Genomic DNA, 84538 nt, shown 5'->3' with positions numbered 1-84538 from the left:
GCCGCGTCCCGGGGCTTCGTCCCCGGGGGCGGGGGCGTACGGCCGGCTCCGCCGAGGGTCGCCGCGGGCCGTACGCTCCCGGTCCCGAAGCGGGCCCTGGCCCGGTCGACGGCGGCCTCGATGCGGTGTGCCCTGTCGTCTGCCGGGTCGAAGGTCAGCTGGCGGGCGGCGAGTTCGGCGCGGCACAGGTCCTCCGCGCGCAGCGCCACCGACCGCACCCGCGCCCGCTGCAGTCCGAGCGCGGCGTGCAGGGCGTATGCCGCCTCGGTCAGGGCGGGCCCGTGCGCGGTCGGCCCGTCCAGCCGCCGGGTGCGGGTGGTGGTGGAGCGGTCGGCGTAGCGGACGGTGAGGGTGAGCGCACGGGCCACCTGCCCGCTCGCCCGCATCCGGGCCCCGAGGCCGTCGGCGAGCGAAAGCAGCGCCCGGCGGCGGCGGTCCGGGTCCAGCTCGTCGTGGACGAAGCGGTGTTCCGCCGCCATCGAGCGGGCCGCGGCGTTGGGGGTCACCGGCGTCGGGTCGATCCCGCGGGCCCGTTCGTACACCACACGGCCGGTCTTCGCACCGAGGATCCGCTGCAGGGTCGCGGGCGGTGCGGCGGCGATCCGGCCGACGCTGTCGAGCCCGTACGCACACAGGGCGCGCGCGGTCGCCGGGCCGACGCCGTACAGCGCCGAGGCCGGCCGGCGGTCGAGGAACGCGGCGACGGCGTCGGCGTCATCGGGGACGACCCTGATCTCTCCCGGAGCCGCCCCTTGGGCCGCCATCCGGGCGAGCAGCGGGTTGGCGGCGATCCCGATCGTGCACCGTACGCCGTGCCAGGCCAGCGCGCGCAGCCGCACCAGTTCGGCGATGCCCGCCGCGTCCCGGTCGAAGTAGCGCAGCGCACCGCGGACGTCCGCCAGCGCGGCATCCGGCGGCAGCGCCTCGATCACCGGGGTGAACTGTGCGAGCAGCCGCAGCAGTTGCTCGAAGCACCCGGCGCTCGGCGGGGTGCCGTCGGCGGCGCGGAAGCGGATGTGGAGCATGCCCGGCTGCCGCGGGACGCCGGGAGGTTCCGGCGCCGCGGCGGGCGGCCTCGGGGCCGGAGTCATCCCGCGCTCCCGGGGCTGGAGTGCCACAACTTGCGTCCGGTGGCGGCGCGTTCACCCGGGGGCTGGAGGTCGGCCCACGGGTGCAGTTCGTAGCCGGTCTCCAGGCGGATGGTGCGGTCCGGGGCGCCGGCCGGCTCGGGCTCCTCGCCGGGTCCGGGCTCCTCGCCGGGCTCCCGGTCCGCCCCGGCCGCCCCGGTGTCCGGCGCGGCACCTCCCCCGTCCGGCCCGGTCGCGAGCCGGGCGGTGACCGCCTCCAGCCCGCCCTCGCGGCGCAGTTCGGCCAGCTCGGCGAGGTTCCAGGCGGCGGCCCCGACCACGCTGAGGCTGCGCGGACCGCGCCGCTGGACCGTACCGCGCACCAGCAGCAGCCAGGAGTGGAAGATCGTGTGCGCACAGGCCTCGTGGCTGTCGTCGAAGAAGGCGCAGTCGACCAGGCCCGTGCTGTCGTCGAGGGTGGTGAAGATGACCCGCCGGCCGGAACGGATCGGTGGCGTCTGGGTGGCCGCCTTGGCGCCGGCGACGAGTACCGTCTCGCCGTGCCGGGCCTCGCGCAGCAGCCGGGCCGGCAGCGCCCCCAGCTCCGCGAGGAACTCCTGGTGGTCGGCCATGAGGTGGCGGGAGGCGTCCATGCCGAGGACGCCCAGCTCGGCGCTGAGCCGTTCGACCTCGCTGAGGTCGGGCAGTCCCGCCGGCTCGACCGCGTCGGCCGCCGCCTCCGGCTCCGCGCCGTCGACGGCCCGGCCCGGCAGCGTCAGCTGGCCGCCGGACGCCTGCCGCCCGCGGTGGTGCAGCTCGGCGATGTACAGCAGCAGGTCCCGCCGGTTCGCGCCGAAGGCGTCCAACGCGCCCACCTGGGCGAGGCGTTCGGCCACCGGGCGGCCCGGCCTGGCCCGCTGCCACAGGTCCTGGAGCGAGTGGTAGGGCTGCCCCGCTTCGATCCGCCGTGCCTCGGCCTCGCTCATGCCGTGCACATCGCAGAGCGCGAGCCGCAGCCCCCAGACCGCACCGGAGCGGCCCCCGGAACCGTCGGGACGAGACCCCTCACCAGACACCAGTTCGATTCGGTGGGTGAGACCCGAGCGGTTCACATCCAGCGGCAGCACCGGCACCCCGCGCCGCCGTGCGTCCGCGAGCAGCAGCCGCTTCGGGTACATCCCGGGGTCATGGGTGAGCAGCCCGGCGTAGAAGGCCGCGGGGTGGTGCGCCTTGAGCCAGGCCGACTGGTAGGTGGGCACCGCGAAGGCCACCGCATGCGCCTTGCAGAAGCCGTACGAGCCGAAGGCCTCGACGATCTCCCAGGTGCGCGCGATCACGTCGGGCTGGTAGCCGCGCCGCTCGGCGGACTGCGCGAACCAGGCGCGGACCCTGCCCTGCAGTTCGGGGTGCGACAGCGCCCGCCGCTTCTCGTCCGCCTCGTCCCGGAGGCAGCCCGTCATGATCCGCAGCAGCTCGATGATCTGCTCGTGGAACACCACGACCCCATAGGTCTCGCGCAGCGGTTCCGCCAGGTCCGGGTGCGGATAGCGGACCGCCTTGCGGCCGTGCCGGGCCTCGATGAAGGGCCGCACCATGTCGGCGGCGACCGGCCCCGGCCGGAAGAGGGAGATGTCGACGACCAGATCGTGGAAGGTGGCGGGCTGCAGCCTGCCGACCAGATCGCGCTGGCCCGGCGACTCGATCTGGAAGCAGCCGAGCGTCTCGGTCGAGCGGATCAGCTCGTAGGTCGCCTCGTCGCCGGGCGGCACCTGCGCGGGGTCGTCGAGGTCGATCCGGCGCCCGGTGGCCCGGCCGATCTCGGCGACCGCATGGGCCATCGCGGACTGCATCCGCACACCCAGCACATCGAGCTTGAGCAGCCCCATCTCCTCCACGTCGTCCTTGTCGAACTGGGACATCGCGAAGCCTTCGCCGCTGGTGGGCACGACGGGCGTACGGTCCAGCAGCGTGGCGTCGGACAGCAGCACCCCGCACGGGTGCATGGCGATCCCGCGCGGCAGCGCGTCCAGCGCCTCGACCAGCTGCCACAGCCGCTCGTCGCCGGCCTCCCGCACCCCGCGCAGCTCCGGCAGCTCGGCCAGCGCCGCCCGCGCGTCCCGGGCGCGGATGTGCGGGAAGGCCTTGGCCAGCCGGTCCACCTGCGCCGGATCCATGCCCAGCGCCGCGCCCACGTCGCGTACGGCGTGCCGCACGCGGTAGGTCTCCGGCATCGAGACCGTGGCGACCCGCTCCGCGCCGAAGCGGTCGAAGATCGCGCGGTAGACCTCCAGCCGGCGGGCGGACTCCACGTCGATGTCGATGTCCGGCAGCGCCGCCCGCCGTTCGGACAGGAAGCGCTCCATCAGCAGCCCGTGGGCGACCGGGTCGGCGTGTGCGATGCCCAGGAGGTGGTTGACCAGGGACCCGGCTCCGGACCCCCGCGCCGCGACCCGGATGCCCATCTCCCTTACGTCGTCCACGACTTGAGCGACCGTCAGGAAGTACGAGGGATAGCCAAGACGCTCGATCGTGCGCAGTTCGTCCTGCAGCCGCGTCCAGCGCACCCGGTCGCGGTCGTAGCCGCGCAGCACCATGCCGGCGGCGCAGCGCGAGCGCAGCACCCGGGCGGCGGTGCGGTGTTCCGCGCCGACCAGCCGCGGCTCGGGGAAGTGGATCCGGCCGAGCCCGATGTCGTCCTGCGGGTCGACCAGGCACTCGCCGGCGGCCTCCTCGGTCATGGCGAGCAGCCGGTGGGCGAGGTCGCGCCGGAAGCCGGCCGCCTCGGCGATCCGCCCGGCGGTGTGCCGCATCGCGGCGGCGTCCTTGAGCCAGCGCTCACCGCCGTCCCAGGTCTCGGGCCGGTGCCGGTCCACCGGCACCAGGCGGCGGGCGGAGTCCAGGACGTCGGCGACCGGGCCCTGGCCGGGGTCGGCATAGCGCACCGCGTTGGTCAGGACGGCGCGGATGCCCTGGTCGACGGCGAAGCCGAGGGTGCGGGCGGCCAGCCGCGCCGAGCCGGGTCCGCTGCCGGGCCGCCCGTGGTCGACGACCTCCAGGCGCAGCCCCTCGCCGTACAGCTCCCGCCAGGGGGCGACGAGCCGGGCGGCGCGGTCCGGGCGGCCGGCGGCCAGCGCCCGGCCGACCTCGGAGTCCGGTCCGAGGAGCACGGTCAGTCCGTCCGCGGCGGATGCCAGGGCACTCCACGGGAGGACGGGCTGTTCGGCCCCGCCCGCATGGGCGGCCGAGACCAGCCGGCACAGGGCGGCCCAGCCGGCCGCTCCGTCGCGGGCCAGGAAGACGGCGCGGGCGGCGGACTCGTCGAGGAAGGCGCCGCCGCGCACCGGGGTGCGCCGCCGCACGGTGGCGCTGCCGGCCGCGGGTCCCGGCGCCTGTTCCGCCACGGCGAGTTCACTGCCGAACAGCGGACGGATGCCCGCCTCGGCGGCGGCCTTGGCGAACCGTACGGCCCCGGAGAGCCCGTCCCGGTCGGTCAGTGCGAGGGCGTCCATCCCGCGCTCGGCGGCGCGCTCGGCGAGACGCTCCGGATGGGAGGCGCCGTAGCGCAGGGAGAACCCCGAAGCGGTGTGCAGATGCGTGAACCCTGGCATCCGCACCTCCTGCACCTCATCCACCCCGACCGACCCTGTGACCCCCGCTCCTCTCCTCCACCATACCCGTCCATCGAACATTCGTACGAAGAGAAGCCGAAGATCACCTCCCCGCCTCCGCCGATCGGCCCCACCTGCTCTGCACGGCCCCGCCGCCGACCGGAAGATGAGGGAACAAAGGCCCCGGACCGCCCGCCGCACCGCGGCAGGGAGCGCCCCGGGGCCACGACGGACGACGGCACCCGCACGAAGGGCGTGATCCCCTCATGACCATCTCCGCCGGCCGGCTGTCCCACCCCGCGGTCCGTGCCCTGGTCACGGCCCTCAACAGCAATGACGAGCAGGCGTTCTTCGACGCGCTGACCACCGGCGCCACCATGTCCGACGACGGCCTCGACCGGGATCTGCGGGAGTGGTGCGACCGGGAGATCTTTGCCACGCGAGGGCACCTGGACGTGCAGTCCGAATCGGACCACGGGCTGTCCCTCGTCGCGAACTACCGCAACGACACCTGGGGCGAGATGCGGACCCGCTGGCGGTTCACGGTGGAGGACGGCAAGGTGAGCCGCTTCGAGACCGGGCAGGCGTGAGGCTGTTCGCCTCAGCGTCCGCCCGCCGCCGGCTCACGTATCGGCTCGCCCACCGGCTCACATATGCGTGCCGCCGTCGATCCGGATCTCCGTGCCGGTGATGAACGCGCCGTCCTGCGAGGCGAGCATCGCGATCACGCCCGCGACCGTCTCCGGGGCCGCGAAGCCCTCGCCGAGCGCCGGGGTGAGCTTGGCGAACAGGGTCATATCGGCGTCCTCGGGCAGCCCCGGTACGCGCCCGCGGGTCATCCCGCTGGCGATGGACCCCGGCGCCACGCACACCGCCCGCAGCCCCTGCTTGCTGTACTCGCTCGCGATGGCGTGCGTCATGGCCTGGATGCCGCCCTTGCTCGCCGCGTAGGCCGCCATGTACGGGTGCGCGAACGCCGCGGACGTGGAGCTGAAGTTGACCACGACCGGCGAGCGGCCCTCCAGGAGAGCGGGGAGCGCCTCACGGGTCACCAGGAACGTACCGGTCAGATTGATCGAGATGATCTTGTTGAAGAGATCCAGGCCGGTCTCGTGGGTGTGCGCGGAGCGCAGGATGCCGGCCGCGTTGACCAGGACGTCCAGACCGCCGAGGCCGGCCACCGCGGCGGCGACGCCGGAGCGGACCGCCGCCTCATCGGCGATGTCCAGCACCCTCGTCTCCAGCCGCCCGGCCGTCCCGTCCTCGGCGGCGCGGTCGGCGGTGCTCCGCAGGCCGTCCGCATCGATGTCCGCCGCGACCACCCGGGCCCCCTCGGCGAGGAACCGGTGGACGGTGGCCTGTCCGATGCCCGAGCCGGCGCCGGTGATCAGGGCGCGGTGTCCGTCAAAGCGATGCATGGTCCAGCTCCGTTCTCAAGGCGTTCCCGCACGCTAACTCCGAAGTGACACATCGTGCCAAACTCGCATGCTGTGCAAATACGGCATGCCACGTAGGCTGACGCCCATGCCCTCCGAGCCCGCCCCGCTCCCCCGCCCCTCGCTCACCGAGCGACGCAAGGCCGCGACCCAGCTGGAGATCGCGCGGACCGCGGCCGCGCTCTTCGCGGAGCGCGGCGCCGCCGTCACCGCCGAGGAGATCGCGCGGACCTCGGGCGTCGCGTTGCGCACCTTCTACCGCTACTTCCGCACCAAGGAGGACGCGGTGGTACCGCTGCTCGCCACCGGGGTGCGGCAGTGGGTCGACGATCTGGCGGCGTCACCGGCCGGCCCGGACGCACCGTCCGTGCGCGAGGCGCTGGAGCGGGCGGCCCGCCGGGCGCTGACCCCCGCGGACGCGCCGGCCGCCGAGTCCCTGCGCCGGACCCGCGGGCTACTGCGGGCGATGCCGGGCGACCCGGCGCTGCGCGCGGTCTGGCACCGGGTTCACCACGACGCCGAGGAGGCGCTGATGCCGGTCCTGGAACGGCTGACCGGCGCCGGCCCGCTGGAGGTACGGCTGGCCGCGGCGGCCGCGAACACCGCGATGCGGGTCGCGGTCGAGCAGTGGGCGGCGGGCGACGCGGCACCGGACGGGCCGCAGGGGCCGGCGGAGCTGGTGGCGCGGAGCATGCGGGCGCTGACGGCGGGGCTGCCGGAGCTGACCGGGAAGCCCGGACAGGCGGGGGCGCGGAAGCCTGCCGCGCGGACGCGGAAGCCGGGCCGCACGGCGGAAGGGCGGCGCGGCGACGGGCCGGCGGGCACGGAACGGCCGGGCCGGTAGGGCCCCGGGAGGCCCCAGGAGAGTACGGCGACGGGCCGTCGGCAGGCCGGTAAGGCGACCGGCGGCGGGCCGGCTCTTACCTCGGCGGGCGACCGGCGCCGCACGGAGGGACCCTCCGGCCCCCCTCTTCAGCCAATCGCCGGAGATCGAAACCTTCCCGAACGGCCGGTCGGTGGCCGGATCCGGGTATTCCGGAGGTAGGCACCCTTTGCCAGGGGCATGACGAACGGGGCAACCCCACTGGCCGGGCGGCACTTTCGCCCGGCCGCCGCGCACCCCCTCCGGCTCGTTCGCGCCATTACCCTGAGCTTTCGAGTAACGACTCAAAGTGAACGCTTCATGCGCACTCAAGATGCTTTCGGGATGCGGTTGGGCCAGACTCCCGTCCGGTATCTGCACCTTCGAGCAAGGGAGTGTTCGTCATGCGGTACATCACTGGGGCGGTCGCGCTCGGCGCGGCGCTGGTTCTCGGCGGCCTGGCCACCAGCGCACAGGCCGTCGCCGCCCCGGCGCAGTCCGGGCGGTCCAGCGGCTTGTACGCCCCGTCGGAACTGGTGCTGACGGTGGGCCAGGGCGCAAGCCGTGCGACCGCCACCGTGCAGCGTGCGGTGTCACTCAGCTGCATGCCGAAGGCCGGCGGCAGCCACCCCAACCCGATAGCCGCCTGTGACCAACTGCGCACAGTGGCGGGCGACTTCAACGCGGTGACCGCCGCACCGTCGCAGCGCCTGTGTACCAAGGAGTGGGCTCCCATCGTGGTCACCGCGGACGGCGTGTGGCAGGGCAAGCGGGTGTCGTACAGCTACACCTTCGCCAACCCCTGCGCGATGACCGACGGCCGCGGCTCGGTCTTCGACTTCTGACCGGACCGTTCGCGATCCCCGGGCACCGGACGGCGGTGCCCGGGGATCGCTCTGTCCGGCAGCTCAGGGCCTGCCGGGCGCGGGCCGGCTCAGCCGATCTCCGCGCCGTAGGCCTTCAGCGCCTCCGGGACGGGCTGGAAGAAGGTCTCGCCCCCCTTGGTGCAGTCGCCGCTGCCGCCGGAGGTGAGGCCGATCGCCGCGTCACCGTCGAAGAGCGCGCCGCCGCTGTCGCCGGGCTCGGCACAGACATCGGTCTGGATCAGACCGTCGACCGTGCCCTCCTGGTAGTTGACGCTGGCGTTCAGCGCCTTGACGGTGCCGTCGTGCACCTGGGTGGTGCTGCCGCTGCGCTGCACCTTCTCGCCGACGGTGGCCTCCGCGGCCTTGGTGATCTTCTGCGTGCTGCCGTTGTAGAGGTCGACCTCGCTCGGGTGCGCGGTGTCGCCGGTGTACTTGGCGAGGGAGAAGTCGTCGCCCGGGAACTTGGAGTCCTCGGTCGTGGCGATCGCCGAGCCGCCCTGCTGGTCCGACCAGCTCTTGATCTCGTTGCCGCAGTGGCCGGCCGTCAGGAAGTACGGCTTGCCGTCCTTGACCACGTTGAAGCCGAGCGAGCAGCGGGCACCGCTCCCCCAGATCGCGTCGCCGCCGCCGATGAAGGGTTTGAACTCACCCTTGCTGTGGCGCACCTCGACCTTGTCACCGAGGCCCTGGGCGACCTTGGTCAGCCGGTCCAGCTTGGCGCCCTTGACCGTGCGGTCGGCGGTCACGACGACCTTGTTGCTCTGCGGGTCGATCCCCCAGGACGTCCCGGGGATGGTCGCCTTCGACTTCAGCGTCTGCCGGGCAGAGTCGAGCTGGGCGAAGGTGTGCTTGACGAATCTGGCTTCCGCCCCCTTCGCCCGCGCGGCCCTGGCCTGCGCCTGGTTCACGACGTTGACCACCAGCTTCTTGGCCTTGGCGTCGTAGAACGCGCCCGCGGTGTCCGTCTTGAGGTGGGACGCGAGCGCGGTCGCCGCGGCGGAGGTCAGCTTGGCGAGGGCAGGGGTGGGAGTCGGCGCCGGGGACGCGTTGGCGTTGGCGAGGACCACCGTGGCGGAAGCGGCGAGCGCGAGCGCTCCCGCACCTGCGATCACGGCGCGTCGGTTGGGTATGCGTCGGTGCTTCAACTCAGAGCCTCCCGTGGGGGGAAGAGCCCGGAAACCGTGGGGAGTTGTCCGAGCCCGGAGAGCGGGGAATCGGAACACGGACGGTCCCCCGGGAAGCCGCACCCCTCGGAAGTCGCGTCCATGCCAACGTGTGCGCGGCCGAGTATCCCCATCCGCCTCACTCGTGCACAAGACCGAGTACCGGTCTCACATACGGGAGTTCACCATTTCGCCACACGGCGGTCACACCTGTGTCCGCGCCCCCAGACATCGAGTGCGGACTTCAGCGGGCATCCGGAAGCGCGACGGCCTCGCCACGTGTGAGGACTATAGCTGGCCGGAAAACGGCGTCCGGGAGCCGCCCCCGGGCAGCGGAAAGCGCCGCACACACCCGCCTCAACGGGTACATACGACGCTCAACAGGACATCAGACAGGCGGAAGCGCTCCGCCTTACGGCAGGCCCTCTGCCTACGGCAAGTCCTCTGCTCCCTACGGCAAGTCCTCCGCCTCCGGGAGCTCCTCCAGCTTCGGCGGCAGCTCGCCCTCCGTCTCGCGCTCCACGGCCGCGGGCGCGGCGTCGGACACCTCAGGAGCGGCCGGCGGCCGTGCGCGCCCCCGCGCGGCTTCGGCCGCCGCGGTCTCCGCTTGGGCCTGCAGCCCGGAGCGCTCCAGGAACCGCAGCAGTTCGACCGGGAAAGGCAGGACAAGGGTGGAATTCTTCTCGGCGGCGACCGCCACTACGGTCTGCAGCAGCCGCAGTTGCAGGGCCGCGGGCTGGCCGGACATCGCCTCGGCCGCCTCCGCCAGCTTCTTCGAGGCCTGCAGCTCGGCATCGGCGTTGATCACCCGGGCGCGCCGGTCCCGGGTCGCCTCCGCCTGGCGGGCCATCGAGCGCTTCATCGTCTCCGGCAGGGAGACGTCCTTGATCTCCACCCGGTCGACGGTCACTCCCCAGCCGATGGCCGGGCTGTCCATCATCAGCTCCAGGCCCTGGTTGAGTTTCTCGCGGTTCGACAGCAGATCGTCCAGCTCGCTCTTGCCGATGATCGACCGCAGCGAGGTCTGCGCCATCTGTGAGACCGCGAAACGGTAGTCCTCGACCCGGATGACCGCGTCGGCAGCGTCCACGACCTTGAAATAGACGACCGCGTCGACCCGCACGGTGACGTTGTCCCGGGTGATGCCCTCCTGGGCGGGCACCGGCATCGTGACGATCTGCATGTTGACCTTGCGCATCCGGTCGATGAACGGAACGATCATGGTGAATCCCGGCTCGCGCACCTCGGAGGCCAGCCGCCCCAGCCGGAGCACCACACCGCGCTCGTACTGCTTGACCACCCGCGCCGCCGCGACGAGATAGACCGCTCCCACAGAGGCCAGCGCCACCGCGCTCGTCACCAGTTCTTCGACCATCACGGCTCCCTGAACGTGTGCCGTACGCCATCCGAATCGCGTTGTTTACCATGGTATGCCCGGCTCGGAGGGCGGTCGAGGCTCGCGGTGGCGCGGCCGGGCTCCCGTCCGCCGGCGGACGGGAGCCCTAGGGTCCCCTAGGACCGCCGGAGCCGGCTCCGGCGGTCCACCGGGCCGTCGGTCCCTGCGCACCGCGGCCCGCAGGGACGTCAGCCGGCCGGCGTCAGTAGACGCTGACGCCGTAGGCGCTCAGTGCTTCGGTGACGGGCTGGAAGAACGTGGTCCCGCCGGACGTGCAGTCGCCGCTGCCGCCGGAGGTCAGGCCGAGGGCCTTGGTCCCGGAGTAGAGGGGTCCGCCGCTGTCGCCGGGCTCGGCACAGACGGTGGTCTGGATGAGTCCGGAGACGATGTCGCCGCTGCCGTAGTTGACGGTGGCGTTCAGCGCGGTGACCTTGCCGCTGTGGATGCCGGTGGTCGAGCCGCGGCGGGTGACCGACTGGCCGACGCTCGGGGTGCCGGCGCTGGTGATGTCCTGGCTGCCGACCATCCCGGGGTGCGACAGGGAGGTGTTGGTGTACTTCACGATGCCGTAGTCGTTGCCCGGGAAACTGGAGCCGGTGGTCGGGCCGATGCTCGTGGCGTGCGAGGAGCTGGTGTACCAGGGCGGCTTTCCTTCGGTGCAGTGACCGGCCGTCAGGAAGTAATAGGTGCTGCCGCTACGGACGTTGAAGCCCAGCGAGCAGCGCCAGCTGGGGGCGTAGATGGCGTCGCCGCCGGAGATGAACTTGCGGAAGGTGCCCGGGACGCGGTCGATGCGGACCGCGTCGGCGTTGCTGCCGGCGGCCCGCTCGATCCTGGCGATCCCGGCCGGGGAGACCGTGCGGTCGGCGGTGACGACCAGGGTGTGGGTGGCACTGTCGACCCGCCAGGCGGTGCCGGCGACATCCGCGGCACGGACCGCGTTTCCGGCGGCGCTGAGCTGGGCGGCGCTGAACGTCTTTGCGGGTGCGGGGTTCTGGGCGCTGGCGGTCGGGATGGCGATGGCTCCGATGGCCACCAGTCCGGACGCCACGGCGATCAGCCGCGTACGTCTCGCCACGCCGCTGTGGGGGTTGGTGCGCGCGTTCCTCACTGATTCCTCCGAGGGGGATCGGGGGGCCGCCGGTGGGCAGCCCGTGAGGCGCAGCCGAGGGGCAGACCGGAATCCGCACGTTCCTTTTCGGCGTGCCCCTGACAAGCGCTGAGCGGAGTGTCGGGCGCACCGCCCCCACTGCGCAAGAGGCATTCACCAATGTCTTGTGCCCGGAACGTCTTGTGCCCGGACGTCTTGTGTCCGGCTCCCGGCCGCCCTCCCGCCGGCCCCCGCAATACCGCGCCCCCACAACACTGCGCCCCGGCAGCCTCGTTGGCGGCTGCCGGGGCGGTGCTCGGGCGGGACGTGGGGGCGGGCGGCCCCGCAACGGCGTGTGGCGAGCGGCCCGGCCCCCGCCCCTACCCTCAGCGGGCGAGCGCGCCCGCCCGCGCCGGGCCGCCGGCCGTGTGCCGCCGTACGACCTCGTCCATCAGCGCGGCCAGCACCTCGCGTACGGACGGGCGCCCGCGTGCGTCACAGGCCAGCACCGGGACCCCGCCGTCGATGCCCAGCGCCTCACGGACCTCCTCCAGCGCGAAGTGCCGGGCGCCGTCGAAGCGGTTGACCGCCAGCACGAACGGGGTGCCGCGCTCCTCGAAGTAGTCCAGCGCCGGGAACGAGTCCTCGATCCGCCGGGTGTCGACCAGCACGATCGAGCCCAGCGCGCCCTCGGCCAGGTCGTCCCAGAGGAAGGAGAAGCGGTCCTGGCCCGGGGTGCCGAAGAGGTACAGCACGATCGTGGGGTCGAGGGTGATCCGGCCGAAGTCCAGCGCGACCGTCGTGGTGGTCTTGTTCTCCACGCCGGCCAGCGAGTCCACGCCGACCGAGACCTGGGTGATGGCGGCCTCGGTGTCCAGCGGCTCGATCTCGGAGATCGCACCGATGAACGTCGTCTTGCCGACGCCGAGACCGCCGCTGACCACGATCTTCACGGCGAGCGGTGCGGCGTTGTCAGAGCGCCCTGACATGATCCCTGATCCTCTCCAGGACATGGAGCGGCAGCTCCTTGGGTTGTTGACAGACCAGCAGTCCGGCGACGACCAGATCGGCGATGAGCACCTTGGCCACGCCCAGCGGCACCCCGGTCTTCTGCGCCACCTCGGCCACCATCGTCGGCCGGGCACACAGCGCCACGATCCGGCGGCGCTCGAACTCCAGGCCCGCGAGCGACGCCTCGGGCCCGGCGACCACCAGCGTCTCCAGGCGCAGCCCGTCGTGCATCGGCTCGGCCCGGCCGCCGGTCATGATGAACGGCCGGACGAACAGCTCCGCCGCATCGGCTTCCTCGCTCATCGCGGCAGGACCTGCCGCAGATCCGCGATCAGCGCCGGGGTGAGCAGATCCCCGGCCCGCTCGGCCAGCACCGCCATCTCGTAGCCGACCAGGCCGAGTTCGCCGGTGCTGTCGGCGAGCACACCTAAGCAGCTGCCGTCCCGGACCGCCGAGACCAGCAGGTAGCCGCGGCCCATCTCGATCATGATGAGCTTGACGCCGTCGAACTCATAGCGGCGCGAGGCGCTGCGCGCCAGGCTCGACAGGCCCGAGACCACCGCCGCCAGATGATCGGCGTCGGTCCGGCCCAGGCCGTCGGAGACCGCGATCAGCAGGCCGTCCGAGGAGACCGCCACCGCGTCGCGCACCCCGTCCGTCTTGCGGACGAAGCTGGCCAGCAGCCAGTTGAAGGTCTGGGAATCACTGTGGAGATCGACGCTCACTTCTCGTCACCCTTCTTCGCCGTCCGGGCCGTCTCCGGCCGGGTGTCCTGCCCGCTGCCCTGCCCGGACTCCGCCGCCCCCGCCGCCTGTTCCTGTTCCTTTTCCTGTTCTCGTTCCTGTTCCTTCTCCCGCTCCTTCTCCCGCTCCTTCTCCACGCTGATCCCGCCGCGCATATGGGCGCTGCGGAGCGTGGCGAGCATGCCGGACACCTCGTCGGGGGTCCGGTCGGGCGTCGGGGCGGCCGTCTGCTGCCAGCGCGGCGCGGCCGCCTCGTTCACCGCCGACTGGATGGCGCTCCGCCGGGCGCGCTTGACCAGCCCGTTACGGGTGCGGGACGCGGCCGAACCGCGGGCCTCCGCCGGGGCCTTCACCGGGGTCTCCGCCGCGGACTCCCGTGCGGCGCGGGGGTGCGGCAGCGCCTCGGCGGCCCGGTCGTCCGCGGCGGGCCCGGCCGCGGGCCGCGGCTCGGCGGGTGGGCCGGCCGTATCGTGCCGCTCGGCTCCGTCGTCCGCGCGGGGCCCGGCCGCCGGCCGGTTCCGCTCCGGCTTCGTGGCCCGCCGCTCCGGACGGGTGCCGGGGACGTCCGTGGCGGCCGCCGTCGCGGACGGCTCCGTGAGGAGGCTGCCCGGGATGAGCACCCGGGCGACGGTGCCGGCGGCCGGCGCCTCGCCGAGCCGGACCTCGACACCGCACCTGCGGGCCAGCGCGCCGACCACGAAGTGACCCAGGAAGCGGGTCGGTTCGGCCATGAAGCCGGCCATGCCGGAGAGCCGGACATTGGCCTCGGCCATCGCCGGGGCGGTCATGCCGGTGCCGTGGTCGACGATCGCGACGAGATAGCCGGCGCTGGTGCGGCGGCCCTCGACCTCCACCTCGGTCTCCGGGGGCGAGAAGTTCAGCGCGTTCTCGACGAGTTCGGCCAGCAGATGGGCGATCTCGGAGACGACCGCACCGCTGAGGAAACCGGCGTCGACCCGGCGCAGCGTGACCCGGCGGTACTCCTCCACCTCGGAGAGCGCCGCCCGGATGACATCGGTGACCGACAGCGGGGTGGCCGAAGTCCGCGGGCTGGCCTCACCGGCGAGCACCAGCAGGCTCTCGGCGTTACGGCGCATCCGGGTGGCGAGGTGGTCCAGCTCGAAGAGGTTGGCCAGCGTCTCCGGGTCGGCGTCCTCGTGCTCCAGCCGATTGATGAAGCTGATCTGACGCCGCACCAGATTCTGGTTCCGGCGGCCGAGGCTGACCAGCGACTCGGTGGCGTTGCGGCGCAGTACGGCCTGCTCGGTGGCCAGGTCGTAGGCCACCTTCTGCATCTGGTCGAAGGCGTCGGCCAGCTGCTGGACCTCGGTGCCCGCACCCTGTGGGACGGTCAGCGGGCCGAGCGGCGCGGGCGTGCCGGCCCCGGACTGCACCTGTGCGACGGCGTCGGGCAGCCGGCCGCCGGCGACCTCACGGGCCTGGCGGGTCAGGGAGCCGAGCGGCCCGGAGACCGACCGGGCGGCGCCGACGGCCAGCGCGCCGAGGGCCAGCACCGAGCCGAGGGCCAGCAGCCCGAAGAGCACCAGCGTCCGGGTGGCCTCGCCCTGCAGGGCCGAGGCGCGGTCCTTGATGTCCTCGCCCAGGGCGATCTGGACGGTGCGCAGCCCGTTGATGGTGCCGGTCGCCGCGTCGTACCAGGCGGTCGGCGGCACCGCCGCGGGGGCCGGCAGCGCGCCACGCCCGTCGACGATCTCCTTCTCGTAGCCGAAGAGCCGCCGGGCGACCGGCGTCGCCAGCGCCTCCGCCACCTCCCGCCGCTGCTTCGCGGAGGCCCACGCGGGATAGGAGTCCAGGGCCGCCAGCCGCCCGGAGCGAGCGGTCATGAAGCGGGTGTAGTCCTCGCCGTGGAACCGCCGGGAGTGCAGCGAGCCGAGCACGACGGCCCGCTCCTGACCGAGGAACTCCTTTGCCGTGCCCAGGACTTGCAGCGCCTGGTAGTCGGCGCGCAGCTCGCCGTCGCGGACCTCGACGAGACCGGCACCGAGCCCGTTCAGGGCGACATTGGCGTCGGTGAAGTAGGAGTAGGTGCGCTCGACCCGGCCGGAGCCGCGGTCGGCGGCGGCGCGGATGTCCCGCAGGGCGTTGACGCGGACCAGGGCGGCGCGTACGGCGCCGGCGGCGCTGTCGTGCCGGCCGGCCAGCTCGCGGTCCACCGCGCCGCGCGCGGCGTCGGTGCGCGTGCGCTGGGCGAGCATCCGGTCGTGGAACTCCCGGACACCACCGACATAGCCGGTGGTCAGACCGCGCTCCTTCTGGTGCTCGTGGATGAAGCCCTGGAGGGCGTCGAAGAGCCGGGCGTCGGCCGCGGTGGTTCCGGCGTTCTCGTAGTCGCCCACCTGTCGCGCCGCGGAGAGGCCGAGCAGGGCGAGGAGTATCGCGAGGGAGACGGCCAGGATGCGGACGAGCTTGGCACGGATGGTGCGTGGCGCCACGACCGTGGCAGTCACCATGTGCCGGAGGCGCCGGTACCCGGCGCGTGTGGTCTGAGTTTCCACGTACAGAACTTTCGAGGGAAGTTGATGCGGTGGGCAGATCGCGATCTGCTGCCGTGTCAACGACCCTCGGATGGGCCAGTCACCCGATCATCGTCCTATTTCCCGGTGGTGCGCCGGCGCCTTTGGCATTTGCCCTGGTCCCGTGCACGAACCTACCCAGGGGTTCGCTCCGCCTTTCACCGGCCACTTTTCGGTATCGACCCGGTAAAATACCGACCGTCACGTTCTTCGTACTGTCAGTTTCCTTATGGGGCGCGAATGCTGATGACGCGCCACCCTCTTTGCACCAGATGTGTCACGAACCCCCCGTGCGGCGGCTATCCACTTGGCACACCCTCCGCCTCATGGACGACGATAGGGGCGGACACGCAGAGACCGCGGGTGAGAGGAGGCGTCAATGGGATCGGTGCGCAAGGCGAGTGCCTGGCTTGGCCTCGTCGACGACAGTGATGACGAGCGCTACTACGACGACGACTACGCCGAGGGACCCGATGCCGGTAACTCGGGTGACAACCCGTGGGTCACCGACCCCCGGGTCCGGGTGGCCGATGAGGCCGCCCAGGACCAGGGCACCCGCATCGCCACGGTCTCCCCGGAGAGCTTCCGGGACGCCCGCGGTATCGGCGAGCTGTTCCGGGACGGCGTCCCGGTGATCGTCAATCTGACGTCCATGGAGCCCGCCGACGCCAAGCGGGTGGTGGACTTCGCGGCCGGGCTGACCTTCGGTCTGCGCGGTTCGATCGAGCGGGTCGCGACCCGGGTGTTCCTGCTGACCCCCGCCGATTACATGGTGGTCAGCGGCGAGGCCCGCGGGCACCGCAACGGCGGTTTCTTCAACCAGAGTTGAGCGGCTCCGGGCCTGCGGCGCAGGCCCGGGGAACCGCGGCGGCCGCCGCCGGCGTGTCCCGGCCCCCTTGGGCCGGGCGGCGGCCGCCCGCCTCACCGCACGGAGCCGCTCACCGGAAGGCGTCCAGGCCGGTGAGTGCCTTGCCCAGCACCAGCTGGTGCATTTCGACGGTGCCCTCGTAGGTGAGCACCGATTCGAGGTTGGTGGCGTGGCGCATGACCGGGTACTCCAGCGAGATCCCGTTGGCGCCGAGGATCGTCCGCGACGTACGGCAGATCTCGATCGCCTCCCGTACGTTGTTCAGCTTGCCGAAGCTGACCTGCTCGGGGCGCAGCCGCCCGGCATCCATCCGCAGCCCCAGGTGATGGGCGAGCAGGATCCCCTTGTGCAGTTCGACGGCCATGTCGGCGAGCTTGGCCTGGGTGAGCTGGAAGCCGCCGATGGGCCTGCCGAACTGCTCGCGCGTCTTCGCGTAGTCCAGCGCCGCCTCGAAGCAGGCGCGGGCGGCGCCCATCGAGCCCCAGACGATGCCGTAGCGGGCATGGCTGAGACAGCCGAGCGGGCCGCGCAGTCCGGTGGCCCCGGGGAGCACGGCATCGGCCGGCAGCCGCACCTCGTCCATGACCAGTTCGCTGGTCACCGAGGCGCGCAGGGACCACTTGTGCTTGATCTCGGGGGCCGAGAACCCGGGGGCGTCGGTGGGGACCACGAAGCCCCGGATGCCGTCGTCGGTGCGGGCCCAGACCACCGCGACACCGGCCACCGAGCCATTGGTGATCCACATCTTGCGGCCGCTGAGCACCCAGTCCGTCCCGTCGCGCTTGGCGTGGGTGCGCATCGCGCCGGGGTCGGAGCCGATGTCGGGTTCGGTCAGGCCGAAGCAGCCGAGGATCTCGCCGGCCGCCATCCGCGGCAGCCACTGCTGCTTCTGCTCCTCGGAGCCGAAGCGCCAGATCGCGTACATGGCCAGCGAGCCCTGGACGGAGACCAGCGAGCGGATACCGGAGTCGGCGGCCTCCAGTTCCAGACAGGCCAGGCCGTACTGGACCGCGGAGGCGCCGGCGCAGCCGTAGCCGGTCAGGGACATCCCGAGCGCGCCGATCGAGCCCAGCTCACGGGCGAGTTCGCGGATGCCGGGGAGTTCGCCGCGCTCGTACCAGTCGGCGATCGAGGGCAGGATCCGCTCGGCGGTCCACCGGCGGACGGTGTCACGGACGGCACGGTCCTCGTCGGTCAGCAGATCGTCGATGCCCAGCGGGTCGCCGGCGTCGAACGGCGGAACCGTCGAGGACGCTGAGGGCTCTGCGGACGGCGTTGCGGACATGGCGGGGCCTCCGGCGGATGCGCGAAAAACTAGCAGTGGTAGTTATTTCACCCCGACGGTACGGCCCGCCGTGCCGCCCGGCAAGGGGCACCGCCGTGCGCCACGCAGACACCCGGCAGCAGACACCCGGCAGCAGAGAGCCGCGGTTCAGCGACCGGAGCGCGCCGGGGCGGGCTCACCGCTGCCGCAGCCGGCACCGGCCGGCCGCTCGCCCGGGGCCGCCTCGCCCTCGGCCTCCGCCCGCTCCGTGGACTCCGCCGCCCGGCGCGGCAGCCGCAGCGCGATCCCCGCGCCGATCAGCAGCAGCACGGCACTGGCCACGAGGGTGATGTGCAGGCCGCGGACGAAGGAGTCCCGGGCGGCCTCGCGCAGCGCGGCCCGGGCCGTGCCGCCCAGACCCGCGGCGACCTTGTAGGCCTCGCCGAGGGAGTGCGCGGCCGAGGCGGAGGCGCGCTCGGGAACGCCGTCGACCCGGGCCAGACCGGGGGCGTACGCGGCGTTCATCACGCTGCCGAGCAGGGCGACACCGATGCCGGCACCGAGCTGGTAGGAGGTCTCACCGAGCGCGGCGGCACCGCCCGACTGCTCGGCGGGCGCCTCGTTGAGCATCGACTCGTACGCCCCGAACAGCGTGGACTGGAAGCCGAAGCCGAGCAGCACGAAGCCCAGGGACAGCAGCCAGGGGCGATCCTGGCTGCTCATCGCCGTCAGACAGAGCACCGCGACGGCGGTCAGCACGAAGCCGAGGGACACCATGGCGCGCGGACCGAGGAGTTGCAGCATCTTCGAGCCGGTCAGGCCGGCCGCCATCGCGGCGAAGACCAGCGGCAGCATCCGCAACCCGGTCTCCAGCGGGCTCAGTCCGAGGACGAGCTGGAGGTACTGCACGGCGATCAGCTGCAGGCCCACCAGCGCGAGCATGGCCAGCACGATGCAGCCGACGGAGGTGCCGAACGCAGGCCGGGCGAACAGCCGCATGTCGATCAGCGGGTGGGTGCGCCGGTGCTGCCGGCGGACGAAGAGGATCAGCAGCGCCACCCCGAGGACGATGGGCAGCAGGGTGGTCCAGCCCAGCAGCGGAGCACCGCTGCCGATCCGCTTCACGCCGAGGACCACACCCAGCACACCGAGCGCGGCGACGATCGCGCCGATCACGTCCCAGGGGCCGTTGCGCTCACCGCGCGACTCCGGGAGCAGCCACCGGCCGATCAGCAGCATCACCGCCATCATCGGGATGTTGATGAGGAAGACCGAGCCCCACCAGAAGTTCTCGACGAGGAAGCCGCCGAGGACCGGACCGACCGCGGCGCCGACCGCGGCCACCGCGCTCCACACCCCGATGGCGACCGCGCGCTCGCGCCGGTCGGGGAAGACCTGCCGCAGGATCGACAGCGTGGCCGGCATGATCATGGCGCCGCCGATGCCGAGCAGCGCGCGGGCCACCATCAGGATCTGTGGATTGGGGGCGAGCGCGGCGGCGGCCGAGGCCAGCCCGAAGAGGCCGTAGCCGAGCAGGAGGACGCGGCGGCGTCCGACGCGGTCGCCGAGGGTACCGAAGAGGATCAGCAGCGAGGCCGCGATCAGCGGATAGACGTCCACGATCCACAGCAGCTCCACGGGTCCCGGCCGCAGGTCCTCGGTGACCGAGGGCACGGCGACGTACAGGATCGTGGTGTCCAGCGCGACGAAGAGCAGACTGACGCAGAGCACGATCAGCACGGTCCAGCGGTTCACACCGCCAGCTGAAAGCCGGGGAACACCAGCCGTCCGTCCACTGCCGGACGCGGTCGACCCGGACATGCAGCACCTCCAGTCATGCTCTCGCGGCCACGGATCAGGGCGCGAAAGCGCCCCGGGGGAACCGGTGGCACGGGCGAGTAGAGACGTCAGACTACGCGAGTCCGCAGGTACCCTGCGTGGCTCACCTCACGATGAGACGCGCATCGCAGCGCCCCGCGTTCCCCCACCCACCGTCGACCGGCGTTCTTCGGCCACGGGATAATCGACGGGATGAACGATCTTGCGACCGCCGGCGTTCCCGGCCCGACCCGGTGTGCCGGCTCCGCCGCGGCGACCGCGCTGCGCCGGGCCGCGCCCGCGCTGGCGGCGTACGCGACGATCCGGCTGCTGGGCCTGCTCGTGCTCGCGGTCTGGTCGGCGGCCGACGGCAAGGACTGGCACACCCTGCTGACCGCCCGCTGGGACTCGCTCTGGTACACCCGGGTCGCCGAGCAGGGCTACGGCTACGAGGTGCCGATGCCCAACGGCGACATCCACTCCAACCTGGCGTTCTTCCCGCTGCTGCCGTGGCTGGAGCGCGGACTGTCGGCGCTGTTGCCGCTCTCGCCCGCCGACGCCGGGATGGCGGTGGCCTGGCTGGCGTCGGCGGGCGCGGCCTGGGCGCTGTACGCGACCGGTGAGCGGCTGTACGGGCCGCGGGCCGGGATCGCGCTGGCCGGGCTGTGGGCCGCGCTGCCGGTCGGGATCGTGCAGTCGATGGCGTACTCGGAGTCGCTGTTCACCGCGCTCGCGGCCTGGGGCGTCTACGCCGTGCTGACCGAACGCTGGGTGGCGGCAGGGGTCTTGGCGTCGCTGGCCGGGCTGACCCGCCCGGTGGGTGCGGCGGTGGTCACGGCGGTGCTGCTCACCGCGGCGGTGACGCTGTGGCGGGAGCGGAGCGGCGGCGTCCGGCTGCGCGCGGCGCTCCGTGCGCACCCGGGAATGCTGCCCGGTGTGCTGCTGGCACCGCTCGGCTGGTGCGGCTACTACCTGTGGGTGGGCGCGCGGCAGGGCTCGTTCACCGGGTATCTGGACGTCCAGGGAGGCTGGGGGAACGGCTTCGACGGGGGCCTCGCGTTCGGCCGGTTCATCTGGCAGCAGCTGTCGGGGCCCACCGTCGCGGCCGGGCTCGGGCTGCTCCTCGGAGTCGGGCTGCTGATCTGGCTGTATGTGCACGGTGTACGGCAGGGCCAGCCGCTGCCGCTGGCGGTCTACTGCGGGACGGTGCTGCTGCTCGCCCTGACCGCCAAGGGCTACTTCGGGTCCAAGCCGCGGCTGATGATGCCCGCCTATCCGCTGCTGCTGCCGCCGGCCATGGCGCTCGCCCGTCGGCGGCCGGTGTGGTCGTGGCTGGCCATCGGGGTGCTGGCGGCGGGCTCCGCGGTCTACGGGGCGCTCTGGCTGAACGGTTCGGGCCCGCCGTGAGCGGATGGTTCCGCTCCGTGAGCACCCCGCGGGGAAACGTTACGCGGCCTGGCGGCAAAGGCCGGATAAACTCCGTCCAGAGAAAAGCAGATAAGGCGCTCGGGGCGCCGACACGCGGATGACGGGAAGCGATGGAAAATCGCCAGGAATTCCCTTGCAAATCCCTTCGTCGAAGCCCGGTTTGAGACTCATTCCACATCACATCGTCATTACAAAGCGCACAGTTTGACCAAGCACCTACATCACACGCGGTAACGTCGATTGAGTGCGTACCGATGACAAGCTCGACCAGATGGAGGAGCGCCCGACCGATCGCGCCCAACCACCGCGCATGACCCGGACCCGCCTGTGGCTGTTCTGGGGCACGCTGGCGGTGTATCTCGCGATCGTGGTCGGTGTGCTGGCCACTTCATGGCTGGTCACGTTCGACTGGCAAGTCATGTTCTTCAGGCCGTACAAGCAGTGGCCTGAGATCCATGCCTTCCTCGACTACTTCGTTGTGCTGGGGCAGCGCGGGCCGACCGCGGTGGCGGTGGCGGCCTGGCTGGGCTGGCGCTGCTGGCAGCAGCGCAACCTCCACCCGCTGCTGGTGCTCGGCGCCTCACTGCTGCTGCTGAACATCACCGTGGGCGCCGCCAAGCTCGGCATGGGCCGGCTCGGCCCGCACTACGCGACCGTGGTCGGCGCCAACGAGATGTCGCTGGGCGGCGACATATTCCCCTCGGGTCACACCGCGAACGCCGTGGTCACCTGGGGCGTACTGGCCTACCTCGCCACCACCTCGCTGCGTCGCCGCACGCTGTCGGTGATCGCCGCGCTCGGCGCGCTGGGCGTCGGGATGACCACCGTCTACCTCGGCACGCACTGGGTCAGCGATGTCCTGCTCGGCTGGGCCGCGGGGCTGCTGGTGCTGCTGGCGATGCCCTGGCTGGAGCCCGGCGTCACCTGGTTCGAGGACCGCCTCATGGGCATCCTGCTGCGGCTGTGGCTGCGGCTGCGCCCCGATTCGCTGCGCGGCCCGCTGCCGGTCGGCTCGCTGGCTCCCGGGGTGTCCCGGCAGCGCATCGCGCCCGACGGCGAGGTGCTCGTACGCGAGACGGTCCCCGCCGGCACGGGCGGCCGCTCCACCGGCCACTCTCCGGACGGCTGGCCGCACCACCCGGCGCGGCCGTACACCATCCGCTCGGAGCGCTCTCCGGTCACCCCGGCGGGCAGCCGGCGCCCGCCGCACGCGGACCGGATGCCCCGCACCACGCCGCTGAGCCCGACCTCCGGGCGCGGCCGCAACGGGAGCGGCTGACCGCCCACGGACCGCGGGGCCGGTACGCACACCCGCCACCCCGCGACGAAGGCCCCGGCCGCTCCCGAGGAAGCGGCCGGGGCCTTCGTCGTCCGTGCGGCGCTCAGCCCTGCCAGCAGCGGTGCACCGTGCCGTCCTTGACCTCGAAGTTGAGGCGGCCGGAGAGGTACTCCATGGTGATGATCGCGCCCGGGGGCAGCGAGCGGACGGTGGTCCAGCCACGCGCTCTGGCCTGCTCCTCGGCGCTCTCCCGCGCGAGGCCGACGTACGCCTCGACGTCGTCCTGAGGGTTGTCCGGCAGGTTCGGTAGATCAGCCATGACGCCACCGTATGCGCCCGCGGCGGCCCGTGGAAGTCCGGCCTGCCACACACCGATGACCGTCCGGTCCGTCCTTCGTCACACTTGTGTCACAGCATGCGTTGCTGCGTTCGCCGGACTCCGTCACCCGTACGCGCCGCGTGACCGCGCAACCGGGTGGAATTTTTTGGCGGCCGAAATTCCACCTTGATCGAATACAAAAGGGGCACAACGGCTCGGGACCGCGCGGCGCGCTGCCCGAAAACATTCCCCCGGCAGTGCCGGATTTCCATTACTCGGCACCGTTTATCGGCCGTCCGGAAATTGACCAACGAGACACACTCCACACACATTTCCCGCACATCGCCCCGATTGCCGGGCCCGCGCACTTCCCGGCCCCGCCCCGTCCGCCCGGCCGACGGGCCACCGGGCGCGCCGGCCCCCGCCGGACCGGGTCCGCCGGATCCCACCGGAACGGCCCGGAGCGCCCTCTCGCACTGCGCCGCGGCCGCGGGGATCATGTCCCGGGCCCCAGTACACCTTCGACGAACGAGGTGCAGCGGATGGTTACGGACACCGGCCGGGCGGACCTCCGGCCTCCTGGGGCGCGGTCGCGCGGGGCGGTGCTGGTCGACTGGCTGACGACCACCGACCACAAGAAGATCGGGCACCTCTACCTGATCACGTCGTTCGGGTTCTTCCTGGTGGGCGGGGTGCTGGCGCTGGTGATGCGGGCCGAACTGGCGCGGCCCGGGCTGCAGATCATCGGCCCCGAGCAGTTCAACCAGGCGGTGACCATGCACGGCACGATCATGCTGCTGCTGTTCGCCACCCCCGCCTTCGCCGGCTTCGCCAACGAGATCATGCCGCTGCAGATCGGCTCCCCGGATGTGGCCTTCCCCCGGCTGAACATGCTCTCGTACTGGTTCTTCCTCTTCGGCGGCCTGATCGTGCTGGGCAGCTTCCTCACCCCGGACGGCGGCCCGAGCTTCGGCTGGACCGCCTACGCGCCGCTGAACTCGCTGACCCGCTCCCCCGGCGCCGGCCCCGACATGTGGATCATGGGGCTGGCGCTGGCCGGCTTCGGCACCATCCTCGGCGCGGTCAACTTCATCACCACGGTGATCACGCTGCGGGCGCCCGGCATGACGATGTTCCGGATGCCGGTGTTCACCTGGAACATCCTCTTCACCTCGATCCTGGTGCTGATGGCGTTCCCGGTGCTGGCGGCCGCGCTGCTGGTGCTGGAGGCGGACCGGCAGTTCGGCTCGGTGGTGTTCGAGGCGCAGTGGGGCGGCGCGTTGCTGTGGCAGCACCTGTTCTGGTTCTTCGGCCATCCCGAGGTCTACATCATCGCGCTGCCGTTCTTCGGCATCATCACGGAGATCATCCCGGTCTTCTCCCGCAAGCCGATCTTCGGGTACGTCATGCTGATCGGCGCGACGATGGCCATCACGGCCCTGTCGGTGATGGTCTGGGCGCACCACATGTTCGTGACCGGCGCGGTGCTGCTGCCGTTCTTCTCCCTCATGTCGTTCCTGATCGCGGCGCCGACCGGGGTGAAGTTCTTCAACTGGATCGGCACCATGTGGCACGGCTCGGTGTCCTTCGAGACGCCGATGCTGTGGTCGATCGGGTTCCTGGTGAGCTTTCTGTTCGGCGGGCTGACCGGCGTCATCCTCGCCGCGCCGCCGCTGGACTTCCACGTCACCGACTCGTACTTCGTCGTCGGCCACTTCCACTACGTCGTCTTCGGGACGGTGGTCTTCGCGACGTACGCGGGCTTCTACTTCTGGTGGCCGAAATTCACCGGCAAAATGCTCGACGAACGCCTCGGGAAGATCCACTTCTGGACGCTGTTCGTCGGCTTCCACACCACCTTCCTCGTCCAGCACTGGCTGGGGGTGGAGGGCATGCCGCGGCGCTACGCCGACTATCTGGCCGCCGACGGCTTCACGGCCCTCAACACCCTCTCCACCATCGGCTCCTTCCTGCTCGGGCTGTCCACCCTGCCCTTCCTCTACAACGTCTGGAAGACCACGCGCTACGGCGCCAAGGTCACGGTGGACGACCCCTGGGGCTTCGGCCGCTCCCTGGAGTGGGCGACCTCCTCGCCGCCGCCGCGGCACAACTTCACGACGCTCCCGAGGATCCGCTCCGAGTCCCCCGCGTTCGATCTGCACCACCCGGAGGTGGGGCAGCAGCCGGTGGCACTGCCAGTGCCCGGGACAGCCGGTCCCTGATCTCCCGTATGCGGTCGAGCAGTTCCGGCGGCTCACGGACCTCGAAGTCGAAGCCGGTCATCACGAGGTGCACCACCAGCACGTCGAGGCTGTGCGCCCCGGTGTGCAGCAGGCAGCGCTGGGCGTCGACGGCTTCGAGCGTCCCGGCGGCCGGGCCGATGCGTTCCGCGGCCTGCTCCCGCGAGGCGTGCACCAGCACGGTGGCCTGCTGCGCGTAGGCACGGGTGGAGATGCCGTGGGAGACGTACGCGGCGAGGTCCTCGGCCGGCGGGGTGCGGGGCGTGAAGCGGGGCCCGTGCGGCGGGGTGGGGGTGATGCGGTCGGCGCGGTAGGTGCGCCAGTCCGCGCGGTCCACGTCCCAGGCGACGAGGTACCAGCGGCGCTGGGCGCAGACCAGGCGGTGCGGTTCCACGGTGCGGCGGGAGAGCGTGCCGTCATGGGTGGTGTAGTCGAAGCGCAGCCGGTGGCAGTCGCGGCAGGCGTGCGCGAGCTCGGTGAGGGTGTTCGGGTCCACCCGGGGGCCGCCCGCGCCGAGCATCGGCACGGTGAAGGCGTTCAGCGCACCGACCCGGCGTTGCAGCCGGTGCGGCAGCACCTGCTCCAGCTTCGCCAGCGCCCGTACGGAGGTCTCCTCGATGCCCTCGACCCCGCCGGCCGCGGCGGTGCGCAGCCCGACCGCGACGGCCACCGCCTCGTCGTCGTCCAGCAGCAGCGGCGGGAGTTCGGCGCCGGCGCCGAGGCGGTAGCCGCCGGCCGTCCCGGGGGCGGAGTGGACCGGGTAGCCGAGCTCGCGCAGCCGGTCGATGTCCCGGCGCACCGTGCGCGCGGTGACATCGAGCCGGCCGGCGAGCTCCGCGCCGGTCCACTCCCGGTGGGACTGCAGCAGGGAGAGCAGGCGGAGCAGACGTGCCGAGGTCTCCAACATGGCCCGAGTCTCGCAGCCTTTGCGGACAGCTGCGGTCCGCGGTGCGCCCCGGACCGCGCGGCCCGCTCCCCGTCAGCTCCCGGCCGGTCCCGCGACCCGTAGGGCCAGATCGTTGTCGAGCGTGTAATACGGGCCGACCCTGAGGTGCCCCGCGGCCGTCCGCACCGGCATCACGGGGTAGGTGAAGACCTGCTTCTTGTCGGCGACGTCGTCCAGGAGGCGGGCGATCCGCACCGGCCGGGCGCCCTCCGTCAGCCGCAGCCACAGGTCCCACGGCTCGCTGCCGTCCTCCCAGTGCCCGGCCGGCTCCGCGTAGGGCAGCGTGAAGCTGAACTCCGCTCCCTCGACGGTCAGCGGGACGGTGACCGTCACCGCGGGGGCCTCCGCGGACGCGGCGGTGCGGCGCAGCCAGGCCTCCGCGCGGGCGCCGGCCGCCGGCGCGGCGCCGTAGAGCCGCCCGGAGACCGTCATGCCGTCGGGCGTGACAAGGATGTCGCCGGCCTCGGCGTGCGGGCCGCGCAGCCAGCTGCGCAGCGCGAGATTGCCGAACTTGGTCGCGTACGGGATGCGCACCCCGAGCCGGCCGATGCCCGCCAGCGGCCGGCGGTCCACCAGCGACCGCAGATCGTTGATGCCCGGCAGCAGGCGCCGGGGGTCCTCGCCGTCGCCGAGGTCGGCGTAGGCGTTCCAGCGGCCCTCGGCGAGCGCGACGGTGCTGGGCAGCACGGCGCGCAGCCGGCCGGCGCCGTTCGGCCCGAGCGGCAGCCGTACCTCGTCGTCCGCGCCGTCGCCGCCGCGCAGCCGCAGCACCAGCGCCGCGCTCCAGGTGACGTGGGTGTCCTGAGGGACGTTCAGATCGAAGGTGAGACCGCCTGCGGAGTCCGCGATGCAGTCGGCCCGCAGCTCCGCCGGCGCCGTGGTGGCGCCCCGCTCCCGCAGCGGTTCGGTGCCGTCGGGCCCCGGTCTGGCCGGCACCTCAGGTTCCTGATCGATGGCGGAGGACTCCTTCGTGTTCGGTCCGGTCGCGGTCAGCTGGCTCGACGCGGTCATACCGTCCGCACCCCTCTCAGCGCGGCGCGGGCCGCATCCTTGGTGGCGTATGCGCCGCCGAGCAGGGCTCCCCGGGCGCGATGCAGACCGCAGTGCAGCCGGCTTCCCCGGCGGCGGGCGAGCAGCTCCCCGAAGAGTGCCTCGTAGCGCCCGGCGACCATGGCGGGGTCGAAGCGGGCGGACGAGGCCAGCGCGGCGCCGCCCATCCGGATGCGGGCGTCGTCGTCGTTGATGAGCGTGAGCAGTGAGCCGGCCAGCGCCTGCGGATTGCCGACCGGCACCAGCTTGCCGTCCACCCCGTCGGCGATGATCTCGCCGGGGCCGTGCGGGCAGTTCGTGGCGACGACCGGGAGCCCGCAGCGCATCGCCTCGACGATCGTCATCCCGAAGGACTCCAGGCTGGAGGACACGGCCGCGATCGAGCCCTTGGCCCACTCGGACTCCAGGGGGTTGGCCGGGCCCATCAGGAAGACGTGGTTGTACAGGCCGAGTTCGTCGATCAGCGCGCGCAGCGCGGCCTTCTCCGTGCCGCCGCCGTATATCCGCAGCCGCCAGTCGGGACGCGCGGCGACGACCTGGGCGAAGGCGCGGATGAGGACGTCATAGCGCTTGACGCGGGTGAGCCGGCCGGCCGCGACGACCCACTTGCCGCTGCCGTCGGCGGCCGCAACGGCGGGCGCCGGCACGCTGTTGGGCACCGCCTCGATGCGCACACCGGGCAGCCGCAGCGTCCGGCGGTAGGAACGGGCGTCGGCCTCGGTGACGGTGGTGACCGCGTCGAGGCGCGGATAGGCGCTGCGCAGTGCCAGCTTGAGCGCCGGCTGATGGGTGTCGAGGGTGAGGTGCTCCTGGCCCATGCGGACCGGGCCGCGGCGCGCCTGCTTGGCGATGTGCACATTGAGTCCGGGCCGGGTGCCGACCAGGACATCGGCCTCGGTGCGGCGCAGATGCTGGGCGATCCGGCGGTCGGTGAGCTCGCTGTACTGGCGGTAGCGGACCTCGGCGGCGGGGAAGACCCTGGCCGGGCGGGCGTGCGCGGGATCCGCGCCCTCGTAGTGGGGGCCGTTCTCCCTGATGTCCACGAGATGCCGCAGCGCGACACGGGGGCCGAGGTCGAAGACCGGCGCGTCGCGGTGGCGCAGGACGGACACGATCTCGACGTCGTGCTGCTCGGCGAGCGTGCGGGCCAAGTTGAACGTCGTGCGGATCGTCCCCCCTATCCCGTACGCATTGTGAATCAGGAATGAAATGTGCATCCGTCCCCGTGTCCCCTGGTCTTCCGGTCCTAGCTGGTCTCCCCGTGGGTCACGTCGCACTCCCCTCCTGATGGCGCGACGTATCCCCCTGCTGAACGGAAGGACGATGAAAGGAGGTTCCGGGTTGGGCGGACACGCCAAGTTGTTCCGAAAGAGTTAGGACATCGGTAACGGCTTCATGGAACCCCGTGCCTCTGAATGCGCTCCGCCCCCTAGGGGAGACACCCCCGCTGCCCGGCGGTCCCCGACGGGTCCCCGACGGGTCCCTAGGGAAGCCGCAGCCTGGTGCCGACCGTCAGCCGGTTCGGGTTGTCCCCCAGGACCGTCCGGTTGGCCTCGTGGAGCGCCTGCCAGCCGCCCTTCACCCGGTACTTGCGGGCGATCTTGCCGAGTGTCTCCCCGGGACGTACGACATGGGTCCGACTGCCCTCCTCGATCAGCCCGTAGCGTCGGGCGCACTCCGGCCAGGCCCCCCAGCCCTGCGCGGCCTGCACCCTCTTGGCGATCTCGATCTGCTCGTCACGGGTGGCGAGATCCGCCCGCGGGGCGAACTCCAGGCCGCCGAACGCCTCCCAGGTGGGCTGCCAGAACTGCAGTCCTCCGTAGAAGGTGTTGCCCGTGTTGATGTGCCAGTCGCCGCTGCTCTCGCACTCCGCGAGGCAGCCCCACGGCCACTGGTCCTCGGCGCAGGCGTACGCGCCCTTGCCGCCGCTGCCGCCCGTGCCGTTGCCGTCCGGCCCGTCGGCGGCGGCACCACCGGGCAGACACAGGACCAGGGCGGCGGCCGCCGAGGTGAGCAGTCCGACGGATCCCGCGAAGCGCCGTGGCGACGAAGAGTTGTCCGACATAGCCGGTGACGGTAAGCAGCCGTCCGCCGTTGGCCAGCGCGGCACGCCCTCACCGGCCCGTTCCCACCCGGTCCGGTGTACGCGACGCCGCCGACTGCGCCAGGTTCTGCGCAAGAGCTGGCGCTATGTGACCGCTTGCGGGGCGGCTTTCCGTTGAATCCCCCTGTGCGGCGATTGGTTCGATTCTGTTCCCGCCCTCGCGTGACCCCTGCCGCAGGTCACCCGTTGTCCTTGTACGAGCCGGGAGACCACCCGGCAGACGCACAGAGATCGAGGAGCCACCCGTGCCGCGCATGCTCGACGTCAGTGACGACGTTCGCGCCGAGATCGGCGACGAAGAAGCCGACCGCCTGCTGGCCGGTGGCGACGCCCCCGGCAGCTATGACTGCACCTCCTGCCGGACCCCCGGAGACAGCGACCAGGAGCGCACCAGCACCGTCCTGTTCGTGGGCGAGGAGACCGCGGTACTCGCGTTCGCCCATGCCACGTGCATCCCCTCCCAGGTCGTCCCGGTGTCGGAGGAGCAGCTCCAGGGAGCCGTGCGCTCCATCACCGGAGAGGACGCCGCCGCCCGTACGCCCGGATCGGGGCCCGCGCCGGCCGCCCCGGTCCCCACCACCCCGCGCCAGGCCACCCTCGGGATCACCTGCGGCCTGGTGCTGATCGAGGACGATCTGCGCCCGGCCCTGGTGGTCGAGCCGGACGGCCCGATCGCCCGTCCCGGCTCGACCGGCCCGGACGACGACTTCCTCCCGCTGCTCCTGGAGCAGGGCTTCCACCCGGTGACGGACGTGAACCAGCTCCCCGGCCCGAACCCGGGCTGGTCCGCACTGCTGGCCATGGGCAAGCTGCACGCCGTCCTCCAGCCGGGCAGCGCCGGCAACCAGGCCGCCTGGTGGCAGGCCCACCAGCCGCTGGCCGTCTCCGACGGCTGGCGCGCCGCGGCCAACAAGGCGCAGTCGGTGGTGATGTACGCCGCACCGTCCGGCACCATCGGCCACCAGCCGCGCGAGGACCTCATGCGGCAGGCGCTGGAGAACGCCGCGTCGAAGGGCGCCCTGGTCGCCGCGGAGATGCCGCTGGCCGGCACCTGACCGTCCCTGGGGCGTGTCCGCAACGTCCCGCCTGGCTCTACGGGCGGACGACGGGACTTTGCGGACACGCCCTGGACACCCGATCGCGGGGGCAGGACCGCCATTCCGGACGGTCTTGCCCTCGCGATCAGCCATTTCCGCGCGAAAGCCGCATCCCGCGGCCATCAGGGTCGTTGGCACATACGTGCACGCATACGACCCCTCCTCCCACGCCTACACCCACCCGATCCCCGGCATGCGCCCGTCGTACGAACACGGGACGACGCACACCGCGGAGCACGGCTCGGCCACCCCGATCTATGACGCGCTGTACGCCGAGTACCGCCGCTCCTTCCGGGCGCTGCCCGGGGACCGTACGGACGAGCCGGAGACCCCGGAGGTGCTGCGCGGCGCCGGGGACTGGAGCCGTACGGCGCCCACGGGCCACTGGGAGGTCGTGAGCCGGCCGCCGTACCACCCGCGGGGCCATGCCCCGGCGCTGCCGCCGGCGCGGCGGGACCACCGGCCGCACGGACACTGATCCGCCCGCGCGGCCCGGAGGGGACCGCCGCTACTTCTTCTTGCCGCGCTTCTCGCGCACCCGCACGGAGATGTGGACCGGCGTCCCGTCGAAGCCGAACTCCTCGCGCAGCCGGCGCTCGATGAAGCGGCGGTAGCCGGCCTCCAGGAAGCCGGAGGCGAAGAGGACGAAGCGCGGCGGCTTGGTGCCCGCCTGGGTGCCGAAGAGGATGCGCGGCTGCTTGCCGCCGCGAATCGGGTGCGGGTGCGAGGCGACGATCTCACCGAGGAAGGCGTTCAGCCGCCCGGTGGGGATCCGGGTCTCCCAGCCGGCCAGCGCGGTCTCGATCGCCGGGACCAGCTTCTCCATGTGGCGGCCGGTGCGCGCGGAGACGTTCACCCGCATCGCCCACGGGATCTGCACCAGGTCCCGCTCGATCTCCCGCTCCAGGTAGAAGCGGCGCTCCTCGTCGAGGGTGTCCCACTTGTTGTAGGCGATGACCAGGGCGCGGCCGGCCTCGACGGCCATCGTGATGATGCGCTGGTCCTGGACGCTGATGGATTCGGACGCGTCGATCAGGACGACGGCGACCTCGGCCTTCTCGACGGCCGCAGCGGTGCGCAGCGAGGCGTAGTAGTCGGCGCCTTCCTGGAGGTGCACCCGGCGGCGGATACCGGCGGTGTCCACGAACTTCCAGGTCTTGCCGCCGAGTTCGATCATCTCGTCGACCGGGTCACGGGTGGTGCCGGCCAGCTCGTTGACGACCACCCGCTCCTCGCCGGCGACCTTGTTCAGCAGCGACGACTTGCCGACGTTCGGCCGGCCGATCAGCGCGATCCGGCGGGGGCCGCCGAGGGCGGTGCCGAAGGTCTGCGCGGGCGCCTCGGGCAGGGCGTCCAGAGCGGCGTCGAGCATGTCGCCGGTGCCCCGGCCGTGGAGGGCGGAGACCGGGTGCGGCTCGCCGAGGCCGAGCGACCACAGCATGGCGGCGTCGGCTTCGCCCGACGGGCCGTCAACCTTGTTGGCGACCAGGACCACGGGCTTGCCGGCCCGGCGCAGCAGCTTGACGACGGCCTCGTCGGTGTCGGTCGCGCCGACCTTGGCGTCGACGACGAAGACCACCGCGTCCGCGGCCTCGATGGCGAACTCGGCCTGCATCGCCACGGAGGCGTCGATGCCGAGGACGTCCTGCTCCCAGCCGCCGGTGTCGACGACCTTGAACCGGCGGCCGTTCCAGTCGGCCTCGTAGGTGACGCGGTCGCGGGTGACGCCCGGCTTGTCCTCGACGACCGCCTCACGGCGGCCGATGATGCGGTTCACCAGCGTCGACTTGCCGACGTTGGGGCGGCCGATGACGGCGAGGACGGGCAGCGGACCGTGGCCGGCCGCGGCGATGTCGCCCTCGACCTCCTCCAGGTCGAAGCCCTCCTCCGCGGCGAGCTCCATGAACTCCGCGTACTCGGCGTCGCCAAGCGCACCGTGCTCGTCGCCGGTAGGGATCTGGTCGTTCATGAAGTCCGTTCCTCGTTCATCATCGTGGTCGGTGGGCCGCTCGTGCGCGGCCCACTACTCAAGTGTGGTTCAGCGCCCGGTCAGGCGCCGGGCCCGGTCCAGGTGGGCGGTCAGCCGCTCCTGGATCCGTACGGTCGCCTCGTCGAGCGCCTTGCGGGTGCGGCGGCCGCTCCCGTCGCCCGCCTCGAAGGCGTCGCCGAAGACGACGTCGACGCGGGCGCGCAGCGGCGGGACGGCGGAGGTCAGCCGGCTGTGCCGGTCCGTGCTGCCGAGCACCGCCACCGGCACGACCGGGGCGCCGGAGCGCACCGCGAAGTACGCCAGGCCGGCCCGCAGGGAGGCGAAGTCGCCCTCGCCGCGGGTGCCTTCCGGGAAGATCCCCAGCACCCCGCCGTCCTCCAGTACGCCGAGCGCGTCGGTGATCGCCTTGCGGTCGGCGGTGCTGCGGTCCACCTTCAGCTGCCCGATGCCCCGCAGGAACGGGTCCAGCGGGCCGACGAAGGCTTCCTTCTTGATCAGGAAGTGCACCGGCCGCGGCGCGGTGCCCATCAGCATCGGGCCGTCGATGCCGTGCGAGTGGTTGACGGCGAGGATCGCCGGTCCGGTGGACGGCACCCGCCAGGCACCCAGCACCCGCGGCCGCCACAGCCCGTACATCAGGCCGATGCCGATCCGCCGGCCGACCGCGGCGCCGGCCGCGCTCGGCGCCCTGCCGCTGTCGGTCACCGGGCGACCCGCCCCGCCTTCTCGGCGCCGGCGCCCTCGATGAGGGTGACCACGCACTCGATGACCTGCTCCAGGGTCAGCTCGGTGGTGTCCACCTCGACCGCGTCGTCCGCCTTGGCCAGCGGGGAGGTCTTCCGGCCGGAGTCGGCGGCGTCCCGCTTGATCAGGGCCTCGCGGGTGGCGGCCAGGTCGGTGGCCTGCTGGGGGTCCTTGCCCTTGAGCTCGCCGCTGCGGCGGGCCGCCCGCGCCTCGGGGGAGGCGGTCAGGAAGACCTTGAGGTCGGCGTCGGGCAGGACCGTGATGCCGATGTCCCGGCCCTCGACGACGATGCCGTTCGGCGCCTCGGCGGCGATGGAGCGCTGCAGGTCGGTGATCAGGGCCCGCACCTCGGGGACCGCGCTGACGGCGCTGACCGCGGCGGTGACCTCCTGGGTGCGGATCGGGCCCGCGGCGTCCAGGCCGTCGACCGTGATGGTCGGGGCGGCCGGGTCGGTGCCGGAGACGATCACGGGCTTGGCGGCGGCGTCGGCCACCGCGGTCGCGTCATTGACGTCGATGCCGTTGTTCAGCATCCACCAGGTGATCGCGCGGTACTGGGCGCCGGTGTCGAGGTAGCCGAGGCCGAGCTTGCCGGCGACGGCCTTGGACGTGCTGGACTTGCCCGTGCCTGCGGGGCCGTCGATGGCGACAATCACTGCTGCCGGGGCGGTCCGAGCGGCGGTTTCCACGGTGACGAACACCTTTCTTGTACACGGGGCGGGGGTCCAAGGGCCATAAGGGCCTCGGACAAGGTTACTGGCTCACCCGCACCGCCCCGTCCACGGTGTCACTGCCGGATGGACCAGCCCCGCTCCCGCAGCTCCGCGGTCAGCCCCGGCACGGCCTGCGGCTCGACCATGAGCTGGATGAAGCCCGCCTGCTGGCCGGTGGCGTGCTCGATGCGGACGTCCTCGATGTTGACCCCGGCCCGGCCGGCGTCGGCGAAAATCCGGGCCAGCTCACCGGGCTGGTCGCCGATGTAGACGGCGACGATCTCGTAGGTGGCCGGGGCGGCGCCGTGCTTGCCGGGCACCCGGTCCCGGCCGGCGTTGCCACGGCGGAGCACGTCCTCGATGCCGAGGGCGCCGCCGCCGCGCTTCTCCTCGTCGGCGGACTCCAGGGCACGCAGCGACCGCACGGTCTCGTCGAGGTCGGCGGCGATCTCGGACAGCACGTCGGCGACCGGGCCCGGGTTGGCGGACAGGATGTCGATCCACATCTCCGGGTCGGAGGCCGCGATCCGTGTCACATCCCGGATGCCCTGGCCGCACAGGCGCACGGCGGTCTCGTCGGCGCTCTTGAGCCGGGCGGCGACGAGGCTGGAGAGCAGCTGCGGGGTGTGCGAGACCAGGGCGACGGCGCGGTCGTGCGCGTCCGCCTCCATCACGACCGGGACGGCCCGGCACAGCGCGACCAGCTCCAGGGCGAGGTTGAGCACCTCGGTGTTGCCGTCGCGGGTGGGGGTGAGCACCCAGGGGCGGCCTTCGAAGAGGTCGGCGGTGGCGGCCAGCGGGCCGGAGCGCTCCTTGCCGGCCATCGGATGGGTGCCGAGGTAACCGGACAGGTCGCAGCCCATCGCCTCCAGCTCACGGCGCGGGCCGCCCTTGACGCTGGCGACGTCGAGGTACGCGCGGGCCACGCCGCGGCGCATCGCGTCCGCCAGTGCCGTGGCGACATGGGCAGGCGGGACGGCCACGATGGCCAGATCGACCGGTTCGGCGGGTGCCTCGGCGGTGCCCGCGCCGAGTGCGGCGGCGGTGAGGGCCTGGGCCTGGTCGTGGTCCTCCAGGAACACCTGCACGCCCCGTGCGTGCAGCGCGAGCGCGGCCGAGGTGCCGATCAGGCCCGTTCCGATGACGAGTGCGGTCCTCACTGCGCGATGTCCTTCCGCAACGCCCCGGCCGCGCCGAGGTAGACGTGGGCGATCCCGGCCTTGGACAGCCCGGTCTCGACGTGGGCGAGCACCCGCACCACGCGCTCCATAGCGCCGGCGATGTCCAGCTCCTGGGCGCAGATCAGCGGTACGTCTGTGATGCCCAGGGCGCGGGCGGCGGCGGCCGGGAAGTCGCTGCGCAGATCGGGGGTGGCGGTGAACCACACGCTGATGAGGTCGTCCGCGACCAGGTCGTTGCGCTCCAGGATGGCGGTGAGCAGCTCGCCGACCTGCTCCTGCATGTGCTCCGCGTCGTCCCGCTCCAGCTGGACGGCCCCGCGGACCGCTCGTACCGCCACGTCACTGCTCCCCTGCGTCCGGCCGCACGCACCTGCGCGCGTCCAGATCAGCGTAACCAGCCGCACCGACATTCCGTGTCCGGCGGCCGGACAGGGAAACGGGCCGGCCCGCGCCCGTGCAGGCGGCGATCTTCCGCGCACCGACCGTGAACAAGCCGTCCCCCGTTCCCGATCGGCCGGCAAAACGGGTGACATTCGCCCTCCCACCAGCGACAATCTCCGCCATGTCGGAAGCCGCCGCAGGTCACTCGCTGGTCGCCGAGCACACCGTGTACGCATGCGTGATGGGCTCGCGCGCCTTCGGACTGGCCACGGAGACCAGTGACACCGACCGCCGCGGGGTCTATCTCGCCCCCACCCCGCTCTTCTGGGGCTTCGAGAAGCCGCCCACCCATGTGGAGGGACCGCGCGAGGAGGAGTTCTCCTGGGAGCTGGAACGGTTCTGTCAGCTGGGGCTGCGCGCGAACCCCACCGTCCTGGAGTGTCTGCACTCCCCCTTGGTGGAGCGCATCGACCCCATCGGGCGGGAGCTGCTCACCCTGCGGGAGGCGTTCCTGTCCCGCCAGGCCCACCGCACCTTCGCGGGCTACGCCACCGGCCAGCTCAAACAGCTGCGAGCCGAGGTCCGGCAGCACGGCACGCCCCGCTGGAAGCACGCCATGCACCTGCTGCGGCTGCTGGCCAGCTCGCGTGATCTGCTCCGCACCGGCGTGCTCACCCTGGATGTCGGCCCGAACCGGGAGGCGTTGCTGGCGGTCCGGCGCGGTGAGGTGCCCTGGCCCACGGTGGAGCGCCGGATGGCGCGACTCTCCGAGGAGGCCGAGGCGGCGGTGTCCGGCTCCCCCTTGCCGGCCGAGCCGGACCACGGCCGGGTGGCGGACTTCCTCTTTCGGGCCCGCCGGGGCTCTGCGCTTGGCTGACTTCCCACGTTTTTGTCTTTCCCGCCGTGGTTGTTGCTCGCCGTTGCGCTTTGCGGCGCGCCCGCACGTTGTCGGCTGGCCCGCCGTGGGTCTTCTCGCCGTTGCGCCTGCGGCGGGCTGGGTGGGTGTCGGGTGCGGTGACGGACCTCCGGGACCTGTTGTGTGGACTGCTTCGCTTTACGTCCACACAACAGGCCCCTCCGGCCCGTCCCCTCCCGTGAGTGGAGTGAGTGAAGGTGCGTGGGGGCGGGCCACCGACGGCCGTTTCGGCCGTTTCTGTACGACCCATAAGACGCACCCGACCAGCCACGTCCACCCCCACCGGCCTACTTCCCACCCCTCCAACGGGAGGGGACGGGCCGGAGGGGCAGGGGTGTGGGACGTAAAGCGAAGCAGTCCCACACCCCTGCCCCGGAGGCCCGTCACCGCACCCGACAACGCGCCGCCCGCCGCAGGCGCAACGGCGAGCAACAACCACGGCGGGAAAGCCGACAACGTGGGCCGAGGCAAAGCGCAGCGGAGGGGCGCAACGGCGCGCGCACCGCGCAGCGGGCGACAAACGGCGAGCAACACCCACGGCGGGTAAGCCGACAACGTGGGAAGCAAAAGCTAAAGCTCAACCTCACGCATCAGCATGCCGACCTCCGTGTTGGTCATCCGGCGCAGCCAGCCCGACTTCTGGTCGCCCAGTGCGATCGGGCCGAAGGCCGTCCGTACCAGCTTGTCGACCGGGAAGCCGGCCTCGGCCAGCATGCGGCGCACGATGTGCTTGCGGCCCTCGTGGAGGCTCACCTCGACGAGGTAGTTCTTGCCGGTGTTCTCCACGACCCGGAAGTGGTCGGCGCGGGCGTACCCGTCCTCCAGCTGGATGCCGTCCTTGAGCTGCTTGCCCAGGTCGCGCGGGAGCGGGCCCTGGATCGCGGCCAGGTAGGTCTTCTTGACGCCGTAGCGCGGGTGCGTCAGGCGGTGGGCCAGCTCGCCGTGGTTGGTGAGCAGGATGATGCCCTCGGTCTCGGTGTCCAGCCGGCCGACGTGGAACAGCCGCGTCTCGCGGTTGGTGACGTAGTCGCCCAGGCACTGGCGGCCGTCCGGGTCCTCCATCGTGGAGACGACGCCGGCCGGCTTGTTCAGCGCGAAGAAGAGGTACGACTGGGTGGCGACCGTCAGGCCGTCGACCTTGATCTCGTCCTTCTCCGGGTCGACCCGGACGCCCTGCTCCATGACGATCCGGCCGTTGACCTCGACCCGCGCCTGGTCGATCAGCTCCTCGCACGCCCGGCGCGAGCCCATGCCGGCCCTGGCCAGCACCTTCTGCAGCCGCTCGCCCTCCTGGTCACCGAAGGTCTTGGGGGTCTTGACCTGCGGCTTGTTGTGGCGGGCGCGGTTGCGCTCCTCCACCTGGGCGTCGTACTCACGGGGCCGCGCGGGCGCCTGGCCCCGGCCGCGCTGCGGACCACCCTTGGCGCCCGGCCGTGCCCCCTTGGACGCGGCGCCGGTACGGGGGCCGCCCTTGGCGCCGCCGCGGGCCGCCGCGCCCCGGCTGCCGCCGCTCTTGGCGCCTCCGCTCTTGGCTCCGCCGCCCGCACGCTCGTCCTTGCGGCCCGAGGAGCCGCCGCCGGGACCACCGGTGCCGCCGGATCCGCCCACGTCGTAGCGGCGCTCCTCGGGACGAGGGCGGCCCGCGCGCTGCTGCTTGTCGTCCCTCTTTCCCCCAGCCTTCGGCTGGGAGGTGCCCCCACCCGCGCCGCGGGAGTTGCCGCGCCCGCTGTCCCTGCTGTTCCTGCCGCTGCTTCGCATCAATGATCCGTCTGAGAGTCGCCGCTGTCGTCTACGTCGAACGACGGGATACCTTCCGGGGAGTCGCCCTCGACCGCGTCCGCCTCCGGGAGGAACGGTGCCAGCTCAGGGAGCTCGTCCAGGCCGCGCAGGCCCATCCGCTCCAGAAAGTAATTCGTCGTCCTGTACAGGATCGCACCTGTTTCAGGTTCCGTCCCCGCCTCCTCCACCAGGCCGCGCTGGAGGAGCGTGCGCATCACACCGTCACAGTTCACGCCGCGTACGGCCGAGACACGGGAACGGCTGACCGGCTGACGGTACGCGACCACGGCCAGAGTCTCCAATGCGGCCTGGGTGAGCCGGGCCTGCTGGCCGTCCAGGACGAAGCTCTCCACCGCGTCCGCGTACGCGGCGCGGGAGTAGAAGCGCCAGCCGCCGGCCACCAGCCGCAGATCGAATCCGCGGCCCTGGCGGGTGTAGTCGTCGGACAGCTCGCGCAGCGCCAGCGCGACCGCGCGGCGGGGCCGCTGCAGCACTCTGGCCAGGTGCTCCTCGGTCGCGGGCTCGTCGACGACCATGAGGACGGCCTCCAGCGCGGGCTTCAGCTCCAGCCCGTCGACGCCCAGTGCCCCGGCCGGCGCCCCGGTCCGCTCCCCGGCGCCGCCGCCGGCCCCGGACCGCGTGCCTGCCCCGGCCTCCGTGACGTCGTACGCCTCACCACCGGCCACACCGCTCATGCCTGCTCCTCCTCCGCCTGCTCCGCGGGCTCCTCCCCGGCGGCCTGCGGCCCCGGCTCCCGGTCGAACTCATCCGTGACCTGGGGCGCGGCCCCCTCGGCGCCCGTCCAGCGGACCGTCAGCTCGCCCAGGGCCTCCTCCTGCTCCAGGGCCACCACCCGCTCCCGGTAGAGCTCCAGCAGGGCCAGGAAGCGCGCCACGACGGTGAGGGTGTCCGGGGCGTCGGCGACCAGCTTCGCGAAGCTGGCCTCGCCCGCCTCGCGCAGCCACGCCATCACCACCTCGGCCTGCTCGCGCACGCTGACCAACGGCGCGTGGATGTGGTCGACGTAGACCTGCGGTCTGGCCTTGGGCTGCATCGCCTTCACCGCGAGCCTGGCGAAGCCCTCCGCGCCGATGCTGATGACGACCTCGGGCAGCAGCTCGGCGAGGTGCGGCTCCAGCCCGACCGTACGGGGATACCGCCGGCTCTCGTCCGCCAGCCGGCCGCTGAAGATGTCCGCGATCCGCTTGTAGGCGCGGTACTGCAGAAGCCGGGCGAAGAGCAGGTCACGGGCCTCCAGGAGCGCGAGGTCCGCCTCGTCCTCCACTTCGGCCGCGGGCAGCAGCCGGGCCGCCTTCAGGTCCAGCAGGGTCGCCGCGACGACCAGGAACTCGGTGGTCTGGTCCAGGTCCCAGTCCGGTCCCATGGCGCGGATGTGCGCCATGAAGTCGTCGGTGACCTTCGACAGGGCGACCTCGGTGACGTCCAGTTTGTGCTTGGAGATCAGCTGGAGCAGGAGGTCGAAGGGGCCCTCGAAGTTGTCCAGCCGGAGGGTGAAGGTGCCCTCGCCGCCGCCGTCGCCCTCTGGGGGCGCGGCCACGGCGGCATCGGTCTCCGGGGACTCCTCCCCCGGAACGGCCGCCGGCTGCGGCACGTCAACGGCCTCGGGCCCGTCCGCCGGGTCGAGTGCCTGGGGCTCGTCCGCCGCGTCGTGTGCCCCGGACCCGGCCGCCGGGTCCCCTGCCGGGGGCTGCCCCGGCGCCCCGACGGCCCCGGACTCCTCCGGCGTCTCGGGCGTCTCGGGCGGCTGTGGCGCCACCGAGTCCGCGGCTGCCTCGGCCGCCCCGCGCCCGAGAGGTCTGCGGGCGCGGGGCCTGGGGGCATCGTCGTGGGTCGTCGGCATCGCGGTCCATGCTGCTGTGGTCCCGTGCCGGGGGCGACGGGCTGGTCACGGGCGGGACACCCCGCCGAGGAGGCAGGCTATCCCGTCTCCGCCCTAACGCCCGCGCAGCCGCCGCACCAAGATGCTGGCGTCGCCGCGCGACTCCAGGTCGGCCAGGACGACGGCGACCGCCTCGCGGACGATCCGGCCGCGGTCGACGGCGAGGCCGTGCTCACCGCGCAGCACCAGCCGGGCATGTTCGAGGTCCATGAGCTCCTCGGCGGAGACATAGACGGTGATCTTCTCGTCGTGCCGTTCGCGGCCGCTGGGGCGGCGGTTGGCACCGCGGCCACCGCGCCGCCGGCCCTGACCGCCGGCCTGCTGCGCGGCCGCGGCCGCCGCGTCGGAACCGGCCTGGCCGGCCTGGCCCGCCTGGCTCCGGTGGGACTTGGCCGCCTCGCCGTCCGCCTCACGGCCGGTGTGCTCGGCCGGGGAGCCGACGGCGGGAACCCGCGGCGGGGTGGCCGGTCCGCCGTCGCCGGCGGTGGCTGCCGGGGTGTCAGCCCCGGTTCCGGGCCGACGGGTGCGGACCGCGGTGGCCGCCTCCGGCCCGTCCGCCGCCGGATCGGGTTCGCCGGCCGGTGCGGGCACCCGGGGCGCCTCGCCGGGCGCCGCCGAGCCGTTCGCCTGCCGACGGGGGCTGGAGGGCTGCAGCCCCCCTCCCCCGGTGGTACGGAACAGTTCGTCGGCTCCCGGCAGACTCACTCGGCGTGACACCGGGCGAGCACCTCCCTGGCGAGCTGGCGATAGGCGGCGGCGCCGACGGAGTTGGAGGCGTAGGTGGTGATCGGCTCGCCCGCGACGGTGGTCTCGGGGAAGCGGACCGTACGACCGATGACGGTGTGGTAGACGTGATCGTCGAACGCCTCGACGACGCGGGCCAGGACCTCGCGGCTGTGCACGGTGCGCGAGTCGTACATCGTCGCCAGGATGCCGTCCAGCTCCAGCTCGGGGTTGAGCCGCTCCTGGACCTTCTCGATCGTCTCGGTGAGCAGCGCGACACCGCGCAGCGCGAAGAACTCGCACTCCAGCGGCACGATGACCTTGTGAGCCGCCGTCAGCGCGTTGACGGTGAGCAGGCCGAGGGAGGGCTGGCAGTCGATGACGATGTAGTCGTAGTCGGCCAGCAGCGGCTTCAGCGCACGCTGCAGGGTCGACTCACGCGCGACCTCGCTGACCAACTGCACCTCTGCCGCTGACAAATCGATATTGCTGGGCAGCAGGTCCATGTTGGGGACCGCGGTCTTCAGGAGCACCTCGTCGGCCGACATCCCCCGCTCCATGAGCAGGTTGTAGACCGTCAGGTCGAGCTCCATCGGGTTGACGCCGAGTCCGACCGACAGGGCACCCTGCGGGTCGAAGTCGACGAGCAGCACCCGTCGTCCGTATTCGGCGAGTGCGGCACCCAGGTTGATGGTCGAGGTGGTCTTGCCGACCCCGCCCTTCTGGTTGCACATCGCGATGATTTTGGCCGGGCCGTGGTCCGACAGCGGTCCGGGAATGGGGAAATAGGGAAGCGGGCGTCCGGTCGGGCCGACGCGTTCGCGGCGCTGTCGCGCGGCGTCCGGCGCGAGCGTCGCGGCGTATTCGGGGTCCGGCTCGTACTCCGCGTCCGGATCGTAGAAGTGCCCCTGGGGCAGGTCGTCGTAGTCGGCGAGACGGGCGGGTTCTCCACTGCCCCGGTCGCCGGCCATGGCGTTCACGTGATGGCCGTCCATGCTCTGGTGGGCTGTCGTGGAAATGCTCTGGTGGGCTGCGTGGGTGTGGCCCGCAACGGAGCCGACAGCCTCGCGCCCCGAGGGACCCTGGCCCCGTGCAACCACTCCTGGTTGACCACCTCCGGGAGAAAATGTCGACTCATTCACAAGTCGTCTTACCTCCTTGGATGTGACCAGGAAACTTTATCGATAGGTCAGCGTGGCACCATGCCGACGGTTGGCGACTCTATGGCGTGTCGGGCGTCCGCAGCAACACAATCCACCGGACCCGGCACGATGTGTCGGTAACCGGACCCCCCGATGTCAAGGGCGCAGGCGGTATCGCACCGATGTTTTGGGGGTGCGCGAATCGGTTAAAGGGTTACGTTCGCGGCGAGTTGAGGGTACGCGTTCCGGAACACATGATTCCGCTGCTCGGACATGCGACCGGCCGGGCCCTGTGGACAGGACCCGGCCGGATGCTCAGCGTTGACGCGTGTCGTTGACGCCTCAGCCGAGGAGCGTGCGCAGCTCGATGTGCTCCAGGCCGTGGGCCTCGGCGACGGGCTGGTAAACCACCTTGCCGTCGTGCGCGTTCAGGCCCTTGGCCAGCGCCGGGTCACGGCGCAGCGCCTCGACCCAGCCGCGGTTCGCCAGCTCCACGATGTAGGGCAGCGTGGCGTTGGTGAGCGCGTGGGTGGAGGTGTTCGGCACCGCGCCGGGCATGTTGGCGACGCAGTAGAAGACCGAGTTGTGGACCGGGAAGGTCGGCTCGGCGTGCGTGGTGGGACGGGAGTCCTCGAAGCAGCCGCCCTGGTCGATCGCGATGTCGACAAGAACACTTCCGGGCTTCATCTTCGCGACGAGCTCGTTGGTGACCAGCTTGGGGGCCTTGGCGCCGGGGATCAGGACGGCACCGACGACGAGGTCGGCGTCGACGACGGCCTTCTCCAGCTCGTAGGCGTTGGAGACGATCGTCTGCACCTTGGTGCCGAAGATCTTGTCGGCCTCGCGGAGCTTGTTGATGTCCTTGTCGAGCAGGGTGACGTGGAAGCCGAGGCCCACGGCGATCTGCAGCGCGTTCCAGCCGGAGACGCCACCGCCGATGATGACGGCCTTGCCCGCGTGGACACCGGGGACGCCACCGGGCAGCACACCGCGGCCGCCGGCCTGGCGCATCAGGTGGTAGGCACCGACCTGCGGGGCGATACGGCCCGCGACCTCGGACATCGGGGCCAGCAGCGGCAGCTGGCGGCCGGCCGTCTCGACGGTCTCGTAGGCGATGGCGGTGGTGCCGGACTCCAGCAGCGCGTCCGTGCACTCCTTGGACGCGGCGAGGTGCAGGTAGGTGAAGAGCGTCTGGTCCTTGCGGAGCCGGTGGTACTCCTCCGCAATCGGCTCCTTGACCTTCAGCAGCAGGTCGGCGGCGCCCCAGACCTCATCGGCGGTGTCGAGGATGCTGGCGCCGGCGGCGACGTACTCCTCGTTCGTGATGGACGACCCGAGACCGGCGTCCTTCTCGATGACGACCTGGTGGCCGTGGCGGACGAGTTCGTTGACTCCGGCGGGCGTGATGGCCACGCGGAACTCGTTGTTCTTGACCTCGCGGGGGATGCCGACCTTCACGTCGATCACGGTCCTTGAAAGAGAGGGTGCAGGAGGAATTATCCCCTCATGCGCTGCATGACGGAACTGACCGCGCCGAACGCGGCCCCGCCAGTCTATTGAAGGAGCTCTTCTTGTCTAGCCTTGCAAAGCAATAATCTTTCGGAGTAGCACTACCGATTTCGTAGGTCACTCGGGGTAATCGTCGAGGAGTCGCTCTCCCACGGAACGATGGAGCCGTGCCGCCGCGGGATCGCCGAGCCGATCGAGGGTGTCCGCGATCCGCAGCTGCAGGGCCGCCTCCAGCCGTCCGTCGCCCGCCTTACGGGCGACGTCGAGGGCTTCGAGGCAGGTCCGCAGGGCCTCCTCGGGCCGTCCCGCGTACTCCTGCACCCGGGCCATCTCACCGGTCGCCCGCGCCTGCCCGGACACCTCACCGAGCCGGCGGTACGTCCTGGCGGCCGCCCGCCACGAGGTGAGCGCCTCGCCCCATCGGCCCGCGTAGGTGTGTGCGCTGCCGATCCGGCCGTACAGCCGCGCCGCGTCGGCGCCCTCGCCGCGGGCCAGCCGCAGCTCCAGCGCCCGGCCGTACCAGTCGGCGGCCCGCTGCCAGTCGCCCAGCTCGGTGTACGTCCCGCCCAGGGACTCCAGCGCCCGGCCGGTGGCCACCGGGTCCGGCACCGAGCGGGCCGCCTCCAGCGCGCCCCGGTAACGGGTGAGCGCCTGCGCGCTGCGGCCCGCCCGGCCGTCCAGGTCGGCGAGGTTGAGCAGCGCGGCGGCCCGCTCGCGGGCCAGCCCCCGCCGTTCGGCGACCTGGAGGACGAGCCCGTGCAGCGCGTAGAGGTCCGGCGCGGCGGCCTCGGGGCCCTGGTGCACGAGCAGCGTGCGGGTCAGCGCGGCCATCAACCGCCGGTCCAGGGTGTCGAGTTCACCGTCCGCGACGGCGATGGCGGCGGCGTCGAGGAGCGCCACCCGACGGCTGCGCAGCCAGTGCGCGGCCGTGCCCTTCGAGGTGAAGCGCAGCGAGCGCGGCAGACCGGCGACCTTCTGCCGGGCGGGTGAGTCGGCCGGCTCGCCCATCGCACGGCAGGACTGCAGCAGCCGTACGGTCCGCTCCAGCATCCGGGCGCGGGCGAGTTCGAGCTCCGCCGGGCGCTCGTGCTCCCGGAGCAGGGCGCGCACCAGCGGATCGAGGCAGCCGGGCAAGCGGTAGCGGGGGTGCGCGGCGGCGTCGGGCGTACCGGCGCCCGCCACCCCGTCGTCCGCTGCGGCGAGCGGCCGCAGCAGGCCGAGCGCGGCGAAGTCGTCCAGTGTCGTGGCGGCCGCGGCCACCGAGCAGCCGGCCAGCGCGGAGGCGATGTGGGCGTCCACGAGGCCGGCCGGCGCCAGGGTGAGCAGCCGCAGTATCCGGGCGGCGGGCGCCGGCAGCGCGTCATGGGCGAGCCGGAAGGCGCGGAACAGCGGGCGGGCGCCGGTGGGCAGGTCCTCGGGCAGCGGGACGGCGTGCAGCGCCTGGCACAGATCGGCGACCGAGGACATCGGGCGGGCGGCGAGCCAGGCACCGGCCAGCACCAGCGCGGCGGGCTGGCCGCCGCACTCCTCCGCGACGCTGTCGGCGGTCCGGGGGTCGACGGTGATCCGGGTCGGTCCGGCGTAGCGGGTGAGGATCTCGACGCCGGCCGCGCTGTCCAGCCCGCCCAGGGTGCACGGCCGGACGTCCGGGATTCCGGTCAGCGGCCCCTGGGAGACCACCACGACCAGGCAGTCCGGGGCATCCGGGAGCAGCGGTTCGACCTGTTCCGCGCCGGGGGCGTCGTCCAGGAAGAGCAGGGCACGGCGCCCGGCGAGCGCCCCGCGCAGCTGCTCGGTCAGCTCGTCCTCGGCGGCGCCCGGCGGGGCACCGGCACCCAGGGCGGCCAGCAGCTCACGTGCGGTACGGCCGGTGTCGGCCGGTTCGCCGCCCGGTCCGGTCAGCGTGGCCCGCAGCACCCCGTCGGGGTGCTCGCCGGCCAGCTCGCGCAGCAGCTCCTCGGCCAGGGCCGTACGGCCGGATCCGGGGCGGCCGGCGATCAGCAGCACCCGGCTGCGGGCGCCCTTGCGGCCGGAGAGGGTGTCCAGGCCGGCGCGGGCGATATCGGCGTGCAGCTCCTTGAGCTCACGGCGGCGCCCGGCGAAGTGCACAGGGGCGGGCGCGGGGACGGCCGGGTGGTGGGCGCCTCCGTCCGGGCGGGACCGCGGGGCCGGCCTGCCGGCTGCCGTCGCGGCGGGCGCCTCCCCCGTCTCCGGCAGGAGGGGTCCCCCGCCCACCGCCTGGTCCGTCACCGGTCACGCTCCCGTCCACCTGCGCGTACGAGTCCGCCGCTGGGGCGCGGACGGCACGCCGTCGAGCGTAGTTCACGGCCCGTCACGTCCGGTGCGGAGCAGGGCGGTTGAGTCACCCGATCGGATCGGCGGATCATCCGACAGACCTGTGGTGCGGCGCCGGCGTCCCGGCGGCTCAGGCCTCGAAGGGGCGGGCCGGCCACGGCGCGTCGGCCGGCCGGAGCGCGTCCAGGCCGGGGCCGCTCTGGGCCGCGGTGAGCGCGAGCACGCCGACGACGAGGCAGTTGTTGTGCAGCTCACCGGCGAGCGCCCCGCGCACCAGCTCCTCCTGCGGGACCCGCGCCAGCTCCATGTCGGCCTCCTCCTCGGAGACCTCGAACCGCTCCCCCTCCGCCTCGGACAGCTCGCGGGCGAGGAAGATCCGCACGGCCTCGTCGCAGCCGCCGGGCGTGGTGTAGACGTCGGTCAGCACCCGCCAGTCCGCGGCCTTGACGTGCGCCTCCTCGTACAGCTCGCGCTGCGCGGCGTGCAGCGGGTTCTCGCCGGGGACGTCGAGCAGCCCGGCGGGGATCTCCCACAGCTTCTGGCGTACGGGGTGGCGGTACTGGCGCAGCACCAGCACCCGGCCCGCGTCGTCGAGCGCGACGACGGCCACGGAACCGGGGTGGACCTGGTAGTCGCGCGAGACGGTGGACCCGTCCGGCATGACGACCTGGTCGGTGCGCACGCTGGTCTTGTTTCCGGTGAACGGCGTCGTGGTCGCGGTGACCGTCCACTCCTCGGGGGTGTCCTTGATCGCCATGGCGCGTCCTCCTGTAGGTGCCTCTATCACGCAGAAACCGGGGTACGGCCTCGAAGAACGAGGCCGTACCCCGGCAACCGTATCCGTCGGCGCGCGGCTACTTCGCGGCACCCGTCTTGCGCGCGACCGCGGCCTTCACCAGCCCGGCGAAGAGCGGGTGCGGGCGGGTCGGGCGGGAGCGCAGCTCGGGGTGCGCCTGGGTGGCGACGAGGTAGGGGTGCACCTCGCGCGGGTACTCGACGTACTCGACGAGCTTGTTGTCCGGGGAGGTGCCGGAGAACTGCAGCCCGGCCTTCTTCTCCAGCTCACCGCGGTAGGCGTTGTTGACCTCGTAGCGGTGGCGGTGGCGCTCCTCGACGTAGGGCTGGTCGTCGTAGACCTCGCGGACGATCGAGCCCTCGGCGAGCTTGGCCGGGTACATGCCCAGCCGCATCGTGCCGCCCATATCGCCCTCACCTGCGACGATGTCCATCTGCTCGGCCATCGTGGAGATGACCGGGTCGGCCGCGGCCGGGTCGAACTCGGTGGAGTTCGCGCCCTCGATGCCGGCGAGGTTACGGGCCGCCTCGATGACCACGCACTGCAGGCCGAGGCACAGGCCGAGCAGCGGGAGCTTGTTCTCCCGGGCGTAGGTGATCGCGCCGACCTTGCCGTCCACACCGCGGTCGCCGAAGCCGCCGGGGATGCAGACCGCGTCACAGTCCGCGAGCTGCTCGGCGGCGCCGGCCGGGGTCTTGCAGTCGTCGGAGGTGACCCACTTCACCTTCACCCGGGCCTTGTTCGCGAAGCCGCCGGCCCGCAGCGCCTCGGTGACCGAGAGATAGGCGTCCGGCAGGTCGATGTACTTGCCGACCAGCGCGACCCTGACCTCGTGGTCGGGGTTGTGGACGCGGTCGAGCAGGTCCTCCCACTGGGTCCAGTTCACATCGCGGAACGGGAGGTCCAGCTTCCGTACGACATAGGCGTCCAGGCCCTCGGTGTGCAGCACCTTGGGGATGTCGTAGATCGACGGGGCGTCGATCGCGGCCACGACCGCGGCCTCGTCGACGTCGCACATCAGCGAGATCTTGCGCTTGATCGCGGTGGGGACCTCGCGGTCGGCGCGCAGCACGATCGCGTCGGGCTGGATACCGATGTTGCGCAGCGCCGCGACCGAGTGCTGGGTCGGCTTGGTCTTCAGCTCACCGGACGGACCGATGTAGGGGAGCAGCGAGATGTGCACGACGAAGACGTTGTCCCGGCCGACCTCGTGGCGGACCTGGCGGACGGTCTCCAGGAACGGCAGCGACTCGATGTCGCCGACGGTGCCGCCGACCTCGGTGATGACGACGTCGACGTCCTCGGTCGCCATCCGCCGGATGCGGTGCTTGATCTCGTTGGTGATGTGCGGGATGACCTGCACGGTGTCACCGAGGTACTCGCCGCGCCGCTCCTTGGCGATCACGGTGCTGTAGACCTGGCCGGTGGTGACGTTCGCGGAGCCGTCGAGGTCGACGTCGAGGAACCGCTCGTAGTGGCCGATGTCCAGGTCGGTCTCGGCGCCGTCATTGGTGACGAAGACCTCACCGTGCTGGAACGGGTTCATCGTTCCCGGGTCGACGTTCAGATACGGGTCGAGCTTCTGCATCGTGACCCGCAGGCCGCGCGCCTTCAGGAGAGCACCCAGGCTGGAGGCGGTGAGCCCCTTGCCCAGCGAGGAGGCGACGCCCCCGGTGACGAAGAGGTGCTTGGTCGTCGAGGATTTGGGCGGCATGGCCAAGAGGGGGCTCCCGTGGTCGCGAGGTGGAGAGGTGCGAGGCGGCGCCGGCCTGGGGTTTCAGGGGTGCCCTCGCTGCGGTTCGGGGGTGCCTTCACCACTGCCGTGACGTCCTGGGCGTCCCACCGGTCCACGGGGTACCAGGCTATCAGCGACCGGGCATGGTCGTGCCCGGCCGGAGGCGGAAACCCCGCGCGGGCGGCCGTGCTGCCTCCGGCACGTGACGGAGGCCACCCGTTCGGACCACTTCTCTCGTCGCGAGGGTCGCGCGGAGCACCGGGGTGCGTCGTATCCTGCTCGGACACTCGCTACGAGCCGTCCGGGAAGGCACCACCCTCCCCCAGCTACCGCTGGGCGGTGCCCCAGCCCGATTTCCGGTCCCGCTGCTCGGCGACGTTTCATGGGCAGGACGGACAATCACAACGTCCCATGGGGGGCGTGACTCCAGTTCGACGGGAGACGCACGTGGCCGGGCGCATCGAGGACTACGCACTTATCGGCGATATGCAAACCGCCGCTCTAGTGTGCCGGGACGGCACGGTGGACTGGCTGTGCCTGCCCCGCTTCGACTCGCCGGCGGTCTTTGCCGGGCTGCTGGGTACGGAGGAGCACGGTTTCTGGCGGATGGGCCCGGTCAACGGGCCCGGCGGTCGGCCGGCGCCCGCCGACCGCCGGCGCTACCGGGGCGATTCGCTGGTCCTGGAATCGGAGTGGGACACCCCGCGCGGCACGGTCCGGGTGATCGACTTCATGCCGCCGCGCGATGGCGCTCCGCAGCTGATCCGCATCGTGGAGGGGGTCAGCGGCCGCGTCCCGATGCGCTCCGAACTGCGGATGCGCTTCTCCTACGGCTGGGTCGTGCCGTGGGTGCACAAGGTGGACAGCCGTACCGTCGCGGTCGCGGGCCCCGATTCGGTGTGGCTGGACACCGCGGCGGAGACCTACGGCAAGGACCTGACCACGTTCTCCGACTTCACCGTCGCGCCCGGTGAGCGGATCGCGTTCACGATCAGCTGGGAGCCCTCGCACAAGGAGCCGCCGGCCGTGGCGGACCCGGAGGGGTCGCTGGAGGCCACCGAGGAGTTCTGGCGCGAGTGGGTCGAGCACTGTACGTATCACGGTCCTTACCGGGATGCGGTGGTGCGCTCGCTGATCACGCTCAAGGCGCTGACGTACGCGCCGACCGGCGGGATCGTGGCGGCGCCGACGACCTCGCTGCCGGAGTGCGTGGGCGGCGTGCGCAACTGGGACTACCGCTTCACCTGGCTGCGGGACGCGGCGATCACCCTGTCCTCCCTGCTGCGCACCGGCTACCGCGAAGAGGCGCGGGCCTGGCGGGAGTGGCTGCTGCGGGCGGTGGCCGGCGATCCGGAGAACCTGCAGATCATGTACGGCATCGCCGGTGAGCGGGAGTTGGGCGAGAACGAGCTGCACTGGCTTCCGGGGTACGAGAATTCCCGTCCGGTGCGGGTCGGCAACGGCGCCGCCGGACAGCTCCAGCTCGATGTCTACGGCGAGGTCACCGAGGCGCTGCACCTGGCGCACATGACGGGCCTGGCCCGCAACGACTACGCCTCGCTGCTCCAGCTCAAGCTGATCCAGTGGGTGGAGAAGCACTGGGACGAGCCGGACGAGGGCATCTGGGAGGTCCGCGGCCCGCGCCGGCACTTCGTGCACTCCAAGGTCATGACCTGGGTCGCGGTCGACCGTACGGTCAAGCTGATCGAGTCCGGGGACGTCGACGGACCGCTGGAGCGCTGGAAGGACCTGCGCGAGACCATCCACCGGGACGTCTGCGAGAAGGGCTACGACAAGGAACGCAACACCTTCACCCAGTCCTACGGCTCGCAGGAGCTGGACGCCTCGCTGCTGCTGATCCCGCAGATGGGCTTTCTGCCGCCGGACGACAAGCGCGTCATCGGCACCATCGAGGCGATCCAGCGGGAGCTGTCCACCGAGGACGGCTTCGTGCTGCGCTACCCGACGTCCGGTGCGGACGATCTCGGGGTGGACGGCCTGGAGGGAGAGGAAGGCGCCTTCCTCGCGTGCTCGTTCTGGCTCGCCGACGACCTCGCGATGATCGGCCGGGTGGACGAGGCCCGCAAGCTCTTCGAGAAGCTGCTCTCGCTCCGCAACGACCTGGGCCTGCTGGCGGAGGAGTGGGACCCCAAGGCCAAGCGGCAGGTGGGCAACTTCCCGCAGGCGTTCAGCCATGTCCCGCTGATCGACACGGCGCTGCGGCTGACGGCGAGCGGGGCGTACGGCGGTTAGCCCCGCCCTTCGGCGGGGCTAACCGCCCGGAGTTCTGTGGTGTCACTCGGTTTTCGGGTGGCACGCTCTCCTTGTCAGAAGGGGGTCAGGGTGAGGGTGATCTCCGTCGGGGCGGGGTCCTCTATGTAGGAGGCGAAGCCGGCGACGTCGTCGAAGGCGAAGCCGTAGGCCTTGCCGTCGCGGGTCGCGGCGTGCATGGCCTTGGCGTAGTGGTTGGTCAGCCGCTGCCGGTAGAAGGCGGCCGGGTCGGTGGTGGGCTGGCTCGCGTGTCCGGCGAGGGTGGAGCGGTTGAGGGCGGCGCCCAGGACGGCGGCGACCGGGCCGAGGACCCCGTCGTTGGGGGCGGCCAGGGTGCCGTCGCAGAACAGGACGTCGCGGGTGGACGGCTTGCCGAAGGAGACCGTGCGGGGGCCGGTGAAGGTGAGGGTGCCGCCGCGGGTCCGGCCGGTGAAGGTGCCGGCGTCGGTGGTGACGGTCAGGTCCTTGTTCTCGTAGGCGGACCAGGCCTCGTCGATGGCCGGGGCGAGGTGGTCGCCGGCGAACAGGCCGCTGTCCAGGCCGTGTCCGGGGGCGATGACGCGCTTGTCGTCGATCACCAGCCGTTCGAAGCCCTCGGCCTGTCGGACCGCGGAGAAGACCGCGGCGCGGCCGCCGTCCTTGAGCGTGCCGGTGGTCTGCTGCCGGGCGCCGGTGAGCGTGATGGCGAGCGGGACGCTGAACATGTCGACCATGGTGGTGTTGCAGTACATCCCGCCGGCGTGGAAGGTGAACTCGGCGCAGTCGTGCACGACGCCGTAGTTGGGGTCGCCGGAGACCCAGCCCGCCGGGTAGGCGAGGGCGGCCTTGCCGTTGCCGTCCTGGACCGCCTTGAACTTCAGCTTGCCGCCCAGCGCGGTGTAGATCCGGCCGGACATCGGGGGGAGCCGGAGGGTCGTGGTGCCGCTCGCGGCGAGCGGGATGGCGTAGTCGGTGAAACCGTCCGGCCCGTTGTCGGCCAGGGCGACGGGCCGGAGTTCGCCGTCCGGGGTCACATGCACCTGCCGGGTGCCGTCGTTGCCGACGAGGTAGACCCACACCGAGGAGTTGGCGAAGGCGCCGGAACGGTTGACGAGGTGCAGGGGGATGCTTGCGGCGGACGGGGCGGACCGGCCGGATGCGCCGGTCCTGGCGGGGGCGCCGAGGGCCCGGCCGGCCCGGGCGAGGCCGAGGGTGGCGGCGGCGCCGGCGGTGAGCCCGCCGAGCAGACGGCGACGGGTGATCATGAGACCACTCCTGGGCGGATATGCATGCTCATGACATTCTCTCCTCGGTGCAGTGGGGGTGGTGAGGAGTTCCGTGGGGCGGGAGCGCAGGGGGAGTTCCGTGGCCGGTGCCCGCCACTCGGCGGCCGGGCATGGTGCAGCGTGCGAGCCCCGCGTGAGAGCCCGGGTGAGAGCGCTCTCACCTCCCGCGCAGTGAACCCTGCCGACCCGACCGCCACTCGTCAAGTCACCGCGTGATAAAAGGAGTTGGATGAGGTCTCAGCCGAACGGCCCCCGACCGACGCTGGAGGCGGTCGCGGCGCTCGCCGGGGTCTCCCGCGCCACGGCGTCCCGCGTGATCAACGGCGGCGCCGGGGTACGGCCCGCGGTCCAGGAGCGGGTGCACCGGGCGGTGGCCGAGCTGGGCTACGTACCGAACAGCGCGGCCCGCTCGCTGGTCACCCGCCGCACCGGAGCGGTCGCCGTGATCATCGCCGAGCCGGAGAGCCGGGTCTTCAGCGATCCGTTCTTCGGACGCCAACTCCGCGGCATCAGCCGGGCGCTGGCCCGTGCCGACACCCAGCTTCTGCTGATGTTCGTCGAGGGCCGCGCCGACTACGACCGCATCGGCCGCTGGCTGTCGGCCGGGCACGTCGACGGGGCGCTGATGTTCTCCCTGCACCGCGACGACCCGCTGCCCGCCCTCGCCGAGCGCGCCGGACTGCCCACCGTCTACGGCGGCCGGCCCGACTGGGCGGGCGCCGGCCGCACACCGCCGCCGCTGTACGTCGACACCGACAACCGCGGCGGCGCCCGCCAGGCCGTACGCCATCTCCTCGGCCGTGGCCGGCGCCGGATCGCGGTGATCACCGGACCCCTGGACCAGGCCTCGGCGGTGGACCGTCTCGACGGCTACCGCGACGCGCTGGGCCCGGCGGAGCCGGATCCACGGCTGATCGCGGACGGGGGGTTCACCGCGCACGGCGGCGAGCGGGCGATGGCCGAACTCCTTCGGGCCGCACCGGACCTGGACGCCGTCTTCGCCTGCTCCGATCTGATGGCGAACGGGGCGCTGCGCACGCTGCGGGCGCACGGGCGGCGGGTGCCGGACGAGGTGGCGGTGGTGGGCTTCGACGATCTGGAGCCGGCGGCCTGGGCGGATCCGCCGCTGACGACAGTGCGGCAGGACGTGGAGGAGATGGGGCGACTGATGGCCCAGTTGCTGCTGCGGCTGCTGGACCGGCAGCAGGCGGACCCGGCGGAGGGGCCGGACCCGGCGGCGCCGGCGCCGATCATCACCGAGGCACGGCTGGTGGTGCGGGAGTCGACGTGAGGGGCGGGGGCGGCGGCGGGAGGGGCTCGGCCGCGGCGAGCCCGGTGGCAGGACAGCCTCGGCCACGGCGTCGCCCGCGGCCGGGCCGGGACACCGCGACCCGCCACCACACCCCCGCGCCGATCCGGACCGAGCGCCTCCGGATAGCGGACTGCGGGTACCGTTCCTGGCCATGGGGCCGGAAGCGAAGATGGAGACCGAGATCACGGTGCGCAGGGCGCTGGAGCTGCCCGCGCTGCGCCGCGGCCTGCCGGAGGTGCTGGCCGGCGGGGACCGGCTGGACCGTGCGGTGCGCTGGGTGCATGCGGGCGAGGTCCCGCACATCGCCTCGCTGCTCAAGGGCGGCGAGCTGCTGCTGACCACCGGCCTGGGGCTGGGTGCCCGGCCCTCCGAGCAGCGCGCCTTCATCCGTAAGCTCGCGGACCGCGAGATCGCCGCACTCGTCGTGGAGCTGGGTTCCCGGTTCGCCTCGCTGCCCGCCGCCCTGGTCGACGCCGCACGGGACTGCGGACTGCCGCTGATCCAGCTGCACCGTGAGGTCCCGTACGTCACGGTCACCGAGGCGATCCACACCGAGATCATCAACAGCCACTATGCGATGCTGCGGCGCGCCGACGAGGTCCTGCGGCGCTGCACCGATGTGCTGCTGCGCGGCGGCGGCGCACCGGAGGTGCTGCGGCTGCTGGCCGGCTTCACCGGCAACCCGCTCTGTCTGGAGGCCCCCGACGGCAGCCCGCTGTACGCGGCCGGGCCGGAGGGCGACGACGGCCCCGCGGACGCCGATCCGCTGCTGGCCTGGGAGGGGCTGCGCGACACCGGCGTACGCATCGACGTCCCCGGCGGCGGCCACGGCCCCGACGCGGTCCGTGCCCGTCTCGTCCTGCTGCCCGTCAACACCCCGCTGGCTCCGGTGCACCGCATCGCCGCCGAGCGCGCCGCCGATCTCCTCGCCGTCGTCATGCTCCAGTCCCGTCAGGAGGAGGTGCTCGCCGCCCGGGGCCGCGGCGACTTCCTCGCCGATCTGGCGGAGGGCCGGATCACCGCGGCCGAGGCGCCCGCCCAGGCCCGCCTGCTGGGCTTCCGCCCCGGTACGGAACCCGTCCTCCCGGTGGTGATGCGGCTGCCGGCCGGCCTCCCCTCCCCCGGCAGCTGGGCGCTGCTCGCCCAGGCCCTGCGCGAGGAACTCGCCGCGCCCGGAGTGCCGGTGCTCCTCGGCGTACGCCCCGTGGAGAGCCGGGTCCCGGTGCTCGTCGCGCTGCGCGCGGGCCAGGACCGTGCGGTGCTCGCCGACCGGATCGCCGAGGCGCTGCACGCCGGGGTCGTCCGCGCCGGCCTGGACCGGCCGGCCGCGCACCGCCCGGTGATCGTCGTCGGCACACCGGGCGACTGGGCGGCCGCGGGCCCCGGGCTGCGGCACGCGGCCCAGGCGGCGGCCGCGGCCCAGGGCCTGCCGGCGGCGCCCTGGTACGACGCGCGCCGGCTGGACATCGAGCTGCTGCTGTGGCGGATGCGCGAACACGGCGAGCAGGGCGTCCTCACCGACTTCGTGGAGCGCGCCATCGGGCCGCTGCTCGCGCACGACCGGGGCGCCCGCCAGCCGCTGCTGCCGACGCTGGAGGCCTATCTGGCCAGCGCGGGCCGCAAGGCCGAGACCGCCCGCGATCTGAAGGTGAACCGGCAGACGCTGTACGACCGGCTGGCCCGCATCGCCCAGCTGCTGGGCACGGACCTGGACGATCCGCAGACGGTGCTGGGGCTGCGGCTGGCCCTGCGCGCCAGACGGCATACGGACAAGGGGTGACGAGCCGGTCGCTCCGGGCCAGGGGCGCCGGCCCTGGCTACACCGGCTGTACCGGCTGGGCCAACTCGTCGTAGACGCTGAGGACCTGGGCGACGGTGTCGTTCTCGCTGGGCCAGCCGGCCGCCTGGGCCCGGCCCGCCTCGGCGAGCGCCGCCCGCCGTGCGGGGTCGGCGAGCAGCCCGAGAACCGTACGGGCCAGGGCGGCGGCATCCCCGTAAGGGACCAGTTCCGCGGCCCGGCCGACCAGTTCGCGGGTGCCGCCGGTGTCGGTGGCGACCAGCGGCACCCCGGCGCGCAGCGCCTCCTGGGCGATCAGCGAGCGCGCCTCCCATCTGCTGGGCAGCACCACCAGGTCCGCCGCGGCGAGGAGTTCGGGGACGTCGTCGCGGCGGCCGAGCAGCTGGACGGGCAGCCGCTCGGTGTCGATCCGGCGCTGCAGCACGGCCCGCTGCTCGCCCTCCCCCGCGATGGCGACCAGCGGCTGCGGATCGAGCGAGCACCAGGCGTGTGCCGCGTCCAGCAGCAGGTCATGGCCCTGGCTCGGGTCGAGACGGCCGACCGCGAGCAGCAACGGGCGGTCCACCGCGCCCAGCTCGGCCCGCTCCTTGTGGCGCATCCGGTCCTGGTCCTCGGGCTCGGCCGGGGCACCATCGGACCGGGGCGCCGGAATGGCGACCGGCGCCAGCCGGGCATCGCGCGCACCCCGCTCGCGGGCCCGGTCCACCAGATCCGAGCAGGCGCCCAGGACGACGGCGGCGGCCCGCGCCACCCGCCGCTCCATCAGATGCACCAGCCCGGCCCGCGCGCCCTCGGTGTGTGCCTTGGTGTGCCAGGTGATGACCAGGGGGACCCGCCCGCCGCCCCGGGGGCCGCGCAGCCCGCGCAACGCCATCGAGGCCCGCATCCCGGCCCGCAGGCCGTGCGCATGGACGAGATCGGCGTCCCAGCAGGCGCTGCGCAGCAGGGCCACGCTCGCCGGGTCCATCCGCGGCGGGACGTGCACGAAGCGGGCGCCCGCACCCGCGAAGTCGTAGGCCTGCTCGGCCTCCGGCGTGGCACAGACGGTCACCCGCACCCCGCGCGCGACCAGCCCTTCGGCCAGCGAGCGGACATGCGCGGCGCTGCCGGCGCTGCCGTGCCCCAGCACCTGGACCGTGCGCAGCGGCGACAGCCCGTGCGCCGAGGTCGGGGTGCTGATCACGTGAACGGGGCTCCTGGGTCGGGGCGGGACGGACCGTACCGGCGGGCCGGGTCCGATGGCGGTGGGTGCTGTGGGTGGTGCCGGGTGCTGCGGCGCGCGACCCGCGACCGATCGCCGGCCCGTCCGCCCGCCCGGAGGACGGGCCGGACGCGGCGAGTCCGCCCGGGGTTGCGCACGCGCCCAGGATGCCAGCCCGGCGGCGTCAATTCGGCACCGTCGGCCCGCCGTTCCGGTGGGAAGTCTCACCCCAGCGCCCACCAGATCACCCACATGGGCGACAAACCGCCCGCGCGTGTTAACGGTCCGTAGGCCGTGCCCACTCTCCGGAGTGCGCCTGCCACCACCCCGAGGGGCGCGTGCGCCGTTGGCCGGGGCGCGTCCGGAGGTTGTCCTGATCCGGGCGTACGGGAGACGGGCCGCGGAGCACACCGCTACGCCCCTGACATCGCACCTCCACACCCACGACATCGCGGCCACTCCGGACATGCGTCACATACACCGTACGGATGCCCCGCACGGATGCCCCGCACGGATGCCTCGTACGGACGGCGATCCCGTAGGTACCCGTCCCCCGGAAGGGCGGCCTCCCGCCCCGGCCGGCCACCGCGGCCGTCCCGGGCGGGCCTCAGAGCGCCGCGGCCGCGCGGCTGATGCGGTCCCCCGCGGCCGCGACGGCGATCAGCCCCGCGGCGTGCGCGGCCAGTCCACGACGGCCGTTGCCCGTGACGACGGCGAGGCCGAGCGCGGCACCCAGGGCATGCGCGCCGGCGTCCCCGAGCATCGTGCGCTCCCCCAGGTCGTCGGCGGCGACGGCCGCCACGGCCCCCAGCGGCGCGGCGGACAGCGGGCCCGCCGGTCCACGGCGCAGCAGCCCGGGCGCCCCGAGGGCCAGGACCGCGCCGGCCGCGCGTCCCGGCCGGACGTCGAGGAGGTTGACCAGATGGGCCGAGCCCGCGATCACCACGCCCGCCAGCAGCTTGTCGGCCGGGCGTGGCTTCAGCAGCGCGCCCGCCGCGAGCCCGGCGGCACCGATCCCGAACAGCTTCACGGCGCCGCTGGTGACCTCGCCGTCCCGAAGCGCCGAGAGGTGTGCCCGGAATCCGCGGCGGGGGTCGCCGGCCCCGCACATGTCGTCGTAGACCCCGCAGCCCCCGGCGGCCAGCACCGCCAGCGCGGTGGCGGCCCGGGTCCGGGCGGACAGACCCGGGGCACCGGCGGCGGCGAGCGCGGTACCGGTGGCCGTCGCAAGTCCGGCATGCAACTGCACCGTCCGGCCCGCATGGTTCGTGCGCTCCCACCGGACGGCGCCGCCCGGCGGCCGCTTCCGCAGCGCCATGTAGGCGGCCCGGGTCGCCCCCGCCGCCGCGAGGAACGACGTGATCCGCCCCAGCGCCCCGCTGCCTGCCGCCGTCACCGCATCTCTCCCCTCGCCCGGCACCCTGCCGGGCTCAACTCCCGTCACCCTAGGGGGCGTCACGCATGACCGGCGTGCCGATACAGCACCTCACAGCACGTCTCACAGCACGCCACTGCACGTCTAGCCCTTCGACCCGGCCGTCACCGGCTGATCGTTGTGCAGTTCCGCGAAGAGCCTCTTCGCCCGCGGCGCGTCCCACTTCACGGCGCTGCCCTTGGGGGTCTGGAAACCGAGGCTGGAGACGGGGACATGGAGGCGGGTGCCGCTGCCGGACGAGACGCTCTTCATCGCTTCGAAGAGCGAGGTGAGGTTCCACAGGCTCATGTTCTTGTCGACGATGAGCGTGTCGAGGCCCGCGTTCATCGTGGGGTAGACCTTGGACGGGTTGAGCAGGATGCCGGGGGTGGCCGTCTTGTGGGAGAGCGCGGCCAGGAACTTCTGCTGGTTCTGGCCGCGGCCGAGGTCGCCCTGGGCCTCCTGGTGGCGCTGGCGGACGAACGCGAGCGCGGCGCGGCCGTCGAGCGTATGGCAGCCCTTGGTGAGGTTTTCGCCGGACTTCTTGTCCTTGACCGCCTTGTCCAGGCACATCGGCACCCCGCCGACCGCGTCCACGATGCCGACGAAGCCCGCGAAGCCGATCTCCGTGTAATGCCCGATGTGCAGGCCCGTGTTGTGCTCGATGGTCCGTACGAGCAGTTCGGGACCGCCGCGCGAGAACGCCGCGTTGAGCTTGTCCTTCGACGCGGCGTAGTGCTTGCCGGTTTCCGGGCGGATGTACGGCGGGATGGTCACCCAGGAGTCACGCGGCAGGCTCATCATCGTGGTGCCGTGGGCGCCGGTGTGCAGCAGGATCATCGAGTCGGTGCGGCGGCCCGCGTCCGCCGAGCCGCCGGTGTGCAGGTCCTTCAGCTGCTTTCCGGAGAGGCCCTGGCGACTGTCGGAGCCCACGATCAGGTAGTTGGCGCCCTTGCCGAGTGACGGCCGGGCGGCGAGCTTGCCGAGGTCGACGTCGCGTTCGAGCTTGGTGTCGGCCCACGTGTAGGTGCCGACGGACGTGAGCAGGGTCACAACGATCAGGACACCCGAGAGCCGCAGGATCCGGCGGCGCCGGGTGGGGCGGGTGGCCGCGGGCCGGGTGCTCCGGCGCACGGGGCCGCCGGGACTGCCGGGTCCGCCGGGGGTGCCGGGTGAGACCGGCCCACCGTACGAGCCGTCTCCTCCGTACGGGCCGGGCCCTCCGTACGGGCCGGGCCCTCCGTACGAGCCGTCCCCGCCGGGCGGGAACGCCGGGTCGGCCGCAGGAGCGTCGGGCTGGGCCGGGACGGCCGCGGCATACGGGTCCTCGCCCCCCGGATGGCCGGGCAGCGGTCTGGCGGCGACCGGCTGCGGCGAGTACGTGTACGGGGCGTGCTGCCATATCTGCCCCGTGACGGCATGCGCCGCCTCCGCTTCACCGCCGTAACGGTTGATGTCGTGGGACCCGTCCAGCCAGTCATTCATGGGCGGACAGTCTGCACGCTCACGAGCCCTTCACCAAATGGCCCGCAAAACTGCACCACAGGAAGGGCGTTTAGGGGAGAGAAAGCGGATTTCGTGCGGGGTGGGGTGATGATGCGGGCGAGGTCTTCGTTCGGGAACCGGGGCCCCTGGCAGGCCAGTTGGGCGGGCAGCTGCGGCCGTCCGGAGGCGGGACGGGCGCCCGGTGACGGGACCCGCCCCAGCCCGCTCCGTTACCTCGACGACAGGCTCTGATAGGCCGCCGGCTGCTGTCCGATCTCCTGCCCGATCTGCTGCGCGGCGGTCCCCGAGCGGTGCATCCGTTGCCACTTCAGCCGGGTGCCCAGCAGGAAGGCCACCACGGACTGGATGACCACGAGATACATCAACTGCCGGTAGACCAGGAGCTGGAACGGCATCGCCCACAGCGCCCGCATCTTCTCCCCGTCCAAGCGCAGCGCGTAGGCGGCGCAGAGCAGTTGCACGAGCAGGAAGCCACCCCAGACGCCGGCCGACTGCCAGGGGCTGAGGAAGAGCAGTCCGTACAGCGCGAAGATGTCGACGACCGGCGCGAACAGCGGCAGGACGACCTGGAACAGCCCGAGGTAGCTCAGCGCGCGGCGGCCGAAGCGCCCGGCCGGGCCCACTTCGATGACGGTCCCGCGGTGCTTCCACATGGCCTGGATCGTGCCGTAGCACCAGCGGTACCGCTGCCGCCACAACTGGCGCAGCGAGGTGGGCACCTCGGTCCAGGCGACGGCGGACTCCTCGTAGACCACCCGCCAGCCCGCCTGCCACAGGGCCATCGTCAGGTCGGTGTCCTCGGCGAGCGTGTCCTCGCTGACCCCGCCGATGCCCATCAGCGCGTCCCGGCGGAAGGCGCCGATGGCACCGGGGACGGTCGGCATGCACTCCAGCACCTCGAACATCCGGCGGTCGAGGTTGAACCCGAAGACGTACTCCAGGTGCTGCCATCTGGCCAGCAGACGGCGCCGGTTGCCGACCTTGGTGTTGCCGCTGACCGCGCCGACGGCCGGGTGGGCGAGCGGCTGGATCAGGCGCTGGATGGCGTCCCGTTCGAAGACGGTGTCGGCGTCGACCATGACCACGATGTCGTACATGGCGTGGGCCAGACCGGTGTTGAGGGCGGCCGCCTTGCCGGAGTTGGGCTGCCGGATCACCCGCACCCGGGGATCGTCGATCCAGGTGGCGAGGTCCGCCGTCCGGTCCGTCGACCCGTCGTCGATCACGATGACCTGCATCTGCCGGTGGGTCGAGGCGAGCAGGGAACGGACGGTGGACTCGATGCCCGCCTCTTCGTTGTAGGCGGGGACGAGGACCGTCACCGGGTCGGTGACCTCGCGCAGCCGGGGCGATCCGGGGCGGAACCGGGTCAGCCGCCGGACGTGGGTACGGGCGAGGAACACCAGCATCGCCAGTCGCAGCAGCCCCAGCCCGCCCGCGATGGCGAGCACCCAGGCCATCCCGCTGACGAAGGCGTGCCCCAGGGCCTTGGCCCAGATCAGGGCGGTACCCGTCCAGCGCTCGACGGCGGAGACCGGCACGTCGGGCGAGGGCTGGCGGACGCCCGCCGTCACGGTGGTGAACTTCGCGATCCTCGGGTTGTCGAGCAGTTCCTTGGTGCCCAGGTAGGCGAGGTCGTTCTGGCTGAACTGCCGGATCACGCCCTGCGAGGGCTTGCGGTACCACTGGTCGGCGGCGACCAGGGTGTACCCCTGCGCGCCCGCCTTCTCGGCGGCCTTCCATTCGGGGCCGCACAGGGTGTCCGCCGCGGTGGTCTGCGGCAGCCGCAGCAGCTTGGTGTGGATGCCCGCGCTGCCCGCCAGCGCCTTCTGGGTGAGCGACAGTTCCAGCGAGGCGCGCACCGGCGAGGACTCCCCCATGGCGGCGCCGGTGTAGGTGTTCGAGCCGATCTCATGGCCCTCGGCCCGGATCCGCCGCACCAGGTCCGGGTACTGGGCCGCCCGGGCACCGCTGAGGAAGAACGTGGCATGGGCGTGGTGCTTGCGCAGCAGGTCGAGCAGCCGGGGTGTCCATACGGGGTCGGGTCCGCCGTCGTAGGTGAGCGCCACCGTACGGGCGGGCACCGCGGACGAGGACACCTTGCCGCCGTCGAACCGCAGCACCGGGCCGCCCTTCTCGACGGACCTGGGCACGGGGGTGGTGCAGTCCTTGCGGGTCTTCGCGGCGTCGACCTCGTGGGTGGTCCAGCCCTCGAAGAGCAGGACGCCGAACATCACCGGGAGGACCATGCACAGCAGCAGCCAGTGGCCGCGCGGTTCACGGGACTGCCGGTGCCGGGCACGGTGCGCGCGGCGCCTCACATCGCCCCCGGGACGCCAGGGGCAGGCGTCGCTGTGGCCCTTCTTCGGACAACAACGGTCTGGTACGGGGCATGTGCCGCGATATCGAGCGGGTTCCGCGGAGCCCTCGCATGCCGGGGGGAAGCATCGACGCATGGTCGGTCATCGGATATTTTGCGCCGTTTTGTATACCGCCTGGCCTCACACATGGTGGGCGAGTGTACTCATGACGAAGCCGGGTTACGCACCGCGGATCATGAGCGTCCCGGCCGTAAGCAGGAGGTTTGTCACACCTGCGCAAGCGGCGGCGCCTAGGGAGCGGGGGCGTCGGCGTCGCAGCAGCGGGCCCCCGTGATCAACGCCACCCGGCGGGCCGGCACTTCGGCCGCCGTCGGCGTGCGGCCGTGGGTGCGCGCTTCCTCCCGGTGGCGCGGAAGGTGCGCTCGGTGGCGCAAAAGGTGCTCCCGGTGGTGCAGATGGCGCGCACCGGTGGTGCAGAGGTGCTCCCGCCGGCGGCCGACGGCTCGGGCAGGAGGAGACACTGCTCACATCCCGGGGTGGTGACGGACGGACTGCCCGGGCGAAGCGGCCCGGGGGGATCCGAACGACCCGCCCTAGCTTCCCGTACGCGCCGTCTCCAGCAGTTCCTCGGCGTGCGCGCGGGCCGTTTCGGAGTCCTCCTGGCCGGCCAGCATCCGGGAGAGTTCGCGGACCCGTTCCTCGCCCTCCAGGACGGTGACCCCGCTCCTGGTGACCGAGCCGTCGTTCGTCTTCGCCACCAGCAGCTGGCGGTCCGCGAACGCCGCGACCTGCGGGAGGTGCGTGACCACCACGACCTGCGCCGACTTCGCGAGCCGGGCCAGCCGCCGGCCGACCTCGACCGCCGCCTTGCCGCCGACCCCGGCGTCGACCTCGTCGAAGAGGTACGTCGGGACGGGGTCGGAGCCGGCGAAGACCACCTCGACGGCGAGCATCACCCGGGAGAGCTCACCGCCGGACGCGCCCTTGGCGATCGGCCGGGGCGGTGCGCCCGGATGCGGCGCCAGGAGGAGTTCGACCTCGTCGGCACCGGCCGGTCCGTAGGCCACGGTGCGGCCGCCGACCGCGATGCCGTCGGCGTCCTCGGCGACCTCGGTCTGGCGGATCTCGACGGTCACCCGGGCGTGCGGCATGGCGAGTTCGGCGAGTTCGGCGGTGACCGCGTCGGCGAAACGTTCGGCCGAGGCGGTGCGGGCGTCGGTCAACGTCTGGGCCAGCTCGCCCAGTTCCGTGCGCAGCGCGTCCCGCTCGGCGGTCAGCTCGCCGATCCGGTCGTCGTCGCCGTCCAGGTCCGCGAGCCGGGCGGCGCTCTCCTGGGACCAGGTGAGCACGGCTGCGATGTCCTGGCCGTATTTGCGGGTCAGGTGGTTCAGGGCGGCGCGGCGCTCCTCGACGGCGGCCAGCCGCAACGGGTCGGCGTCCAGACCGTCCGCGTAACTGGCCAGCTCGCCGGCCACGTCCGCCATCAGGATGCCGATCTCGCCGAGCCGCTCGGCGAGCGCGGCGAGTTCCTGGTCGTGGCTGCGGACGGCCTCCAGGGCGCGGTGGGCGCCGGCGACCAGGGTGGTGGCGTCGACGCCCTCGGGGTCCTCGGGGTTGCCGGCCAGCGCGGCGTGCGCGGCGGTCGCGGCGGAGGCCAACGCCTCGGCATGGCCGAGCCGCTCGGCCTCGGCGGCGAGTTCGGTGTCCTCACCGGGCTGCGGTTCGGCCGCCGCGATCTCGTCGAGGCCGAAGCGCAGCAGATCGGCTTCCTGGGAACGTTCCCGGGCCCGCGTCGTCAGCTCGTCCAGCTCGGTGGCGACGGCACGCAGCCGGCGGTGGGCGGCGGTGTATTTGGCGAGCGGGACGGCGACCGCGTCCCCGGCGTAGCGGTCCAGGGCCTGGCGCTGCCGGGCCGGCCGCAGCAGGCCCTGCTGGTCGGTCTGACCGTGCACGGCGACCAGGTCGTCGGCCAGCTCCGCCAGCAGGCCGACCGGTACGGAGCGGCCGCCCACGTGGGCGCGCGAGCGGCCCTCCGCGGAGAGGGTGCGGCTGATCAGCAGCGCCCCGTCGTCCAGCTCCGCGCCGGCCTCCTCCGCGCGGACGGCGGCGGGGGCACGGGAGCCGACGCTGATCCTGCCTTCCACGACGGCCGACTTGGCGCCGATCCGCACCAGGGCGGGGTCGGCGCGCCCGCCGAGCAGCAGGCCGAGGCTGGTGACGACCATGGTCTTGCCCGCGCCCGTCTCGCCGGTCACCGCCGTGAAGCCCGGGGACAGCTCGACAACGGCATCGTCAATGACGCCCAGGGACCGGATCCGCATCTCCTCCAACACGGACACGACCTTACGAGGTCCGGGTGCCGCCCCGCGACGGCCTCCCCTCACTCCTGCCCCGGCCCTGCGGAAAACCCCACCGCAAAGCGGGTGGAAGCCGCATGGTGCGGGCGCCTGCCCGGCCGTCACGCTGAGCACGGCCCGGAACCAAGCCGGAGCGAAAGATGCCGGAACGAAGCCGGAACGAAAGGTGTGCTCATGTCCGGCGGATCGGTGCATACGGCGGTGCGCGGGCTCCGGCTCGCGCCGCCCGGCGGCGGCGACGCCGTGCGCCGCGGCCGCCGGGCGGGCCGGGCCGGGGGCCGCGAGACACGGCCCGTAGGCAGCCCCCGCCGCCGGTCCCCCGGCCATAGCACCACCGAGCACCGCCGAGCGCCGTCGCGTGACGGCGCCGTCCCACGCAGCCGCCGTCCGCGGCCCGACCCCACCCTGAGGTACCTGCCATGAACGACCCCGGCACCCGGCGCTCCCACCGCCCCCGCGGCGCGGCGACGTTACTGCTCACCGCCCTCACGGCCACCGCCGTCCTGGCCGCCACCACGGCCTGCGCCGGCCCGGACCGCGCGGAGCGCTCCGGGGCGGAGGGCCGTGCGGCCGCCGGCCACCCGGCCAGGGTCCGGCCCGCCCGCACCCCGGCCGACTCCGGCTCCCTCCAGGGCGTCTGGCGGATGGACGGCTACGGCACCCTCGTCACGCTCAGCGGCCGCAGCCTGCGGACCTACGAGACCACCGGCATCAGCTGTCTGCCCGGCTCCGTCACGGGCACCCGCGCGGGCGCTCCCGGCGCACACGGCAGCCTCCGCTTCACCGTCCCGGACTCGGCCCCGATCACCGTGGTACCGGCCGGCGCCGGCCGCGCCCGGCTGACCATCGAGGACAACGTCGGCCGGCGCACCCTGCACCGCACCGACGCGCTGCCCGCCCGCTGCACCCGGCGCACGCCGCGCGATCCCCGGACGGTCTTCGACATCTTCTGGCAGACCTATGCCGAGAATTACCCCTTCTTCCGTGCGAAGAAGATCGACTGGGCAGCGGTCCGCGACCGCTTCCGGCCGCAGATCACGGCGAAGACCACCGAGGACGAACTCTTCGCGGTGTTCCGCAAGATGATCGAGCCGTTGCACGACGCCCACACCCGCGTGGTCGTCAGCAAGGACAAGTGGTTCGCGGGCATGCGACCCGGCACGGTGCTGCCCACCCCCACGTCCACCGCCCGCATCGACAAGGCGATCGCCGCGAACCTCGGCCCCGGAGTCACCCGGCACCAGTGGGCCAACGGCATGCTCAGCTACGCGGATCTGCCCGGCCGCCTCGGATACTTCCGTGTCACCTCGTTCGCCCACTACACGAAGAAGGGCGACTACGCCGGCGACCTCGCCGCGCTCGACCGCGCCCTGGACTCCGTGTTCACCAAGGCCCGCACCCAGGGGCCGGCGTCCCTGCGCGGCCTGATCATCGACGTCCGGCTCAACGGCGGCGGCGCGGACCCGCTCGGTCTGCGGATCGCCTCCCGGCTCACCGGCCGCCCGTATCTCGCGTACCGCAAGCGGGCCCGGAACGACCCCCACGACCCGGCCCGGTTCACCACGCCGCAGCCGAGCCGGATCCACCCGCACCGGGGACCCGTCTACACCGGCCCGATCGCCGTCCTCACCGGCCGCCTCACCGTCAGCGCGGGCGAGACCTTCACCCAGGCCCTGATGGGCCGCTCCCCCGCCCCGCTCCGCATCGGCGAGAACACCCAGGGCGTGTTCTCCGACGTCCTGGGCCGCGCCCTCCCGAACGGCTGGAGCTTCGGCCTGCCGAACGAGGAGTTCCTGACCGCCGACGGCCGCACCTTCGACGGCCCCGGCATCCCCCCCGCCGTCCGCACCCCGGTCTTCACCGACGACGAACTCTCCGCCCGGCGCGACTCCGCCCTCACCCGCGCCAGGGAACTCCTCGCCGATGGGGCGCCGGAGGAACACCACTAGGGTCTGTCGTTTGGATCAGACGGCGCTACCTGGGTCCTCTGCTCTTCCGGCTCGGCCCGCTGCTCTTCCGGACTCCCGTGCGGCCAGGCCGAAGACGAGGCCGCCGACCAGGAACCAGGGATTCCACAGCACCAGCGTCCACAGCCGCTGTTCCGGGCTGACGGCTATCTCCTGGCCCGTTGCGTCGGCCATCAACAGCACCTCGACGGAGACGCCGCGCACCAGCAGCACCGCGCAGACACCCCAGCCCAGTGCCGTGACCGCCCGTCCTGCCAGGCCACGGGACCGCGGCCGGGCGAGACGCCATCCGAGCGCACCGCCGACGAGGCACAGGATTCCCACGCCCCACAAGCCCACCGCCACGAACCACCCGGGGCGTTCCTCGGCCAGCGGCCCCGCTGAGACGCTCAGGCCCCGGCTGCCGCCCAGCGCCCAGTAGAAGTGAAGCGCGGCGAAGGCGACCGCCCAGGTACACGCGATACGCCCCCACAAGCCCGGTGTTGTCCTGTCCTGCGGATCTTCATGCATAGCCAGGAGCATGCCACTGCCGTGGCACGCCGCCGCCGGCTTCGCTGAGAAGCCGGCAAGCACACCATCCGGGCGGCCGCGAACATCGGCGGCCGCCCGGCTCCGTCACGTGCGACCGAACACCTCGGACGTGCCGAACGCGTCGGACGTGATCGTCTAGTGCGGTGCCCCGCGCCATCCCGCCACCGGGAGCGCGAACTTGGCGACCAGGCGGTCGGTGAAGGAGGCGTGATGCAGACGGGCCAGGCGTACCGGGACCGCGCCGCGGCGGACCTCGACGCGGGCGCCGGCGGGGAGTTCGACGCTGCGGCGGCCGTCGCACCACAGGATGCCGTGCGGGGTCTTCGGCTGGACCTCGACGGCCAGGACCGAACGCGGCGAGGTCACCAGCGGCTTGGCGAACAGTGCGTGTGCGCTGATCGGGACCATCAGCAGGGCCTCGACCTCGGGCCAGACCACCGGGCCGCCGGCCGAGAAGGCGTAGGCGGTGGAGCCGGTCGGGGTCGCACAGACCACCCCGTCGCCGCCGAAGCGGGAGACGGGCCGGCCGTCGACCTCGGTCACCACCTCCAGCATGCGCTCCCGGGCGGCCTTCTCCACCGACGCCTCGTTCAGGGCCCAGTCGGTGTGCACGACGTTGCCGTTGTTGCGGACGAGGATGTCGAGCGTCATCCGTTCCTCGACCTCGTAGGCGCGGGTGACGACCCGGTCGACGACCTTGTCGAGGTCGTCGCGTTCGGCCTCCGCGAGGAAGCCGACCCGGCCGAGGTTGACGCCGAGCATCGGGACCCCGGACGTCCGGGCGAAGTCGGCGCCGCGCAGCAGCGTGCCGTCCCCGCCCAGGACCACCAGCAGTTCGCAGCCCTCGGCCGCGCACGGCTCGGAATCGACGCGCTCGACCGACGACGGCAGCGGCAGGTCCGCGGCCTCCTCCGCCAGCACCCGCACCCCGATGCCGCAGCGCAGCAGGCCCTGGACGACGAGTTCGGCGCTGCGGATGGCCGCGGGGCGGCCCGTGTGGGCGAGCAGGAACACCGTCCGCCCGGCACCGTTGTGCTCGTGTGCTGCGCTGCCTTCAACTGCCTGGGTAGTGGTCAACGAGGCCCCTCCGCCACTGCACGGTCGACGTCCGCCGGGTCGAGTGCAGGCGCCCCGGCGCGCAGCCACAGAAAGTACTCGACATTTCCCGAAGGACCCGGCAGCGGGCTCGCAGTTACGCCAAGTACGCCAAAACCGAGCGCGGCCGCCCGCTCGGCGACGGCCCGTACCGCCTCGGCCCGCAGCTGCGCACTGCGCACCACCCCGCCGCTGCCCAGCCGCTCCTTGCCCACCTCGAACTGCGGCTTGACCATCAGCACCAGGTCCGCGTCGGGCGCCGCACAGGCGGCCAGCGCGGGCAGCACGAGTCCCAGCGGGATGAACGAGAGATCGCCCACGACGAGGTCGACGGGCTGCGAGTCGATCTGGTCGAGTGTCAGTTCCCGCACGTTGGTGCGGTCCTTGACGGTGACCCGCTCGTCGCTCTGCAGCGACCAGGCGAGCTGTCCGTACCCGACGTCGACGGCGACGACATGGCCGGCGCCGGCCCGCAGCAGGACATCGGTGAAGCCACCGGTCGAGGCGCCGGCGTCCAGCGCCCGCCGGCCCTCGATCTTCAGGCCGAGCGGAACGAAGGCGGCGAGGGCGCCGGCGAGCTTGTGCCCGCCGCGCGAGACGTAGTCCGGATCGCTCTCGTCCGCCCGGACGACCACGGCCGCGCTGGTCTCCACCTGGGTGGCCGGTTTCGTCGCGGTCGCGCCGCCCACGGTCACCCGGCCCGCGGCGATCAGCTGGCTGGCGTGCTCGCGCGAACGGGCCAGCTTGCGGCGCACCAGCTCCGCGTCGAGTCGGCGTCGTGCCACTCCTGCCACCTGTGGTTCAGCTCCTGTTGTCGTGCGGCGTCGAGAAAGTCGAGGACGGTGCGGGCGGCCCGGGGTGCTGGTCGAGGGCGGCCAGCACGTCGCGCAGCCCACGGTGCACATCCTCGTACACCGGGAGGTGGCCGTCGGCGGGGAGGTGGTCGGCGTCGGCGAGGCGCCGCAGCCGGGCGTCGACCGCGGCCTGGCCGGTGGGGGTCACCCCCACCCCGATCGGCTGCGGCCCGGCAGGCCCGGCCGCCCCGGCACCGGCCGCTTCCCCCGCTCCGCCGTCCTCGGGCTCCACGCGCTCCTCCGGCTCCCCGGGCCCGGCGGGTGCGGGTGCCTCCGGCTCCGGGCCGGACATCGGCTGTTCCATGCCCCCGACGCTACCTCGGCGAAGGGCACCACGGACGAACGAGCCGTCCCCGACCTGGCGTATCGTCGCTTCCGATGGCAACTCTCGACCAGTGCCGCGCCGCTCTCGACCGGCTGGCCCAGAACATGTCCTCGGCTGACGGCAGGGTCCGCGGGGCCACCGCGGTCCACCGTTCGCTCAGCTGCCGCATCACGGACCTCGATGTGACCTTCGTGGGGCGGCTGGCCGACGGCACCATCCAGGAGGTGAGCGCCGTCCCCGGCCCGCCCCCGCACAAGGCCGATATCCGTCTGACCATGACCGGCAACGATCTGGTCGCCCTGGTGGACGGGGAGCTGAACTTCGCCCGGGCCTGGAGCAGCGGCCGCGTCAAGCTGGAGGCCGGCCTGCGCGACCTGCTGCGCCTCAGGACGCTGCTGTAGTCGCCGCCTCGCCCGACGCCTGCCCGGCCACGGCCCGGCCGCCGCGGTTCCGGTGCCGGCGGGCGGCGGGGACGACCAGCGGGGTGCCGGTCTCCGGGTCCTCGATGATCTGGCAGCCGAGCCCGAAGACCCGTTCCACCAGCTCCGCGGTGACGATGTCGCCCGGCGCGCCCTCGGCGACGACCGCACCGTCCTTCATGGCGATGAGGTGGGTCGCGTACCGGGCCGCGTGGTTGAGGTCGTGCAGCACCGCGACCAGGGTGCGCCCCTGCTCCTCGTGGAGCTCCGCGCACAGGTCCAGCACCTCGATCTGATGCTGGATGTCCAGATAGGTCGTCGGCTCGTCCAGCAGGAACAGCGGCGTCTGCTGGGCGAGCGCCATCGCGATCCACACCCGCTGGCGCTGCCCGCCGGACAGCTCGTCGACACAGCGGTCGGCCAGCCCGTCGACACCGGTGGCCGCCATCGACTCCCGGACGATCCGCTCGTCCTTCGCCGACCACTGCCGCAGCAGGCCCTGGTGCGGGTAGCGGCCGCGCGCGACCAGGTCCGACACGGTGATCCCGTCCGGGGCGATCGAGGACTGCGGCAGCAGCCCGAGGGTCCTGGCGACCTTCTTGGCCGGCTGCGAGGAGATCGCGGAGCCGTCCAGCAGCACCGAGCCCGCGGCCGGCTTCAGCATCCGCGACAGCGCGCGCAGCAGCGTGGACTTGCCGCAGGCGTTCGGGCCGACGATGACCGTGAAGGAGTGGTCGGGGACGGCGACCGAGAGATTCTCGGCGATGACCCGCTGGTCGTAGGCGAGGGTGACCTGCTCGGCCGTGAGACGGCTCACGTCAGCGCTCCTGGGGGTTGTCGTATCGCTGTTGGGGTCCGGTGGTACGGGCGACGGTGCGGCCGCGGGCCGCCGCCCGCCGCTCGCCGGGCCGCTCATATCCGGCCCGCCCGGCGCTCCGTGGCCAGCAGCCACAGCAGATAGCCGCCGCCGAGGACGCCGGTGAGCACCCCCACCGGCAGCTGGTCCGCGCCGAAGAGCCGCTGCGAGGACCAGTCGGCGGCGACCAGCAGGGCGGCTCCCATCAGGGCGGACGGCAGGAGGTTGGGGCCGGGAGAGCCGGTCAGCCGCCGGGCGAGCTGGGGTGCGCTGAGCGCCACGAAGGAGATCGGCCCGGCCGCGGCGGTGGCGACGGAGACCAGTACGACCGCCGCGATCAGCACGACGACGCGGACCCGGCCGACCCGTACGCCCAGCGCGGCCGCCGCGTCATCGCCCATCTCCAGCATGCGCAGCGCCCGCCCGTGGCACAGCAGCAGCGGGACGAGGACGGCGCAGACGGCGGCCGGCGGCCAGACCTGGCTCCAGTCACGGCCGTTGAGGGAACCGGTCATCCAGGTGGTGGCCCGGGTCGCCTCGACGATGTTCGCCTTGGTCAGGAGGTAGAGCACCATCGCGTAGAGCATCGCGCCGGCTCCGATGCCGACCAGCACGAAGCGGTAGCCGTGGATGCCGCGCTGCCAGGCGAGCAGGAAGATGCCGAGGCCGGTGACCAGGCCGCCGACGACCGCTCCGGCGGCGACCGCGAAACCGCCGCCCTGGAAGAAGACGATGACGACCAGCGCGCCGACGGACGAGCCCTGGGCGAAGCCGAGGACGTCGGGGCTGCCCAGCGGGTTGCGGGAGACGGTCTGGAAGACCGCCCCGGCGATCCCGAACGCGGCGCCGACCAGCAGCCCCACCAGCACCCTCGGCAGCCGCAGGTCCTGCACGACGAACTGCCGGCCGGCGTCGCCGCCGCCGGTCAGGGTGGCGATCACCTCGGCCGGCGTCATCGGGTAGTCGCCGGAGCCGATCAGGGCGACGCCGGCGGCCAGCGCGAGGGCCAGCAGCAGCAGTCCGGTCCACAGGGCGCGTGGTTCCAGGCGCAGCGAGAGCCCGCCCTTGGTGCGCACCGTTCTGGTCCGCCGGGCCGCCCCCGCTCGCCGACCGCGTCGGGCCCCCTTCGTCCGCCGCTGCTCGGTCTCCTGCCCGGATTTCACGGTCGCGCTCACAGCTGGGCCATCCTCCGACGCCGTACGAGGTAGATGAAGACCGGCCCGCCGGCGAGGGCCGTCACGATGCCGACCTGGAGCTCGCCGGGCCGGGCCACGACCCGTCCGAGCACATCCGCACCGACCAGCAGCACCGGCGAGAGCACCGCGGAGTACGGCAGGACCCAGCGCAGATCGGGCCCGGTCAGGGCCCGTACGGCATGCGGAACCATCAGGCCCACGTAGACGATCGGGCCGCAGGCGGCGGTCGCCCCGCCGCACAGCAGGGTGACGGTGACCATCGCCAGCAGCCGGGTGCGGGTCAGCCGGGTGCCCAGCGCCCGCGCCTGGTCGTCGCCGAGCGCGAGGGCGTTCAGCGGCCGGGCGAGCAGCAGCGCGAGGACGGCGCCCACCGCCAGGAACGGCGCGATCCGGGTCACCGTCGGCATGGTGGCCGTGGCCAGCGAACCCACCGTCCAGAAGCGCATCTTGTCCAGCGCCGCGGTGTCCATCAGGTTGACCGCGTTGAGGTAGCCGACGAGGACGGCGGTCAGCGCGGTGCCGGCGAGGGCGAGCCGTACGGGCGTGGCGCCGCGGGTGCCGCCGAGGACGTACACGGCGACGGAGACCGCTGCGGCGCCGGCGAAGGCGCACCACACATAGCCGGACAGCGAGGTGACGCCGAAGAAGCTGATGGCGGTGACGACCGCGGCCGAGGCGCCGGCGTTGATACCGAGAACTCCGGGGTCCGCCAGGGGATTTCGGGTCAGCGCCTGCATGACCGTGCCGGCCAGGCCGAGGGCGGCGCCGACGAGCAGACCGAGCAGGGTGCGGGGGAAGCGGACATCGCGGACGACCACATCGGTGTCGGTGCCGGTGTAGTGGAACACCCCGTGCCACACCTGGTCGAGGGGGATCTGTTTCGCGCCGACGGCGATGCCGAGGACGGCGACGACGGCCAGTACGGCCACGGAGGCGAACAGCCCCGCACTGCGCAGGACCTGTCGTCGCCGGGGTGACACCGGGGCCGGGGTGGCCGGTGCTTCGGGGGGACTGTCAACCAACACGTTAGTTAGGTTAGCCTACCCTCACATTGACCGTGTCGGCCCCCACGAGAGAAGCGCAGACGCCATGAGTACCTCCCGAAGCACCCCTGTCTCCCGTCGCGGCATCCTGGCCGCGGGCGGCGCCGTCGGTATCGGCGCCCTGCTGGCCGCCTGCGGCGGGGGCAAGGGCCCGGGAGGCACCAACGGCAGTGCCGGGAAAGGCTCCTGGACCTTCACCGACGACCGCAAGGAGAAGGTGTCCCTGGCGCACACCCCCCAGCGCATCGTCGCTTTCACCGGCACCGCGGCCGCGCTGCACGACTTCGGGATCGACGAGCAGATCGTCGGCGTCTTCGGCCCCACCAAGCTGAAGAACGGCCGGCCCGACCCGCAGGCCGGCGACCTGGACATCGACAAGGTCACCATCCTGGGCAACGCCTACAACCAGTTCAACGTCGAGAAGTACGCGGCCCTGCGCCCCGATCTGCTGGTCACCAACATGTACGAGCCGGGCGCGCTGTGGTTCGTACCGGACGACAGCAAGGACAAGATCACCAAGCTGGCCAAGTCCGTTGCCCTCACCGCCGCCCGCACCCCGCTCGTCAAGATCATCGAGCGCTACGCCGAGCTGGCGGAGTCGCTCGGCGCCGACCTCAAGGCCAAGAAGGTCACCGACGGCAAGGCCCGCTTCGAGAAGGCCTCCGAGGCGCTGCGCAAGGCCGCCAGGTCCCACCCGGTCAAGGTGCTCGCCTGCTCCGGCAGCCCCGACCTCTTCTACGCCTCCAACCCCGGCATCAACGCCGACCTCATGTACTACAAGTCCCTCGGCGTCGACCTGATCGTCCCCGACCACCTGGACAAGGGCGGCTACTTCGAGAGCCTGAGCTGGGAGAACGCCGACAAGTACACGGCGGACGTGCTGCTGCTGGACAACCGGACCGCCACTCTCCAGCCCAAGGACCTGGCCGCCAAGCCCTCCTGGGCCAAGCTGCCCGCCGTCAAGGCGCACCAGATCACCCCCTGGTCGAGCGAGCCCCGCTTCTCCTACGCGGGCGCCGCCCCGCTCATCGAGTCGCTCGCCAAGGCGATCGGCAGCGCCAGGAAGGTCAACTGACGCCCGGCCGGGGTGGCAGGCCGGGGTGGCAAGCCGCCCCGGCCGCGGCCCCGGCCGGCGCGCTCCGCCGCAACCGCACCGCACACCCGCCGCCGCACACCGGCCCCGTTCACCCGCCGCCGCAGACCGGCCCCCTTCACCCGCCGTCGCACCACCGCAGTCCGCCCCGGGAGGTTCCCCGCATGACCACGACAGCCGCCCCCGCCACCACACCGTTCCGCTTCTTCGAGGTCCAGGTCCTGCGCACCCGGCGGCTGGGCCCGTCCATGGTGCGGGTCACCTTCGGCGGCGATCGGCTGGCCGAGCTGGCGTCCGGCGGTCGCGACCAGCGCTTCAAGCTCTTCCTCCCGCAGCCCCATCAGGACCGGCCGGTCCTCGACGACACCGGCGACGGCTGGTACGCCGCCTGGCGGGCGCAGGATCCGGCCGAGCGGGCGGTGATGCGCTCGTACACGATCCGCGCACAGCGCCCTGACCCTGCGGAGTTCGATGTGGACTTCGCCCTGCACGGCGCGGAGCCGGGGGCCTCCCCCAAGCTCTCAACTCCGTTCGAGCAGGGAGGTGCCCCCCTCACGGCCGGCGGCCCGGCCTCCCGCTGGGCCGCCCGCGCCCGGCCCGGCGACCGGCTGACCGTGCTCGCCCCGGCCGTCGAGGACAACGGCGGGGTCGACTTCCGCCCGCCGGCCGGCACCGACTGGATCCTGCTCACCGGCGACACGACGGCGCTGCCCGCGATCGCCGGCATCCTGTCCTGGCTCTCCCCCGGCACCCCCGCCAAGGTCTGGATCGAGATCGCGCACGAGGACGACCGGCAGCAGCTGCCGTCCTTCGCCGACGCCGAGATCACCTGGCTGGTCCGCGACGAGGCCACCACCGCACACGGCGAGCCGGTGCTCGACGCACTGCGCGCCGCCGAACTGCCCGCGGGCACCCCGTACGCCTGGGTCGCCGGCGAGGCCGGGACGGTCAAGGCGGTGCGCCGCCACCTGGTCCGCGAGCGCGGCATCGACCGCAGGGCCGTCACGTTCACCGGCTACTGGCGGCGCGGCGCCACCGAGGAGGACCTGCTCGCGGAGCTGACGGCCGCGGCGGCGACATCCCGGGGCGAGTGAGTCACCCGCAGCGGCGGCGGGGTGGCGGGCCCGTGCCGGCCGGGGCGCACCGCACCGGGCCCCGCCGCCGGAGCCCCGGCCCTCAGATCCCGATCCGGGCCAGCGCCTTGCCCGCGTCCGCCGCGCAACTGCCGTCCCCCGCGGCCGTCCAGGCCGCCGCGCACAGCGCCCGCAGCCCGTCCAGCGGCGTCCCCTCGCCGGTCACCGCGAGGGTGTCGCCGGACGCCTCGGCCCGCCAGCCGCCGCACCGGAATCCGTCCCCGTCCGCGGTCACCTCGGGCTGCGGTGCCAGCAGTCCGCGCAGGTCCGCTTCCACGTACGCGGGACGGTGCCGCGGCGGGGCGGCCAGCAGCTCGGCGGGGGTGGTGACGCCGGTGAGCACCAGCAGCGAGTCGACGCCGCCGTTGCAGGCGCCCTCGATGTCCGTGTCGAGGCGGTCGCCGATCACCAGCGGCCGCCGCGCGCCGGTCCGCAGCACCGTCTCCCGGTGCATCGGCGGCTGCGGCTTGCCCGCCACCTGCGGCGATCCGCCCGCGGCGATCCGCACCACCTCGATCAACGCACCGTTGCCCGGGGCGATCCCGCGCTCCTTGGGGATGGTGAGATCGGTGTTGGACGCGAACCACGGCACCCCGCGCTGCACCGCGTACGCGGCCTCCGCCAGCCGCGCCCAGTCCAGCGTGGGGTCGTAGCCCTGCACCACCGCCGCCGGATCGTCCTCCGCGGAGAAGACGGGCTCCAGCCCGCGCTCGCGCAGCGCCACCAGCAGCCCCTCGCCGCCGATCGCCAGCACCCGCGCGCCCGGCGGCACCTGCTCGGAGATCAGCCGGGCCACCGCCTGCGCCGAGGTGATCACGTCCTCGGCGCCGGTCGGCAGCCCGAAACCGGACAACTGGTCGGCCACGGCCTGCGGTGTCCGGGCCGCGTTATTGGTCACATAGGCGAGGTGCATCCCCCCGTCCCGTGCGGTGGTCAGCGACGGGACCGCATGCGCGATGGCCTGTCCGCCGGCGTAGACGACCCCGTCCAGATCCAGCAGCGCGGTGTCATATGCCTCGCTCAGCGCCTGCCGGGACCCGTCGGGCCGCCTGCGAACCTGCTCGTTCATGCCGTCTCGCTCCTCGCTCCCGTGCGCCCACGGAGGGACCCGCCGCCACCGGGGGCGACTCGCCGCCCGGCACCGGTGCGTGCCCCTCCGCTTCGCGCCTACCGGTATTTCCAGCCACGTACGGGCTGTCCCCCGATCTTCCCTCATCGGTGTGGCGGCATAGCATTCTTCAATGACCAGTAGCGACGGCCTCCGCCTCCTCCCGTTCCGCGGACTGCGTTACGCCCGGGAACGCGTCAGCAGCCTGACCGCCGTGACCTCACCGCCGTACGACGTGGTGGTCCGGCCGGACGGCGTGCGCCATCTGGAGACCGCCGATCCGTACAACATCGTCCGGCTGATCCTCCCGCACGCCGCGGACCCGACCACCCGCCACCGCCAGGCCGCCGACACCCTGCGCCGCTGGCGCGCCGAGGGCGTGCTGACGCAGGACGCCGAGCCCGCGCTGTACGTCTACGAGCAGCGCGCCGGTGAGGTGCTGCAGCGCGGACTGATCGGGGCGCTGCGGCTGGACGGCCCGGTGCTGCCGCACGAGGGCGTCATCCCGGAGGTGGTCGAGGACCGGGCCGCCCTGATGCGTGCGGCGGCCGCCAACTTCGAACCGCTGCTGCTGTCCTACCGCGGCCAGGGCACCGCGACCGGCGCCGCCGCGGTCATCGAGCGGGTGGTGGAGGAGGAGCCGCTGCTCGCGACCGTCACGGAGGACGGCTTCGCGCACCGCCTGTGGGCGGTCACCGCCCCCGCCGACCTCGCCGCCATCGACGACGACCTCAGCGGCCGGCAGGCCCTGATCGCCGACGGCCACCACCGCTGGGCGACCTACCAGCGGCTGTACGAGCAGCAGCCCGGCGCCGACGTGGCCTCGCCCTGGGCGTCCGGCCTGGTGCTGCTGGTCGACACCGCCCGCTATCCGCTCCAGGTCCGGGCGATCCACCGGGTGCTGCCGCATCTGCCGCCGGCCAAGGCGCTGGCGGATCTGGCCGGTGCCTTCCGCGCCCGTACGCTCCCGGGCGAGCTGTCCGCCGCCCTGGAGGCCCTGGAGGAGACGCCCGGTACCGCCTTCGTCCTGGCCGGCGGGCCGGACTCCTTCCACCTCCTGGACCGCCCCGACCCCGGCCTGCTGGACCGGACGATCCGCCGGGACCGGCCCGAGGCCTGGCGGCAGCTGGACGCCACGGTGCTGCACTCCGTCCTGCTGGACGAGGTCTGGCACATCCCTGACCATCCGTCGGACATCGGCTATCTGCATCACACCGGGGCCGCGGTCGAGCAGGCCGCCCGGCACGGCGGCACCGCGGTCCTGATGCGCGCCACCTCCGAGGAGACGGTCCGTCAGCTCGCGGAGCGGGGCGTGACGATGCCGCGGAAGTCCACCTCCTTCGGCCCCAAGCCCGCCACCGGCCTGGTCCTGCGCACGCTGGACGACACCGGCAACTGACCTCCCGCGCCGCCCGCACCGCGGCACCACACACCCTCCCTTCGGCGTAGTTAGGTTAGGCTTACCTAACTACGTCGCCGGGCAGGTCTCCCTGCCCCTGCGCACACCCCACCCTGCGCGGGACGTGGTCAACTCCGCACCAGGGAGGACATCGTCATGAGTCTCCTCGCGCACTCCACCGAGGACCCGTCCGACAGCCGGACCCATCTGCTCCACAACGGCACGGCGCACCACTACCACCGCGCGGTCACCGAGACCGTCGCCCGGATCAGCGCCAAAATCGCCGGCACCACCCGCCCGTTCACCGGCATCACCGTCGACGGCCTCACCCCCACCGTCTCCGGCGTCGACCTGGACGCGCCGCTGTACGACGCGACCGCCGCGCTGGACGAGCTGGAGGACGTCTACCTCCGCGACGCCGTCTACTTCCACCACCCGCGCTACCTCGCCCACCTCAACTGCCCCGTGGTGATCCCCGCCCTGGTCGGCGAGGCCGTGCTCGCCGCCGTCAACTCCTCCCTGGACACCTGGGACCAGAGCGCCGGGGGCACCCTCATCGAGCGCCGGCTGATCGACTGGACGGCCGACCGGATCGGCCTCGGCGCGCGCGCCGACGGCATCTTCACCAGCGGCGGCAGCCAGTCCAACCTCCAGGCCATGCTGCTCGCCCGGGACGAGGCCTGCCGCCGCGCGCTCACCGGCGGCGAGGTACCCGCCGGCTCCGGGCCCTCCGACGTCCTGCCGCGGCTGCGCATCCTTACCTCCGCCTGCAGCCACTTCAGCATCCGCAAAGCCGCCACCCTGCTCGGCCTGGGCGCGGAGGCCGTCATCGCCGTCCCCTGCGACGAGCAGAAGCGGATGCGCACCACCGACCTGGCCGCGGAACTGGCGCGCTGCGACCGTGAGGGCCTGATACCCATGGCCGTCGTCGCGACGGCCGGCACCACCGACTTCGGCTCGATCGACCCGCTCCCCGAGATCGCCGGCCTGTGCGCCGGGTACGGCGCCTGGATGCACGTCGACGCCGCGTACGGCTGCGGCCTGCTGGTCTCCCGCCGACGCGCCCTGCTGGCCGGCATCGAACGCGCCGACTCGGTGACCGTCGACTACCACAAGTCCTTCTTCCAGCCGGTCAGTTCGAGCGCGGTCCTGGTCCGCGACCGCACCACCCTGCGGCACGTCACCTACCACGCGGACTACCTCAACCCGCGCCGGATGGTGGAGCAGCGCATCCCCAACCAGGTCGACAAGTCACTCCAGACCACCCGCCGCTTCGACGCCCTCAAGCTCTGGCTCACCCTGCGCATCATGGGCGCCGAGGCCATCGGCGCACTCTTCGACGAGGTCATCGACCGCGCCGCCGACGCCTGGAAGCTGCTGTACGACGACCCCCGCTTCGAGGTCGTCGTCGAGCCCCGGCTGAGCACCCTGGTCTTCCGCTACGTCCCCAGCACCGACCAGGACCCCGACCTCAGCGACCGGGTCAATCTGCACGCCCGGGAAGCCCTGTTCGCCTCCGGCGACGCGATCGTCGCGGGCACCACCGTCGACGGCCGCCACTACCTCAAGTTCACCCTGCTCAACCCGGAGACCACGCTGGAGGACATCGCCACCGTGCTCGATCTGATCGCCGAGCACGCCGGCACCTTCCTCGCCGCCCGGCCCCGGCCGACGCTCAGCGCGCGCTGACCGACCCTCCCCCTCGCCGAACCCCCACCGGAGCCCCCGTGTCCGCCCCTTACGACTTCATCGCCATCGGCCTCGGCCCGTTCAATCTGGGTCTGGCCTGTCTGACCGAGCCGATCGACGGGCTCGACGGCCTGTTCCTGGACGACAAGCCGTCCTTCGACTGGCACCCCGGCATGATGCTGGACAGCAGCCACCTCCAGGTGCCGTTCCTGGCCGACCTGGTCACCCTCGCCGACCCCACCTCCCCCTTCTCGTTCCTCCACTACCTCAAGGAATCGGGGCGGCTCTACTCCTTCTACATCCGCGAGAGCTTCTATCCGCTGCGCGCCGAGTTCAACGACTACTGCCGCTGGGCGGCCGGCAAGCTCGACACCGTCCGCTTCTCCCACCGGGTGACCACCGTCGAGTACGACCCGGCCGCGGAGCTGTACGTCGTCCACGCCACGCACCTGCCCACCGGCGAGGTCACCTCGCACCGCGCCCGCAAGCTCGTCCTGGGCACCGGCACCCCGCCACACCTCCCCGAGGCCTGCCGGGGCCTGGGCGGCGATCTGCTGCACAACGCCGACTACCTCGACGCCAAGGCGTCCCTCCAGGCCAAGGACAGCATCACCCTGATCGGCAGCGGCCAGAGCGCCGCCGAGATCTACCACGACCTCCTCCAGGACATCGACCACCACGGCTACCGCCTGACCTGGGCGACCCGCTCCCCGCGCTTCTTCCCCCTCGAATACACCAAGCTCACCCTGGAGATGACCTCGCCGGAGTACGTGGACTACTTCCACGCCCTCCCCGCGGCCACCCGCGACCGCCTCAACGCCACCCAGAAACACCTCTACAAGGGCATCGACTCCGCCCTGATCAACGACATCTTCGACCTGCTCTACCAGAAGAACCTCAGCGGCCCCGTCCCCACCCGGCTGCTCACCAACACCGCCCTGCACCGGGCCCGCTACGACCGGACCTCCGGCACCTACACCCTCGGCCTGCGCCAGGAGGAACAGGGCACGGACTTCACCCTCGACACCCAGGGCCTGATCCTCGCCACCGGCTACCGCTACCGCGTCCCGGACTTCCTCGCCCCGGTCCACGACCGCATCGTCTGGGACGACGCCGGCCGCTACGACGTGGCCCGCAACTACAGCATCGACACCACCGGCCACGGCATCTTCGTGCAGAACGCCGAGCTGCACACGCACGGCTTCGTCACCCCCGACCTCGGCATGGCCGCCTACCGCAACTCGTGTCTGGTGCGCGAGCTGCTCGGCCGCGAGTACTACCCGGTCGAAAAGGCCATCGCCTTCCAGGAGTTCGCCGCCCCGGCCGGCCCGCACCACCCCCTGGAGGTCCCCGCATGAACGAGCACCGCACGCGCATCCCCGGGCAGCGCGCGCCGCACGCGTCCGAGGCCGGGCCCGGCGAGCGGCCGGCCGCCGCCCCGCTCTTCACCCGCACCGACGCCACGCTCGGGGAGTTCGCCCTGCGCCCGGTCGATCCGGCCGCCGACGCCCGGCTGCTGCACGGCTGGGTCACCCACCCCAAAGCCGTCTTCTGGCTGATGCAGGACTGCGACCTCGCCGCCGTCGAGAAGGAGAGCGCGCGGATCGCCGCCGACCCCTTCCACGACGCCTTCCTCGGCCTGCACAACGGCACACCGGCCTTCCTCATGGAGCGCTACGACCCGGCCCACCGGGAGCTGGTCGGCATCCACACCGCCGAGCCCGGCGACGTCGGCATGCACTTCCTCACCGCTCCCACCACCACCCCGGTGCACGGCTTCACCCTCGCCGTGCTCACCACCGTCATGGAGATGCTCTTCGCCGACCCGGCCACCCGCCGCGTCGTCGTCGAACCCGACGCCCGCAACACCGCCGTCCACGCCCTCAACGAGGCCGTCGGCTTCGAGGTCCTGCGCACCGTCTCGCTCCCCGCCAAAGACGCCTGCCTCAGCACGTGCACCCGCGAGAAGTTCCTGGCCACCCGAGGAGACCACCGATGACCGCCGCCGGCCGGCCCACCGCCCAGGAAGCCGTCGCCCACCTCACCCCCGCCCTGTGGGCACGGGCCAACCGCCTGCTGCTCCGCAAGGCCCTCGCCGAGTTCGCCCATGAACGGCTGCTCACCCCCAAGCGCCTGCCACCGGAAGGCCACTACTGTCTGCACAGCGACGACGGCTCGACCGAGTACCGCTTCGCCGCCCGCAGACAGGCCCTGGACCACTGGCAGATCGACGCCGACAGCATCACCCGTCACCGCGCCCACACCGAACTCCCCCTGGACGCTCTGGAGTTCATCCTGGAACTGCGCGACTCCCTGGGACTCGGCGCGGAGGTCCTCCCCGTCTACCTGGAGGAGATCAGCTCCACCCTCTCCGGCACCGCCTACAAACTCGCCGCCCACCAGCCCACCGCCGCCGCACTCGCCCACGCCGGCTTCCAGGCCATCGAGTCCGGGATGACCGAGGGCCACCCGTGCTTCGTCGCCAACAACGGCCGCCTCGGCTTCGGCATCCACGAGTACCACGCCTACGCCCCGGAAACCGCCCGTCCCCTCCAGCTGATCTGGCTCGCCGCCCGCCGCGACCGCGCCACCTTCACCGCCGGCGCCGGCCTCGACTACGACACCCTCATACGCGGCGAACTCCCCCGGCACACTCGCGACCGCTTCACCGCCACCCTCACCGGCCTGGGTCTCGACCCGGACGACTACTACCTCTTCCCCACCCACCCCTGGCAGTGGTGGAACAAGCTCTCGGTCACCTTCGCCGCCGAGGTCGCCCAGCAGCACCTGGTGTGCCTGGGCCCCGGCGACGACAGCTACCTCGCCCAGCAGTCCCTGCGCACCTTCTTCAACACCACCAACCCCGCCGCCCACTACGTCAAAACGGCGCTCTCGGTGCTCAACATGGGCTTCATGCGCGGCCTGTCCGCCGCCTACATGGAAGCCACCCCGGCCATCAACGACTGGCTCGCCCGCCTGATCGACGCCGACGACACCTTCCGGGCCACCGGCTTCTCGATCATCCGCGAGCGCGCCGCCCTCGGCTACCACCACCCCCAGTACGAGGCCGCCACCGCCAAGGGCTCCCCGTACCGCAAAATGCTCGCCGCCCTCTGGCGCGAAAGCCCCGTCGCCGCCCTCGAACCGGGCCGCCGACTCGCCACCATGGCCTCCCTCCTCCACACCGACGACCAGGACGATTCCTTCGCCGCGGCCCTCATCAAGGAATCCGGCCTGGCCCCCGCCGACTGGCTGCGCCGCTACCTCGACGCGTACCTGACCCCGGTCCTGCACGCCTTCTACTCCTACGACCTGGTCTTCATGCCGCACGGCGAGAACGCCATCCTGGTCATCGAGGACGGCGCGGTGGCCCGGGTCATCTTCAAGGACATCGCCGAGGAGATCGCCGTCATGGACCCCACCGCGGTCCTGCCCCCGGCCGTCGAACGCATCCGCGCCGACGTCCCCGAGGACAAAAAACTCCTCTCCGTCTTCACCGACGTCTTCGACTGCTTCTTCCGCTTCCTCAGCGGCATCCTCGACGACCGCGGCGTCCTCGACGAGGACACCTTCTGGCGCACGGTCGCCGAGTGCGTCCTCGACTACCAGGCGTCCGCGCCGCACCTCGCCGACAAGTTCGCCCAATACGACATGTTCGCCGAGGAGTTCGCCCTCTCCTGCCTCAACCGCCTCCAGCTGCGCAACAACCAGGAGATGGTCGACCTCCAGGACCCCGCGGGCGCCCTCCAGCTCATCGGCACCCTCCGCAACCCCCTCGCCCCCTACGCACCGCCCGCCTGACCCCCTCCCCCACAGACATGCCGAAGGGCGGGACCCCGTACGGGATCCCGCCCTTCCTCCCTCTCGTCCGCTCAGCCCACGACAGCGGCAGGCTCAGCCCTGCACACCGCCGTCACCGCCGTCACCGGCCTCATCACCCTCAGCCTCGTCGCCCTCGGCCTCCTCCGCCTCGGACTCGTCCAGCGCGTCGGTGAACTCCACCCCGTCCAGCTCCGCGAGCCGGTCGGAGGCATCCGTCGTACCGCCCTGGTCGGCCTCCAGCGCCCTGGCGAACCAGTCACGCGCGTCGTCCTCGCGGCCGACCTCCAGCAGCGCGTCGGCGTACGCATACCGCAGCCGCGCCGTCCACGGGTGCACCGCGCTCGACGCGAGCTCCGGGCTCTGCAGCGTGACCACCGCGGCGTCGGCCTGCCCCATGTCCCGCCGGGCACCCGCCGCGACCAGCCGCATCTCGACCTGTCCGGCCCGGTCCAGCTTGTGCACCTCGGGCTCACCGGCCATCGCCAGCGCCTTCTCCGGCCGCCCGAGCCCACGCTCGCAGTCGGCCATGACGGGCCACAGCTCCACACTGCCGGTCATCCGCCGCGCCGCCCGGAACTCCGCCAGCGCCTCGCTGTACTTGCCGACCGCGTACGCCGCAAAGCCGGCCGCCTCCCGAACCGCCGCCACCCTGGACGCCAGCCGCAGCGCCACCCGCGAGTAGCCGTACGCCCGCTCCGGGTCCTCGTCCAGCAGCTTCGCCACCATCACGAGGTTCTTGGCGACGTCCTCGGCCAGCGTCTTCGGCAGGCTCAGCAGCTCCTGACGCACATCCTTGTCGATCTCGTCACCGGTGACGTCCTCCGGAATCGGCAGCCGCTTGATCGGTTCCCGCTCCCGGTCCCGCCGATCATCCCGACGGTCGTCACGCCCGCGCCCGCCCCCATACGGCCGACGCCCCCCACGCTCGTCGTCCCTACGGAACCCACCCCGGTCGCCACCGCGGTCATCCCGACGGTCACCTCCGCGGAATCCGCCACGGTCGTCCCGCCGGTCATCCCTGCGGAACCCGCCCCGGTCACCGCCACGGTCGTCCCTACGGAACCCACCACGGTCACCACCGGACGGACGGTCATCCCTACGGAATCCACCACGGTCACCACCGGACGGACGGTCGTCCCTCCGGAACCCACCGCGCTCATCATCACGACGCGGCCCACGCGGCCGCTCATCCCGACGATCCCCGCCACGGAACCCACCACGGTCGCCACCGGACGGACGATCATCACGCCGGAACCCACCACGATCGTCCCGCCGGTCACCACCACGGAACCCACCACGGTCACCACCCGACGGCCGGTCATCACGCCGGAACCCGCCCCGGTCACCACCGCGGTCGTCCCGCCGGTCATCCCTGCGGAATCCACCGCGGTCGTCCCGCCGGTCACCGCCACGGAACCCACCACGGTCACCACCGGACGGACGATCATCACGCCGGAACCCGGGACGGTCCCCGCCACGGTCGTCCCGCCGGTCATCCCTCCGGAACCCACCACGCTCATCATCACGACGCGGCCCACGCGGCCGCTCATCCCGCCGGTCACCACCACGGAACCCACCACGGTCACCGCCCGAGGGACGGTCATCACGCCGGAAGCCCCCACGGTCGTCCCGCCGGTCACCGCCGCGGAACCCACCACGGTCACCGCCCGAGGGACGGTCATCACGCCGGAAGCCCCCACGGTCGTCCCGCCGGTCACCGCCGCGGAACCCACCACGGTCACCGCCCGAGGGACGGTCATCACGCCGGAAGCCCCCACGGTCGTCCCGCCGGTCACCGCCGCGGAACCCACCACGGTCACCGCCCGAGGGACGGTCATCACGCCGGAAGCCCCCACGGTCGTCCCGCCGGTCACCGCCGCGGAACCCGCCCCGGTCACCACCGGACGGCCGGTCATCACGCCGGAATCCGCCACGGTCACCACCGCGCTCGTCCCGCCGCTCACCGCCACGGAACCCGCCCCGGTCGCCCCCCGACGGACGGTCATCACGCCGGTAACCCCCGCGGTCACCACCGCGGTTGGTGCCACGGGGACCCCGGTCCCCCCTGTCCCCATCACGCCGGAAACCACCGCGGTCGCCGTCGTCGCGCCGCTGCGGCCGGCGCTCCGAACGATCGTCGGAAGAGTTGGTGGACATCGACGTGACTCCTGTCTTCGGTACTGCATTCATTCTCGCGCACCGACCAGTTCAGCGCGCTTCGGCAAAAACAAAAAGGACCCTTGGTCCCAGCATGAACGCTGGGACCAAGGGTCCTGAAAGATTGTTCGGCGGCGTCCTACTCTCCCACAGGGTCCCCCCTGCAGTACCATCGGCGCGGAAAGGCTTAGCTTCCGGGTTCGGAATGTAACCGGGCGTTTCCCTAACGCTATGACCACCGAAACCCTATCGGGTTCTAGCGAACAAGCACACTTTTTAGTTAAAGAGTGAAACTTGGTTCAACCAGCGATTGCGACTGTTCGCAACCCGGGAACCACACAGTGGACGCGAGCAACTGAGGACAAGCCCTCGGCCTATTAGTACCAGTCAACTCCACACCTTACGGCGCTTCC

General features: G+C 72.6%; 69 protein-coding genes and 1 rRNA gene. 22 read left to right on the top strand and 48 right to left on the bottom strand.

Going from position 1 to position 84538, the window contains the following annotated elements; genetic code table 11:
* Both EST54_RS12070 and EST54_RS12065 read right to left on the bottom strand, forming a co-directional pair.
* On the bottom strand, positions 1–1091 hold a 1091-nt coding region (locus EST54_RS12070), incomplete at its 3' end, for a DNA polymerase Y family protein (RefSeq protein ID WP_244942500.1).
* Positions 1088–4675, bottom strand: a complete 3588-nt coding sequence (locus EST54_RS12065; RefSeq protein WP_129247613.1) for a DNA polymerase III subunit alpha — start codon at positions 4673–4675, stop codon at positions 1088–1090. The genes EST54_RS12070 and EST54_RS12065, both read right to left, overlap by 4 nt.
* A 266-nt stretch (positions 4676–4941) precedes the next feature.
* Here EST54_RS12065 and EST54_RS12060 point away from each other — a divergent pair, with 266 nt between their 5' ends.
* Positions 4942–5265 carry a nuclear transport factor 2 family protein gene (locus EST54_RS12060; protein ID WP_129247612.1) on the top strand — a complete coding sequence of 108 codons (324 nt, stop codon included), beginning with the start codon at positions 4942–4944 and terminating at the stop codon, positions 5263–5265.
* 57 nt (positions 5266–5322) lie between these two features.
* On the opposite strand, the gene EST54_RS12055 is transcribed toward EST54_RS12060, so the two are convergent.
* The gene (locus EST54_RS12055) at positions 5323–6093 is read right to left on the bottom strand and encodes an SDR family NAD(P)-dependent oxidoreductase (RefSeq protein WP_129247611.1); all 771 of its coding nucleotides are present in this window, start codon (positions 6091–6093) and stop codon (positions 5323–5325) included.
* A gap of 106 nt (positions 6094–6199) precedes the next feature.
* Between EST54_RS12055 and EST54_RS12050 the strand changes: the two genes are divergently transcribed.
* Both EST54_RS12050 and EST54_RS12040 read left to right on the top strand, forming a co-directional pair.
* Positions 6200–6955 carry a TetR/AcrR family transcriptional regulator gene (locus tag EST54_RS12050; RefSeq protein ID WP_129247610.1) on the top strand — a complete coding sequence of 252 codons (756 nt, stop codon included), beginning with the start codon at positions 6200–6202 and terminating at the stop codon, positions 6953–6955.
* Positions 6956–7377: 422 nt separating this feature from the next.
* Positions 7378–7818, top strand: a complete 441-nt coding sequence (locus EST54_RS12040) for a subtilase-type protease inhibitor (protein WP_129247609.1) — start codon at positions 7378–7380, stop codon at positions 7816–7818.
* Between the two features lie 89 nt (positions 7819–7907).
* Here EST54_RS12040 and EST54_RS12035 read toward each other — a convergent pair whose 3' ends face one another.
* The 7 genes from EST54_RS12035 to EST54_RS12005 all read right to left on the bottom strand — a co-directional run bounded on the left by EST54_RS12035 (position 7908) and on the right by EST54_RS12005 (position 15713).
* Positions 7908–8984 carry a S1 family peptidase gene (locus tag EST54_RS12035; protein ID WP_239012201.1) on the bottom strand — a complete coding sequence of 359 codons (1077 nt, stop codon included), beginning with the start codon at positions 8982–8984 and terminating at the stop codon, positions 7908–7910.
* Between the two features lie 469 nt (positions 8985–9453).
* Positions 9454–10377, bottom strand: a complete 924-nt coding sequence (locus EST54_RS12030) for a slipin family protein (protein ID WP_129247607.1) — start codon at positions 10375–10377, stop codon at positions 9454–9456.
* A gap of 223 nt (positions 10378–10600) precedes the next feature.
* Positions 10601–11509 carry a S1 family peptidase gene (locus EST54_RS12025; RefSeq protein ID WP_129247606.1) on the bottom strand — a complete coding sequence of 303 codons (909 nt, stop codon included), beginning with the start codon at positions 11507–11509 and terminating at the stop codon, positions 10601–10603.
* Between the two features lie 365 nt (positions 11510–11874).
* On the bottom strand, positions 11875–12477 hold the full coding sequence (locus EST54_RS12020; RefSeq protein WP_129247605.1) for a GTP-binding protein: 603 nt from the start codon (positions 12475–12477) through the stop codon (positions 11875–11877).
* Positions 12461–12802 carry a DUF742 domain-containing protein gene (locus EST54_RS12015; protein WP_006607743.1) on the bottom strand — a complete coding sequence of 114 codons (342 nt, stop codon included), beginning with the start codon at positions 12800–12802 and terminating at the stop codon, positions 12461–12463. Before EST54_RS12015 ends, EST54_RS12020 begins: the two co-directional genes overlap by 17 nt.
* Positions 12799–13224 carry a roadblock/LC7 domain-containing protein gene (locus EST54_RS12010; RefSeq protein WP_129247604.1) on the bottom strand — a complete coding sequence of 142 codons (426 nt, stop codon included), beginning with the start codon at positions 13222–13224 and terminating at the stop codon, positions 12799–12801. The genes EST54_RS12015 and EST54_RS12010 overlap by 4 nt, the downstream gene beginning before the upstream one ends.
* Entirely contained in the window at positions 13221–15713 is a 2493-nt protein-coding gene (locus tag EST54_RS12005; RefSeq protein ID WP_239012202.1) for a sensor histidine kinase, read from the bottom strand. Before EST54_RS12005 ends, EST54_RS12010 begins: the two co-directional genes overlap by 4 nt.
* A 442-nt stretch (positions 15714–16155) precedes the next feature.
* On the opposite strand from EST54_RS12005, the gene EST54_RS12000 reads away from it, so the two are divergent.
* A complete protein-coding gene (locus tag EST54_RS12000) occupies positions 16156–16605 on the top strand; it encodes a cell division protein SepF (RefSeq protein WP_129247603.1) in 450 nt (149 codons plus the stop codon).
* A gap of 109 nt (positions 16606–16714) precedes the next feature.
* Here the strand turns inward: EST54_RS12000 and EST54_RS11995 are convergent, their stop codons facing one another.
* Positions 16715–17929: an acyl-CoA dehydrogenase family protein gene (locus EST54_RS11995; RefSeq protein WP_129247602.1), complete on the bottom strand. Its 1215-nt coding sequence runs from the start codon at positions 17927–17929 to the stop codon at positions 16715–16717.
* A 147-nt stretch (positions 17930–18076) separates the two neighbouring features.
* Positions 18077–19729 carry an MFS transporter gene (locus EST54_RS11990; RefSeq protein ID WP_167511533.1) on the bottom strand — a complete coding sequence of 551 codons (1653 nt, stop codon included), beginning with the start codon at positions 19727–19729 and terminating at the stop codon, positions 18077–18079.
* A 210-nt stretch (positions 19730–19939) separates the two neighbouring features.
* Between EST54_RS11990 and EST54_RS11985 the strand changes: the two genes are divergently transcribed.
* Entirely contained in the window at positions 19940–21133 is a 1194-nt protein-coding gene (locus EST54_RS11985; RefSeq protein WP_129247600.1) for a glycosyltransferase family 39 protein, read from the top strand.
* 265 nt (positions 21134–21398) lie between these two features.
* Positions 21399–22433 carry a phosphatase PAP2 family protein gene (locus tag EST54_RS11980; RefSeq protein WP_174857432.1) on the top strand — a complete coding sequence of 345 codons (1035 nt, stop codon included), beginning with the start codon at positions 21399–21401 and terminating at the stop codon, positions 22431–22433.
* A gap of 103 nt (positions 22434–22536) precedes the next feature.
* Here the strand turns inward: EST54_RS11980 and EST54_RS11975 are convergent, their stop codons facing one another.
* Positions 22537–22752, bottom strand: a complete 216-nt coding sequence (locus EST54_RS11975; RefSeq protein ID WP_129247599.1) for an I78 family peptidase inhibitor — start codon at positions 22750–22752, stop codon at positions 22537–22539.
* A 542-nt stretch (positions 22753–23294) separates the two neighbouring features.
* On the opposite strand from EST54_RS11975, the gene ctaD reads away from it, so the two are divergent.
* Positions 23295–24974, top strand: a complete 1680-nt coding sequence (gene ctaD / locus EST54_RS11970; protein WP_129247598.1) for an aa3-type cytochrome oxidase subunit I — start codon at positions 23295–23297, stop codon at positions 24972–24974.
* Here ctaD and EST54_RS11965 read toward each other — a convergent pair.
* From EST54_RS11965 to EST54_RS11950, 4 genes are all read right to left on the bottom strand, one after another.
* The gene (locus tag EST54_RS11965; protein WP_129247597.1) at positions 24865–25899 is read right to left on the bottom strand and encodes a helix-turn-helix transcriptional regulator; all 1035 of its coding nucleotides are present in this window, start codon (positions 25897–25899) and stop codon (positions 24865–24867) included. The two genes, ctaD and EST54_RS11965, sit on opposite strands and share 110 nt — an antisense overlap.
* 72 nt (positions 25900–25971) lie before the next feature.
* Positions 25972–26949 carry a hypothetical protein gene (locus EST54_RS11960; protein WP_129247596.1) on the bottom strand — a complete coding sequence of 326 codons (978 nt, stop codon included), beginning with the start codon at positions 26947–26949 and terminating at the stop codon, positions 25972–25974.
* Positions 26946–28205, bottom strand: a complete 1260-nt coding sequence (locus EST54_RS11955) for a glycosyltransferase family 4 protein (protein WP_129247595.1) — start codon at positions 28203–28205, stop codon at positions 26946–26948. Before EST54_RS11955 ends, EST54_RS11960 begins: the two co-directional genes overlap by 4 nt.
* A gap of 266 nt (positions 28206–28471) precedes the next feature.
* Positions 28472–29053 carry a LysM peptidoglycan-binding domain-containing protein gene (locus EST54_RS11950; protein ID WP_129247594.1) on the bottom strand — a complete coding sequence of 194 codons (582 nt, stop codon included), beginning with the start codon at positions 29051–29053 and terminating at the stop codon, positions 28472–28474.
* 284 nt (positions 29054–29337) lie between these two features.
* Between EST54_RS11950 and EST54_RS11945 the strand changes: the two genes are divergently transcribed.
* Together EST54_RS11945 and EST54_RS11940 are read left to right on the top strand one after the other, a co-directional pair.
* The gene (locus tag EST54_RS11945; protein ID WP_129247593.1) at positions 29338–30147 is read left to right on the top strand and encodes a hypothetical protein; all 810 of its coding nucleotides are present in this window, start codon (positions 29338–29340) and stop codon (positions 30145–30147) included.
* A 184-nt stretch (positions 30148–30331) separates the two neighbouring features.
* Positions 30332–30667, top strand: a complete 336-nt coding sequence (locus EST54_RS11940) for a hypothetical protein (protein WP_129247592.1) — start codon at positions 30332–30334, stop codon at positions 30665–30667.
* Between the two features lie 30 nt (positions 30668–30697).
* Here the strand turns inward: EST54_RS11940 and der are convergent, their stop codons facing one another.
* The 5 genes from der to aroH form a co-directional block, all read right to left on the bottom strand.
* The gene (gene der, locus EST54_RS11935) at positions 30698–32158 is read right to left on the bottom strand and encodes a ribosome biogenesis GTPase Der (protein ID WP_129247591.1); all 1461 of its coding nucleotides are present in this window, start codon (positions 32156–32158) and stop codon (positions 30698–30700) included.
* Positions 32159–32227: 69 nt separating this feature from the next.
* Positions 32228–32884 (bottom strand): lysophospholipid acyltransferase family protein, encoded by a 657-nt coding sequence (locus tag EST54_RS11930; protein WP_129247590.1) that lies wholly within the window; start codon positions 32882–32884, stop codon positions 32228–32230.
* On the bottom strand, positions 32881–33624 hold the full coding sequence (cmk, locus tag EST54_RS11925) for a (d)CMP kinase (RefSeq protein ID WP_129247589.1): 744 nt from the start codon (positions 33622–33624) through the stop codon (positions 32881–32883). Before cmk ends, EST54_RS11930 begins: the two co-directional genes overlap by 4 nt.
* Before the next feature lie 86 nt (positions 33625–33710).
* On the bottom strand, positions 33711–34796 hold the full coding sequence (locus EST54_RS11920; protein WP_129247588.1) for a prephenate dehydrogenase: 1086 nt from the start codon (positions 34794–34796) through the stop codon (positions 33711–33713).
* Complete coding sequence (aroH, locus tag EST54_RS11915) at positions 34793–35155, bottom strand: chorismate mutase (RefSeq protein WP_129247587.1); 363 nt, start codon at positions 35153–35155, stop codon at positions 34793–34795. The genes EST54_RS11920 and aroH overlap by 4 nt, the downstream gene beginning before the upstream one ends.
* A 224-nt stretch (positions 35156–35379) precedes the next feature.
* Between aroH and EST54_RS11910 the strand changes: the two genes are divergently transcribed.
* Positions 35380–36075 carry a nucleotidyltransferase domain-containing protein gene (locus tag EST54_RS11910; RefSeq protein WP_129247586.1) on the top strand — a complete coding sequence of 232 codons (696 nt, stop codon included), beginning with the start codon at positions 35380–35382 and terminating at the stop codon, positions 36073–36075.
* A 609-nt stretch (positions 36076–36684) separates the two neighbouring features.
* Here the strand turns inward: EST54_RS11910 and EST54_RS11905 are convergent.
* The 9 genes from EST54_RS11905 to EST54_RS11865 all read right to left on the bottom strand — a co-directional run bounded on the left by EST54_RS11905 (position 36685) and on the right by EST54_RS11865 (position 47972).
* Positions 36685–37872: a pseudouridine synthase gene (locus tag EST54_RS11905; protein ID WP_129247585.1), complete on the bottom strand. Its 1188-nt coding sequence runs from the start codon at positions 37870–37872 to the stop codon at positions 36685–36687.
* Positions 37872–38588 (bottom strand): SMC-Scp complex subunit ScpB, encoded by a 717-nt coding sequence (gene scpB / locus EST54_RS11900; protein WP_174857431.1) that lies wholly within the window; start codon positions 38586–38588, stop codon positions 37872–37874. Before scpB ends, EST54_RS11905 begins: the two co-directional genes overlap by 1 nt.
* Positions 38585–39754, bottom strand: coding sequence for a segregation and condensation protein A (locus EST54_RS11895; protein WP_129247584.1), 1170 nt, complete (start codon positions 39752–39754; stop codon positions 38585–38587). Before EST54_RS11895 ends, scpB begins: the two co-directional genes overlap by 4 nt.
* 93 nt (positions 39755–39847) lie before the next feature.
* On the bottom strand, positions 39848–40510 hold the full coding sequence (locus EST54_RS11890) for a hypothetical protein (RefSeq protein WP_129247583.1): 663 nt from the start codon (positions 40508–40510) through the stop codon (positions 39848–39850).
* Positions 40495–41511, bottom strand: a complete 1017-nt coding sequence (locus EST54_RS11885; RefSeq protein ID WP_030078562.1) for a ParA family protein — start codon at positions 41509–41511, stop codon at positions 40495–40497. The genes EST54_RS11890 and EST54_RS11885 overlap by 16 nt, the downstream gene beginning before the upstream one ends.
* Positions 41512–42000: 489 nt before the next feature.
* Positions 42001–43116: an alanine dehydrogenase gene (gene ald / locus EST54_RS11880; RefSeq protein ID WP_093488518.1), complete on the bottom strand. Its 1116-nt coding sequence runs from the start codon at positions 43114–43116 to the stop codon at positions 42001–42003.
* A gap of 168 nt (positions 43117–43284) precedes the next feature.
* A complete protein-coding gene (locus EST54_RS11875) occupies positions 43285–45417 on the bottom strand; it encodes a tetratricopeptide repeat protein (protein ID WP_129247582.1) in 2133 nt (710 codons plus the stop codon).
* Between the two features lie 175 nt (positions 45418–45592).
* Positions 45593–46219 (bottom strand): NUDIX domain-containing protein, encoded by a 627-nt coding sequence (locus EST54_RS11870; RefSeq protein WP_129247581.1) that lies wholly within the window; start codon positions 46217–46219, stop codon positions 45593–45595.
* 97 nt (positions 46220–46316) lie between these two features.
* The gene (locus tag EST54_RS11865; protein ID WP_129247580.1) at positions 46317–47972 is read right to left on the bottom strand and encodes a CTP synthase; all 1656 of its coding nucleotides are present in this window, start codon (positions 47970–47972) and stop codon (positions 46317–46319) included.
* Positions 47973–48404: 432 nt separating this feature from the next.
* Here EST54_RS11865 and EST54_RS11860 point away from each other — a divergent pair, with 432 nt between their 5' ends.
* Positions 48405–50246, top strand: a complete 1842-nt coding sequence (locus tag EST54_RS11860) for a glycoside hydrolase family 15 protein (protein ID WP_129247579.1) — start codon at positions 48405–48407, stop codon at positions 50244–50246.
* A gap of 74 nt (positions 50247–50320) precedes the next feature.
* Here EST54_RS11860 and EST54_RS11855 read toward each other — a convergent pair whose 3' ends face one another.
* The gene (locus tag EST54_RS11855) at positions 50321–51508 is read right to left on the bottom strand and encodes a beta-1,3-glucanase family protein (RefSeq protein ID WP_129247578.1); all 1188 of its coding nucleotides are present in this window, start codon (positions 51506–51508) and stop codon (positions 50321–50323) included.
* Between the two features lie 250 nt (positions 51509–51758).
* On the opposite strand from EST54_RS11855, the gene EST54_RS11850 reads away from it, so the two are divergent.
* Both EST54_RS11850 and EST54_RS11845 read left to right on the top strand, forming a co-directional pair.
* A complete protein-coding gene (locus tag EST54_RS11850) occupies positions 51759–52820 on the top strand; it encodes a LacI family DNA-binding transcriptional regulator (RefSeq protein WP_129247577.1) in 1062 nt (353 codons plus the stop codon).
* Positions 52821–52992: 172 nt separating this feature from the next.
* Positions 52993–54621, top strand: a complete 1629-nt coding sequence (locus tag EST54_RS11845) for a PucR family transcriptional regulator (protein ID WP_129247576.1) — start codon at positions 52993–52995, stop codon at positions 54619–54621.
* A gap of 37 nt (positions 54622–54658) precedes the next feature.
* On the opposite strand, the gene EST54_RS11840 is transcribed toward EST54_RS11845, so the two are convergent.
* The 5 genes from EST54_RS11840 to recN form a co-directional block, all read right to left on the bottom strand.
* Positions 54659–55822, bottom strand: coding sequence for a glycosyltransferase family 4 protein (locus EST54_RS11840; protein WP_129247575.1), 1164 nt, complete (start codon positions 55820–55822; stop codon positions 54659–54661).
* A gap of 625 nt (positions 55823–56447) precedes the next feature.
* Positions 56448–57158: a hypothetical protein gene (locus EST54_RS11835; protein WP_239012306.1), complete on the bottom strand. Its 711-nt coding sequence runs from the start codon at positions 57156–57158 to the stop codon at positions 56448–56450.
* 201 nt (positions 57159–57359) lie between these two features.
* Positions 57360–58739 carry an LCP family protein gene (locus EST54_RS11830; RefSeq protein ID WP_129247573.1) on the bottom strand — a complete coding sequence of 460 codons (1380 nt, stop codon included), beginning with the start codon at positions 58737–58739 and terminating at the stop codon, positions 57360–57362.
* 230 nt (positions 58740–58969) lie between these two features.
* Entirely contained in the window at positions 58970–61081 is a 2112-nt protein-coding gene (locus EST54_RS11825) for a bifunctional polysaccharide deacetylase/glycosyltransferase family 2 protein (protein ID WP_129247572.1), read from the bottom strand.
* Between the two features lie 593 nt (positions 61082–61674).
* Entirely contained in the window at positions 61675–63402 is a 1728-nt protein-coding gene (recN, locus tag EST54_RS11820) for a DNA repair protein RecN (protein ID WP_129247617.1), read from the bottom strand.
* Positions 63403–63857: 455 nt separating this feature from the next.
* On the opposite strand from recN, the gene EST54_RS11815 reads away from it, so the two are divergent.
* A complete protein-coding gene (locus EST54_RS11815; RefSeq protein WP_129247571.1) occupies positions 63858–65387 on the top strand; it encodes a S41 family peptidase in 1530 nt (509 codons plus the stop codon).
* Positions 65388–65402: 15 nt separating this feature from the next.
* On the opposite strand, the gene EST54_RS11810 is transcribed toward EST54_RS11815, so the two are convergent.
* The 4 genes from EST54_RS11810 to EST54_RS11795 form a co-directional block, all read right to left on the bottom strand.
* Positions 65403–65915, bottom strand: a complete 513-nt coding sequence (locus tag EST54_RS11810; RefSeq protein WP_129247570.1) for a DUF3995 domain-containing protein — start codon at positions 65913–65915, stop codon at positions 65403–65405.
* Positions 65916–66071: 156 nt separating this feature from the next.
* Positions 66072–66950: an NAD kinase gene (locus EST54_RS11805; protein ID WP_129247616.1), complete on the bottom strand. Its 879-nt coding sequence runs from the start codon at positions 66948–66950 to the stop codon at positions 66072–66074.
* 59 nt (positions 66951–67009) lie between these two features.
* Complete coding sequence (locus EST54_RS11800) at positions 67010–67825, bottom strand: TlyA family RNA methyltransferase (protein ID WP_129247569.1); 816 nt, start codon at positions 67823–67825, stop codon at positions 67010–67012.
* Positions 67826–67832: 7 nt separating this feature from the next.
* A complete protein-coding gene (locus EST54_RS11795; RefSeq protein ID WP_129247568.1) occupies positions 67833–68189 on the bottom strand; it encodes a hypothetical protein in 357 nt (118 codons plus the stop codon).
* A gap of 74 nt (positions 68190–68263) precedes the next feature.
* Here EST54_RS11795 and EST54_RS11790 point away from each other — a divergent pair, with 74 nt between their 5' ends.
* On the top strand, positions 68264–68611 hold the full coding sequence (locus EST54_RS11790) for an SCP2 sterol-binding domain-containing protein (RefSeq protein ID WP_129247567.1): 348 nt from the start codon (positions 68264–68266) through the stop codon (positions 68609–68611).
* On the opposite strand, the gene EST54_RS11785 is transcribed toward EST54_RS11790, so the two are convergent.
* The 3 genes from EST54_RS11785 to EST54_RS11775 form a co-directional block, all read right to left on the bottom strand.
* Positions 68595–69446 (bottom strand): ABC transporter ATP-binding protein, encoded by an 852-nt coding sequence (locus EST54_RS11785; RefSeq protein ID WP_129247566.1) that lies wholly within the window; start codon positions 69444–69446, stop codon positions 68595–68597. The genes EST54_RS11790 and EST54_RS11785 overlap by 17 nt on opposite strands.
* Positions 69447–69541: 95 nt before the next feature.
* Complete coding sequence (locus EST54_RS11780) at positions 69542–70660, bottom strand: FecCD family ABC transporter permease (protein WP_129247565.1); 1119 nt, start codon at positions 70658–70660, stop codon at positions 69542–69544.
* A complete protein-coding gene (locus EST54_RS11775; RefSeq protein WP_167511532.1) occupies positions 70657–71706 on the bottom strand; it encodes a FecCD family ABC transporter permease in 1050 nt (349 codons plus the stop codon). Before EST54_RS11775 ends, EST54_RS11780 begins: the two co-directional genes overlap by 4 nt.
* Positions 71707–71770: 64 nt before the next feature.
* Between EST54_RS11775 and EST54_RS11770 the strand changes: the two genes are divergently transcribed.
* Together EST54_RS11770 and EST54_RS11765 are read left to right on the top strand one after the other, a co-directional pair.
* A complete protein-coding gene (locus tag EST54_RS11770; RefSeq protein ID WP_129247564.1) occupies positions 71771–72799 on the top strand; it encodes an ABC transporter substrate-binding protein in 1029 nt (342 codons plus the stop codon).
* Between the two features lie 182 nt (positions 72800–72981).
* A complete protein-coding gene (locus tag EST54_RS11765; protein ID WP_129247563.1) occupies positions 72982–73911 on the top strand; it encodes a siderophore-interacting protein in 930 nt (309 codons plus the stop codon).
* 82 nt (positions 73912–73993) lie between these two features.
* Here EST54_RS11765 and EST54_RS11760 read toward each other — a convergent pair whose 3' ends face one another.
* The gene (locus EST54_RS11760) at positions 73994–75019 is read right to left on the bottom strand and encodes an HAD-IIA family hydrolase (RefSeq protein WP_129247562.1); all 1026 of its coding nucleotides are present in this window, start codon (positions 75017–75019) and stop codon (positions 73994–73996) included.
* Between the two features lie 172 nt (positions 75020–75191).
* Here EST54_RS11760 and EST54_RS11755 point away from each other — a divergent pair, with 172 nt between their 5' ends.
* The 5 genes from EST54_RS11755 (at position 75192) to EST54_RS11735 (ending at position 81947) form a co-directional block, all read left to right on the top strand.
* On the top strand, positions 75192–76457 hold the full coding sequence (locus EST54_RS11755) for a DUF1015 family protein (RefSeq protein ID WP_129247561.1): 1266 nt from the start codon (positions 75192–75194) through the stop codon (positions 76455–76457).
* Between the two features lie 156 nt (positions 76458–76613).
* On the top strand, positions 76614–78146 hold the full coding sequence (locus EST54_RS11750) for a pyridoxal phosphate-dependent decarboxylase family protein (RefSeq protein WP_129247560.1): 1533 nt from the start codon (positions 76614–76616) through the stop codon (positions 78144–78146).
* 38 nt (positions 78147–78184) lie between these two features.
* On the top strand, positions 78185–79504 hold the full coding sequence (locus EST54_RS11745) for a lysine N(6)-hydroxylase/L-ornithine N(5)-oxygenase family protein (protein ID WP_129247559.1): 1320 nt from the start codon (positions 78185–78187) through the stop codon (positions 79502–79504).
* Positions 79501–80145: a GNAT family N-acetyltransferase gene (locus EST54_RS11740; protein ID WP_239012205.1), complete on the top strand. Its 645-nt coding sequence runs from the start codon at positions 79501–79503 to the stop codon at positions 80143–80145. Before EST54_RS11745 ends, EST54_RS11740 begins: the two co-directional genes overlap by 4 nt.
* A complete protein-coding gene (locus EST54_RS11735; RefSeq protein ID WP_129247558.1) occupies positions 80142–81947 on the top strand; it encodes an IucA/IucC family protein in 1806 nt (601 codons plus the stop codon). The genes EST54_RS11740 and EST54_RS11735 overlap by 4 nt, the downstream gene beginning before the upstream one ends.
* A gap of 93 nt (positions 81948–82040) precedes the next feature.
* Here the strand turns inward: EST54_RS11735 and EST54_RS35010 are convergent, their stop codons facing one another.
* The 3 genes from EST54_RS35010 to rrf all read right to left on the bottom strand — a co-directional run bounded on the left by EST54_RS35010 (position 82041) and on the right by rrf (position 84368).
* Positions 82041–82802, bottom strand: a complete 762-nt coding sequence (locus EST54_RS35010; RefSeq protein ID WP_203525288.1) for a tetratricopeptide repeat protein — start codon at positions 82800–82802, stop codon at positions 82041–82043.
* Positions 82739–83974: a hypothetical protein gene (locus EST54_RS35005; RefSeq protein WP_217371182.1), complete on the bottom strand. Its 1236-nt coding sequence runs from the start codon at positions 83972–83974 to the stop codon at positions 82739–82741. Before EST54_RS35005 ends, EST54_RS35010 begins: the two co-directional genes overlap by 64 nt.
* 277 nt (positions 83975–84251) lie before the next feature.
* Positions 84252–84368: ribosomal RNA gene (gene rrf / locus EST54_RS11725) — 5S ribosomal RNA — on the bottom strand.
* Positions 84369–84538 lie beyond the last annotated feature (170 nt).

The sequence above is a fragment of the Streptomyces sioyaensis genome (assembly GCF_004122735.1).
Lineage (GTDB): Bacteria > Actinomycetota > Actinomycetes > Streptomycetales > Streptomycetaceae > Streptomyces > Streptomyces sioyaensis.
Note: the sequence above shows the minus strand (reverse complement) of the source record. Positions and strands in the feature narration are given on the sequence as shown.

Excerpts from the sequence above, each read along its gene's own strand:
- EST54_RS12065 (WP_129247613.1), bottom strand. The coding sequence starts at position 4,675 with ATGCCAGGGTTCACGCATCTGCACACCGCTTCGGGGTTCTCCCTGCGC.
- EST54_RS12060 (WP_129247612.1), top strand. The coding sequence starts at position 4,942 with ATGACCATCTCCGCCGGCCGGCTGTCCCACCCCGCGGTCCGTGCCCTG.
- EST54_RS12055 (WP_129247611.1), bottom strand. The coding sequence starts at position 6,093 with ATGCATCGCTTTGACGGACACCGCGCCCTGATCACCGGCGCCGGCTCG.
- EST54_RS12050 (WP_129247610.1), top strand. The coding sequence starts at position 6,200 with ATGCCCTCCGAGCCCGCCCCGCTCCCCCGCCCCTCGCTCACCGAGCGA.
- EST54_RS12040 (WP_129247609.1), top strand. The coding sequence starts at position 7,378 with ATGCGGTACATCACTGGGGCGGTCGCGCTCGGCGCGGCGCTGGTTCTC.
- EST54_RS12030 (WP_129247607.1), bottom strand. The coding sequence starts at position 10,377 with ATGGTCGAAGAACTGGTGACGAGCGCGGTGGCGCTGGCCTCTGTGGGA.
- EST54_RS12020 (WP_129247605.1), bottom strand. The coding sequence starts at position 12,477 with ATGTCAGGGCGCTCTGACAACGCCGCACCGCTCGCCGTGAAGATCGTG.
- EST54_RS12015 (WP_006607743.1), bottom strand. The coding sequence starts at position 12,802 with ATGAGCGAGGAAGCCGATGCGGCGGAGCTGTTCGTCCGGCCGTTCATC.
- EST54_RS12005 (WP_239012202.1), bottom strand. The coding sequence starts at position 15,713 with ATGGTGACTGCCACGGTCGTGGCGCCACGCACCATCCGTGCCAAGCTC.
- EST54_RS12000 (WP_129247603.1), top strand. The coding sequence starts at position 16,156 with ATGGGATCGGTGCGCAAGGCGAGTGCCTGGCTTGGCCTCGTCGACGAC.
- EST54_RS11995 (WP_129247602.1), bottom strand. The coding sequence starts at position 17,929 with ATGTCCGCAACGCCGTCCGCAGAGCCCTCAGCGTCCTCGACGGTTCCG.
- EST54_RS11990 (WP_167511533.1), bottom strand. The coding sequence starts at position 19,729 with ATGTCCGGGTCGACCGCGTCCGGCAGTGGACGGACGGCTGGTGTTCCC.
- EST54_RS11985 (WP_129247600.1), top strand. The coding sequence starts at position 19,940 with ATGAACGATCTTGCGACCGCCGGCGTTCCCGGCCCGACCCGGTGTGCC.
- EST54_RS11975 (WP_129247599.1), bottom strand. The coding sequence starts at position 22,752 with ATGGCTGATCTACCGAACCTGCCGGACAACCCTCAGGACGACGTCGAG.
- ctaD (WP_129247598.1), top strand. The coding sequence starts at position 23,295 with ATGGTTACGGACACCGGCCGGGCGGACCTCCGGCCTCCTGGGGCGCGG.
- EST54_RS11965 (WP_129247597.1), bottom strand. The coding sequence starts at position 25,899 with ATGTTGGAGACCTCGGCACGTCTGCTCCGCCTGCTCTCCCTGCTGCAG.
- EST54_RS11960 (WP_129247596.1), bottom strand. The coding sequence starts at position 26,949 with ATGACCGCGTCGAGCCAGCTGACCGCGACCGGACCGAACACGAAGGAG.
- EST54_RS11955 (WP_129247595.1), bottom strand. The coding sequence starts at position 28,205 with ATGCACATTTCATTCCTGATTCACAATGCGTACGGGATAGGGGGGACG.
- EST54_RS11950 (WP_129247594.1), bottom strand. The coding sequence starts at position 29,053 with ATGTCGGACAACTCTTCGTCGCCACGGCGCTTCGCGGGATCCGTCGGA.
- der (WP_129247591.1), bottom strand. The coding sequence starts at position 32,158 with ATGAACGACCAGATCCCTACCGGCGACGAGCACGGTGCGCTTGGCGAC.
- EST54_RS11910 (WP_129247586.1), top strand. The coding sequence starts at position 35,380 with ATGTCGGAAGCCGCCGCAGGTCACTCGCTGGTCGCCGAGCACACCGTG.
- EST54_RS11905 (WP_129247585.1), bottom strand. The coding sequence starts at position 37,872 with ATGCGAAGCAGCGGCAGGAACAGCAGGGACAGCGGGCGCGGCAACTCC.
- scpB (WP_174857431.1), bottom strand. The coding sequence starts at position 38,588 with ATGAGCGGTGTGGCCGGTGGTGAGGCGTACGACGTCACGGAGGCCGGG.
- EST54_RS11895 (WP_129247584.1), bottom strand. The coding sequence starts at position 39,754 with ATGCCGACGACCCACGACGATGCCCCCAGGCCCCGCGCCCGCAGACCT.
- EST54_RS11885 (WP_030078562.1), bottom strand. The coding sequence starts at position 41,511 with ATGGACGGCCATCACGTGAACGCCATGGCCGGCGACCGGGGCAGTGGA.
- EST54_RS11870 (WP_129247581.1), bottom strand. The coding sequence starts at position 46,219 with ATGGCGATCAAGGACACCCCCGAGGAGTGGACGGTCACCGCGACCACG.
- EST54_RS11865 (WP_129247580.1), bottom strand. The coding sequence starts at position 47,972 with ATGCCGCCCAAATCCTCGACGACCAAGCACCTCTTCGTCACCGGGGGC.
- EST54_RS11860 (WP_129247579.1), top strand. The coding sequence starts at position 48,405 with ATGGGGGGCGTGACTCCAGTTCGACGGGAGACGCACGTGGCCGGGCGC.
- EST54_RS11855 (WP_129247578.1), bottom strand. The coding sequence starts at position 51,508 with ATGATCACCCGTCGCCGTCTGCTCGGCGGGCTCACCGCCGGCGCCGCC.
- EST54_RS11850 (WP_129247577.1), top strand. The coding sequence starts at position 51,759 with ATGAGGTCTCAGCCGAACGGCCCCCGACCGACGCTGGAGGCGGTCGCG.
- EST54_RS11845 (WP_129247576.1), top strand. The coding sequence starts at position 52,993 with ATGGGGCCGGAAGCGAAGATGGAGACCGAGATCACGGTGCGCAGGGCG.
- EST54_RS11835 (WP_239012306.1), bottom strand. The coding sequence starts at position 57,158 with ATGGCGCTGCGGAAGCGGCCGCCGGGCGGCGCCGTCCGGTGGGAGCGC.
- EST54_RS11830 (WP_129247573.1), bottom strand. The coding sequence starts at position 58,739 with ATGAATGACTGGCTGGACGGGTCCCACGACATCAACCGTTACGGCGGT.
- recN (WP_129247617.1), bottom strand. The coding sequence starts at position 63,402 with ATGCGGATCCGGTCCCTGGGCGTCATTGACGATGCCGTTGTCGAGCTG.
- EST54_RS11815 (WP_129247571.1), top strand. The coding sequence starts at position 63,858 with ATGAACGACCCCGGCACCCGGCGCTCCCACCGCCCCCGCGGCGCGGCG.
- EST54_RS11810 (WP_129247570.1), bottom strand. The coding sequence starts at position 65,915 with ATGCATGAAGATCCGCAGGACAGGACAACACCGGGCTTGTGGGGGCGT.
- EST54_RS11795 (WP_129247568.1), bottom strand. The coding sequence starts at position 68,189 with ATGGAACAGCCGATGTCCGGCCCGGAGCCGGAGGCACCCGCACCCGCC.
- EST54_RS11790 (WP_129247567.1), top strand. The coding sequence starts at position 68,264 with ATGGCAACTCTCGACCAGTGCCGCGCCGCTCTCGACCGGCTGGCCCAG.
- EST54_RS11770 (WP_129247564.1), top strand. The coding sequence starts at position 71,771 with ATGAGTACCTCCCGAAGCACCCCTGTCTCCCGTCGCGGCATCCTGGCC.
- EST54_RS11765 (WP_129247563.1), top strand. The coding sequence starts at position 72,982 with ATGACCACGACAGCCGCCCCCGCCACCACACCGTTCCGCTTCTTCGAG.
- EST54_RS11760 (WP_129247562.1), bottom strand. The coding sequence starts at position 75,019 with ATGAACGAGCAGGTTCGCAGGCGGCCCGACGGGTCCCGGCAGGCGCTG.
- EST54_RS11755 (WP_129247561.1), top strand. The coding sequence starts at position 75,192 with ATGACCAGTAGCGACGGCCTCCGCCTCCTCCCGTTCCGCGGACTGCGT.
- EST54_RS11750 (WP_129247560.1), top strand. The coding sequence starts at position 76,614 with ATGAGTCTCCTCGCGCACTCCACCGAGGACCCGTCCGACAGCCGGACC.
- EST54_RS11740 (WP_239012205.1), top strand. The coding sequence starts at position 79,501 with ATGAACGAGCACCGCACGCGCATCCCCGGGCAGCGCGCGCCGCACGCG.
- EST54_RS11735 (WP_129247558.1), top strand. The coding sequence starts at position 80,142 with ATGACCGCCGCCGGCCGGCCCACCGCCCAGGAAGCCGTCGCCCACCTC.
- EST54_RS35005 (WP_217371182.1), bottom strand. The coding sequence starts at position 83,974 with ATGACCGTCCGTCGGGGGGCGACCGGGGCGGGTTCCGTGGCGGTGAGC.